Origin of the sequence: Bifidobacterium angulatum DSM 20098 = JCM 7096 (assembly GCF_001025155.1) — a bacterium.
In the GTDB taxonomy this organism is placed as follows: domain Bacteria; phylum Actinomycetota; class Actinomycetes; order Actinomycetales; family Bifidobacteriaceae; genus Bifidobacterium; species Bifidobacterium angulatum.
In genome coordinates this window covers 1,326,442-1,441,784 of sequence record NZ_AP012322.1, presented here as the reverse complement: position 1 = coordinate 1,441,784, position 115,343 = coordinate 1,326,442, and the positions used below count along the sequence as shown (strand labels likewise).

At 60.7% G+C, this 115,343-nt stretch carries 83 protein-coding genes, 1 pseudogene and 2 riboswitches (2 of these 86 only partly in view); of the genes and pseudogenes, 57 read left to right on the top strand and 27 right to left on the bottom strand.

All coding sequences use genetic code 11. The annotated features are described in order from the left end of the window. On the top strand, positions 1–126 hold the 3' portion of the coding sequence (locus BBAG_RS05845) for a DUF4230 domain-containing protein (RefSeq protein WP_003826935.1). The gene continues 123 nt to the left of window position 1, outside the view; only the last 126 of its 249 coding nucleotides appear in the window; its start codon lies off the left edge, out of view; its stop codon occupies positions 124–126. A 51-nt stretch (positions 127–177) separates the two neighbouring features. Next, positions 178–654, top strand: a complete 477-nt coding sequence (locus BBAG_RS05840) for a hypothetical protein (protein WP_003826934.1) — start codon at positions 178–180, stop codon at positions 652–654. Between the two features lie 106 nt (positions 655–760). Here BBAG_RS05840 and BBAG_RS05835 read toward each other — a convergent pair whose 3' ends face one another. From BBAG_RS05835 to BBAG_RS05815, 5 genes are all read right to left on the bottom strand, one after another. Beyond that, positions 761–4,495, bottom strand: a complete 3,735-nt coding sequence (locus tag BBAG_RS05835; RefSeq protein WP_003826933.1) for a phosphoribosylformylglycinamidine synthase — start codon at positions 4,493–4,495, stop codon at positions 761–763. 113 nt (positions 4,496–4,608) lie between these two features. Further along, on the bottom strand, positions 4,609–5,361 hold the full coding sequence (purC, locus tag BBAG_RS05830; protein ID WP_003826932.1) for a phosphoribosylaminoimidazolesuccinocarboxamide synthase: 753 nt from the start codon (positions 5,359–5,361) through the stop codon (positions 4,609–4,611). A gap of 136 nt (positions 5,362–5,497) precedes the next feature. Next, positions 5,498–6,793 carry a formate-dependent phosphoribosylglycinamide formyltransferase gene (gene purT, locus BBAG_RS05825; RefSeq protein ID WP_003826931.1) on the bottom strand — a complete coding sequence of 432 codons (1,296 nt, stop codon included), beginning with the start codon at positions 6,791–6,793 and terminating at the stop codon, positions 5,498–5,500. Between the two features lie 165 nt (positions 6,794–6,958). Then, a complete protein-coding gene (hrpA, locus tag BBAG_RS05820) occupies positions 6,959–10,999 on the bottom strand; it encodes an ATP-dependent RNA helicase HrpA (RefSeq protein WP_033508437.1) in 4,041 nt (1,346 codons plus the stop codon). 84 nt (positions 11,000–11,083) lie between these two features. Then, positions 11,084–11,719 carry a class I SAM-dependent methyltransferase gene (locus tag BBAG_RS05815; protein ID WP_003826929.1) on the bottom strand — a complete coding sequence of 212 codons (636 nt, stop codon included), beginning with the start codon at positions 11,717–11,719 and terminating at the stop codon, positions 11,084–11,086. A 268-nt stretch (positions 11,720–11,987) separates the two neighbouring features. Here BBAG_RS05815 and hflX point away from each other — a divergent pair, with 268 nt between their 5' ends. Further along, on the top strand, positions 11,988–13,508 hold the full coding sequence (gene hflX, locus BBAG_RS05810; RefSeq protein WP_407921665.1) for a GTPase HflX: 1,521 nt from the start codon (positions 11,988–11,990) through the stop codon (positions 13,506–13,508). Positions 13,509–13,649: 141 nt separating this feature from the next. Continuing rightward, positions 13,650–14,612, top strand: coding sequence for an L-lactate dehydrogenase (locus BBAG_RS05805; protein WP_003826927.1), 963 nt, complete (start codon positions 13,650–13,652; stop codon positions 14,610–14,612). Positions 14,613–14,928: 316 nt separating this feature from the next. Here the strand turns inward: BBAG_RS05805 and BBAG_RS05800 are convergent, their stop codons facing one another. Further along, positions 14,929–15,852 (bottom strand): cation diffusion facilitator family transporter, encoded by a 924-nt coding sequence (locus tag BBAG_RS05800; protein ID WP_003826926.1) that lies wholly within the window; start codon positions 15,850–15,852, stop codon positions 14,929–14,931. Between the two features lie 122 nt (positions 15,853–15,974). Beyond that, positions 15,975–16,712: a transcriptional repressor LexA gene (gene lexA / locus BBAG_RS05795; protein ID WP_003826925.1), complete on the bottom strand. Its 738-nt coding sequence runs from the start codon at positions 16,710–16,712 to the stop codon at positions 15,975–15,977. 129 nt (positions 16,713–16,841) lie between these two features. On the opposite strand from lexA, the gene BBAG_RS08225 reads away from it, so the two are divergent. The 3 genes from BBAG_RS08225 to BBAG_RS05780 all read left to right on the top strand — a co-directional run bounded on the left by BBAG_RS08225 (position 16,842) and on the right by BBAG_RS05780 (position 20,457). After that, positions 16,842–17,288 carry a LysM peptidoglycan-binding domain-containing protein gene (locus BBAG_RS08225; RefSeq protein ID WP_003826924.1) on the top strand — a complete coding sequence of 149 codons (447 nt, stop codon included), beginning with the start codon at positions 16,842–16,844 and terminating at the stop codon, positions 17,286–17,288. A gap of 65 nt (positions 17,289–17,353) precedes the next feature. Beyond that, positions 17,354–17,815: a transcriptional regulator NrdR gene (gene nrdR / locus BBAG_RS05785; protein ID WP_045920214.1), complete on the top strand. Its 462-nt coding sequence runs from the start codon at positions 17,354–17,356 to the stop codon at positions 17,813–17,815. A gap of 71 nt (positions 17,816–17,886) precedes the next feature. Next, positions 17,887–20,457 (top strand): DEAD/DEAH box helicase, encoded by a 2,571-nt coding sequence (locus tag BBAG_RS05780; protein ID WP_003826922.1) that lies wholly within the window; start codon positions 17,887–17,889, stop codon positions 20,455–20,457. A gap of 195 nt (positions 20,458–20,652) precedes the next feature. Here the strand turns inward: BBAG_RS05780 and BBAG_RS05775 are convergent, their stop codons facing one another. After that, positions 20,653–21,684 (bottom strand): PPK2 family polyphosphate kinase, encoded by a 1,032-nt coding sequence (locus BBAG_RS05775; protein ID WP_003826921.1) that lies wholly within the window; start codon positions 21,682–21,684, stop codon positions 20,653–20,655. Between the two features lie 179 nt (positions 21,685–21,863). On the opposite strand from BBAG_RS05775, the gene BBAG_RS05770 reads away from it, so the two are divergent. After that, positions 21,864–23,240: a replication-associated recombination protein A gene (locus BBAG_RS05770; protein WP_003826920.1), complete on the top strand. Its 1,377-nt coding sequence runs from the start codon at positions 21,864–21,866 to the stop codon at positions 23,238–23,240. 416 nt (positions 23,241–23,656) lie between these two features. Next, complete coding sequence (locus BBAG_RS05765) at positions 23,657–25,147, top strand: MFS transporter (RefSeq protein WP_033508511.1); 1,491 nt, start codon at positions 23,657–23,659, stop codon at positions 25,145–25,147. Positions 25,148–25,262: 115 nt separating this feature from the next. Here the strand turns inward: BBAG_RS05765 and BBAG_RS05760 are convergent, their stop codons facing one another. The 3 genes from BBAG_RS05760 to BBAG_RS05750 all read right to left on the bottom strand — a co-directional run bounded on the left by BBAG_RS05760 (position 25,263) and on the right by BBAG_RS05750 (position 28,802). Continuing rightward, on the bottom strand, positions 25,263–25,568 hold the full coding sequence (locus tag BBAG_RS05760) for a YhbY family RNA-binding protein (protein ID WP_003826917.1): 306 nt from the start codon (positions 25,566–25,568) through the stop codon (positions 25,263–25,265). 125 nt (positions 25,569–25,693) lie between these two features. Continuing rightward, positions 25,694–28,096: an energy-coupling factor transporter ATPase gene (locus BBAG_RS05755; RefSeq protein ID WP_231855849.1), complete on the bottom strand. Its 2,403-nt coding sequence runs from the start codon at positions 28,094–28,096 to the stop codon at positions 25,694–25,696. A gap of 34 nt (positions 28,097–28,130) precedes the next feature. Beyond that, complete coding sequence (locus tag BBAG_RS05750; RefSeq protein WP_003826914.1) at positions 28,131–28,802, bottom strand: ECF transporter S component; 672 nt, start codon at positions 28,800–28,802, stop codon at positions 28,131–28,133. Positions 28,803–28,826: 24 nt separating this feature from the next. Next, positions 28,827–28,978: riboswitch (FMN riboswitch) on the bottom strand. Positions 28,979–29,199: 221 nt separating this feature from the next. Between BBAG_RS05750 and ppgK the strand changes: the two genes are divergently transcribed. Then, positions 29,200–29,970 carry a polyphosphate--glucose phosphotransferase gene (ppgK, locus tag BBAG_RS05745; protein ID WP_003826912.1) on the top strand — a complete coding sequence of 257 codons (771 nt, stop codon included), beginning with the start codon at positions 29,200–29,202 and terminating at the stop codon, positions 29,968–29,970. A gap of 151 nt (positions 29,971–30,121) precedes the next feature. Next, the gene (locus BBAG_RS05740) at positions 30,122–31,294 is read left to right on the top strand and encodes a pyridoxal phosphate-dependent aminotransferase (protein ID WP_003826911.1); all 1,173 of its coding nucleotides are present in this window, start codon (positions 30,122–30,124) and stop codon (positions 31,292–31,294) included. A gap of 41 nt (positions 31,295–31,335) precedes the next feature. Here the strand turns inward: BBAG_RS05740 and BBAG_RS05735 are convergent, their stop codons facing one another. Continuing rightward, positions 31,336–32,139, bottom strand: coding sequence for an ATP-binding cassette domain-containing protein (locus tag BBAG_RS05735; RefSeq protein WP_003826910.1), 804 nt, complete (start codon positions 32,137–32,139; stop codon positions 31,336–31,338). A 217-nt stretch (positions 32,140–32,356) separates the two neighbouring features. Here BBAG_RS05735 and BBAG_RS05730 point away from each other — a divergent pair, with 217 nt between their 5' ends. The 12 genes from BBAG_RS05730 (at position 32,357) to BBAG_RS05675 (ending at position 51,590) form a co-directional block, all read left to right on the top strand. Next, complete coding sequence (locus BBAG_RS05730; RefSeq protein ID WP_330935545.1) at positions 32,357–34,456, top strand: hypothetical protein; 2,100 nt, start codon at positions 32,357–32,359, stop codon at positions 34,454–34,456. A 177-nt stretch (positions 34,457–34,633) separates the two neighbouring features. Continuing rightward, positions 34,634–37,924, top strand: coding sequence for a tetratricopeptide repeat protein (locus tag BBAG_RS05725; protein ID WP_003826908.1), 3,291 nt, complete (start codon positions 34,634–34,636; stop codon positions 37,922–37,924). An 11-nt stretch (positions 37,925–37,935) separates the two neighbouring features. Next, entirely contained in the window at positions 37,936–40,719 is a 2,784-nt protein-coding gene (gene ligA, locus BBAG_RS05720) for an NAD-dependent DNA ligase LigA (RefSeq protein ID WP_003826907.1), read from the top strand. A 154-nt stretch (positions 40,720–40,873) separates the two neighbouring features. Beyond that, the gene (locus BBAG_RS05715) at positions 40,874–41,539 is read left to right on the top strand and encodes a response regulator (RefSeq protein ID WP_003826903.1); all 666 of its coding nucleotides are present in this window, start codon (positions 40,874–40,876) and stop codon (positions 41,537–41,539) included. After that, the gene (locus BBAG_RS05710; RefSeq protein WP_003826901.1) at positions 41,529–42,680 is read left to right on the top strand and encodes a sensor histidine kinase; all 1,152 of its coding nucleotides are present in this window, start codon (positions 41,529–41,531) and stop codon (positions 42,678–42,680) included. The genes BBAG_RS05715 and BBAG_RS05710 overlap by 11 nt, the downstream gene beginning before the upstream one ends. A 346-nt stretch (positions 42,681–43,026) precedes the next feature. After that, complete coding sequence (locus BBAG_RS05705; RefSeq protein WP_003826899.1) at positions 43,027–43,233, top strand: lichenicidin A2 family type 2 lantibiotic; 207 nt, start codon at positions 43,027–43,029, stop codon at positions 43,231–43,233. A 73-nt stretch (positions 43,234–43,306) separates the two neighbouring features. Then, on the top strand, positions 43,307–43,987 hold the full coding sequence (locus BBAG_RS05700) for a hypothetical protein (protein WP_033508429.1): 681 nt from the start codon (positions 43,307–43,309) through the stop codon (positions 43,985–43,987). A 23-nt stretch (positions 43,988–44,010) separates the two neighbouring features. After that, positions 44,011–44,670, top strand: coding sequence for a hypothetical protein (locus BBAG_RS05695; RefSeq protein ID WP_003826895.1), 660 nt, complete (start codon positions 44,011–44,013; stop codon positions 44,668–44,670). Positions 44,671–44,695: 25 nt separating this feature from the next. Next, positions 44,696–47,806 (top strand): type 2 lanthipeptide synthetase LanM family protein, encoded by a 3,111-nt coding sequence (locus tag BBAG_RS05690; protein ID WP_050754779.1) that lies wholly within the window; start codon positions 44,696–44,698, stop codon positions 47,804–47,806. Beyond that, the gene (locus BBAG_RS05685) at positions 47,806–48,531 is read left to right on the top strand and encodes an NAD(P)H-dependent oxidoreductase (protein WP_003826893.1); all 726 of its coding nucleotides are present in this window, start codon (positions 47,806–47,808) and stop codon (positions 48,529–48,531) included. Before BBAG_RS05690 ends, BBAG_RS05685 begins: the two co-directional genes overlap by 1 nt. Positions 48,532–48,542: 11 nt before the next feature. Further along, positions 48,543–49,286, top strand: a complete 744-nt coding sequence (locus tag BBAG_RS05680; RefSeq protein WP_003826891.1) for an ATP-binding cassette domain-containing protein — start codon at positions 48,543–48,545, stop codon at positions 49,284–49,286. Between the two features lie 18 nt (positions 49,287–49,304). Further along, on the top strand, positions 49,305–51,590 hold the full coding sequence (locus BBAG_RS05675) for a peptidase domain-containing ABC transporter (RefSeq protein ID WP_003826890.1): 2,286 nt from the start codon (positions 49,305–49,307) through the stop codon (positions 51,588–51,590). 168 nt (positions 51,591–51,758) lie between these two features. Here BBAG_RS05675 and BBAG_RS05670 read toward each other — a convergent pair whose 3' ends face one another. The 3 genes from BBAG_RS05670 to BBAG_RS05660 form a co-directional block, all read right to left on the bottom strand. Then, positions 51,759–52,568 carry a carbon-nitrogen hydrolase family protein gene (locus tag BBAG_RS05670; protein ID WP_003826888.1) on the bottom strand — a complete coding sequence of 270 codons (810 nt, stop codon included), beginning with the start codon at positions 52,566–52,568 and terminating at the stop codon, positions 51,759–51,761. Positions 52,569–52,785: 217 nt separating this feature from the next. After that, positions 52,786–53,931 carry an Mrp/NBP35 family ATP-binding protein gene (locus tag BBAG_RS05665; RefSeq protein WP_003826886.1) on the bottom strand — a complete coding sequence of 382 codons (1,146 nt, stop codon included), beginning with the start codon at positions 53,929–53,931 and terminating at the stop codon, positions 52,786–52,788. Positions 53,932–54,099: 168 nt separating this feature from the next. Further along, positions 54,100–55,137 (bottom strand): cation diffusion facilitator family transporter, encoded by a 1,038-nt coding sequence (locus BBAG_RS05660; RefSeq protein ID WP_033508501.1) that lies wholly within the window; start codon positions 55,135–55,137, stop codon positions 54,100–54,102. Between the two features lie 297 nt (positions 55,138–55,434). Here BBAG_RS05660 and BBAG_RS05655 point away from each other — a divergent pair, with 297 nt between their 5' ends. The 3 genes from BBAG_RS05655 to BBAG_RS05645 all read left to right on the top strand — a co-directional run bounded on the left by BBAG_RS05655 (position 55,435) and on the right by BBAG_RS05645 (position 58,564). Continuing rightward, a complete protein-coding gene (locus tag BBAG_RS05655; RefSeq protein WP_003826883.1) occupies positions 55,435–56,067 on the top strand; it encodes an ECF transporter S component in 633 nt (210 codons plus the stop codon). Between the two features lie 201 nt (positions 56,068–56,268). Continuing rightward, positions 56,269–57,735: an ABC transporter ATP-binding protein gene (locus BBAG_RS05650; protein WP_033508497.1), complete on the top strand. Its 1,467-nt coding sequence runs from the start codon at positions 56,269–56,271 to the stop codon at positions 57,733–57,735. Continuing rightward, complete coding sequence (locus BBAG_RS05645; protein ID WP_003826881.1) at positions 57,728–58,564, top strand: energy-coupling factor transporter transmembrane component T family protein; 837 nt, start codon at positions 57,728–57,730, stop codon at positions 58,562–58,564. The genes BBAG_RS05650 and BBAG_RS05645 overlap by 8 nt, the downstream gene beginning before the upstream one ends. Before the next feature lie 376 nt (positions 58,565–58,940). On the opposite strand, the gene glnA is transcribed toward BBAG_RS05645, so the two are convergent. The 4 genes from glnA to BBAG_RS05625 all read right to left on the bottom strand — a co-directional run bounded on the left by glnA (position 58,941) and on the right by BBAG_RS05625 (position 64,016). Then, positions 58,941–60,380: a type I glutamate--ammonia ligase gene (gene glnA / locus BBAG_RS05640; protein ID WP_003826880.1), complete on the bottom strand. Its 1,440-nt coding sequence runs from the start codon at positions 60,378–60,380 to the stop codon at positions 58,941–58,943. Between the two features lie 350 nt (positions 60,381–60,730). Continuing rightward, complete coding sequence (locus tag BBAG_RS05635) at positions 60,731–61,519, bottom strand: DUF4191 domain-containing protein (protein ID WP_003826879.1); 789 nt, start codon at positions 61,517–61,519, stop codon at positions 60,731–60,733. Positions 61,520–61,695: 176 nt separating this feature from the next. Then, positions 61,696–63,192, bottom strand: coding sequence for an FAD-dependent oxidoreductase (locus BBAG_RS05630; protein ID WP_003826878.1), 1,497 nt, complete (start codon positions 63,190–63,192; stop codon positions 61,696–61,698). Between the two features lie 194 nt (positions 63,193–63,386). Further along, complete coding sequence (locus tag BBAG_RS05625) at positions 63,387–64,016, bottom strand: DUF3043 domain-containing protein (protein WP_003826876.1); 630 nt, start codon at positions 64,014–64,016, stop codon at positions 63,387–63,389. Between the two features lie 212 nt (positions 64,017–64,228). On the opposite strand from BBAG_RS05625, the gene BBAG_RS05620 reads away from it, so the two are divergent. The 16 genes from BBAG_RS05620 to BBAG_RS05545 all read left to right on the top strand — a co-directional run bounded on the left by BBAG_RS05620 (position 64,229) and on the right by BBAG_RS05545 (position 84,954). Further along, positions 64,229–65,596, top strand: coding sequence for a dipeptidase (locus BBAG_RS05620; RefSeq protein WP_033508423.1), 1,368 nt, complete (start codon positions 64,229–64,231; stop codon positions 65,594–65,596). Between the two features lie 132 nt (positions 65,597–65,728). Then, a complete protein-coding gene (locus BBAG_RS05615) occupies positions 65,729–68,170 on the top strand; it encodes an ATP-binding cassette domain-containing protein (RefSeq protein ID WP_003826873.1) in 2,442 nt (813 codons plus the stop codon). Between the two features lie 70 nt (positions 68,171–68,240). After that, complete coding sequence (locus BBAG_RS05610; RefSeq protein ID WP_003826872.1) at positions 68,241–69,113, top strand: TrmH family RNA methyltransferase; 873 nt, start codon at positions 68,241–68,243, stop codon at positions 69,111–69,113. Between the two features lie 224 nt (positions 69,114–69,337). Beyond that, complete coding sequence (gene pheS / locus BBAG_RS05605) at positions 69,338–70,393, top strand: phenylalanine--tRNA ligase subunit alpha (RefSeq protein WP_187128114.1); 1,056 nt, start codon at positions 69,338–69,340, stop codon at positions 70,391–70,393. A 6-nt stretch (positions 70,394–70,399) separates the two neighbouring features. Beyond that, positions 70,400–73,009: a phenylalanine--tRNA ligase subunit beta gene (gene pheT, locus BBAG_RS05600; protein ID WP_003826870.1), complete on the top strand. Its 2,610-nt coding sequence runs from the start codon at positions 70,400–70,402 to the stop codon at positions 73,007–73,009. Between the two features lie 93 nt (positions 73,010–73,102). After that, complete coding sequence (locus BBAG_RS05595; RefSeq protein ID WP_003826869.1) at positions 73,103–73,750, top strand: DUF4190 domain-containing protein; 648 nt, start codon at positions 73,103–73,105, stop codon at positions 73,748–73,750. Positions 73,751–73,973: 223 nt separating this feature from the next. After that, complete coding sequence (gene argC / locus BBAG_RS05590; protein ID WP_033508419.1) at positions 73,974–75,068, top strand: N-acetyl-gamma-glutamyl-phosphate reductase; 1,095 nt, start codon at positions 73,974–73,976, stop codon at positions 75,066–75,068. Next, entirely contained in the window at positions 75,065–76,237 is a 1,173-nt protein-coding gene (gene argJ / locus BBAG_RS05585; RefSeq protein WP_003826867.1) for a bifunctional glutamate N-acetyltransferase/amino-acid acetyltransferase ArgJ, read from the top strand. Before argC ends, argJ begins: the two co-directional genes overlap by 4 nt. A gap of 181 nt (positions 76,238–76,418) precedes the next feature. Further along, the gene (gene argB, locus BBAG_RS05580; RefSeq protein WP_033508417.1) at positions 76,419–77,372 is read left to right on the top strand and encodes an acetylglutamate kinase; all 954 of its coding nucleotides are present in this window, start codon (positions 76,419–76,421) and stop codon (positions 77,370–77,372) included. Next, positions 77,362–78,642, top strand: coding sequence for an acetylornithine transaminase (locus tag BBAG_RS05575; protein WP_003826865.1), 1,281 nt, complete (start codon positions 77,362–77,364; stop codon positions 78,640–78,642). The genes argB and BBAG_RS05575 overlap by 11 nt, the downstream gene beginning before the upstream one ends. 106 nt (positions 78,643–78,748) lie before the next feature. Next, a complete protein-coding gene (argF, locus tag BBAG_RS05570) occupies positions 78,749–79,717 on the top strand; it encodes an ornithine carbamoyltransferase (protein WP_003826864.1) in 969 nt (322 codons plus the stop codon). Beyond that, on the top strand, positions 79,714–80,217 hold the full coding sequence (gene argR / locus BBAG_RS05565; protein ID WP_003826863.1) for an arginine repressor: 504 nt from the start codon (positions 79,714–79,716) through the stop codon (positions 80,215–80,217). The genes argF and argR overlap by 4 nt, the downstream gene beginning before the upstream one ends. Before the next feature lie 270 nt (positions 80,218–80,487). Next, the gene (locus BBAG_RS05560) at positions 80,488–81,726 is read left to right on the top strand and encodes an argininosuccinate synthase (RefSeq protein WP_003826862.1); all 1,239 of its coding nucleotides are present in this window, start codon (positions 80,488–80,490) and stop codon (positions 81,724–81,726) included. Positions 81,727–81,878: 152 nt separating this feature from the next. After that, positions 81,879–83,357, top strand: coding sequence for an argininosuccinate lyase (argH, locus tag BBAG_RS05555; protein WP_003826861.1), 1,479 nt, complete (start codon positions 81,879–81,881; stop codon positions 83,355–83,357). A gap of 308 nt (positions 83,358–83,665) precedes the next feature. After that, positions 83,666–84,157, top strand: a complete 492-nt coding sequence (locus BBAG_RS05550) for an HD domain-containing protein (protein ID WP_003826860.1) — start codon at positions 83,666–83,668, stop codon at positions 84,155–84,157. A gap of 14 nt (positions 84,158–84,171) precedes the next feature. After that, positions 84,172–84,954: a putative ABC transporter permease gene (locus tag BBAG_RS05545; RefSeq protein ID WP_033508415.1), complete on the top strand. Its 783-nt coding sequence runs from the start codon at positions 84,172–84,174 to the stop codon at positions 84,952–84,954. An 84-nt stretch (positions 84,955–85,038) separates the two neighbouring features. On the opposite strand, the gene BBAG_RS05540 is transcribed toward BBAG_RS05545, so the two are convergent. Next, on the bottom strand, positions 85,039–86,871 hold the full coding sequence (locus tag BBAG_RS05540) for a DUF975 family protein (RefSeq protein WP_033508413.1): 1,833 nt from the start codon (positions 86,869–86,871) through the stop codon (positions 85,039–85,041). A gap of 201 nt (positions 86,872–87,072) precedes the next feature. Here BBAG_RS05540 and tyrS point away from each other — a divergent pair, with 201 nt between their 5' ends. The 4 genes from tyrS to BBAG_RS05520 all read left to right on the top strand — a co-directional run bounded on the left by tyrS (position 87,073) and on the right by BBAG_RS05520 (position 92,127). Continuing rightward, a complete protein-coding gene (gene tyrS, locus BBAG_RS05535) occupies positions 87,073–88,395 on the top strand; it encodes a tyrosine--tRNA ligase (protein WP_003826857.1) in 1,323 nt (440 codons plus the stop codon). 92 nt (positions 88,396–88,487) lie between these two features. Beyond that, the gene (locus BBAG_RS05530; protein ID WP_033508411.1) at positions 88,488–90,272 is read left to right on the top strand and encodes a hypothetical protein; all 1,785 of its coding nucleotides are present in this window, start codon (positions 88,488–88,490) and stop codon (positions 90,270–90,272) included. Next, positions 90,269–91,315 carry an HAD-IIA family hydrolase gene (locus BBAG_RS05525; protein WP_003826854.1) on the top strand — a complete coding sequence of 349 codons (1,047 nt, stop codon included), beginning with the start codon at positions 90,269–90,271 and terminating at the stop codon, positions 91,313–91,315. Before BBAG_RS05530 ends, BBAG_RS05525 begins: the two co-directional genes overlap by 4 nt. A 59-nt stretch (positions 91,316–91,374) precedes the next feature. Next, positions 91,375–92,127 carry a TlyA family RNA methyltransferase gene (locus BBAG_RS05520; RefSeq protein ID WP_033508495.1) on the top strand — a complete coding sequence of 251 codons (753 nt, stop codon included), beginning with the start codon at positions 91,375–91,377 and terminating at the stop codon, positions 92,125–92,127. A 115-nt stretch (positions 92,128–92,242) separates the two neighbouring features. Here BBAG_RS05520 and BBAG_RS05515 read toward each other — a convergent pair whose 3' ends face one another. Together BBAG_RS05515 and BBAG_RS05510 are read right to left on the bottom strand one after the other, a co-directional pair. Beyond that, on the bottom strand, positions 92,243–92,902 hold the full coding sequence (locus BBAG_RS05515) for a potassium channel family protein (RefSeq protein ID WP_003826852.1): 660 nt from the start codon (positions 92,900–92,902) through the stop codon (positions 92,243–92,245). Between the two features lie 115 nt (positions 92,903–93,017). Next, positions 93,018–94,316 (bottom strand): TrkH family potassium uptake protein, encoded by a 1,299-nt coding sequence (locus BBAG_RS05510; RefSeq protein ID WP_152595305.1) that lies wholly within the window; start codon positions 94,314–94,316, stop codon positions 93,018–93,020. A gap of 373 nt (positions 94,317–94,689) precedes the next feature. Here BBAG_RS05510 and BBAG_RS05505 point away from each other — a divergent pair, with 373 nt between their 5' ends. The 4 genes from BBAG_RS05505 (at position 94,690) to tenA (ending at position 99,199) form a co-directional block, all read left to right on the top strand. Then, a complete protein-coding gene (locus BBAG_RS05505; protein WP_003826850.1) occupies positions 94,690–95,664 on the top strand; it encodes an NAD kinase in 975 nt (324 codons plus the stop codon). Continuing rightward, a complete protein-coding gene (gene recN, locus BBAG_RS05500) occupies positions 95,664–97,427 on the top strand; it encodes a DNA repair protein RecN (RefSeq protein ID WP_003826849.1) in 1,764 nt (587 codons plus the stop codon). Before BBAG_RS05505 ends, recN begins: the two co-directional genes overlap by 1 nt. Positions 97,428–97,591: 164 nt before the next feature. Then, on the top strand, positions 97,592–98,239 hold the full coding sequence (locus tag BBAG_RS05495; RefSeq protein WP_003826848.1) for an HAD family hydrolase: 648 nt from the start codon (positions 97,592–97,594) through the stop codon (positions 98,237–98,239). A 58-nt stretch (positions 98,240–98,297) separates the two neighbouring features. After that, a riboswitch (TPP riboswitch) is annotated at positions 98,298–98,425 on the top strand. Then, the gene (gene tenA, locus BBAG_RS05490; protein WP_003826847.1) at positions 98,417–99,199 is read left to right on the top strand and encodes a thiaminase II; all 783 of its coding nucleotides are present in this window, start codon (positions 98,417–98,419) and stop codon (positions 99,197–99,199) included. Its footprint overlaps the riboswitch before it by 9 nt. 128 nt (positions 99,200–99,327) lie before the next feature. Here the strand turns inward: tenA and BBAG_RS05485 are convergent, their stop codons facing one another. The 4 genes from BBAG_RS05485 to thrC form a co-directional block, all read right to left on the bottom strand. After that, a complete protein-coding gene (locus tag BBAG_RS05485; RefSeq protein ID WP_003826846.1) occupies positions 99,328–99,858 on the bottom strand; it encodes a GNAT family N-acetyltransferase in 531 nt (176 codons plus the stop codon). Positions 99,859–99,981: 123 nt separating this feature from the next. Further along, a complete protein-coding gene (locus BBAG_RS08505) occupies positions 99,982–100,152 on the bottom strand; it encodes a hypothetical protein (protein WP_003826845.1) in 171 nt (56 codons plus the stop codon). Between the two features lie 113 nt (positions 100,153–100,265). Further along, positions 100,266–101,552: an MFS transporter gene (locus BBAG_RS05480; protein WP_003826844.1), complete on the bottom strand. Its 1,287-nt coding sequence runs from the start codon at positions 101,550–101,552 to the stop codon at positions 100,266–100,268. 127 nt (positions 101,553–101,679) lie between these two features. Next, a complete protein-coding gene (thrC, locus tag BBAG_RS05475) occupies positions 101,680–103,170 on the bottom strand; it encodes a threonine synthase (protein WP_193352292.1) in 1,491 nt (496 codons plus the stop codon). A gap of 172 nt (positions 103,171–103,342) precedes the next feature. On the opposite strand from thrC, the gene BBAG_RS05470 reads away from it, so the two are divergent. From BBAG_RS05470 to nadD, 3 genes are all read left to right on the top strand, one after another. Beyond that, positions 103,343–104,632 (top strand): glutamate-5-semialdehyde dehydrogenase, encoded by a 1,290-nt coding sequence (locus BBAG_RS05470; RefSeq protein WP_003826842.1) that lies wholly within the window; start codon positions 103,343–103,345, stop codon positions 104,630–104,632. 83 nt (positions 104,633–104,715) lie between these two features. Further along, on the top strand, positions 104,716–105,261 hold the full coding sequence (locus BBAG_RS05465; protein WP_047750270.1) for a hypothetical protein: 546 nt from the start codon (positions 104,716–104,718) through the stop codon (positions 105,259–105,261). Then, complete coding sequence (gene nadD / locus BBAG_RS05460; RefSeq protein WP_033508407.1) at positions 105,258–105,968, top strand: nicotinate-nucleotide adenylyltransferase; 711 nt, start codon at positions 105,258–105,260, stop codon at positions 105,966–105,968. The genes BBAG_RS05465 and nadD overlap by 4 nt, the downstream gene beginning before the upstream one ends. 105 nt (positions 105,969–106,073) lie before the next feature. Here nadD and BBAG_RS05455 read toward each other — a convergent pair whose 3' ends face one another. Continuing rightward, positions 106,074–107,333, bottom strand: coding sequence for a glycoside hydrolase family 3 N-terminal domain-containing protein (locus BBAG_RS05455; protein WP_033508405.1), 1,260 nt, complete (start codon positions 107,331–107,333; stop codon positions 106,074–106,076). A gap of 221 nt (positions 107,334–107,554) precedes the next feature. On the opposite strand from BBAG_RS05455, the gene BBAG_RS05450 reads away from it, so the two are divergent. From BBAG_RS05450 to mfd, 4 genes and pseudogenes are all read left to right on the top strand, one after another. Then, positions 107,555–110,797 carry a UPF0182 family membrane protein gene (locus BBAG_RS05450; protein ID WP_003826838.1) on the top strand — a complete coding sequence of 1,081 codons (3,243 nt, stop codon included), beginning with the start codon at positions 107,555–107,557 and terminating at the stop codon, positions 110,795–110,797. Between the two features lie 187 nt (positions 110,798–110,984). After that, on the top strand, positions 110,985–111,494 hold the full coding sequence (locus BBAG_RS05445) for a GNAT family N-acetyltransferase (protein WP_033508484.1): 510 nt from the start codon (positions 110,985–110,987) through the stop codon (positions 111,492–111,494). A gap of 195 nt (positions 111,495–111,689) precedes the next feature. Continuing rightward, complete coding sequence (pth, locus tag BBAG_RS05440; protein WP_003826835.1) at positions 111,690–112,289, top strand: aminoacyl-tRNA hydrolase; 600 nt, start codon at positions 111,690–111,692, stop codon at positions 112,287–112,289. 55 nt (positions 112,290–112,344) lie between these two features. Next, positions 112,345–115,343, top strand: a pseudogene (mfd, locus tag BBAG_RS05435) (transcription-repair coupling factor) (it continues 532 nt past the right edge of the window).

Sequence of the window (115,343 nt, the reverse complement as noted above, 5' to 3'; positions counted from 1 at the left end):
TTGGACCGAACTCAGTTGCTGAAAGTTGCGAATAAACAGGCCAAGGATGTTATCGAGCGTTTGTATGCGCCAACTACTGAAGCCGGGATATACACGGTGACAGTGACTACAACCGATCCCAAGTGATTGATATACGGTAGCCAGCAACTGCACACGGTCCTAACTTGTCATCAAAACATGATGAGGGAATGCAAGAAAAATGTGGTGAGCCTTTCGCTGCTGACGTTCCTGCGCATCTACATCGCGGGCTTGCGATCCGGAAAGCTAATCGGCGGCATGTATCCGGAAGCCGTCATATGCATTACGCTCATGGCGGCCATCGCAGTGGCTTCACTGCTGGTTCTGCTGTTCGGATTGCTGAAGAAGCCGATAGCAGCCATCGTATTCTCGGTGTTGGCTACGGTCGCGTTCTATGCGCTGCGTTGGGATTCCGACGACCGTGGCGTGCTCCCATCCTCGCAGTACAGATACGGAATTGCAGAGTATCTCTATCCAATCGCGTTTATCGTGGTCATTGCCGGGGCGATTTGGTTCATGGTCAGCCGTCACATCGCGAAGACCGTGCAGCAGCAATTGGCTAGCAGTGCTAACAACGCTCCTGCATCGAGCGGTGTGGCTGCTGCGGAACATGTCGCGCCCTCAGAGACCGAATAATGCATACCGCCGTATATGACGGCGAACATATTTTCACCGATAACCAACAGGGGCGGGAACCTTCTCGGATTCCCACCCCTGTTTTGCTACTTATCGGTCATCACTGTCAGGCGGTGAAGTACTCCACGCCGGCTGCGAACAGCGGCTGATCCTTCTCGCCGGGCACATTCACGAACGTGCCGTTGCTGTAACGCTCGGAGTGGCCCATCTTGCCGAACACACGGCCGTCCGGGCTGGTGATGCCTTCGATGGCCAGCAGTGAACCGTTCGGGTTCACGCTCAGGTCCATGCCCGGCACACCGGCCTCGTCCACGTACTGCGTGGCGATCTGGCCATTGGCCTTGAGCTGGGCGAGCACATCGTCGGAAGCCACGAAACGGCCTTCGCCGTGGGAGATGGCGATGGTGTGCATGTCGCCCACCTCGGTCTTCGCCAGCCACGGGGAGAGGTTCGAGGCCACGCGGGTGCGCACCAGACGGCTCTGGTGGCGGCCGATGGTGTTGAACGTCAGCGTCGGGCATTCGGCGGTCATCGGCACGATGTCGCCGTACGGCACTAGGCCGAGCTTGATGAGCGCCTGGAAACCATTGCAGATGCCGAGCATCAGGCCATCGCGGTTGTTCAGCAGGTCGCGCACGGCCTCGGTCACAGCCGGGGCACGGAAGAACGCGGTGATGAACTTGGCGGAGCCGTCCGGCTCGTCGCCGCCGGAGAAGCCGCCGGGGATCATGATGATCTGGCTCTTCTTGATTTCCTCGACCAACGCGTTGGTGGATTCGGCCACGGCGGCGGGGGTGAGGTTGTTCACGATGAGCGTGCTCACGTCGGCTCCCGCGCGCTCGAAGGCGGCTGCGGAATCGTATTCGCAGTTGTTGCCGGGGAACACGGGGATGATCACATGCGGCTTGGCGACGCCGGTGCCGGTGTACACGGTCTTCTTCGGCGCATTGAAGGACACGGTCTCAACGGTCTTGCCCTTTTCGTCGCCCTTGGATCGGTACGGGAACACGGATTCGATGCCGCCCTCCCAAGCGTCCTGCAGCTCGGCCAGATCCAGCGTCTCACCGGCTGCCACGAACTGGTAGGCCTCGGTGGTCTCGCCGACCTCACTGACCTCAACCAGGTTGGATACGGCCGGAACCTTCGCGTTGTCGGCAAGTTCGATGATGAAGGAACCATAGGCCGGGGCGAACAGGTCGTCCACGCTGATGCCATCGGCCAGCTTCACGCCGATCTGGTTGCCGACCGTCATCTTGAAGATAGCCTCGGCGGTCGCACCGTAGCCCGGCGTGGACACGGCCAGCGCATCGCCGAAGTCGGTGAGTTCCTCGACCGCGGAGAACACTTCCAGCAGCGCGTCCTTATCCGGCGTGAGACCATCGGCGTTATAGCGCGGGGCGATGCGGACCACACGGTGGCCGGCGCCCTTGAACTCGGGGGAGGTGGCGCGCTTCATGTTGCCTACGGCCACAGCGAAGGAGATCAGGGTCGGCGGAACGTCAAGCTGTTCGAAGGTGCCGGACATGGAATCCTTGCCGCCGATCGCGCCAGCGCCCAGATCCACCTGAGCCATCAAAGCACCCAGCACGGCGGCCATCGGCTTGCCCCAGCGTTCCGGCTCGTCGCGCAGCTTCTCGAAGTACTCCTGGAAGCTCAGGTATGCCTTCTCATGCTCAAAACCGGCAGCGACCAGCTTCGAGAGCGACTCGACCACGGACAGGTAGGCGCCCGTGAACTGGTTCTGCTCCATGATGTACGGGTTGAAGCCCCAAGCCATCGCGGAGGCGGTGGTGGTCTCGCCGAACACCGGCAGCTTGGCCACCATGGCCATGTTCGGGGTCAGCTGCTTACGCCCGCCGAACGGCATGAGCACGGTGCCCGCGCCGATGGTGGAGTCGAAGCGTTCGGAAAGTCCCTTGTTGGAGGCCACGTTCAGATCGGTGAGCATGGTGTGCATGCGTTCGGCGAGCGTGCCGGTCTTCCACGGGGTGGCGTAGCCGTGCTGCGCCTCGACATGCACCACCTGATGCTTTGGAGCGCCGTTGGAGGCGAGGAACTCGCGGGACAGATCCACGATCGTGTCGCCGTTCCATACCATCGTCATGCGCGGCTCTTCGGTCACGGTCGCGATGACCTCGGCCTCGAGGTTCTCCTCCTTGGCGTAGCCCAGGAACTCGTCCGCATCCTCGGCGGCCACGTCCACGGCCATGCGCTCCTGGGATTCGGAAATCGCCAGTTCGGTGCCGTCCAGACCCTCGTACTTCTTCGACACCTTGTTGAGGTCCACGTACAGGCCGTCGGCCAGCTCGCCGACCGCCACGGACACGCCACCGGCGCCGAAATCGTTGCAGCGCTTGATCAGACGGCATGCGTCGCCACGACGGAACAGACGCTGCAGCTTACGCTCCACCGGAGCGTTGCCCTTCTGCACCTCGGCGCCATCAAGCTCCAGGGATTCGACGTTATGCGCCTTGGACGCGCCGGTAGCGCCGCCGATGCCGTCACGGCCGGTACGACCGCCGAGCAGGATGACCTTGTCGCCCGGAGCCGGGGTTTCGCGGCGTACATGATCGGCCGGGGTCGCGGCCACAACCGCACCGACCTCCATGCGCTTGGCCACATAGCCGGGGTGGTAGATCTCGTCCACCTGACCGGTGGCCAGGCCGATCTGGTTGCCGTAGGAGGAGTAGCCGGCTGCGGCGGTGGTGACGAGCTTGCGCTGGGGGAGCTTGCCCTCAAGCGTCTCGGACACCGGCACGGTCGGATCGGCGGCGCCGGTCACGCGCATGGCCTGGTACACGTAGGAACGGCCGGACAGCGGGTCGCGGATGCAGCCGCCGATGCAGGTGGCTGCGCCGCCGAACGGTTCGATCTCGGTGGGGTGGTTGTGCGTTTCGTTCTTGAACAGGAACAGCCAGTCCTCGTCGTGGCCGTTCACATCCACCTTCACCTTGACGGTGCAGGCGTTGATCTCCTCGGATTCGTCGAGGTTCTTCAGAATGCCGTTCTTCTTGAGCCACTTCGCGCCGATCGTGCCCATATCCATCAGACACACCGGCTTGGCGTCGCGGCCCAGCTCGTGGCGCATCTCAAGATACTTGTCGAACGCGGCCTTGACCGCGGCGTCATCGATTGCGACCTCATCGAGCTGCGTGCCGAACGTGGTGTGGCGGCAATGATCGGACCAATAGGTGTCGATCACCTTGATCTCGGTGATCGTCGGATCGCGCTGTTCCTCGGTGAAATGCTCGCGGCAGAACTGCAGATCGGCCAGATCCATGGCCAGACCGCGATCCTCGATGAATTGTTCGAGCTCGGCGTCGCTCATGGTGCGGAAGCCGCTGATGACCTCCACCTTGCCGGGAACCGGCACCTGGGTCTTGAGCGTGGTCTTCACATCCAGCGAGGCCTCACGCGCCTCCACCGGGTTGATCACGTAATGCTTGATGGCCTCGACATCGGCTTCGGAGAGCTCGCCTTCCAGCGCATACACCTTGGCGGAACGCACGGTCGGGCGCTCGCCCTGCGAGATCAGCTGGATGCATTCGCTGGCGGAATCCGCGCGCTGGTCGAACTGGCCGGGCAGGTATTCCACGGCGAATACGGTTGCGTCGCCGAAATCAGGCAAATCGGCGGAGACGTTATCCACCTGCGGTTCGCTGAACACGGTCGGCGTAGCCTGGGCGAACAGCTCCTCGCTGATGCCTTCCACGTCGTAACGGTTGACAAGACGAACGTTCTTCAGAGCTTTGATGCCGAGGATGGTCGTGAGCTCATTGGCGAGCTGCTGCGCCTCGACGTCGAAGCCCGGCTTCTTTTCCACGTATACGCGAAAAACCATAAGGTCAACTCCTTGAAAAGGGCTCTAACAATGTAACGGGTTGATGTGAAAACGATGGTGAAACAACGAAGCCCGCATCCGAGCAGAGACTGCGGATGCGGGCTGTACGTGCGTCATTCGGCGACTTCGATGCCTTCGGACTTGGCGAGCTCGGCCAGGCGGCTTTCGATCTCCTCGTAGGCGGGGATGATGTCGCCCAGGTCGCGGCGGAACAGATCCTTATCGAGATGCTCGACCTTGCCGGAATGGTCGCGCTGATCCCACAGGCGGCAGGAATCCGGGGTGATCTCATCGGCGAGCAGCAGCGTGCCGTCGGAGGTACGGCCCATCTCGATCTTGAAGTCCACGAGCTTGACGTCGATCTTGGCGAAGATCTCGATCAGGGCCTCGTTGATGCGGCGTGCGAGCGGCGCGATTTCGGCCAGATCCTCGCGGGTGCACACGTCGAGCGCCACCAGATCGTCGTCGTTCACGAACGGATCGTGCAGATCGTCGTTCTTCAGGAAGTATTCGAGCACCGGCTCCTTGAGCTCGATGCCTTCCTTGACGCCCAGACGGGAGCAGAAGTGGCCGGCCGCGGTGTTGCGCAGCACGATTTCGAGCGGGAACATGGTGACCTTCTTGACCAGCTGGGAGGTGTCGCCCACGCGGGCCACCAGATGGCTGTCGATGCCGCGCTTCTTCAGCAGGTCGAAGATCAGCGTGGTGATGAGGTTGTTCAGCCTGCCCTTGCCGGCGAAATCTTCCTTCTTCTCGCCGTCACCTGCGGTAGCGGAGTTCTTATATTCGACCCAGAGCACCTCCGGATCGTCAGTTGCGTACAGTTGCTTGGCTTTGCCCTCGTAGAGCTTTTCCAACTTCTCCATTACTCGCCTTTCCTGGTGTATGGGAGGTAGATAGTTTGGTGAACTTGACGGTTACAAGATACCAACGGGAGGCTACATTGCGCAGCCTCCCGTGGTGTTTATGGACGGGGGTGCGGGCGCGAGTGCGAACAGGCCGTCAGATGACCCGGATGTCGAGCGAATCGGCTACATGCGCGGCCTTGGCGCGGGCATCGGACTCGTCGGCTCCAATGGCTAGCGCTACGGCCATGCGGCGGTGGCCGTGCACTTCGGGCTTGGCGAAGATGCGCAGATCGGTTCCGGGCTCGACGAGCGCCTGCGCGGTGTTGCCGAATGTGACCTGGCCGTCGCCTTCGACCACGATGGCATGGCTTGCGGCAGTGGTGCCTTCGGGGATGGCGAGGGCAACGTGTTCGGGGGTGACGGGCAGGCCAAGGATGGCGCGGGCATGCAGTGCGAATTCGCTGAGGCGCTGGGAGATCATGGTGACCATGCCGGTGTCGTGCGGGCGGGGCGAGACCTCGTTGAACAGGATGGAGCCGTCGGTGAGTACGAAGAGTTCGACGCCGAAGACGCCCCAGCCGGTTTCTCCGGATTGGCGTGCTTTGGCGACGAGTCCTTCGACGGCGGTTTTGGCGATGTGCTGGGCGCGTGCGGTTTCGTCGGCCCTGCCGGGGTCGACTTGGTTGGCTGGTTCGTGGGTCTGCCAGGATTCGCGGTAGTCGCCGGATTCCTGACGCTGACCGATGGGTGTGCAGGTGACGATGCCTGCGCTGGAGCTGACGGTGAGCACGGTCAGCTCGCGTTCCAGCGGTGCGAGCGCTTCGACGATGACGCGGGAGATGTCGCCTTCGTCGTGTGCGCGGCGGCCTTCCTGGGCTTCGGTCCATGCGGCGTCGATGGCGTCGGGGGTGCGGACGATGGACTGGCCGTGGCCGGAGGAGCTCATGATTGGTTTGACGACGCAGGGGTAGCCGACTTCGTTGGCTCCTGCGCGTAGTTCTTCGAGTGTTCCGGCGAAGCGGTAGGGGGTGGTGGGCAGGCCGAGTTCTTCGTGGGCGAGGACGCGCAGGCGTTCGCGGTCCATGCAGATGGCTGCGATTTCGGCGCTTGGCACGACTTGTGCGCCGTTGGCGGCGGCTTGTGCGAGTACTTGGGTGGCGATGGCTTCCACTTCCGGCACGATGATGTCAGGTTTGATGTCGTCGAAGAGGACTTTGAGCTGCTGGGGGTCGGCCATGTCGAGCATGCGGGCTTCGTGGGCCACCTGCTGTGCGGGGGCTCCGGCATAGGAGTCGGCGGCGCATACCCAGGCGCCGAGGCGCATGAGTTCGATGGTGACTTCCTTGCCGAGTTCGCCGGATCCGAGGAAGAGCACGCGGGTTGGCTGCTTGCCTAGAGGCGTGCCTAGGGGACGGTTGATACTGCGTTGTACGGAGGTGGAATCTGTCATGCCCCATATTGTGTCACTTGCGCTAGATAGCTAGATAGGGGGTGTGGCTGGATGGGATGTGGGGTCGGGGATGGTGTGGCGCGTATGGAAGGCTGTGCCGGTCGGCCGGGTGTTGGCCGGGGGCGGCACAGCCTTCGCATGCGTTTGCGGGCTGTTGCAGGTGTTCTAGGCGAGCGCTTTCTTGATGCGGTTGAGGCTTGCTGGCTTGGGGGTGCCGAGTTCCTGCGCCCACAGGCTTACGTAGAACTCTTCGAGCATCCAGCGTGCGTTGACGGCTTTGCGTATGAGTTCCTCATGGCGCGGTCCGGCCGGTTCTGCTTTCGCTTTGGCCAGGGCCTTGTCGACGAGCTGTTTGGCTTCATCCGCCTCCCAAGCCCAGCGCACGTCGCGGTTCTTGTCGTTTTTCGCCTTGGCGAGTCTCATCAGGTCGGCGTGCAGGTAGCGTTCCACGGATTTGAGCGATTCGGGCGGCGTCTGCCCGATGAATCCCGGGAACACGAGTGTGGCGATGTGTTCGCGGATCGACTGCAGCACCGACAGCATCGGCAGGTCGGCCTTGCCGCTCACGGCCTTATCGACTTCCGCATACCGTTTGAGAATCGCGATCACATCGTGGGATACGTCGTAGACCGTGTCCTCGTAGACCTCGCGCACGTCGAGTACGGCGTTGGCCAGCGCTTCGTCGTCCTTGAGCCTGTCCACCTGCGGCAGCAGACGTTTGACCGCGGCCAACTGCAGATCCTGCGCCAGCTCCTTGGTGGACTGGTAAGGAGCGGATGCGAGCATCAGCGCTTCGGTGCCCAGCCAGCGTGAGGAGATGCGCTCGTCAGGCAGGCGCAGCGCGTCGAGTGCACCATGCCACAGCATCGAAGCGCGGGATTCGGTGGTGGCGCCGGAACGGTGCAGCAGATTCGCCTGCTGCACGATCTTGCCTTGGTCGGCAGCCTTGTCGGCCTGCTTCTTGACCATGCGGCGTGCCGATTCCTCGGCCTCCTGCGCGAATTTGACCTGCAGCGCCTTCAGATCCTTGGACTTGCCCAGCACCTTCGCCTGCCGGCGTGGGTTGCGTCTGCCGTGACCGGACGCATTGCGCCCGCCGCCGACAGGCTGCTCCACGGCGAATGTCATACGCAGGTACGGCGAAAGACGGTCGGTGAGCTCCTTGCCCAGCACCTCGGGGTGGATCTGCGCGCCGACCGTGGCGATGGCCGCCTGCGTGAACGCGTGCGCCAGATCGGGACAGTCCACGTCCAACGCGGTGCCCGGCAGATTCGGGTACTGTTCGTCGATCCACGCGCGGATCTTGCGCGCGGCATCGGGCGCCGGCACGAACTGCACGCGCAGCTGCTTGGGCAGGGCCTTGATCATGGCGAGCAGCAGCTCATCCATCAGGCCTGGCACATTCCATGTGAACTGGTCGGAGGTGATACGCCCCAACGCCTTCAACGGCACATGCACGGTGACGCCATCGTCGGGACTGGTCGGATCGTAGATGTACGACAGGCGCAGGTCGATGGGCTGACCGTCCGTGCCGCGCGTATGCCAACGATCCGGATAATCGTCCAGGCTCACCGAATCGGTTTCGCTCAGACGCTCCACCTTGTCCGGATCGAAGTCAAGCAGTGTCGGATCGGCGTCGTGATTCGTCTTCCACCACTTCGCCAACGCGGCCAGCGAGGTTATATCCTGCGGGATGACACGGTTGTAGAAGTCGAACAGGTCCTCGTCCGTAATGGTCTGCGCGATCTGGCGCGTACGATTCGCATCATCCGCGGCATCCTCAAGAATACGCAGGTTCCTGCGCACGAAATCGTCATAGCTGAACCGCTGCTGGATATCGCCCTCGACCAGACCCTGGCGAATCAGAAAATCGCGTGCCTCCGGAGGATTGATACGCCCCCACAGCACCTTGCGGTCCTGCACGATCGGCAGGCCGTACAGCAGCACCTTCGCGCTCGCCACCGCCGAGCCGCGCGAGCCCGACCAATGCGGTTCGGCATACGTGACGCGGGTGAGCGAACCGGCCAGGGGCTCGGCCCACGCCGGATCGATCGCGGCGCAATACCGCGCCCACAGGCGCGAGGTCTCCACCAGTTCGGTGCTCATCACCCAGCTCGGCGTCGACTTGGCCACCGCGGATGCGGGGAACAGGGCGAAATGCGTGCCGCGGGCACCCTGATAGTCGTTCTTCGCCATCTTCTGCGCACGTTTGATGGCCTTCGCCTTGGCCGCGCCCTTCAACCCGGCGAAATCGGAAGCCTTCGGTTCGCGCACCACCTGCATGCCCATCATGGACAGCAGTCCGGAAAGCATGGATTTGTGAATGCCTTCGGCATCCCACGAACAGCACAGGCTATGCGCCGCCTGCTGGTTCAACGGCAGCTGGCGGATCTCCAGACCGGCGCGTGAACTCGGCAGCGGGTCGCCCACCTTGAACTTCATCTCGCGGCACATCTGACGCAGCTGCGCGACCAGATCCTTCCACTGGCGCATGCGCAGCCAACTGAAATACTCGGTTTTGCAGATGCGGCGCAGTGCGTTGTTGCTTGGCTCGCCATCGGCTTGGAACACGCGATCCCAGATATTAAGCGCGGTCAGGAAATCGCTGGTCGGGTCGGCATACCGGTTATGGATGCGGTCGGCCTCCTCGCGATGCTCCTCCGGGCGTTCGCGCGGATCCTGCAGGCTCAGGAACGCCACGATGACCAGCACCGCGGCAAGCGTGTTGGGGGAGGTGGAGCGTGCGGCCTCGATCACCATACGGCCCAAACGCACGTCGATCGGAATACGCGCCAGCTGGCGGCCGATATGCGTCAGCGTCACCTCGCCGTGCCTGCGGGCCACGGCCTTAAGCTCGGTCAGCTCGTTGAAACCGTCGGACACCGCCTTCATATCAGGCGGGTCGATGAACCCGAAATCGGTCACGTCGCTGGCCGTACGCGCCACGCCCACGCTGAGCATATGCAACACCACAGCACCCAGCGAAGTGCGCAGAATCTCAGGGTCGGTGAACCGCGGGCGCGTCTCATAATCCTCACGGCTATACAGTCGGATCGCAATGCCGTCCGCCACACGGCCGCATCGGCCCGAACGCTGATCGGCGCTGGCTTGGCTGATCGGCTCGATCGGCAGACGCTGCACCTTCGCCGTCTTGGAATACCGGGAGATGCGCGCCGTGCCCGGATCGACCACATAACGGATGCCCGGCACGGTCAGCGAGGTCTCGGCCACATTCGTGGCGATCACAATACGCTGATGCGTGTGCGACTCGAACACCTTGTGCTGGTCGGCCGCGGAAAGACGTGCGAACAACGGCATGATCTCAATGGCGTCCGGGCGGCGCATATCCTCGGCGCGCGGGCCAAGATGATGGCGCAATGCGGCCTCGAACTCGTGGATGTCGCGCTCGCCGGAGGCGAAGACGAGAATGTCGCGTGCGCCGCGCTCATGGCTGGAATGGATGATGAGCTCGCTGCAGGCGCGCGCCACGGCGGTGGGCATGTCGGTCTCGCCGGCGCTGTCCTCGGTGCCGTATTCGTCGCTGCCAGGGTCCACGCCGCGTGCGAAGCCGGGCACGTCATGCATAAGCGCCGGTGCCGCGCCCAGCGGTTCGTACACGATCTGCACGGGGTAGGTGCGTCCCGACACTTCGATCACTGGCACTTTGGTGTGCAGGGCATGCTCGAAATGCTGCTGGAACTTCACCGAATCGATGGTCGCCGACGTGATGATGAGCTTCAGGTCGCGGCGTTGGGGCAGCAATGCGGTCAGATAGCCGAGAAGGAAATCGATGTTCAGGCTTCGTTCGTGCGCCTCGTCGATCACGATGGTGTCGTAGGCGCTGAGCTTCGGGTCGCGTTGGATCTGCGCCAGCAGAATGCCGTCGGTAACGACCCTGAGCCGCGTGGCCTTGGACGTATCGTCGGTGAAACGCACCTGATAGCCGATTTCGTCGCCCAGTCGTACTCCCATTTCGGCGGCGATGCGTTCGGCTACGGTGCGTGCGGCGATACGGCGAGGCTGCGTGTGCACGATCTGGCGGCCATGCGAGCCGCGCCCGAGCTCCAGCAGGATCTTCGGCAGCTGCGTGGTCTTGCCGGAACCCGTCTGGCCGGAAACGATGACCACCTGGCTTGAACGTACGGCCTGCGCGATGTCGTCGCGTGCGGCCGAAACCGGCAACTCTGGTGGATAAACGAATTTCATCAGCATCCTTAGCTTGAACGATTGGTTGTGAAACGGCGGCTGGTTGAACGGCTCGCCTATGTTGGCGTATGTCTTGGCGGGTAATCAGGCCGTGCGGGATACCTCGATCACGCGGAAGCCCTTGGCGCTATGGTATTTCGATACCGCATACCCGTCGCCCAGTTCGTTGGACAGCCAGTCGATCAGCGAGTCGGCGCCCAGATTCTTCTGCACCACCAGGTATGCCGTGCCGGTATCCGACAGGCGCGGCAGCCAGTTCATCAGCAGCGTGTGCAGCGCCTCCTTGCCGATGCGGATCGGCGGATTCGACCAGATCGCATCGAAGGTCAGGTCGGGGCTGATCGCATCCGGTTCGACCGGCAGTGCGTCGGCGTCGGTGCGCACGGTGCGCACGTTCCCGCAGCCGTTGCGCTTGGCGTTCAACGCCGTCAGTTCCAAGGCGCGTTCGTTCACATCCAACGCCCAGACGTTCGCCTCCGGCGAAGCCATGGCCAAAGACAACGCGATCGGCCCCCATCCGCAGCCCAGGTCGAGCAGGTTGCCATGCTCGGGCGGCTCCGGCGCCTGCTTGAGCAGCACCGAAGTGCCCAGGTCGAGACGGGATCCGGAAAAGACCCCGTTCGATACCTCGACTTCGGTGTCATGCCCGCGCAACTGCACGTGCAGGGTACGCCGTACGTCCTTTGATGAGGGGTCGGCCGAAAAATACTGTTCCGCCATGATTGATCCGGGCCTTTCTGCGGCTGTTCGCCGATTGTCGTCTGATGTTCGTCCATGCCGTGTCGCGGCAGTAGGCCGTTCTTCCCCATCCGTCGATGATTCGCTGACGGCGAAGTGGACGAAGGCTGGCCTGTCACCTCACAAGATGATAATAATGAACCGTGCCCGCATGGTGCCTCGCGTGGTCGCGCACGGCCGGCGGCGCACGACGGATGACCCGCCGCGCATAGGGAGCGTGGCCGAAAGAGAATATAAGAACGAGGTGGCATTGACTCTGAGCGACAATATCGACATTACCGGCACCGCCGACGCGGCAGACGGCGAGTCGGGCCGATTCGACGCGAACGTACTCGCCGAATCCTCCGAGGTGCTGCTCGACAACGGCACGCATGGCGTGGATTTCGATCCTTCCGGCAGCGAGGAGTGGGCCGAACGTGAATCACGCAACCAGCTCAAGCGCGTTGCCGGTCTGGGCGAGCTGCAGGACATCACCGAAGTCGAATACCGCAAGGTGCGCCTGGAGCGCGTGGTGCTGGTGGGCGTGTGGTCGAGCGCCGTGACCACGCAGGCCAAGGCCGAGGAGTCGCTGCGAGAATTGGCCGCATTGGCGCAGACCGCCGGTGCCGAAGTGTGCGATGGTCTGCTGCAGCATCGTTCAAGGCCCGACGCCGCCACATATGTCGGGTCCGGCAAGGCGAAGGAGATCGCCGACATCGTGGCACGCGAGGAGGCCGACACCATCGTGGTCGACGACGACCTGCCGCCAAGCCAGCGTCGAGGTCTGGAGGACGCCGCCAAGGTGAAGGTGGTGGACCGTACCGCCGTGATCCTCGACATTTTCGCCCAGCATGCCACATCGCGTGAGGGCAAGGCCCAGGTGGAGCTGGCTCAGCTCGAATACATGCTTCCGCGTCTGCGCGGCTGGGGCGGTTCCCTGTCCCGTCAGGCGGGCGGTCAGGCGGCCGGGCAGAACGGCGGCATCGGATCGCGAGGCCCGGGCGAGACGCAGATCGAAATGGACCGTCGCGTGATTCGTACGCGCATCGCACGGTTGAAGAAGCAGATCGCGCAGATGGCCCCGGCCCGCGAGGTCAAGCGCGGGTCGCGCCGCAGATACGGTCTGCCCACCATCGCCGTGGTCGGCTACACCAATGCGGGCAAGTCGTCGTTGACGAACCGCTTGACGGGATCGGGCGAGCTGGTGGAGAACGCGTTGTTCGCCACGCTTGACACCGCAGTGCGACGCACCAAGGCCGGTGACGGGCGGCTTTACGCGTATGTGGACACGGTCGGTTTTGTACGCAGATTGCCCACGCAGTTGGTCGAAGCGTTCAAATCGACGCTGGAGGAGGTGGCCGAAGCCGACGTGATTCTGCATGTCGTGGATGCCTCGCATCCCGACCCGTTCTCTCAGATCGACGCGGTCAACGAGATTCTCGCGGACATCGAGGGCACCGCCGCCATTCCTCGCATCCTGGCCTTCAACAAGGCCGACCTGTGCGATGAAACGACGTTGGAGCGTCTTGCCGCGCTCGAACCGGACGCGCATATCGTCTCCGCCTATTCCGGCGACGGCGTGCGGCAGTTGCGGGAGGCCGTCGAGGCGCTGCTGCCCACGCCGGGGGTGCATGTGGAGGCGCTGCTGCCGTATTCGGCGGGTGCGTTGCTCTCTCAGATCCGCGAATACGGGCATGTCCAGGATGTGCAATGGCTGGATGATGGCGTGCGCGTGTCGGCCGACGTGGACGACCGTCTATCCGCGCAGATCGTCGCGGCCGCAATCGACTGACGGCCGGCTGCTCCATGGCGCTGCTGGTAGACACGTGACCGATGTGAGCGCTGCCAGTGTCAGGTTATGTGAGTACTGTTGAAGTGATGTTGTGAGAAATGATGCGCCCAACCGGCGCATCTCTCTAAGAGAGGTATAAACATGGCAGAATCGCTTATCAAGCCCACGAAGCTTGCTGTTATCGGTGCCGGCGCAGTCGGTTCCACCCTCGCCTTCGCAGCCGCCCAGCGTGGCGTTGCCCGCGAGATCGTGCTCGAAGATATCGCCAAGGAGCGCGTGGAGGCCGAAGTGCTCGATATGCAGCACGGCTCCAGCTTCTACCCGACCGTGTCCATCGACGGTTCCGACGATCCTGAGATTTGCCGCGACGCCGATATGATCGTCATCACCGCAGGTCCGCGCCAGAAGCCGGGACAGTCCCGTCTCGAGCTGGTCGGCGCCACCATCAAGATTCTGCAGTCGATCATCCCGAATCTCGTCAAGGTCGCTCCGAACGCCATCTACATGCTCATCACCAATCCGGTCGATATCGCGACCCACGTTGCCCAGAAGATCTCCGGCCTGCCGGCAAACCAGGTCTTCGGTTCCGGCACCAACCTGGATTCCGCGCGTCTGCGCTTCCTGATCGCACAGCAGACCGGCGTCAACGTCAAGAACGTCCACGCCTACATCGCCGGCGAGCACGGCGATTCCGAGGTCCCGCTGTGGGCTTCCGCCACCATCGGTGGCGTTCCGATGTGCGATTGGACCCCGCTGCCCGGCCGCAAGCCGCTCGACGCCGAGGTTCGTGAGCAGATCCACCAGGACGTCAAGAACGCCGCCTACAAGATCATCAACGGCAAGGGCGCCACCAACTACGCCATCGGCATGTCCGGCGTCGATATCATCGAGGCCGTGCTCAAGGACTCCAACCGCATTCTGCCGGTGAGCTCCATGCTGCACGACTTCCACGGCATCTCCGACGTGTGCATGTCTGTGCCGACCCTGCTGAACCGTTCCGGCGTCAACACCGCCATCAACACCCCGGTGTCCGATCGCGAACTTGCCGCTCTGAACCGTTCCGCGGAGACCCTGAAGCAGACCGCCGCCCAGTTCGGCTTCTGATTCATTCCCTGAAAGGGCTTTACGATAACACGAAACGGGATGCCACCCAGTGTGGCGTCCCGTTTCGTGTATTTCAGCGGCTTTTTGTTGTGCTCTGCCATTGTTCCGTCGCGTTGTATCCGCACCCGTCGCATGCCATGCTGTTTCGCGGCGTGGGGCGATATCGGGACGGTTGCTGCTGAACGCAGGGAACTGATCGGCCGTGGCGCAGTAACGTGGCGAACGGTCGGGCATAGGATGCGGTTTGCCGGGTATCGCTGATGAGCGCGCCTTGCATGCGGCTTGTGCAAGGCGCGCCGGTTTGCTGAGCAGCCGATCAGCGATGCATCTCGCCGGCGGAGGGGGAGTCGTAGCCCTCCGGCTCGAGCTGGAAGGTGGTGTGCGGCACGGACACGGGGAAATGCTCGCGCAGGCAGTCCTGCAGCTGCTTGAGAATGGCAGCGCCATCCTCCATGGTCAGGCCGTTCTCCACCACCACATGCGCCATCAGAATCGGTAGACCCGTCGAGACGGTGCTGGCGTGCAGATCATGCACGGCGACTACGCGCGGCACCGATTCCAGATGCTTGCGCACCTCATCGAGATCCAGCCCCTGCGGGGTCTCCTCCAGCAGTACACGGACGGCGTTGTGCAGCAGTTTGATTGCGCGGGGGATCATCATCAGTGCGATGATGCCGCCCGCGATCGCGTCGAACTTATCCCAGCCGGTTGTGAGCATGACCAGGGCGGATGCGACCACGGCTACCGAACCCAGTGCGTCGTTCATCACTTCAAGGAACGCGGCCTTCATATTCATATTGTCGCCGCGCTGCGAGGAAAGAATGGTGATGGAGACGATGTTGGCCACCAGCCCCAATATGCCGACGAACAGCAGAAGCCGAACATCGCTGATCGCCGTTTCGGAATCGCCGAACAGTCGCATGCATGCCTCGAACAGCGCGTAGATGCCCACGAACAGCAGCACCAGCGCACCGCATGCGGCGGTGATGACCTCAAGCCTTGCCCAACCCCAGGTGCGGGTGCTGTTGGGTTTGCGGCGCATCAGTATGGCGGTGATGGTCGAGGCGGCCAGTACGGAAACATCAGTGAGCATATGCCCGGCGTCGGTGAGCAGCGCCAACGAATCGGTGATGAACGCCGCCACGACCTCGACGATGAACACGGTGACGGTGACGGCCAATGTCGCCATCAGCCGTTGCTGATTCCCCTCGACATGGGAGGCGGTATGCGTATGCGCCATGATTTGTCCTTTCGGCAAAGCAGATGAGACTGCTTCTCAGTACCATTTGCGGTTAGCGCTGTAACGACGAAGCCCCGGCGCGTGGCCGGGGCTTCGAACTGTGCTGTTGTGCTGGTCAGACTCTACAGCTTTCGCAGGACGGTGACAACCTTTCCCATGATGGTGGCATAGGTGCCGTCGATGGGGGAGTAGGCGGGATTGTGCGGCATAAGCCACACGTGGCCCTTGTCCTTGCGGAAGGTCTTTACCGTCGCCTCGCCGTCGAGCAGCGCCGCCACGATATCGCCGTTCACCGCCGTATGCTGTTCGCGCACCACCACGAAATCGCCGTTGCAGATCGCGGCGTCGATCATGGAATCGCCGTGTACCTCCAGCATGAATAGATTGCCGCCGGAGCCGGTAAGGCGCTCGGGCAGGCGCATGACGTCGTCGATATGCTGTTCGGCGGTGATTGGTGTTCCTGCGGCGATGCGCCCCACCAGCGGAATGTCTCGCGATTCCAGAACGGCCTCGCTGGTGTTTTGCGAGGGGAAGGGGATGATGGTGGCCATGTCGTGTCGGGAGTCGCCCTCGGCACGGTTCGCCCCCGAAGGTTCCTCGGAGAACGGGTCGTGCAGGATCTCGACGGCTCTGCCCTTATTGGCGTTGAGGCGGATATAGCCTTTGTCTTCCAGTGTTTGCAGCTGATGTTTGACCGACGAAGGGCTTTTCAGACCTGCTGCCGCGCCGATTTCACGAAACGAGGGGACGAAGCCGCGCTCGTTCTGATACGTGGTGATCGCCTTGAGCACCTGAAGCTGGCGGTCGGTGAGATCGGACGCAGTGGCGTCTGCCTGCGGCTTAGGGGGGACATCGCTCATAAGACGCTCCTTTCGTCGTTCCATTCAGCTTAACGTGATTCCGTATTGAAATCAAACATTTGTTCGATGTGGCGGGTTGCGTGATTCGAACATCTGTGCAACACTTAGAACAAACGTTCGATAGAACAGATGTTCGAAAGGGTGGTTGCGATGTTCGGGTGCACAATGGGGTTGCGGGCAAGTGCCGACGAGCGGATCGATGCCGATGAAAGAGATAGCGCCGTGGTTCACATGCGTCACCTCGGCAAGGCGTTGCGTGCGCCTGGCGTGCGCGTGGTTGATGTGCGTGGGGTTGTACGAAGAAAATGCGGCTGCCTGCTTGTGGCGCTGTTTGCTGTTGCGCTCGTATGGCTGGCGGCGGATATGATGATGCTGCCCAAGGCCGATTCCGCGACATTGCCTACGCATGTGGTGAGCTACACGGTGCGCCCCGGAGATACCCTGTGGGCGTATGCATCATCGATCACCTCGCAGGGAGGAGATGTTGCGCGAACGGTGGACGAGCTGATGGCGCTTAACGAACTCGATTCGGCAGTGCTGGTTCCCGGGCAGCGGATAATCGTGCCGGCCGACTAACCGCACCGTGTGTCGCATCGCGTCGCAACACGCGAATTCCTGCGGTTTCGGGTATGGTGGGGGTCATGCATTGCCCATATTGTCATCATTCTGAAACCAAGGTCATTGAGACTCGTGTCAGCGAGGACGGATACTCCATCCGTCGCCGGCGCCTCTGCCTGCACTGCAACCGTCGCTTCACCACGTTGGAGACCACTACGCTGCTGGTGGAGAAGCGGTCCGGCAGTCTTGAGCCGTTCAATCGCGATAAGGTGATTTCCGGGGTTCGCAAGGCATGCCAGGGCCGGCCGGTGCAGGAATCCGACCTGAAGAAGCTGGGGCAGCGGGTCGAGGAGGACCTTCGTTCCGCCGGCCAGGCGCAGGTCACGTCGGCGGAAGTGGGCAAGGCGATCCTCAAGCCGTTGCGCGATCTGGACGAAGTGGCCTATATGCGGTTTGCGAGCGTGTACCAGAATTTCGAGAATCTCGAGGATTTCCAAAAGGCGATCAACGAATTGCGCAATGGGGGCGAAGACCAGGAAGCGTAGCTGTGACGCTCCTTGAATACGGGCAATGAAGCATGGTCATACGATGACGTGGTTATAAGGTGGGCAATGAGATGAGTGATGAGACAACCTATGGTTCCCTGGGGCGGCTTGCCCCGGATTGGGCGAGCGGAGAAGGGGCTCGCAACCTGACGGCGGACGATATCTACGAGCGGTTCTTCGACTGGGCCATCGATGTCAAAGGCATCGAGCCATGGCCCCATCAGGAAGAAGCCATTATGGATATTCTCGCCGGGGACCATGTTATTTTGAACACGCCTACAGGGTCGGGCAAATCCCTGGTGGCGTTGGGCATGCATTTCGCGGCCCTGTGCACCGGTCGCCGTTCGTACTATACGGCTCCAATCAAGGCGCTGGTCAGCGAGAAATTCTTCGATCTGATCGAAGTGTTCGGACGTGAGAACGTAGGCATGATCACCGGCGACAGCCATATCAACGCCGACGCGCCGATCATCTGCTGCACCGCCGAGATTCTGGCCAATCAGGCGTTGCGCGAAGGCGAGCATGCCGATGTCGGTTTGGTCGCTATGGATGAGTTCCACTATTTCGGCGATCCCGAACGCGGCTGGGCATGGCAGGTGCCGTTGCTCACCCTGCCGCAAACGCAGTTTCTGCTGATGAGCGCCACATTGGGCAATGTGGACGCCATCGCGAACAAGCTTTCCGAGCTGAACGACACGCCGGATGTGGACGTCATCGCCAATGCCCCACGCCCTGTTCCGCTGAACTATGAATACACGCTTGATCCGCTTGAACGCACGGTCGAGCTGGCCTACAAGGATGGGTCAACGCCTATCTATGTCGTGCACTTCTCGCAGGATGCGGCGCTGGAAACGGCGCAGGCGCTGGCCTCCACCGGCGTATCCAGCAAGGAGCAGCGCAACGCCATCGCGGAAGCCATCAAAGGCGTGAAGTTCACCACGGCGTTCGGCAAGATTCTGCAACGCTTGCTGCGCACCGGCATCGGCGTGCACCATGCTGGCATGCTGCCGCGGTATCGCAGGCTGGTCGAACAGCTGGCCCAGCAGGGGCTGCTTTCGGTGATCTGCGGCACCGATACGCTGGGCGTCGGCATCAACGTGCCTATTCACTGTGTGGTGCTTACCGCCCTGACCAAATACGATGGCAATAAGATGCGTAAGCTCAAGGCGCGCGAATTCCATCAGATCGCGGGTCGAGCCGGGCGTATGGGGTTCGACACCGAAGGATTGGTGATTGCCGAAGCGCCGGAATTCGAAATCGAGAACCAAAAGGCCATAGCCAAGGCCGGAGGCGACCCGAAGAAGCTGAAGAAGATCAAGCGCAAGAAGGCTCCCGAAGGGTTCGTGAACTGGAACCAGAACACCTTCGACAAGCTTATCGACGCTGAGCCGGAAACGCTGGTCCCGCACTTGAAGATCACGCATTCCATGGTGCTTAACGAGGTGGAACAGGGCGGCGATGCCAGGGAGCGCATCGATCGGCTCATCGACGATTCGGCGCAGACCCCGGATCAGAAGGAGCGCCTGCATCAGCGGGCCGACGAGATCTTCCAGACCCTGTTCGACACGGAGGTCATCGAGACCGAACGCCGCTCCGACGGCAGCCTGGACTATCTGATGACGCTCGATATGCCCGACGATTTCGCGCTCGACCAGCCGTTGTCGCCGTTCCTGCTGGCCGCGCTCGAACTGCTCGACCCCGAGTCGGAAACCTATGCGCTTGACGTGATCTCCATGGTCGAGGCCACGCTCGAAGACCCACGGCAGGTATTGCGTGCGCAGGAACGCGCGGCGAAGGACAAGGCCATGGCCGATATGAAGGCCGACGGCCTGGACTATGACGAGCGCATGGACAGGCTCGCCGAAATCACCTATCCGAAGCCGTTGGAGGATCTGCTTGATGCGGCTTTCACCAAGTATCGTCACGATGTGCCATGGGCGAACGATTACTGGCTGAGCCCGAAATCCGTGGTGCGTGACATGGTCGAAACCGCTTCGGACTTCACCGGCTATATCGCCCGATACAACATCGCGCGTTCCGAAGGCACCCTGCTGCGCTATCTGTCCGATGCCTACCGTTCGCTGGCACGTACCGTGCCGGTCGAAAAACGCGACGAACGGCTGAAAGACATCATCGCCTGGCTGCGCGTGCTGGTGCGTTCCATCGATTCCAGTCTGGTGGACGAATGGGAGAACGCCGGCAATACGTCGGATGAGGCGTCGCAGGCCGCGGCGTCGCTGGCCGCGCCCGGCTCCGGCAACGATGTGGTCGAAGACAGGCGAGGGCTTACCGTGCTGGTGCGCAACGCCATGTTCCGCCGTGTGCAGCTTATGGATCTTGACAGGCCCGAGGAGCTCGGCGCCCTCGACAAGGACTGGGGCTACGGCGTGCATGAATGGGAGGATGCGCTTGACGATTACTACGACGAGCACGAGTATGTGAACGTCGATGCCGAGGCCCGCTCGCCCAAGCTGTTCATGCTGGACGACACGCACGAACGCGACGAGCACACATGGAAGGTGCGCCAGATCATCGACGATTCCGATGGCGACCACGATTGGGCCATCACCGGCGTGGTCGATCTTGACGCCACACAGAACGGCGGCGAAGTGGTGTTCTTCGACTATTCGGTCGGAAACTGATCGAGCCCCCCCGCAATCTGGTTGCGCGCCGGCCAGACGCCGCAAGGGCGCCGTGATCTCGCTGCGGGCGTTTCGCCGTCCGAGACGGGTGCTCGATCGGCGAAACAGTCGCTGAACAGCGGGCAGCAGGACGGCAGCCGGCTGGTATGGAGACGAGGATTTCGCTTGTCCCCATATCAGCCGTGTCAGCCACTGTTAATCGTTCTCCAAACGGCGTCTCATCTCATCCGCATCCACCGAAAGCGGCGGCCACATGAGATTCATGTTGCGCATGCTGATACGAAGCAATTCCGACGCCACGGCCCTGGAATACCAGCGATTATCCGCCGGAACGATGTACCAGGGCGCGTCATCGGTGCTGGTCTTCTCAAAGACCTCCTGCCATGCGTCCATATATTCGTCCCAGCGTTCACGCGCTTCCAGATCGCTCGGATCGAATTTCCAATACTTCGTCGGATCGTCCAACCGGTCAAGAAAATGCTTCTTCTGCTCCTCCTTGCTGGACACGAGGAAGATCTTCAGAATCGTGCAGCCGCCGGCCACCAGATCATGCTCGAACGTGTTGATCTCGTCGTAGCGTGCACGCCACTGGTCTTCCGGAACCGTGCCGTAGATGCGCGGCATCACGATGTCCTCGTAATGGGAGCGGTCGAAAATGCCGATCCAGCCATTCTGCGGCAGCTGCCGTTTCACGCGCCACAGATAATCATGCTGCCTCTCCTCGTCGGTGGGGGCGCCGAACCCGTGGTAGTGGATGCCCATCGGGTCGCCCTGACTGAATACATGACGGACGATGCCGCCCTTGCCGGAGGCGTCCATGCCTTGCAGCACGATCAGCAGACGCTTGTTCGATTTCTTCGTACCGTTCGCATACAGCAGGCGCTGGTATCGCGCGATGCTCAACGAGCTGATCTGCATGAAATGCTCGGCGTCGCCACGGTCGCCGCCCCAACCAGGAAGCGCATGAGGATCGACTTCACGGACATCCATGTCGGAATGGAAGCGCAGCAGCTGTGCCGGTGGCAGATCCCATACGGAGCTCAACAGCTCACTCACCTTCGCCACGTGCGCCAAACGCACCGATACGGTTTTCGCGCGTCTGATGGTGTCAAGATGATTCTCGATCTTGTTCAGTGTTCTTTCCGTGTCGGAATCCTTGGCGATCCCCTTCTTCGCGTCCTTGTCAGCCATGTCAGCCTCCTTGCCGATATTGCTACCGGTACCCATCGTAGCGGCGCAGCGTAACAATCGTCGTTTTTCGGGGGGCTGTCGCGCTAACGATGGCGTATTGCCATACGTGGCATATAGCGCCGATGGGCTGCCGGCAGCACTGGGGAGTAGGGGGTGGTTTTGCGCAGTACGCGATGGTTCCCGGCGCGCGCCGACTGCGCGGTAGAGTGAGAGATATGAGCGAGCAGGATTTGTTCGGCGCTTCCGAGGCGCCCGAAGACATGACAAGGCCGTTGGCGGTGCGTATGCGCCCGCACACCCTCGACGAGGTGGTGGGGCAGAGCCATGTGCTCGGGCAGGGGTCGCCGTTGCGTCGTCTTGCCAATCCCGCTTCCAAAGGCTCGCTTACCGCTCCCAGCTCCATCATCCTGTTCGGCCCTCCCGGTGTGGGCAAAACCACGCTCGCCACCATTGTGGCCAAGCAATCGGGGCGTGAATTCGAAGAGCTTTCCGCCGTGACATCAGGCGTCAAGGATGTGCGCGACGTGCTGGATCGCGCCCACGAACGACTGGTGTCGCAAGGCAAGGAGACGGTGCTGTTCATCGACGAAGTGCACCGCTTCTCCAAATCCCAGCAGGATGCGCTGCTGCCGGCCGTGGAGAACCGTGACGTCACCTTCATCGGCGCGACCACCGAAAACCCCAGTTTTTCCGTCATCAAACCGCTGCTGTCGCGTTCCGTGGTAGTCAAACTCGAATCGTTGGAACCCGATCAGCTTAAGGAACTCATCGTTCGTGCGTTGGAAAGCCCGAAGGGCCTACAGGGCGAAGTCAAGGCGAACGATGACGCCATCGACGAAATCGTGCGCATGGCGGGTGGCGATGCGCGCAAAAGCCTGACGATTCTCGAAGCGGCCGCAGGCGCGGTGACAGGGGACAAAGCGCGCAGGAAAGGCGCGCGCAAGCCCATCATCACACCGGATGTCGTGTCAACCGTCATGGACACGGCCACCGTGCGCTACGACAAGGATGGCGACGACCATTACGATGTGATATCCGCGTTCATCAAGTCCATGCGCGGCTCCGACCCGGATGCGGCCATACATTATCTGGCGCGTATGATTCGCGCGGGCGAGGATCCGCGTTTCATCGCCCGTCGCATCATGATCGCCGCCGCCGAAGAAGTGGGCATGGCCGCGCCGCAGATTCTGCAGGTCACTGTGGCCGCAGCGCAGGCCGTGGCGTTGGTCGGCATGCCGGAAGCGCGGATCATTCTTGCCGAGGCGACCCTTGCGGTGGCCACGGCTCCCAAGTCGAACGCCAGCTATAATGCCATCAACGAGGCGCTGGCCGATGTGGACGCGGGGCATATCGGCGCCGTGCCGTTGCATTTGCGCAACGCCCCCACCAAGCTCATGAAGGAATGGGGCAACCACGAAGGCTACCGTTATGCACATGACTGGCCTGGCGCGGTGGCTCCCCAACAGTACATGCCTGACGAACTCAAGGGGCGCGAATACTATCATCCCAACGACCGCGGTTACGAGCATGAGGTAAGTGCCCGCCTCGCCAAGATCCGGCCGATTCTGCACAGCGAGGACCCCCACGACTGAGCGCAGCGTCTCGGGGCGTGCGCGTCTTGTGTTTTTGCCGTCCGCCGTTTCGTAAGACGGGCGGACACGCCGGGAGAACGGCCACGGCGGAGGCGTGGCTTTGGGTGGAAACGCTCTTTGCATAATGCTTCCGCCGTTCAAGGACAGCTGTCGGCCGAATGTCCAACTGACCCGGCTAGACTGATGCGCGGCTATCAAACGAAACGTTTCCCGCGCAGGTGCGCGGCACGAGGATACATACGCCGGCTGGCAAACCCAATTCCACAACATACAACCGCAAATCCCAACGGCTATGTTCACCATGGAACGCAATACGGGCCACGCGGCGAACAGAGAACGAACAAGAAACCGAATATACGAACAAACATATGAACGCAAGCACAGATACGCGCATGACGAACGGCGCGACGACATCAATGGCAGCACACGAATCGGGCAGGCAGACGGACCGCCCCGGCAGCGACGAGAAGATCAGCGGAAGGCTGATCGGCTCCATCGTCGCGGTCGGTTCGCTGGCCTTCATCGGCATTCTTACGGAAACCGTGATGACGGTGCTGTTCCCCGCGCTGATGCGCGAATTCAACGTCACCACATCGACGGTCCAATGGATCACCACCATCTACCTGCTGTCCGTGGCGGCAACCATGCCGGTCAGTTCCTTCCTGAAACGACGGTTCAAGATCAAGGCGCTGTTCCTGGCTGCGGTGGCGCTGGCCATTATCGGCTCGCTGATCATGATCGTTGCGCATGCCTTCCCGCTGCTGCTGTTGGCGCGTGTCATCCAGGGCATCGGCTCCGGCATCGCCACGCCATTGATGATGAACATCATCCTCGAACAGTCGCCGCGTTCCAAGATTGGGCGACTGATGGGCGTCGGCTCGCTGGTGATCACCGTCGCGCCGGCCATCGGGCCGACCGTCGGCGGCGCGGTGACCAGCATTCTGCCGTGGAGGGCGATTTTCGTCATCGCGGTCCCGCTGATTCTATTGGCTGCGGTGATCGGATGTCGTTGCATCGAACAGAAGGTGCCGAATGAGGATGCCTATCTCGATCCGTTGCAGCTGACCGCCATCGTATGCGCGCTGGTCGGCCTGGTGCTCGCGTTGAACCAGGGTGGCGTGGCCGTGGGCAAGCTGGTGTCCGGTGGGGATGCGACATTCTCGTTCATCGTGACCGTGGTGTGCCTGGTGGTCGGGCTCGGCTCGCTGGTGCTGTTCGTATGCATGTCCCGTCGTGCGTTCTCCCCGCTGCTGCGTTTGGGCATTCTGCGCGATCCCGTGGTGCTGCTGCACGCCGTGGCATACACGGTGATGCCGCTGGTCGCCATCGGCTACGGCTATGTGATCACCAACGTCGCCCAGCTGTCGCTTGGCACTTCTACGTTCGTGGCCGGCGCCCTGGTGCTGCCCGGCGCTCTGATCGGTGCGGTGTGCGCCCCGCTCGGCGGCTGGCTCTATGACCGTTTCGGCGCTGTCAAACCGATTCTTATCCCCATGGGCATCGCCGTTCTCGGTCCCACGCTGATGCTGGTCTTCTCCATGCGCCTGACGGCGACGCTGCTGGCCGGATTCTATTTCGTCTTCGGATTCTTCTATGCGATCGGCAATGCGAACGTGATGACCAGTGCGCTGTCCGAGGTGCCTGGCGCGTTCAAGCCGGACGGCAACGCCATCTTCAACACCTGCCTGCAATTCGGTGGCGCGGCCGGAACCGCGTTGTTCTCCACGATTCTGTCGGTGGCACAGGCGGGTGCTGGGCGGGAGGGGACCGCATCCTTCGCTCATGCCACGGCTGTCGGCGGTGCCTGGACTTTCGGCACGATGATTCTGATTTGCCTGATTGGCTGGACCTGTCTCGCCATGGCCATGCGTATTCGCGTGCGCCGTCACGCGTCGGCGAAACGCTGAAAGCTCGGCTACTGGTAAATGCAGGAGGCGGCTCCCCATTGTTGTGATGGGGAGCCGCCTCAATATATGTGCTGCTGCTGCCGGTTAAGCGCGTACACCGTGGCAGCGTGAGGGATTATTCGCGCACCAGACGAATATGCTCAACGTCGTCGCGCTTGGAACGACGGTAGATCACGAAACGATTGCCGATGGTCTGCACGACATCGGCGCCCAGCCGTTCGGCCAGCTGTTCGGCGGCCTCCTTGGCGGTCAGTTCGGAGCCGTCCTGCACGGCGCATTTGATGAGCTCGTGCTTTTCGATGGTCTCATCGGCCTGCTTGATTGCGGCTTCGGTCAGATCGTTCTTGCCTACGTAGAACAGCGGCTTGAGCGAATTCGCCAATGCGCGCAGCTGCTTGGTCTGTTTTTTGGTCAGTGCCATTGATACGTCCTTCGATTCGTCGCGCGCATGCGGTCATGCGCGTTGTCATACCATCCGCCAGCATACCGCAAGGGGTTGCGCAAGGTGCCGCCGCAGACTTGTCGCCGGCGCCCATGCCCGATGGACTACGGCAGAAACGCGAATACCGCGATGGCGAGAACGGTCAGTATCGCCCCCGTAGCGAATACGATGTCATACGGCATGATACGCAACGTTCTCCAATGTGTCCGATCGATGCCCTCCTCATAGCAGCGCGCATCAAGCGCGAGGCTGAGATTATCCGCGTGGCGGAGCGCCCCGGCGAACACCGGCACGATGATCGCCGCCATGGCGTGTAGGCGTCGTAACGGAGAACCGGTTTCGATGGAGCCGCCACGAGCCGCCTGCGCGTCCATGATCGCGCGGGTCTCCATCGCCAGCGTCGGCAGGAACCGTAACGCCAGACTGAACACCAGCGCCACCTCCTGCGTGTGCAAGCCGAATCTGCGTAACGGGGAGAACAGCGAATCGACGGCATCGGTGATGGCCGTGGGCGTGGTGGTGGCAAGGAATACGGCACCCAGCACGATAACCATGGCGAAACGGCAGATATACAGTGCCGATATGGCCAGCCCGTCATCGGTGATGGGAACGGAACCGATGGTCGCAAGCACCGTGCCCGTGCGCACGAAGAACACATTCGCCAATCCCATAAACGCGAACAACACCAGAAATACGCGGATCGAACGCCATAGCCGCCGTACGCCGATACGCGACGCCGCCAACACCACGGCGACCGCGCAGGCGCCAACGGCCAGCTGGTGGCCATTCGAGATGACGAACGCGCACATCATGACCAGCAGGAATACCGGCAGTTTCACACGGGGGTCGAGACGGGCGACGAAGGAAGCGGAGACACGGTCCTTGGATTGCCGGCGTTCGCTGTGACCAGGTCTGTGCCCATGTGCGGTTCCGTTGCGTGTCGAAGTCGTTGCGCTCTCGCCGCGCGATGCCACATCCCGCTCATCCGCGCCCGCGGCCGGAGCGATGCGCACGATGCGATCCGCTACCGCACGGGCCTCGTCCGTATCATGCGTAATAAGCATGACGGCCACGCCCCGTTCGTGCAGCCGCCCGATCAGAGCGTGCAGACGCCTGCGGGCGTCGGCGTCCAGCCCTGCCGCCGGCTCATCCATGATGATGAGCTTGGGACGGCACGCCAGCACCCCGGCGATGGCGACGAGTCGTTGCTGGCCTCCCGACAGGGCGAACGGCGAGCAGTCGGCAAGATGGTCGATATGCAGCAGGCGCATGGTCTCTTCGACCCGTCGTGTCACCTCGGATTCGCTGAGCCCCTGATTACTTGGACCAAAGGCGATGTCTTCGGCGACACTTGAGGCGAACAACTGATGCTCCGGATGCTGCATGATGTAGCCGACCGAGGCGTGCACGCGCGCTCGCTGCCTGCGGTTGGCGCGATGCAACGGAATGCCGTCCACCATGACCGTGCAGCTGTTTGGCTTGGCGAGTGCGCATATGACTCGTGCGAGGGTGGATTTGCCGGCGCCATTAGAACCTATGACGGCTATGGTCTCGCCGTGGTCGATGGTAAACGACAGGTCTGCGAGTGCCGGTGTGGTTGTGCCGGGGTAGGTGTAGGTGAGATGGTCGATGGCGACCAGTGGATTGCCGGCGCACTGATGGTCGGAAGGCTGTAGGTCGGCGGGAACGGTGTCTGCGACGGTTGCGTTCACTGTATCTGCTGTGGCATTTGCATTGGCTGTGTCGGTTTCCATCGGCGTGACCGCAGTCGATTCCGCCGTATGCGTCGCCGGCTGTGTCAATGAGATGAGTCTGCCGTGTTCCAGCCTGAGCGTACGCGTCGCGTGAGCGGTCTCCTCAGGGCGGTGCGTCACATGGACGATGGTGGTACCGCGCTGCTGCAGTTCGTCGAGCACCTGCATGACGTCGGCGCGTGCGGTTTCGTCCAGCATGGCGGTCGGTTCGTCAAGCACCAGCAGGCGCGGCTGCATGGCGAGCATGCCGGCGATGGCGGCACGCTGCTGCTGCCCGCCGCTCATGCGTGTCGGGTCGGCCTGGCGTTGACGCTGCAATCCGACCGCACGCAAGGCGGTGTCGATGCGCTCGCCGATTTTGCCGTGCGGTACGGCGAGATTCTCTGGCCCGAACGCCACGTCGTCCTCGAGTATGGTGGTGACGATCTGGTCTTCGGGTTTCTGGAATACCGCGCCGATGCCGCGGCGGGCCGCCCGGTAGGATTCGGCGTCCGGGCCGTCCGCCGTAGTGAATACCGGCATGCCCAGCAGTCGCACCGTGCCTGAATCGGGGGCGGCCAGGCCGCAGATAAGGCGGGCGAGTGTGGATTTGCCCGAACCGTTCGCTCCGGTCAGACAGATGCGTTCGCCGGGCATGATGGTCAGGTCGATGCCGTCGAGCGTCCAGTGTGCGCCGGTGTCATAGCTGAACCGTACGTCATGCAGTTCGACTATCGGATCGGTGCCTGGCGTATTCATCGTGCTTTCCGTCATCTGCGGCATGGTCGGTCTAGGTGGCCTGGTCGGCTTAGGCGGCATGGTCGATCAGCGCGGTGACGGGTTTGTAGATGAGGAAGGTCACCACGGCGTGGATCGCGAATTTCAGCAGGTTGAACGGCAGCAGGATCGGTACGATCATTGCGGCCACCTGCGCCACCGTCATATGCGCGTACAGTGGGGTGACCAGCAGGTTCGAGACCAAGGCCACCACCAGTGCGATCGCCATGCCCAGCGCCATGCCGGCCATCGCGCCGTTGCGCGTGCGCTTGCGGCGGTATACGAGTGCAGCGGGAACGGAGATCGCCAATGCCACCAGCATGCCCATCAGCGCGCCCCACGGGCTGGTGAACACGTGGGGAAGGAAACCGAGAATGGAAACGATTGCAGCGGCGTAGGGGCCGAAGGCGAAGCCGGCGATAAGGCAGACGATGCCGGACGGATCGTATTTGAGCCATGGCGCCGCGGGGAAGATCGGCAGTTCGATGAGGCTGGCGGCCATGGCGAGCGCGACGAACAGCGCGTATATGGCGATGCGTCGTGTGGACCAGCGCCCGTGGTCGGCGACGCCGGTGGAATGCGTGCCGGTGGCGTGGTTCGACGGTGTGGCGCGCTGGTTCCGCTCGGTGCCTTCGGCTTGTGCGGCGTTCGCTGCCGTGACCTGCGAATCGGCGGTGTTGCTGGAATCGTTATGGGATTGCATAGCAGAAGACTGGCTCATAGGAGCTCCTCGTTTCTTCCATCCGGACTGTACCGTTGGCTTCGGAATCGCACCGAATCGGCCGCTTGCGCGGGTCGCGGGCTTGCCGTGCGCTCCGTTATGAATGCCGGGCGCCGACTTACCGCCAGTAAGGAATTTCACCTTCCCTGAAACTTACGGAATCGTTTCTACACGGTGCGCACGACTACGGTGGCGTGATGACCATTTGCTGAGATACCGAATGGCAACGTTTGCGCCACGCCGGGGTCGGAATTTATCGCATACGTTTGCATAAGATGCAGTGGTGTTACGGGATTTCCCGCGTGCCACAGCGTACTCGGGCGATACCATGATATTACCGGTTCGCTAACTATTCACCTTCTGCGAAGAGAGGTCAAAGATGATTGAAACAGCTCAGGCTTTTGGCGTCGATATCGGCGGCTCTGGAATCAAGGCCGCACCCGTCAATCTTGAGAAGGGCGAGTTTGCCGAACCCCGTCTGAAGATTCTTACCCCGGAGGTCTCCACTCCGGAAGCGGTGGCCGCCATCGTCAAGCAGCAGCTGGAACACTTCGACGTACCGGCCGATGTGCCGGTGGGCGTCGCCTTCCCGGCCCCGATCAAGCCCGGCCAGCCGCTGGACTTCATGGCCAACCTGGATCAGTCCTGGGTCGGCACCGACGTGACCGAGGTGTTCTCGCAGGCTTGCGGCCGCCCGATCACCGTGGTGAACGACGCCGACGCCGCCGGTCTCGCCGAACAGCAGTTCGGCGCTGCCAAGGGCCAGAAGGGCCTGGTCATCGCCACCACGTTGGGCACCGGCATCGGCACCGCCCTGATCATGGACGGCGTTCTGGTTCCGAACACCGAGCTCGGCCACATCATTCTCAACTCCAAGCATCTGGACGCCGAGAAGTACGCCGCATCCTCCATTAAGGACATCGAAGGCATCAGCTACAAGAAGTGGTCGAAGCGCCTGACCAAGTACTACGGTCTGTTGGAGAAGTACTTCAACCCGGATCTGATCGTGATTGGCGGCGGCGTGTCCCGTCAGGCCGACAAGTTCATTCCGCGCATCGACATCAAGACGAAGGTCGTGCCGGCAACACTGCGCAACGAGGCTGGCATCATCGGTGCCGCCTACTATGCCAGCGTCAAGCAGCAGCACTGAATCGCCGTCGCATAGGCGACTGTGCTGATTGCTGAACGGGGAGGATCGGTTCGTTCCGATCCTCCCCGTTTCGCGTATATGGGAAGAGGCGTTCTGCATACGCGGGATGACCGATGATCGGCCGTGAACGGCACGGAGTAGGCTGGAACGCATGACTGTGCATTTCTCGTCCCGCGTGGATATCAGCGCGCCGAACCCGATCGCCGCCGCCCAGGCCAGCGCCGCAACGGCAGGCATCACGCTTGGCAAACTCAGCGATTCCAACCCCACCCGTCATGGCCTGGCGCCGCAGGAGATCCCCAACGTCTACGAGGCGAACCCGCGCGGCCCCAAGGCGGCACGCGAATCCCTGGCAGGATTTCTTGGCGATCAGAGCGGGCGTGCAGTCGATCCGGAACGTCTGTACCTGCTGTCGTCCACATCCGAAGCGTATTCCTGGCTCATCAAACTGCTCTGCGACGCGGGAGATGCGGTGCTCGCCCCCAAGCCCGGCTATCCGCTGATCGAATCGATCGCCGGCCTCGAATGCGTGCATGCGATCGAATACCAGCTGCACTACGACGGCGCGTGGTACATCGAACCCGCCGACATCGCGGCGATCCTCGACTCGCCCGAAGGCGAACGTGTTCGGGCGCTGGTGCTCATCAACCCCAACAACCCCACTGGCTCATACGTCAAGGAGAACGAGCGTGAGGCCCTGGTCGCCCTGTGCCGTGAACGCGGCATCGCCATCATCGCCGACGAGGTGTTCTTCGACTACGATCTGGAGCCCATCGCCGCGAACCGCAGACTGGCCGGCGAGGAAGGCGTGCTCACCTTCGCGCTCGACGGCTTCTCGAAGATGCTGGCCGCCCCGCACGCCAAGGTCGGTTGGATTCGCGTGTCCGGGCCGGACGACGATGTTGCCGAGGCACAGCGGCGATTGGATGTGATCGCCGACGACTACCTGCCGATGAGCGACATCATCGCCGGGTGTATCCCCGCATTGCTGGATGCCGCCGAAGCACAGACCGACCGTGTGCGCGAGCGGGTGCGTGGCAATCTTGCCGCGTTGCACCGCATGCTGGAATCCGATGAGCTGGGCGTGGTGAACGTGCTGCGCCCCGAGGGTGGTTGGAACGTGCTGCTGCGCGTGCCGTCGGTATTGGACGAGAACGAGCTGGTATTGAAACTGATCGCGGATCACAGGCTTACCGGCCAGCCGGGGTATTTCTTCGACATGACCTCGAACGGGTACCTGGCAGTGTCCCTTCTGCCAGAACCGGAGGAGTTCAAACGGAGCATCGCGGCCGTGCTCGACACCGTGCGGACGATGCTCGGCTGATCGGGCCGTCTCAATCGTTGGCCGATTCGGCCCGAGTCTTTTCAGGCGAGCCTAGCTGTCTCGTAGCGCCGACGGATCAGATCGGTGTAGAACGCGACAGCGTCCACCGGTGTGCCGTCGAACACGATGGACTGGCTGTCGAGCACCAGTGTGCGTTCGATCGCATAGTCGGGGCGCACGATCATATCCGTGTCGTGCGTGGCGAAGATCACCTGACTGTTATATGAGAACAGGGCCTTGGCCACATGCGCGGTGCCGATCTCATCCAGTCCCTTGGAAGGCTCGTCCGCCACAATGCAGCTTGGTCTCAGGCTCAGTGCCGCGGCGATCGCCAGCAGATGCCGCTGTTCGCTGTTCAACGCGGATGCGGGCTCCTTCGCCGCATTGGCCAGGGAGAAATGCGCGAACAGATTGCCGATGGTCGCCTGGCGTTCGGATTCGGGCACGCGGCGCTTCTTCAACATGGAGTCGATTGCGTCGGCGATGGAATCGGCATGATGGAAGGATTCGGGAATCTCCTCGCGTCGTACGCGCCCGATCAGCTCGTCGATGCGCTTCATATCGCGTTTGGAAGTCGGATCAAGGGTTTCCGTGGCGCAACCTGGCACGTTTCCGCTGATCGATACCGATCCCGTGGTGGCCTTCAGCGTACCGTCCAACAATCCCAGCAGCGTGGATTTGCCGGTGCCATTCAAGCCGATGACGGCCACACGGCGTTCGGCGATGGTCAGCGAGGTGGGGTTCAGCCCGGCCGTGCCGTCATCGTAGACGAGCCCCGCATCGGCAAGGGCGAAAGTGAGCTGCTGCGGCTTCGGCTGCATGGTGCGCTTGGCAAAAAATGGCATACCGCCATCTTACGCATGCGGCTACACGAGGCATGTGCATGGCGTGCGTGATGCCACCGTCATATCCTGCACCGACATATAGAATGAGGGGGTGTTTCACCTTCCCTACCGCCCAGCGCCCAGGAACCCTCGGCATATCCATACGGGCCGTCGTGCACGCCGACGGACGCTATGCACGATACTGGCCGCGATACTGGCGATACTCCTCATCGAATGCGTGGCGTTCAACATGCCGTTCTGGCGCACGGTCGGCGCAAGCACCGACACCGCCGCATATGCCAATGCCATGGGATCCGGCCTCGAACGTACCAAGGAAGGCATGCTACGCATCACCGACCCTACCGAGGCATGGCTTGAAGTACAGGCCGACGGCACCTCCGACTACGCCCGCATCGATCCCTCGTTCGTCACAGGCAAAGCCCTCACCGCCGTGCACATCAGGGTGTCGGTCGACCATCGAAGCCTGTCTGCGACATCGTTCAGCCCGCAGTCCCCACGTTCCTGCTATGTCCATGCGCCGGGATCGGGAACCCTGCGCATGAGCATCGAAGAGCCCAAGGGTTCGCTCATCCCCATCCAGGCGGTGCGCGCCAATGTCAAAGTCCCCTTCGACTTCAACCCGGCACGCGTGGCGATTATGGCGGCCATACTGCTTGCCGTGGCATGCTGGCGACCCGGATCGCGGCTCTGGCGCATCCCGCTTGACACGGCAAGCACCGCGCAACGGGCGCTTGGCCTATGCATCGCAGCTCCCATCGTGTTTGCCATGGTCTATGGCATCGTCACGCAGCTGGCCGGCGAGCCACTGGTGTTCCACGAAGCGGGCGGGTACACCTACGATTTCGACCAATACGGGCATATCGCCGACGCACTGCTGCAAGGCCGAACATCGCTGGACCTGAATGTGCCGGACGCGCTCGCCGCAGCCGCGAATCCGTACAATACCGATGTCCGTGCGCGGCTGCTCGCCGAAGGCGTGAACCCGATCTACTGGGATTACGTCTACTACAACGGCCACTGGTACTCGTATTTCGGCGTGCTGCCGGCCGTGCTGCTGTTCATGCCGTATCGATTGCTGACCGGCCACATGCTGTCCAGCGGCGCCGCCGTGCTGCTGCTCATGCTGCTCGCCATACTGTTCCTGGCATTGCTTGTCATCCGCGTCATCGCCCGCATCGCGCCGAAAACATCGCTGGGCGCCACATCCATCGCCCTTACCACCATGCTGTTGGGGTCGAACGCCGGCTACCTGCTGTTCCGCCGCAACTTCTATTCGGTGCCGTTCGCCGCGTCCCTCGCGTTGAGCGCATTGGGAATCTGGCTGTGGCTTGGGGCGGAATGCAGAAACGCCAACGATAATGCCGGAACCGGGCGGCGTGGCATTCGCGGCCGTTGTACCGCCATACGCGCCGTCAACCGGTGGCAGGTGGGGGATGCTTCCGCGCTCTCGTTGACCAAGGTCGGCTTCGGCTCGCTGTGCATCGCGGCGAATTTCGGCTGTCGCCCCACCTTCTGCCTGACGGCACTGCTGGGCATCGCCATATTCTGGCCGCAACTGAAGGCCATCGTCCGCGCACTGCGGAACGGAGCGGAACCCATGGCGACGACGCTGCGTGCTCCAATCGTGGTCATCATCGCGGCACTCATCCCCGTCCTGCCGCTCATGGCCTACAATGCGGCGCGATTCGGCTCGCCACTGAATTTCGGCAACAGCTACCAGCTCACCGTCACCGATATGACGGCATACCGTGTTTCCCCGGCGAACATCATGCCGACAATCGGCAGCTATCTGCTGCTGCCATTGCGCTTCACCGGCAGCTTCCCCTGGATCGCGCTATCGGCTGCCGCCATGCCCGAATGGTCCTACATGGAACCGATGATCGGAGGACTGTTCGCCATGTGCCCGGTGGCGGCTCTGGCATTCGCCCTACCGTTCCTGCACTCTCAAGACGGCCGGCCCGGGCGCACGCGCACCACACTGACGGCATTGGCGCTGGCCTTTGTCCTGGTCGTATTCGACGCCATGAACGCCGGACTCGGCTGGAGATATATGGCGGACTTCGGATGGCTGTTCGTATTGGCAAGCCTGCCGGTACTGCTGCGGCTGCTGGGGGAGCCAGGCATGATCGATGGCAACGGCGCATCGCATGCCAGCAACCCGCCGGTAGGAATCCGTGCGGCGCGACTGGTGATCGCACTGGCGACACTGTTCGCCATTGCGGTGGCCGTATTGTCGCTGTTCACCATCGGCCGCCACGATGCGCTGGTCTCCGCCGCGCCCAACCTGTTTTACAATGTATTCGCTTGGTTCCTGTAAACGATTGCGTAGAGAACCGCAACCGCACACGGGAACGATGACGGGCGTGGCGTCGCCAGAGCCACGCCCGACAGCGAACACGGCAATGGAACGAGTATGGCAGCCATCCCGAGCCTCCGGGTTTCTCCGAGGGCAATAATCGGCGGGCATGTCTGAATGAATTGAAAGAATGTGGGTATGTCAGCACGCAAGTCACACTCCGACCCCTTCGGGGATGCCCTGGGGCGCGCGCGGCAATGGGCGTCGCGGTTGTCGCGCCAAGGAAAGGCGACCATGCGCATGGTCGACCCGTTCGGCGCCACGTCCGACCCGCGCCCAGACAAGAACAGGTTCCACGCCGGCAGCGACTCCACCGCGCCTGCGCAATCCCACGATGCATCAAACACCGGGGCGCACAATCAGCCGGCACAGCGCATCATCGACCAATTCGCCGAACATGCCGTTCGGCTTGGCCCCCTGGTCAAACGCCACATGTTTGACTTCGACGAGGTCCCCGGCAAACTGACCCTCGGCTGGGCGCAGCTGCCCAGCACAACCTACCAGGGCAACGTATTCTCCCTCGGCCTGTTCGCCGGGCGCGATCGTTTCGCACAGATTGCCGTGGCCGATGGCAAGGGGCGCGTCTTCGTCGGCAACGAGATCGGCATGGATCCGCAAGGCATCGAACCGCGCTTCATCTTCTCCAAGGAACGCCACGACTACGGCGGCGTGGTCGGGCGAGACATGACCGGCCGTATGACCTGGCTGGCAGCATGGTCACGCAAAGACGGCAGATACCGGCTCGAACAGATGCGTCGCAACCTGCCCGGCACCATGCGGGAGAACCTCGAATACCGCGACGCCATCGCCATCGCCTTCTTCGCCGCATACATGCTGCCACAGATGAGCGGCGCACTGATCGGCTTCGGCGCCGGCAACATCTTCCGCAGGCTCAACCGCGAGGCGCCGATCGGCGCAATACGCCGTTCCGTACGCGACATGCTGGAAGCCCGTGCCCGCAACATGCGCGTCTCCGGCCTCGAAGACCACTTCGCCGAGCTCATGCGCGAAGCCGGGGCACTCGACGAAATCCCCGGACTTGAAGCCAAGCACGGGGCCGAACCGTTGCACCTGTACACCTCCAGCTATTCCGGCGCATACTTCTTCAACTGGGATTCCTCGCTGGCGCTTGCCCCAGCGCTGCGGGCGCTCGCCATCGAAGGCAACCTCAACCGATTCGCCATGGTCAGCTCGTGGCTTGAACATAACTCGCGTCTTGGATTGGAACCCACGGAGGAGACCGTGACGCGCGAGCAGGCGGCGGCCATCGACATGAACCTGCTGAAGAACCCGGCCCTGCTGGCATTGGGCGTCGACCATGCGCCGGAACCGGGGCACAGTTCCATGCAGATCCTGTTCGATACGGCTCGCAAAGCTTCGAAGGAGACGGGTAAACCGGCCGATTCCGAATGGGTGTATCGGCAGACCATGTCGCTGCTGGTACGCAGCCTGCGCCTGCCGTACCGATTCGACGCGGCATTGCGGTCCGATCTTGCGCGGGGGAGCGTGGCGGTCGGCTTCACCACGGCCGGCGTTTCGATGATGCCCGCGACCCGCTATGACGAGCAGTCCGGCCAATGGGTAACCTTGAGGGACCGCGAGCGTGCGGCGCTCAGTGCCGACTATAATCTGCGCGTCGGCCTGATGCTGGCGTTGCTGAGCTTTGGCGCATGTGACACTGTGCAGGAGGTGTCGCTGCATGTTGACTCGCTCGGTCTTGAGGAGGCCGTGGCCGAACAGGACACCGCCATCGAGGCGATGATGAGCGAGGCGTTGAGCGCATTCGAGCGCATGCATACCGGTGATATGGGACCGACCGGCAGCAAGGCCGAGCCCAAGGACGGCGATATGCACGGCGACCCTTCCCGTACCGCGGCTCGATCCATTGCCGAGATGGGTGCGGACTCGTTCATGCCGCCGGTCGGCGCGCCTCATGACGAATCCGATGCCGATGCCGGCGACGCCTCCATGGAACAGCGGTTCGAGGATCTGGTCAAAGGCATCGACATCGACGAGACCACCTTCGCCGACCCGGGCGAACAGCCGGCCGGATTCAAAAGCGACGATGACGGCAATCAAGACGATCCGATGAACGTGCTCAGGCGCAATCCCACGGTACGCACGCTGGCCACGGTCCGGTTCACCCGAAACGAATTCCTCGAACGCATCAGGCAGGACGGGCTTGAACACCCCCAAGACACGTACCGTATGTTCAATGCGACAATCGATGTTGACGAGAACGGCGGCCTCAAGCAGATCGTGCCCGACTTCGACCTGCGTGATCGTGGTTTCGCTCCAGCCGGCTCCCAGGAGGAACCGGAGATGGCTGATCACGAGTTCACTCCGGAGGCGGCGCAGGCATTGGGCGCGCGCAATGCGTTCGGCCTATCCATCCAACGCGTCGATGTGATGCAGCGTGCCGACAGCGAATTCCACCGTCTCGCCTCGGATACGGCCATGCCATCCGTCGCCAAGGCGCAGGAGGCCACGCGCATCATCGACACCATCGCCGATCCGGAGCTGAGCGAGCAGTCCGCGGCGATCGCCGGCGCGTTGATCGACGGGCGCGATACCCCAACGGTCAAGCTTGATCTTGCGACCCAGCTTGACAACGAACGCGCACGCATGCACGATATGCTGTTCTCCGGGCAGCCGGATCAGGCATGCGAGTCCGCGGAGAACCTGCTCAAGCGTATGGATGCGCTGTATGCGCAGGGCGATGGAGTGCCGCGATATTTCAACTCCTACGCGGAACGCGTGGTATACAATCGCTTGTTCGCCACGCCCGACGAGCATACCGTGCTCATCCCCGACAATCTGTTCTACATGCACATGGAAATGGCCGACATGTACGCGCAGCTTAGGGGAACCAAGGAGGCGCTGCCGCACCTGAACGCCATGGTGGCGTACGCGCCGTCCTACCCGTTGGCGCATCTCAAGCTCGCCGTGCAATTGGCGCGGGACGAGGATTGGGATTCCGCGCGTGCTGCATGCCTGAACGCGCTGCTGGTGGCGCTCGACCGTGACGACGCCGCGTTCGCCTACTATCGTCTGGCATATGCCGAATGGATGCAGGATCGTTTCGACACCGCCGCCGCGGCATACATCATGAGCAACCACATTGCGCCCGGGAAGATCATGACCTTGGAGGAGGAGCTGCGCGAACTTGTTTCGCGAGCCGATTCGCAATGCATTCTCGTGCCGGAGAACGTTCAGGAGGCCGCCATGGTGCTCAAGCATCACGGTCTGCCCGTCTGGCCGGACACCGAAGCCGCCGGCATCGTGCGCCAGGCCGTGCGCATCACCGTGGACGAAGGCCTGTTCGTTCCCGCCCGTACGCTGGCGGTGGCGGCGGCACGCATGAACGACACGGAGTCGAACGGCATTGACGTGGTGCAGGCGCAGTTCATCCGTTCGCTGAGCGAATAGAATCGGGGAGTATGAGCAACGAGAGCGAACAGCTGGCATGGGATTTCGACGGTCTGGCAGGCGCGTCGACGAATGCGGATGATAGTAAGGACGAACGGAACGGCGAACCCGACATTGCCATTGTGGCCAATGAGGGCATCGCACGATTCCCCAGCGGCTCCGAACAGTGGGTGGCCGTGCTGCAGGCCACCGACGAGGACGCCCTGCGGCTGAACCGGCTCGATGTCTCCGGCATGGAGGCGGACACCGCCGCCCGGCTGTGGGCGAAGCTCGCCGCATGGGTGGAGTCCGATCAGATCGCCTACTACATCGACGATGCGCCGGTCAGCTCCGACGCCGCCTATGATGCGCGCCTGCGCTGTCTGCAACGGCTCGAGGCCGCGTTCCCCACGCTTGACAATCCGCAGTCGCCCACGCGTCGCGTCGGCGGCACTTTCTCCAACGACTTCGTGTCCGTACGCCACCCCTCGCGCATGATGAGTCTTGACGACGTGTTCTCCATCGAAGAGCTGCACGACTGGTACGACGGCGTGCTGCGCGGACTCGACTGGCCTGAGGGCAAGCCGCTGCCGATGAGCTGCGAGGTCAAGATCGACGGGCTCGCGTTGAACCTCATCTACCGCCACGGCGTACTCGAACAGGGGTTGACGCGCGGCGACGGCGTGACCGGCGAAGACATCACGCTTAACGTGCGCACCATCGGCACTATTCCGGCCAATCTTGCCGGCCCCACCGAAGACATCCCCGACTTCGTGGAGATCCGCGGTGAGGTATTCATGCGCTGGGACGACTTCCGTAGACTCAACGACGAGCAGGAGGATGCCGGGCGCGAACCGTTCGCCAACCCGCGCAACGCGGCCGCCGGGTCGCTGCGTCAGAAGGATCCGCGCATCACCGCCACCCGCCGTCTGAGCTTCTACGCGCACGGCATCGGCAGACTCGAATGGGGTGCGGGGCATGCCGGGCATGACGAGATCAACGACCAGTCCGAGGCCTATGAGCTGTACACCAAGTGGGGTGTGCCGGTCTCGCCGCACAACCGCACTGTCGCCTCGTTCGCCGAAGTGCTTGACATGATCGACTACTACGGCGAGCATCGCGGCGACATCGAGCATGCGCTCGACGGCATTGTGGTCAAGGTGGACGATCTGGCGTTGCAGCGTTCCCTGGGTGCCACTTCGCGTGCGCCGCGCTGGGCTATCGCCTACAAGTACCCGCCCGAGGAGGTCAACACCGAACTGCTTGACATCACCGTGCAGGTGGGGCGCACCGGGCGCGTGACCCCCGTGGCCATGCTGAAGCCCGTGCATGTGGCCGGCTCCACTGTGGCCCGCACCACGCTGCACAACCCGTTCGAGGTGAAGCGCAAAGGCATTCTGATCGGTGACACCGTGGTGGTGCGCAAGGCCGGAGATGTGATCCCCGAACTGGTGGGGCCGGTATTGGAACGCCGCAAAGGGCGCGAGAGCGAGTTGCGCGAGTTCGTGATGCCCGAGCATTGCCCGAGCTGTGGGGCGAAGCTGGCGCCCGCCAAAGAGGGCGACAAGGACATCCGCTGCCCGAATGTGGAAAGCTGCCCGGCGCAGCTGACCGAGCGTGTGATCTCGTTGGGCATGCGCAAGGCATTCGACATCGAGCATCTGGGCGACCAGTCGGCCATCGCGTTGACGAATCCGGAGGAGAACAGGCCGGATTCCGTGGCGACGTTCGCGCCGAACATCACCGAGATCCTAGTCGCGCCCGGCGAGGAACCGGAGGAATACGAGCCGGTGGAGGGAGTGGAGCTTCCGCCCGTGCAGACCCCGGTGCTGAGCTCCGAGGCGGGTATCTTCGATCTGACCGCCGCCGATCTCAAAGACGTGCGTGTATGGCGCGAGGCGCCGATCATCGAAGTGCGCGAAGTCATGGGCAATAACGGGCGCAAACGCAAGGTGCGCAAGAGGATCGGCGGATCCGGCCTATGGCATCAGGTGCCGGCCTTCTGGACGACCGCCGCGCCCGCGCCCAAGATGCGCAAAAAGGCCGGTGCCGAGAATACTGACGGCGTGGAATCTGCCGAGTCTTCACTCGTTGCACGCTATCCGGGCTTCAATGTGCCTGATGATGCCGTGGTGGTGCGTGAGGAGACGAAGACATCACGGTCCGGCGAGACCACGATTACGCCGATCATCGTCAAACCCGCCGAGAACACGCGCAAAATGCTTGAGGAAATCGACAAGGCCAAACAGGCCGACCTGTGGCGCGTGCTCGTGGCATTGTCGATCCGCCGACTGGGGCCGCCCACCGCGCGACTGATCGCCTCCGCCATGGGATCGCTCGACGCGATCAGCAAGGCGAGTGTGGACGATCTGACGCAGATCGACGGCGTAGGGCCGGAAATCGCCGAATCGGTGGTGCACTGGTTCGCCGCCGCGCGCGAACCGGGGGACTGGCGAGGCCAGACCCTGACCGCATGGCGTGCGGCCGGCGTGGGTGTGGGCGAGGCAGCCAAGAGCAGCCTGCCGCAGACCCTGGCCGGCAAGACCGTGGTGGTTACAGGTTCGCTGGAGGGCTTCTCGCGTGATTCCGCCAAGGAGGCGATCATGGAGCGTGGCGGCAAGGCCGCCGGCTCGGTGAGCAAGAAAACCGATTACGTGGTGATCGGCGCGAACGCCGGTTCCAAGGCCGCCAAGGCCGAGGAGCTTGGCATCCCCATGCTGGATGAGGCGCAATTCGAACTGCTGCTTGCCGGCGAATACGGTGCGGATGCGGTTGAGGACGCAATCGAAGAGGAAGCCGAAGAGGAACTCGACTGATTCGAACGAATTCTGGCAGATGAGTGTCGATTCGGTCGTTTTCAGCCCCGGAAACGACCGAATCGACAGGCAATTAGCGGGAAGCGTCCGAATCGGCACCCAACTGTTGGTGGATTCCTGCTCAGCTTTTGGGAGTACAGCTATTCTATGAAATATGAACGATCGTCAAGATTCCCGCATTCGCGTGGCACTGGTGGACAACGATGCCTTTACCTTGGACATGCTGAAGATGGCCATCCCTCGCAGGAACCCACGGCTCGACGTGTGCTGGTCCGCGCGTAGAGGCGCCGATGCCATTGATTGGGCTTTGGATCCCGTTACTATGCCGGATATCTTATTGACTGACATGAGCCTGGAAGATATTAGTGGCGTAAGTGTGTGCAGGGAAATACGTCGAAGAACCGAGCGGGTTCCGTTGCTTGCTATCACGGCATTCTCGATTGATCGCTATGCAAACCGTGCCGCTGAAGCTGGTGCTCAGGGCATTATTCCTAAAGTCAATCTCAATGAACTTGTTGACTCGATTGATGTGATAGTCAAGCACGGCACATTGGGGATGTGCGGGAACATCGATTTTGTGGATGCGAAGACCGCGCATCAACGACTTGCGGAATCCGATATGTGCCCGATTCAACGCCTATCGCCCACGGAGCAGCAGATTCTGACGCTTTTGGCGCAAGGCATGGAGCCTCGCAATATTGCCGACATGCTGTCCATTGGCATCGGCACCGTGAAGACGCATATTATCCGATTGCGCAAGAAGCTGAATGCGCGTAGTACCAAGGAAGCAATGGCGATGTGGTGGAACAATGAACGATAGAATTCGAGAGGTTCTCACGGGGCTGAGGCAATGGTGCAGTGCGCGAATCCCATATATCCTCATAGCCGCTGCGCTCTATGCTTTGACTTTTTCGAATATCGCACTTGTGCTTCCGCTTGATATGGTCCAGATTATCTATGCGGCAATTGCCATAGTATGTATTGCCGGAATAATCGTCATGCCCTTACCGGCATCGTTCGGTTTAGGAATTGTCTCTATCATAGGTACGTTGCTGCCTATGACAGAGACGGTGCCGAACCCTTTGCTGACTTTATTCGCGGTACTTGGAATATTGGGGTATTCGTCCCGCCTGCGGATATGCCTGTTGATGCTCGCAGTTGAATCGGTGGGAGTCTTCATTATTCAGGTTGCATGGCATTATGACACGGGCATGGATATGTATGGTGTGATCAATTCTCTGGCTATGCTCGGCTGTGCGATTTTTGTTGGATATGCCCTGCGTTGGAGGAAGCAGGTTGATCTGAATCGCATCGATAAGATGAGGCTGGAGCATCTGCAAATGAGGAATAGGATCGCCGCTGGCATTCATGACTCCACAACAGCGAATCTGACTAAAATATCGCAGATTGCACAGCATAATATTCATACTGGTGGTTGTGAAAACCATGCTTGGTCTGATGTCAATCGTCTCGCTGTCTCAACCTTGCGGGATATATATAAGGTCATAGATCTGCTCAGCAATGAGGATTCCAAGCAGATTATGCCATCGCATGGCACATTCATGGAGCACTTGGAAGATGTTACGGATGCGGAAGATGCATTGCTGCAGAACTTAGGCTTTAGAGGGAAAACGGAAATATCCGGAGTTGCCGAAGGCATATCGGTGCAGCAGGAAGATGTTCTGCTGTCGTTGATGAGGGAGATATATCGCAATATTCAACGGCACGGTAATCCAAACGGAACATACAAGGTCGTTATCACGATAGGCAACGGTAGATTGCTTATCGCGCAATCCAATGAGATTCATCCAGTGAACGATTGGCATATTCCTCATGGCAGGGGGATCCGACTGCACAACAAACAAATAGAGCTGCTGGGTGGGAAGATGCAATGCTGGAAGAAGAGCAGACAATGGCATCTGACGGTATGCGTTCCGCTGGTTAGCGAGTCGGAATCCTAAGCTCGTGAGATGCTAATGATGGCACAGCCATGGCATGAATGAACAGGCCACATTGAGTGTGATATTCCCGGAATCGGCGGATAGCGGTTGCTCGTTTGTTGCGCAAACCAGGCAAATGGATAGCATGACTGCAAGCATAGTTTTGACTGTATGTTGTATTGGCATGACACGGCTCCGTTCTTGATATTGACGACAACAACAATGATATAAAGACCAGCCACAATACAAAGTTCGTGTATTCCTCTGGGATACACGGGCGGGCGATCTCTGCTGCGAAGAGCTTATACTGGCCGCGCTTCCGCTCCGGAAGCCACCTAACGGTGTGTACGTTGAAGGAGGCTCTGCTATGAGCAATACGAGTATTGATGTCGATTCCATTGTGGGGGATGATTTTTCGGATCTCTCGCCTGAGGACATGGCCTTGCTGACCGGGCGTGGCAACGATGTGGCCCCGCAGTCACTGTCCATTGCGGTTTCTGTTGATGTCACCGTTTCCGTTGCGATGTCTGTTGCATCGTATTTCCATGTTGGCGGAACCTGCAAGAAGCATTAACCGACGACTGGTGAGATCTGGGTGTTGCGGCGTGGCTTATATGCCGCGGCACCCTTTCTATAAGGGGGTGCATATGAAAGCGCTGCTGTACAGGGATTTGCAGTTGTATAAGAAACCGAAGTATGCGAGTTTCTGGCTGGTAACTGTTTTTACGGCGATAATCATGGAAATCTGGCTTGGGTGGATGTATGAGGTCGGAGGGGGCGACGTGATGCCTATAACCGCGAAGCAAGGACTCGTTGACAGTATGTTATGTACATCGTTTTTCGCGTCAGTATATACAAATTCGTTCCTTCTCATCGAAGACAGGCATGTCGGTATTATCAAGATCCTGCATCAGTCGGGGCGTGGCATGAATTATTATTTACTGGAGAAAATAGGATTCACGCTGCCTCACAATCTGCTGTTCGTGCTCGTATACATTGCTGTCGGAATATATATGAAGCTTTTTTATCCGTCTGAGGTAATGTGCCTATTGCCTACAATAGGCATAGCCTTTATGACATCGCTCACGGAATTATCGGTTGCCAATATGCTGGTCTTTCGATTAAAGGATGAGACTGATCGAAATGTGGTATTTTTGGGACTAATCATTTGCGGATTGATTTGTATAGGTGTGGCATTTGTTCCCCTATTTGGGTTTCCGGTGTGGCTGAGTGCTGCCATATTGATTGGCGTTGGTTTTGTGGCTTATCTATATACGTTTGTCACATATAAAACCGAATATGTGAAGACGATATCTGTTTTTGCCTAGTGCTGTATGGTGTTGGTGATTGTATGATTGCGTTGCTGTATCGTGATTGCTTGAAGGCAAGAAAGCCTGGATTTGTCGCACTCGAGATATTGGGAATTTGCGTGACGTTGGCAGTGGAAAGCGCAATGTATGGTACATTGCAGCCAGTAATGGACGTGTTTCTCTCTTTCGTTTTGCCTGGATTGTTGGTGACGATTTCTGTTTTTAAGTTGTCTTCTTTGGTTTATGGAGATTATATTTGCGATATAATAAGTTCGATTCATAGAGTGGGATATGGTATTTATGGATATCTTGTTGAGCGGTATGTGTTTTCTTTTTTGGTTGTAGTGCCAATATATGCCGCTGGTTTTATTTTTGGAGTATTGAAACATTGTTTTCATGATTATTCCATGGCAATGGCTGATGTGGTTTCTTTTGTTGTTGTTTCTTTCTTGGCTTTATCTGTGATTATGGTATGTGCCATCAATTGTTCTGTCGAAGCGGATTCCCAGACATTGTTGCAACTTCTGATACTTCTGGTATCGAGTGGTGCAATGGCCTTGCTGATGCTTTTGCAATATGCTTTCATACCGTTTTATGTATTCTGCATAGCTGCGGTTTTGGTGACACTATGCGTAAATATGATTATCGCAAGAAGAGAAAAAACAATGTACTGCAAGACGCTTCTCATGCTGAGTAAATAATGTAATTCATTGAAGGGGATATGCTGTGGATATTGTAAAAAGTATGTATGCGGATACCATCGAAGAACGCTATTCGTTGATTGATGACGATGACGCTTCCGGTGATGATTCGTTTGTCGATTCTGTTATCAGTCAATGGATGTCGCGAAATTGCGCGTTGCGCCCCGATGATTTTGCCAGCATGCTTGAGCTTCGTGGTTATGATAAGAAAAAATATGCGAAATGCATTGATGGAAAGTCGTTTTTAAAGGGAAACAAGGGCAATCTTTCTTCATGGTATTCTGATTTTGAAAAGATATTCGCCTTCTTTTCAAACAGCAAATTCGTTGAAGATATTAACGTAGGATATGTTAATATCTTCATGCCTTTTATTCTTTATGCGGAAAAGACGCTGAGAACAACAATTCCCGATTCGCAGATGAACTCATATGACAATGTTCAAAACAGCATAAGAGGAACATTGGCTAATCGTCTGCTGAACATCGGTTTGAAAACACTGGTGTTGGAGATGCGCCGTGAGAACGCGGATGGGAATTTGCAGGGGACTGACGGGCATGAACGTATGCTTTCCTTCATACACATGGCTTCAACGTATGCGTATCAGCGGTTGTTGTACTCTCGGTATCCGGTGCTGGCTCGCATGCTGACACAAGCGACCACGGATTATATTGCCTTTATACGTGAAATGTTCACAAGACTTGAAGAGTCTGATTCGGAACTCAAGATGTTCCTGAAGAGCACTGTGCCGCTCGTGTTGAGTGATATTCGTCTCGATGGCGGGGACGCGCATAATCATGGTCGTACGGTCGCCATTCTGGAATTCAATAATGGAAGCAAGGTCGTTTACAAGCCACGTGATCTTTCGATTCATGTACTGTTTGCCGATCTTGCTCATGAATGTGAACGGTCCGATGATTTCCTGCCTCTGCATGTCTCAAGAGTGCTTCCCGAAGATGGATATGCGTTTGAGGAATTCGTGCGGCAGTCGCAATGTCTGACATGTGACCAGGTATCTCGTTACTACCTGAGAATCGGCGAGCTTCTTGCCCTGGTGTGGTTTCTGCACGGCAATGACATGCATTATGAGAACATCATCTCCGATGGTGAATATCCGCAAATCATCGACTATGAGACCGTGTGCTCCAACTATGTGGAAATGGATTCCCAAAACAGTCTGCGAGAGACCGCTGACGTGAAAGTGGCGAGGCGGTTGCGTGACTCGTTGGCTGGAACGTCCTTCCTCCCGACACGCATGGTGCTGAATGCCGAAGGAGAATCAATCGATTTTAGTGCGCTGAATGTCAAAGATCAGGAAGTCCCCACGCTATTTCCGGTACCGGTAATGCTTGATACGGACGGCGCTTGTTTTCAAAAGCAACATGTCGTTTTTAGCAAAAAAGATAATGTTCTGCATTATAACGATGACGTCGTTAATCCGTCTGACTATGCTCATGAAATTCTTGATGGCTTTACACGTGGAGTGCATGCGTTGGGCCGCATTTCGGATGATGCGTTATGCCGCATTCTGCAACGCGGGAAAGCAACGGTTCGCGTTCTCGTAAGGGCCACCAGCGTATATGCTCGCTTCTTGAATTACATGCATCACCCGAAGGTGCTTGATGACATGACTAAAGTAGAGGCGATATTAGAGAATCTTTATGTATTCCCATACAAAAACAAGCATATCTTTCTTAGTGAGTATCAGCAGATGATTCATGGTGATATTCCAATGTTTGCTACTTCTCTTGATTCCAAGATATTGAGGGATGGAGAAGGAAGAGAATGCGGTCCCTCATTCGCATACAGCGCCATCGAACGTATTATGCGAACCAAGAGACATCTTCATGAAGAAGCCAGCTTGCAGGAGTCTCTTATCAGAAATGCATTCCATATGCCAGTGCGCCAGCGTCAGGCAATCTCTTCTTCCATCAACGAGTGGCCTCTCATGATAGGCCATTATCTGGTTGATCAAGCGATACTGTCCGATGATGGCAGCACGGTATCGTGGATCTGCACAAAGCAATCAGGGGAATCTGAGAACGATGCGAATGCCGTTGGCGTGCCTTCTCCTGATCTGTATGACGGATGTGGTGGAACCGCCATTTTCCTGGCAAGCTTGTCACAAGCTTTTGGCGATAGACGTTGTGCCGATTATGCATTGAAAACAATGCGGTCAATCCAATTACGTACCTCGCCTAGCGCTTCGGAATCGGCTTTTACCGGTGGGCTATCGCAGATATACCCGGCGTTAATGCTCCGGAGCCTTGGCATAAAGTCCGATATCTTGACGAACTCTGCTTTGCAGATTATGGATCGTTTGGAGCGTTATGTGAAAGACGAATCCGTGCGATTGTCGAAGGTCGGTAAGGCGAACAGGTTTACCTACCGTATGGATTATCTTGCCGGTGCGTCTAGTGTGATCATACTGTATCTGAGGATATGGGAGCTTCTTCGGGATGACGATATCCTCATCCAATTATCCCAATTAGGAAGAATCGTTGCAAAAACAGCTTGTAGATTGCAACGCGAGGAAAATGCTAATTCGGACGACAGTTTTCCTGCCGGCGCAGGGCATGGTCTTGAAGGAATCAGCGTAGCTCTGTGGCGTCTGTATGCCGCCGTCGGCGATACCGAATTTGCAGATGATGCGCAAAAGATATGGGAAAAGGCCATGGCGAAGCATAAGGCTCAGCCAGTACGGTCCTCAAGGGAGCGCGGCAAGTGGTGTCGAGGTACAGTCGGCCTGTTATGGGCGCAGAATGAGATTGACCGATGCACTGCCTGCGGACGTCGTTTTTTTGATGATGCAGGCAAGCCCTTCCCTGAGTTTTCATCGGTAAAACAGCTCATCGATTCATGCGACTGGGTGGACGATTCTTTGTGCCACGGTCGTTCCGGTGCGATTGACGTTCTTGTCTCACTGGCCCGGAACACGAATGACGAACGATACTCGGCGTTGGCGCGTCACCTCATGGACGATATGGTCGCTGCCGCATCGTGCAACAAGCATTTTGATTTTGGGAAGGTCTGTGCATTCCCGAACATGTCGGTATTCCTCGGACCACTTGGCGTGGCATACGCCATGCTGAGGGTTCAGAATCCAGATGTGCCATCACTACTTTCACTGGAGATCTAATGTACAGAATTTTTGCCTACTGTGGTTCCCGCAACCCGCAATCCCGAACATTGCAGGCCATCGTCTTAATACAACAATGGCTTTCCTCACTACAGGACAGTATCGATACGCAAATATCGTGGACCATATGCACGCCTAAAGATCTGCGTATCCTTCCCTCTGACGGTACAGCGTGGGAATTCTCGACCGGCGTTGACCGGCAGGAGCTCCTTGGAATCGATGATTCGGGGAGACTGAAAACAATGATTGAGCATTGCGATTACCTGATTCTCGGTTCGCCAACATATGGGCATAACGTGTCGGGTGACATGAAGATCGTAATGGATAGATTATGCTACTGGTCTCATTTGTTCTATCTGAGCGGCAAGCCGGGGATGCCCCTCGTAAGCGCCAGCACGAACGGATATCTCAAAGTTGGCGATATGCTGGAGCGTTTCATGGATTCTCTGGGCATTGTCCGAGATCCGACTGCATACAACACATATGGCATGCCTTTTGAAAACAATGAGGCACAGGGCGCGGCTCGGCATATTCTTGCTGCGCTTACGTCGCACGAGGCTTCCATGCCTAATGGTTATCAAGAGGAACTGTTTCGTTCTTATAAACGGTCGTATATCCGCCGGAATGAACAAAACGCCGAATATCGGTATTGGAAAAAGCACCGCATGTTCGATTGTGACAGCTTGGCGGAGTACTTTGCGTCATTACCACAGGTGGAGCACTGAAAGGAATACACATGAACACAACGGATATTATCAAAGTAAACGACTTGACTTTTGGGTACAAGCGTAAGCAGGCGGTGCTCGAACATATCACCTTTGCAGTCCCCAAGGGACAGTCATTGGCTATTTTGGGCTATAACGGTGTTGGGAAAACCACGTTGTTCGATCTCATAGTTGGATTACGGAGGCCCTGGTCGGGGTACGCTGCCATTAACAAAGCGTTTGTTCCCTCAATGAGAGACGTATTCCAAATGACCGAACAGGGCGGCCTTATCGACACGATGACCGTGCGAGAGAATTTCAAGTTCCGCAAGATGCTATTCAAGCCAAAGGATGACGATAAGACCTTTTTTGAAGCCTTGGAGAAGAATCCATTAGTTCGGGCATTCGAATTGAACGACCAGCTGGACAAAAAGGTCTCTGACCTAAGCTCAGGATTGCGCAAACGAGTGGGAATAGTGGCCGGCATGATGTTCGACCCGCATGTCATCATGCTCGACGAACCCACGAATGCCATTGATCCGCTGACACGTGATCTGTTGATTGAATATATGGGAAGGCTGCGTGCCGATAACCGTACGATACTTACGATCACCCATGACCTGCATTATTGCTGGAACGTCTCTGATCGTATTATCGTGCTTGATCACAAGCATATTGCCCTGGATGCGATGCTCTCCGATCTCAACTCGTTTGATGAATTCTCAAAGGCCGCGATGCTCGGCAAAGAACATGGGCATGTTGATTTTGGCTTGTAAGTTAAGAGGAGACTTTGTATGGCAGGGCATTTGCGTATCCCTCTCGTCGAACAGGGAGAGCACAGCGAATGTGGCTTGGCTGCATGTGCCATGATACTCAAGGCGTATGGGCGCGATTCCGAATTGGAGGATTTGCGTAATGCGTATGGTGTTCCTCGTGGCGGGCTAAGCATCAAAAATATAGTGACCATTCTGAATGATTACGGGGTGACGAACCGGGCCGTTGCAGTACGGAATATCGATGGATTCAAAAAACTGGATTCGCCGTCCATCCTGCTATGGAATCATCATCACTTCGTAGTCTTGAGCCATTACGCATTCGGCCGTTTCTGTATTATTGATCCGGCGAGTGGGCGTTCATCCGTGCGAGAAGAGGATTTTCGTAGGCACTGCTCCTCGGCGGCTGTGCTTACCGAGCGTGCGGGAGAGAAAAGATCCATTCGCGGGGCATGGCGCGACTCGAATTGCATGGGAGTGATTAAGGACTTCCTTGTTTCTTCCCCGGTTTTCGTGTTGAGTGCCATAGTATTGTCGCTTGCAATACAAAGCTTGGGATTGATTCCTCCAACAGGAATGAGATTTATCGTCAATCGTCGGCAGCTGTGCACCAGCGAGGGGTTTCTGCTGGCCGCGTTCGCGATGATGCTTGTTTCTTTTGCGCTGTATTACCTGATTTCCATGCTCAATGGATTGGCGAACGCTCGATTAAGGATAGGGTTTGGGAACTTTCTATTCCGCAAATACATGCGGGGAGTGTTCGAACGAGAGTTTGCCTTTTTCATAAACCGAACAAGCGGCGATATGATCTACCGGGCGAATCTAGTGGCTGTCGTTGAACAAATGCTGGCTACCGGAATGATTGGATCGCTGGTGTCCTTCGTGTTTCTTGCCGTGTATCTGGTGATGATGATCAACTACTCACCGCAGCTCACAATGGTGACATTGGCGATTTGCTTTGTTATTCTCATGGTCTCGACGATATATGCTGCGAAATCCAAAAAGCTGGTTGATAAGGAGACCGCTGCACAATCCGCAGTGCAACAGTCCTTTATTGAAATTTTCTCCGGAATAGAGACCGTAAAAAGCATGAATCTGGAGGGCTTCTTTTATCGGCGCTGGTCTGATTTACTGCAGAAGCAGCTTCACTTCCAGTGGAAGAGGGGCAAACTCGATGCATGGATGTCGTCACTGTCGGCGGCACTGGAATTCGTATTGCCTCTCGCCATCATCCTATGCGGTTCCGTGCTGCTTGCTCAAGATATGGTCGACTTGGGTACGGTAGTCGGATTCGTAACGTTGGCTTCTTCGTTTGTTGTGCCATTCGGCAGCATCATGACGTCCATTGGGCAGTTTGCTGCCGTTCTCTCATATATCCGCAAGATTGCAGACATTATTCCATCAGGAAAACGAACTAATGACGGGCATATGGATTATGAGATGCGGCATGTGGATGGAGAACATGCTCCTCTCCAAAGAGTCTTGCCGAGTGATTCCCAGAGCGGCAAAGAGATAACGGGAATAGGGGAGAGCCAAGAAAATCCCTCGTGCTATGCTGCGCCGCATTCCGAGCGTATCGATAACTATGGCCGGGAGAGTCTGACTGCACACAATGTCTCATTTTCGTATACGGTTTTTTCCAAGCCCGTAGTAGAAGACATTACTTTACATATTCCCAAGGGGCGCAAGGTCGCGATAGTAGGGCCCACTGGTTCGGGTAAGAGCACGGTTCTCAAGCTTCTTTCCGGATTGATTCGTCCGACGCAGGGAAGAGTGATGGTCGATGGCCATCCATGTGAAGAGTTGCCGCTTTCGTGGCGTGCAAAGAACATTGCTTTTGTCCATCAAGATACAACGGTTTTCAATATGACGTTGCGTGAGAATATCCTGCTGCGACGGACATCCGTGGATGAATCTCGATTAAGGCAAGTGTGCAAGGACTGTTGCATCGATGAATCGATGATGAATCCGGGCTTGGGACTGGACACCATGATCAGTGAACATGGTTTGAATCTTTCCGGAGGCCAGAGGCAGAAGATCGCAATCGCCCGTGCCATGGTGACCAATCCGATGTTCATGGTGATGGATGAGCCGACCAGTGCGCTGGATAATGTTACGGAAAACAAGATAATGAGAGCCCTTATGCGTGCGCCATACGCGTGTGTGGTGGTGGCGCACAGGCTAAGCTCGATACGCATGTTTGATGAGATATATGTGATGGATGATGGGCATATTGTTGAACATGGGTCGCATGAGAGCTTAATGGCCGAGGGGAAGTTGTACGCAAAGTTATATCGTCAGCATTAGTACTGAATGCGCTGGCTGTGATGATTTTTGCTCTGCTGTTTTCTCTATTCGGCTGTCCATTCGGACGAAATCGGGCCCGAAAACGTCCGAATCGACACCCAACCAGCGGAAAACGTCCGAATCGACATCCATCTGCTGCACGGTCGGTTGTTCAAACGAATGCAGGGGCTAATCAATCATCCGGGACGTGCCTTGCAACACTGGCGCTGCAAAACGCCTATTGCACAGCACCGGCAGCGTCTGGCGAGCCTTATCCAACGTATCCCGGTCGAAATCCGCGAACACGACGTCGTCGCTTTCTGATTGTGCCATCACATGCGCCATCGGGTCAACGGCCATGCTGTGCCCGATGTTATGCGCGCTGTGCTCGCTGCATGCCATCAGGTAGCACGTATTCTCCAACGCACGCGCCTTGCACAGTGTCGTCCAATGATCCACCTTGTCCGCTCCACGCGCCCAGGCTGCCGAGACGACCAGCGCGTCCGCGCCGGCAATGGCATGCGCCCGCGCCAGTTCGGGGAACCGCAGATCGTAGCAGGTCATCACGCCGAACCGCCAACCGTCGATGGTGATAAGCGGCGGAACCTCGTTGCCCGGCTCGATCACGTCGGATTCACGCTCGCCGAACGCGTCGTACAGGTGGATTTTACGGTAGGCGAGGCGAATCTCACCGTTGTCGATAACAAGAAATACGTTACTTGGCTTGGGGGTTTCCGGGTTGATTACGTGCACTGTTCCCATCAGCGCGATGCCGGTCTGCGCGCTGATCGCCCGCAGTGCCGCGACGAACGGTCCGTCGATTGGTTGTGCGTGATATGCCGGGTAATACGGGTCGGTCGCGTCCCGTGCGATGATGCCCTCAGGTAGCAGCAGCACACGTGCGCCGTTGGCTGAGGCCTGCATGGCATAGGTGCGGATGGTCTCGATATTGCGATCCGGTTCGCGATCGACCGCAAACTGTGCGATGGCGATTCTCATACCGGCATTCTCGCACTGTTGCGTTACCGGCAGTCGCAGCTGCGCATTCGTGGAAGGCGGTCGCTTCGGATGGCATCGCGCAGTTGGTGGTCCATTCGGACGAATTCTGGCAGATGAGTGCCGAATCGGACGAAATCGGACTCGAAAACGTCCGAATCGACACCCAACCAGCGGAAAACGTCCGAATCGGCACCCAAAGCGCGGCAAGGGGGGCGGCTCAGTGCAATTCCATAAGCTGTTGCGCCAGCGAAGTGAACTCGTCCGCCAGAGGAGTGCTGGCCAACGCGCCCTCCGGCGTCAGCACCGCAGGCCGGCCCTCTTCACCGGTCTCACGCAGTTCGGGCATCAATGGCAGTTGCGCCATCAACGGCACATCATGGCCCAGCGCCGCAGTCAGTTGTTCGGATACGCGCTGGCCACCGCCCTCGCCGAAGATCCGCAGTTTCTCGCCCTTATGCTCGTAGTAGCTCATATTCTCCACCACGCCCCGCACCTTCATCGGCACCTGCAGCGCCACCAAGCCGGAACGCACCGCAATATCCGAAGCGGACGGCTGCGGCGTGGTCACCACCACCAGTTCGGCATTCGGCAGCGCCTGCGCCACCGAAATCGCCATATCGCCGGTGCCGGGCGCAAGATCGAGCAGCAGCACATCCGGCTCGCCCCACCACACATCGGACAGGAACTGCTCCAACGAGCGTTGCAGTCTGGGTCCGCGCCACAGGATCGCACGGTCCGCGCCCGCGAACATGCCGATTGAAATAAGCTTCACGCCCCATGCGGTCACCGGCATGAGCATGCCGTTCAGATTCGTGGGCTGCGTATGCACGCCGAACAGGCGAGGCAGGGAGAATCCGTAGATATCCGCGTCGATGGCAGCGGTGTCGTAGCCAAGCGCGGCGAAAGTGGCTGCAAGATTGGCGGTTACGGAGGACTTGCCTACACCGCCCTTGCCGGATGCGATGGCGAAGATGCGCGTCTTGATACCGGGTTTGCTGAACGGATTCTGCCGGCGCTCCGCCTTGAGCGTCTGCACGAGACTGGTCAGCTTGTCCTGCGGCATGGAACTGACCTCGATATGCGGAACAAGCGTGACGTTAGGGGAGCCGGGCGCCACGTAGGATCGGACCGCACCGTTGATCTGATTGGTGATGGTTTCGCTCAACGGGCAATCCTTGACGGTGAGCTCCACATGCACGGTTACGTCGATGATGCCGTCGCCGTTCTCATTGACGGTGCCGGACGGCACGGCCTCGATCGACGTGATCATGCCCAGATCGGTGACGGAACGGCCCAGTTCCGGGTCGATGACATGGCTGAGTCGTTCGAAAATATTCGCTTCGATGGTGTGAATGTCGTTCATGATCCTCCTGTGTGCGCCTACCACCTTAGCGGGTGGCCCCGTGCCACGCCAGAACCGTGTTCGGCCGCCTGCATGTCCACCGTGCATCATAGGTAGAACATGCACCGGAAACGCAGACGGCCGAATCAATGGTGTTGCTCGGATATGCGAAACGAAAACGGGAAACCGCTATTCCTCAGCGGAGACATGGTTCGCACGCCAGATATCCGGTTCTACATAGATCTCCCACTCATACCAGGGCAATGCGGCGCGAATGTTCTTCTCGATCTTGTCGACGGTCTCCACATCGTAGTCGCGGTCCAACTTGGACGTCTGCACCTTCAAGCACAGCAGCACGGCATCCTCATCCATGTGAATCGCCTGCATATTGATAAGCCGTTCCACGCCAGGCGTATTGTTCACCGCCTGCGAAAGCAGCTTGTGCGTACGCGGATCCACATCCTCGCCGAGCAACAGAGAACCGGATTTGAACGCCAGCGCGGCCGAGCCGATCACCAGCACCAGGCCGACCATCAGACCACCGATCGTATCGTACAGTTCATCACCGGTCAGCATCGAGCAGCCGATGCCGAGACCTGCGAACAGCAAACCGATCAAGGCAAGCGTGTCCTCCATCATCACGGACGCGAGTTCGGCGGACTTGGTGCGCTTCCAGAAGCCGATCAGCGAATCCTTCTCCACTTTCACGCGATCCATGCGCTCGCGTGCTTCCTTGATGGACGTGTGCAGGCCGTAGCCTTCGAGGCAGGCGGAGATCACGACCACGGCCAGCGCGGCGAGCAGTTCGAGCGAGTCGACCTGGCGGTCCACGGAGCCGTCGAGCAGTCCGATGAGCTTCTTCGTCGCCTGACTGACGGCGAACACGCCACCGACGAAGAACAGCAGCGTGGCGACGATGAAGCTGGCAAGATATTTCGCACGATGCATGCCGAAAGGGTGGTCGCCTTTTGATTTGCGGTCGGAAGCACGGTCGCCGAACATGAGCACGATCTCGTTCGCGCAATCAGCCACGGAATGCACCGATTCGGAGAACATGGAGGATGATCCGGTGAAAGCGGCTGCGGCGAATTTCGCGCAGGCTACGCCGATGTTGGCGGCCAGCGCGGCTTTGACGGCGGATCCGGCATGGGCGGGCTTGGTGTTTCCTTCGTTCGTCTGCCCCATCTGTGACGGTTGGCTGGAAACTGGTTGGTCGGAGACCGGCATGTCCGATGCGTTATTGGTATTCGTTTCGGCGGTCATAACATTCCTTTCGCTCTTCCTAGGCCATCCTAGAGCATTTCCGGGGATTGAAGGAGCATGCTCCCGCGTTCGGCGCCGACAGCCGCCGATGCTCGTGGAAGCGAAGACGGGAAATCGAGCGTGCTGCGTATTATCGGGCAATGACACGGGAGCCGTGAGGCTGAGAGGAAGCGAACGCTTCGACCGTATGAACGTTTACCGGGCAATTCCGGCGCACGGACGTCTCTCTTCCCGTGCCTTGAATGAGAGAAAGGCACAGTAATGACTGAACCAACAATCGATGCCGTGGAGAACGAATCCTCCGCGGTCCGCAAGCACAGCAATACCTGGCGTGTGGTCGATATCGTGGTGGCCGCCATCATCGCCGTGGCATCCGGCGTGATCTTCTGGGGCTGGGATATTGTCTGCGCGGCTCCGCTGGCCATTTTCGGCGCTGTGACGCCGGGCTTCGAAGGCCTGCTGAACGCGTTCTGGCTGTTCGCCGGCCCGCTTGCCGCCATCATCGTGCGCAAGCCTGGTGCCGCGCTGTTCGCCGAAACGCTCGCCGCCGCCCTGGAACTTACCATGGGTAACCAGTGGGGCGTCGGCGGTTCGCTGATCGTGGGCATTATGCAGGGCATCGGCGCGGAAATCGGATTCGCGATCTTCGCCTACAAGAAGTGGAATATGCTGACCACCGCGGTTTCCGGCGCTCTGGCCGGCGTGGGCTGCGGCATCTACTACTGGGTTATGAACCCGGCATGGGGTGTGCTGCGTTCCAGCATTTACCTGGGCACGTCCATTGTTTCCGGCGTTGTGCTGGCCGGCGTGGTGATGTACCTGCTGCATCGTGCCATCGCACAGACCGGTGTGCTCGATCGTTTCGAGTCCGGTCGCGCCCAGACGCTGGTCTGAGCGGCCAGGGTCCCATGCCGCTGGTGTGCGGCGTGGGACCCGTTGTGTTTGTTTGATTGTTTACGTATTACGACGTATTGCTTGTTGAGGGGGATTTCGATGGTTACCGTTGCCTCTGGTGATGATGCCGGAATCGGAGCCGATACCGGTGCGGATGCTCGTATGAGCGCAGATGCGTATGCCGGCGCCGGGGAACGTTCCATGGGGGTAGGCGTGTCCGCGCGCAACTGGGGGTGGCGGCACGCTTCACGTAAGGATTTCGCCCTACGCCATGTCGACTTCGACATCCGGCCGGGGGAGCGTGTGCTGTTGCTTGGCGCCTCTGGTGCCGGCAAATCCACGCTGATGGCTGGACTGGCAGGCGTGCTTGGCGGCGATGATGACGGCGAGCAGGAGGGGACGCTGCTGGTTGGTGGCAGGGACGCACGTAAGGTGCGTGGAGTCTCCGGCCTGGTATTGCAGGACCCGGACGCGCAGACGATTCTGGAACGTGTGGGCGATGATGTCGCGTTCGGATGCGAAAACCTGGGGTTGCCCAAAGACGAGATCTGGCAGCGTGCCCGCGAATCACTGGACATCGTCGGACTTGACTACATGCGCTTCGACCATTCCACACGCAAGCTTTCCGGTGGTCAGCGTCAGCGTCTTGCCTTGGCCGGTGTGCTGGCCATGCACCCCGGATTATTGCTCCTTGACGAGCCGACGGCGAATCTCGATCCCGACGGTGTGAAGGAAGTCTATGATGCCGTCAAGCATGTGGTCGAGCGAACCGGGGAAACGCTGATCGTGGTCGAGCATCATATCGATGTGTGGCTTGACGCGGTTGACCGCGTGATCGTACTGGGCAAGCCTGACGGCAATTCGCTGACCGGCGGCGTGATTGCGGATGGCACGCCGGGCGAGGTGTTCGGCACCATGGGCGATGTGCTTGCCGAAGGCGGCGCGTGGGTGCCTGGGCGAGCCATCACGCCGTATCATCCGGAGCGGCCTGCCGGCGAGGTGGTGCTGCGAACCGACGATCTGAGCTTCGGCCGTGAGTTCCCGCTTGGCAAACACATCGATCTAGAATTCCATGCCGGTGAGGTCACCGCATTGACGGGGCGCAACGGTGTAGGCAAATCCACGCTTGCGCTTACTTTGGCGGGTCTGCTTGAACCGCTTGCCGGTCATGTGCGCGTGGCGGAACGGATGGTGCCGCCGCGCCGTGCCAATGATGTGAGCACATGGAAGAGCCGTGATCTGCTGGGGCGTGTCGGTATGGTGTTCCAGGAGCCGGAACACCAGTTCGTTACCGCCAGCGTGCGCGACGAGGTTGCCGTAGGACCGAAATCCATGGGGAAAACGGATGAGGAGGCATATCGGATCGCGGACGAGATTCTGGAACGTATGAATCTCAAACGATTCGGCCCGGCCAATCCGTTCACACTGTCAGGCGGGGAAAAAAGGCGACTGTCGGTCGCATCCATGATGGCCGCCGCGCCGAAGGTCGTGGTGATGGACGAACCGACCTTTGGTCAGGATTTCACCACATGGACGGAAATGGTGCGTTTGATCGCCGACGTGCGTGACGCCGGTTCCGCGGTGATTATGGTCACGCACGATGAGGCATTGATCGAGGCATTGGACGCACGCCGTATCGTTGTCAGCGAGGAGGAACAGCATGACTGAAACCATCGGCGTAGTGTCGCATACAGAACGTGGAGATGTGGCCCGACCCGCATCGCCGTCCTGGTTCATCGCGAAGATCAATCCGGTCAGTCGGTTTATCGGCGCGCTGATCTTGTGCATCCCCATGTTCTTCACGCTCGATATCATGTCGGCTTCGGTGGCGTTCGGGTTGGAAATGCTGCTGCTATGGATCGGCGGCATTGCGCCGTGGACGGTGTTGCGCAAGACCTGGCCGGTGTGGATCGCCGCTGCGGGAAGCTTCGTATCCGTGGCTCTGTATGGCAAGACTTCGGGTGTGGTGTTGGCGAATCTAGGCGGATTCGTGGTGATCTCGCAAGGGTCGCTGTATTTGGCATTGGCGACGTTTCTGCGTGTCGCCGCGATTGCGGTGCCGGGTGTGATGCTGGCGCTTGGTCTCGATCCGACCGATTTGGCCGACGGGCTCGTGCAGATCCTCCATTTGCCGTCGAAATTCGTATATGGCGGTTTGGCCGGCCTACGCATGTTCACCCTGTTGCAGGATGATTGGCGTGCACTGGGGCAGTCCCGTCGTTCGCGCGGACTCGGCGACGGCAATGTGATTAAGCGCGTGCTCTCCCAGGCATTCAATCTGCTGGTGGTGTCGATCAGGCGTGGCACGAAGCTGGCCACGGCGATGGAGGCGCGTGGATTCGGTTCCGAACTGCCGCGCAGCCAAGCCCGTGAATCGCGATTGCATGCGGTTGACTGGGGATTCTACCTGATATGCGCCGCGGTGCCGGCGATTGCACTCATCACGGCGTATTGCACCGGCTACTGGCATTGGGCGTTCAGCGGCGTGAGTAACTGACTGCCGCTCTGGCTCTTGGTATTTGGCATGGCTGTGTTATAAAACCAGGCAAAAGCTGAAGTATGCATGAGAACATATGCGTGGATGGGGATACGCGTGCTTCCGTAGGTGGTTCGGGTAAGAAACCCACGCGAACAATGGCGTGAAATAAGCCATTGCCGTATCCACGTATTGCGGCCAACCACCTACGGAACCATAAAACCACCTACGGAACCATGTGGGCGGCCGTTAGGGAACATCGCTGGTTATTCTGAAGGGCGGCCACAAAGTAGTCTTGCAAGACGCGCCCGAATGTTTTCGTAGCCGGGAGCAGAGACGGGAGAACCCCGCCAGTCCAAAGAGCGGCGGGGTTCTCCTATATGAAACGCTGTGGCTATCAGATGTGGAAGTACAGCTCGTACTCGAGCGGGGTCGGAGCCAGGCGGGCTTCGTCGATCTCGCCGCGCTTGAGGTCCAGCCAAGTCTCGATCAGATCGTCGGTGAACACGTCGCCGGCGGTCAGGAAGTCGTGATCCTCTTCCAGGGCGTCCATGGCCTCGGCCAGGGAGCTCGGCACCTGCTTGATGCCCTCGTGCTCTTCCGGCGGCAGCTCGTACAGATCCTTGTCGATCGGTGCCGGAGGCTCGATATGGTTCAGCACGCCGTCCAGGCCTGCCATCAGCTGTGCGGAGAAGGCGAGGAACGGGTTGCAGGACGGATCCGGGGCACGGAATTCGATACGCTTGGCAGCCGGGGCGGTGCCAGCCAGCGGAATACGGATGGCGGCGGAACGGTTGCGTGCGGAGTACACCAGGTTGACCGGAGCTTCGTAGCCCGGAACCAGACGGTGGTAGGAGTTCAGGGACGGGTTGGTGAAGGCCAGCACGGAGGAGGAGTGCTTGATCAGGCCGCCGATGTACCAGCGAGCGATGTCGGACAGGCCGGCGTAGCCCTTCTCGTCATAGAACAGCGGCTTGCCGTCCTTCCACAGGGACTGGTGGCAGTGCATGCCGGTGCCGTTGTCGCCTGCGATCGGCTTCGGCATGAAGGTCGCGGCCTTGCCCGCCAGAGCGGCGGTCTCGTGCACAACGTACTTGTACTTCATCAGGTCGTCGCCTGCATGCTGCAGGGAGTTGAAGCGGTAGTTGATCTCCTGCTGACCGGCGCCGGCCACCTCATGGTGGGAACGCTCGAGAATCAGGCCGACCTTCTGCAGGTTGGCGACCATGTCGTCGCGCAGATCCTGGGTGTGATCGATCGGCGGAACGGGGAAGTAGCCCTTCTTGACGCGGTTCTTGAAACCGATGTTCGGGGTGCCGTCGTCTTCGGTGTCGATGCCGGAGTTCCACGGGGCCTCGATGGAGTCCACCTCGTAGAAGGAACGCTGCATGGAGTTCTCGAAACGAACCTTGTCGAAGATGAAGAACTCGGCTTCCGGAGCGAAGGAGGCGGTGTCGGCGATGCCGGTGGACTTCAGGTAGGCTTCGGCCTTGCCTGCAACCTGACGCGGATCGCGGGAGTAGGGCTCATCGGTGAGCGGATCCACGATGGAGAAGGCCACGTCGAGGGTCTTGTGCTTGCGGAACGGATCGATGAAGGCGGTGGACACGTCCGGAACCAGCTTCATATCGGACTCGTTGATGGCCTGGAAGCCCTGCATCGAAGAACCGTCGAACGGCATGCCGTCCGTAAAGGCGTCCTTCAGGAATTCGCTTGCCGGCACGGTGAAGTGCTGCTGCACACCGATAAGGTCGGTGAAACGGACGGAGACGTACTCCACGCCTTCCTTATTGATAAGGGCCTCGGCATCAGCCTTGGTTTTCAGTTCGTCGGTCACGGGACCGCTCCTTTCACAATCAGAAGTTACGTGAGACAAGCATAGGAGGGTGCGTTTCACGCACTCGTAATTTCGGTTACGAGAATGTTTCGTAATGAGGGATGTTGCGTGTGGTTCCCGTCATTGTGGGAATCACACGCAACAAAGCATGTCCACACAGTGGACGGTGAGCCAGCGTGACCATATTCAATCACGCAATGGATGCGTGACTTATGACATATAGAGAGACGGAGTGGGGTGTGTTGGGGGAGACATGGCGAGACAGGGCGCACGCGGGGCGAATCGACGATGAATGCAGAAGACCCCGGCCTTGGCCGGGGTCTTCTGCAAACAATGTAGGCAATGGTGAATCAGCGACCGCGCATCGCACGGCGGCTGATCTTCTGCGGATGGTTTGGATCCATGCCCTTGGGGATGCTGTAGCCGTTCTTGGACTGCAGCGTGCGCAGGCGGTCGTTCAGCGTGGAAAGCTCGGTTCTGGTGAGCAGGAAGCGCTGATGCGGGTGAATTGCCTTCATGAACTTGTTGGTGGTGGTGTTCGGCTGCAGCGTCTTCTTCTTGACGATGGTCTTGCGCAGATCCTTCAGCTGGGTCTGACCCTTGCCATTACCGATATAGAAGCGGTATACGGGGATGGACGATCCTGCGGTCACACCCTTGATGGCGTGCTCCTGACGGTCCATCGCATGCTTGAGACGTTCGGCGTTGCCTTCGCCGATCAGGTAGATGCCGTTGTAGCCGGTGCCACGCCAGATGGCGTCCTTGGTACGCGGGTCGATCCACACCGGTTCCTGTGGGAAGCTGAAGCCGGCCTTGTTCATATTGCTCAGCACGGCGATTGCGGCGCCGGGGCGGCCTTCCATCTTGCGGAATCCGACGGCGTCAGCACGACGGGTCAGCATCATGGTGGCGAACAGAAGGCCGACCATGATGGCCGCAATCATGATGAAGATCCAGGTCAGCCACATCCACTTCTGCACGACGCCCAGAATGATCATCAGAACAATCGGGGCCGCGAATACCAAGGCCATCAGCCATGGCAGCTGCTTGTCCTCTTCATGTGTGAACTGGTAGACCTGGGCGATCTGCTTGAACAGGTTACGTTTTCCGGACTTCTTCTTTGCTGGCTTTTCCGCCATGACTCCCTCACTTGCTACTCGTCGCTGTTGGCATACTGGCCAACAGTTTACCAGTATTGAGGAATATTGAAAAAGAAGCGGTGAAAGCGGCGTTGGCATTGTCTGCGCCGCAGACGAGAGCACGCCGGGCGTTCAGGCATTGGAGCCGAGCGTCCGGCGTGGGATCGGGAGGGGACTTATCTTGTGTGCAGCGGGCGTCCGTCCGCTTTGAGCAGCGCCTCGCCGAAGGCCTCGGAGAACGTGGGATGCGGGTGGATGAGCCGTGCCGCCTCGCTCAGCGGCACATGGTTTCCGACCAGCTGTTCGGCTTCGGCGATCAGCTCCGTTGCCTCGGGGCCTGCCATGTGCACACCCAGCAACACGCGTGTGCCGGGATTGTCGGTATCCTCACCGCTGACAACGGTCATGGCGCCGGCTGAACCGCTCATCAGCATGCGGGCGTTGCCCATCATCGGGTATGCGGTTTCGGTGATGTCGAGGAAGCGTCCGCTTGCCTTTGCCTGTGCGCCGGTGTAGCCCACGCAGGCGGCTTGCGGCCGGGAGAACACGACCTGCGGAATGGTGTATTCGTCCACGGGCTTCGGATTCAGCCCGGCGATGCGTTCGGCCACGGTGATTCCCTGCGCGAATGCGCGATGCGCGAGTGCATGACCGGCGGTGATGTCTCCGACGGCCCAAACGCCGTTTGCCGAGGTGCGGCCGAACTCGTCGGTGACGACATGGCCTTGTGCGTCAAGAGCGATGCCGCTGGCGTCGATCCAGCCTTCGCTGGTGTTGGGGTCGCGGCCTATGGCGCCGAGTACGACCTGTGTTTGCAGGGATTGGTCTTCGTCCGAGCCTTTGGTGCGGTAGTGCACGGTCGCCTCACGAGGGGATGGTGAATCGATGCGTGTGACGGTGGCGTTGGTGATGATGGTGATGCCGCGCTTGGCGAGTTCTCGGGTGAGTGTGGTGCTTGCGCGGCGGTCCCATGCGGAGAGTACGCAGTTTTTGCGGATGATGAGCGTGACGTTGCATCCGGCCGAGTTCCATATGGAGGCGAATTCGACGGCGACTGCTCCGGCGCCGATGATGGTGGCTGATGTGGGGAAGTCGCGTTGCAGGGCCTGAGTGGAGTCGATGATCGCGTTGTGGAATGGGATGCCGGGCAGCGGGCGTGGGCGTGAGCCCATGGCGAGTACCACGTTTGCCGCGTTGATGGTGAGTGATGCGCCTTGTGGCGTGCTGTCTTGTGTGTTGATGCGGAGCACGTCGTTCTGCCCGGGTGAGGGTGTGAGGCGGATGGCGCGCTGTTGCATGCCGGTGGGATCGTGCGGTTCGCCTAGTGCTGCGGTGGCGCGAAATACGGTGACGCCGCGGCGTGCGAGCAGGGAGGAAAGACCGGTGGTCATGGTGGAAACGATGTGTTCGCGCCATTGATGCAGCGCTGGAAAGTCGATGGGGTCGGTGTGCGCGTGGATGCCGATGGTGCTGGTGTGCTTGATCGCGTCGAAGGTGGCGGTGGCGTCGAGCAGTGTCTTGGTGGGGATGCATCCGCGATTCAGGCAGGTGCCACCGGGGGTGGGGTCGCGTTCGATGAGGGCGACGGTGTTGCCGAGTTGGGCTGCGCGTAGTGCTGTGGAGTAGCCGCCTGGGCCGGCGCCGATGATGGCGATGTCGAATTGTTCAGTCATGGGAATCCTGCCCGTCTGTCTGTTGGTTGTGGGTGTGCCATGACCAACCTTAGCGTGCTGCTTGGTGTGCCGACGACGATGCATGGTGTTGGACGGTTGCGGTATGCGAGATTCGTGGTATGCAAAAGCGCTCCAAGCGTAACGGGCTTGGAGCGCTGGAAAAGTGCTGAGGTGTGATTCGTCTGGAAGATCGATCACTCGGGCCAATGGCCGCGCTTGCTGTAGCGTGGCTTGGGCAGACGCCAACGGCGAATCTGGATGGCGCGGCTCCAGGCATAGGATGCGGAGCGCGTGCCCTTGGCCACGGAGGCCTCGCCGAACTTGTCGATCAGCTTCTTCTTAAGCTTGTGCCACATCACCGCCACATCGATGATCACGGCGGCGAGGTAGGCATACAGCAGGATCATGGGGATGATCGAAGCCCATGCGTTGCGGATGACGTAGCTCAGTACCATCGAACCGATCATGATGACCAGTGCGATGGGGATGAAGAACTCGCCGATGTTGAATCGTGCATCGACATAGTCGCGGATATATACGCGCCACGGCAGTCGTTCCGACTTCGGCATGTTGTTGATGTCGCCGTTCTTCATTGCCTCGTACTGCGCGTCTTCCTTCGCGCGGATGCGGGCCTTGGCGGCTTTGGCGCTTGCCTTGCGGTCGGCGGGCACCAGCGGGTGCAGATTCTGGGCTTGGGCGTCCTTGCGCTTGGGAGTTGGGTGACCCTTGCCGGCGGCCTGGGTGCTGCCCTTGTGCTGGTCGGAGGGTTCAGCCGCATCATCGACCGGCTTGTGAGCCTCGTCTTTCTTCTTGTTCCATGTCATGCTTGCAGATTACGGTGACGCCTCGACGCAGCACCCGTGCGAATGCTTGGAAATGCAAGCGTTGCCGGCTTTCGGGCATGCCGTGGAATCACATGTTTTTGCGTGGGCGCGTGGGGAATATACGATTGCATATCGAATTCGCATCGTCGGATGCCATGGTCTGCGTCATCGCTTGGCCGGCATACCGGCGGCATAGAGAAAAGGTATTGAACATGGCACAACTGGAATCGGGCGTCATCCGCGCCCGCGTCGAACAGGACTGGCAGCGCATCGTCGATGTGCTCAACCGTAAGATCGCATTGCAATCCGTTTCCGCTCATGGCATAACAGCGGACCATATGAAGCGTTCCGCCGAATTCGTGGCCGAACAGATGCGCGAGGTGGGCGTGGACGCCAAGGTCGCGCAGTCGCATAATCCGGATGGCACCCCCGGCGCATGGGAGGTCATCGGCTCCAGGATCGTCGACCCGAACGCGCCCACCGTGCTGCTGTACGCGCATCATGACGTGCAGCCGGTGCCGGATGCCAGCGTGTGGAACACCGATCCGTTCGTCGGCACCGAGATCGACGGCAGGCTGTACGGCCGTGGCGCCGCGGACGACGGCGGTGGCATTGCCATTCACTCCGGCGCGTTGAAGGCGTTGGGCGACGATCTTGGCGTGAACGTCAAGATCTTCATCGAAGGCGAGGAGGAGATGGGCTCGCCGAGCTTCATCCCGTTCATCGAGGATCATCGTGACGAGTTCGACGCCGACGTGATCATCGTGGCCGATTCTGGTAACTGGTCGGCGGACATTCCGAGCCTGACCACTTCGCTGCGCGGCAACACCGACATCGATGTGACCGTGAAGGTGCTGGAGCATCCGGTGCATTCCGGCCAGTACGGCGGTCCGATCCTCGACGCGAACACGCTTGCCGCGATGCTGATCGCCTCCATGTACGACGAGAACGGCGACCTGGCGGTACCGGGCGTCAAGGCGGAGGAACCGATCGGCGGCCTGCAGCGCGATCTGGACGAGGCGACTGTGCGCGAGGATTCCGGCGCGGTGCCCGGCTACCGTCTGGCTGGTACGGGGTCGCTCGCCTCCCGCATGTGGACCAAGCCTTCGGTGACCGTGATTGGTTTTGACGCGCATCCGGTCGAAGGCTCGTTCAACGTGATCAGCCCCGAAACCACGTTCCGTCTGAGCCTGCGCACTGCGCCGAACCAGCGCCCTGAAGAAGCGCAGGACGCGTTGGCGTCGTTCCTGGTCGATCATGCGCCGTTCGGCGCCGAAGTGAGCATCAAGCGCGGCGAGAACGGCATGGGCTGGGCCATGGACCCGAATGCCGAGGCCACCAAGGACGCGCTTGAGGCGATGCAGGAGGCGTTCGGCGTGGCTCCCGTCAACAAGGGCGAAGGTGGTTCCATCCCGTTCATCCCCGAATTGCAGCGCATCTTCCCCAAGGCCCAGGTGCTGGTTACCGGCCCGGAGGATCCGAAGGCCAACGCGCATAGCCCGAACGAGTCCATCTCGTTGCCGGGGTTGAAGAACAATGTGATCACCGAGGCGCTGTTGCTTAACAAGTTCGCCCGATGAGTCGTTGCCGGCGCGATATGGCATGTGCCTGTCGCGCCGGCCTGCAGCGAAGCAACGAGCGAACACCACGCCACCATCACACCAAGGACCATCGCCGTGCCCGAATCTTCAATCACAGCAGCCAACGCCATCATGCCGAACGCCGTATTGCGCTTCGATAACTGGGGGTATCGCCACGCCTCCCGCAGGTATTTCAGCGTGCGAGGGCTGAATCTTACCGTCGAGGCCGGGCAGCGCGTATTGCTGCTGGGGGCTTCGGGCATTGGCAAATCCACCATTCTTGAGGGTGCGGCCGGACTGCTGGGCTCGAATGGCTATGAGCGGCAGGACCCCGGCCAGGAGGATGGCATTATGGTCGACGCCGAAGGCGGCGCGACCGAAGGGCATGTGTTCGTAGACGATGTTCCCGTGCGCGAGGCGATCGGGCGGGTAGGACTGGTATTGCAGGATCCGGACGCGCAGGCGGTGTTCCAGCGTCTTGGCGACAATGTGGCCTTCGGGCCGGAGAATCTGCATGTGGAACGTGGCGAGATCTGGCGGCGTGTAGGCAGCAGCCTTGCCGCGGTTGGATTGCAGGGACTACAGCTGCACCGTTCGGTGACGCATCTGAGCGGCGGGCAGATGCAGCGACTGGCCTTGGCTGGCGCGTTGGCGATGAGGCCAAGCGTGTTGCTGCTGGACGAGCCCACCGCGAATCTCGATCCCGACGGGGTGACGCAGGTGGTTACGGCGGTACGCGACGTACTTGACGAATTCCGTTCGACTATGGTGTTGGTGGAGCATCATGCCGGACCTTGGATCGACCTGATCGACCGTGTGATCGTGCTTGGATCGCAAACCGACCAGGATGCCGCCAACGGCCAGGAACGACACACCGTCATCATGGCGGACGGTACGCCGGATGAGGTGTTCCGCGATCCGAATCTCGACTTTGCACGGCTGGGCATCTGGGTGCCGCGGCGGTATATGCGCGGCGAATGCCGTATCGGTGCGATCCATACCGGCAGCGAACCCGACTACCCGGCTTGCGAAGGCATCGGCGAACCGGTGCTGTGCACGAAGAATCTCGCCATCGGGCGCAACGGCAAAGCCGTGGCGACCGGCATCGATCTTGCATTCAAACAGGGGCAGATCACCGCGCTGGTCGGCGCGAACGGCGCCGGCAAATCGACGCTGGCGCTCACCTTGGCAGGTCTTCTTGAACCAGTGGACGGCGAAGTGAGCGCATCGGGCGAACTGGCCGCAGGCGCGCACGGTGTTCACCCCGGCGACTGGAAATCCACCGAGCTTGCCTCCCGCATCTCATATGTGTTCCAGAACCCCGAACACCAGTTCGCCACCGGCAGCGTACTCGACGAGGTGATGCTCGGCCCGCTGCGTGTGGGCGTAGAGGAGAGCCAGGCCCGCGAACGTGCGCGCACCTTGCTGCGGCGGTTCGATCTGCTGCGCTATGAGAACGCCAATCCGTACACCCTTTCCGGTGGGGAGAAACGCAGGCTCACCGTGGCCGCGGCGCTGGCATCCGCGCCGCGTGTGCTCATTCTGGACGAGCCGACTTTCGGACAGGACCGGTGCACATGGATGCAGATGGTGCAACTCATCCACGGCCTGCGTTCCGACGGTGTAAGCATCATCGTGGTCACGCACGACCGCGAACTGGTCACGGCGCTGGGCGCGCGCGTCATCGAATTGCAGCCGGAGAATTCCCGGCGCGAATGGGAGCCTGCACAAGACGGGCATGGCGATTCGGCCGGCGACGACGTGGTCGCCGTGACCAGCGTGAACACGCGCGACGAGGCGGAACGACAATCCAGCCGTTCGCCGTTCCTGGCATCGCTGAACCCCGCATATCGTCTGATCGGCGGGTTCCTTGCGGCACTGCCCATGCTGCTCAGCCTCGACTGGCTCTCATCGGGAACCATGCTCGTACTGGAGTTCGCGGTGCTTGCGGTCATCGGCATCACGCCGTGGCGAACGGTGCGATCCACCTGGCCGGTGTTCGTCGGCGCACCGTTCTCCGCTCTCGCGGTGCTGCTCTACGGCAAATCCGGCGGCGACACCTGGTGGCAGTGGGGGCTTATGCGCGTTACCGACCGTTCGGCCGAACTCGCCTTGGCGACCGCTTTGCGCATCCTCGCCATCGGCATTCCCGCGATCATAGCGGTGCTGGGCATCGACGTCACGGACCTGGCGGATTCGTTCAGCCAGATTCTGCATTTGCCCGACCGGTTCGTGTATGGCGGCCTTGCAGGCATGCGTCTGTTCTCCGTATTACAGGACGATTGGGCGGCGCTGTCCGCCTCGCGCCGGTCGCGTGGTTTGGGGGACGACAATGCGCTACGCGCGTTCCTCCCACAGTCCTTCGCGCTATTGGTGTTGTCCATCAGACGTTCCACCACGCTTGCCACGGCCATGCAAGCCCGCGGATTCGGCGGCTCCGGTCCGCGCAGCCATGCCCGCGTGAGCGAAGTACATGTACGGGACAGGGTGTTCCTGGCGGCCTGTCTGGCCCTGCCGGTCGCCTCGCTATGCCTGGCGCTGCGCTTTGGCACGTTTTCCTTCTTCGGCAACTGATCGGCAACGTCACAATCCGCAGTCTCGGCCTCGGTGCGTGAATGTCTGCTTGGGCGGTAGTGTGGATGGCATGCCAATCAACGCTCAACTGCTTGACAATCCGAAATCCGATCGAGTCCGCAGAATCGCGGAACTCACCCGCACCAAGGGCCGCCGCAAGAACGGCAGGTTCCTTATCGAAGGGCCGCAGTCCGTACGTGAGGCCGTGCGCTACGCCTCCGACATCGTCACCGACATCTACGTGGCGGGCGACGAGGACGGCATCGACTCCGATGTGCTGGCCGATATCGCCCAGCGCGCCCTCGACAAGTCGGCCGACCTGTACGTGCATACCGCCACCCGAGAGGTGATCGACCATATCAGTCCCGACGCGCAGGGCGTCATCGCCGTAGGGGATACCGACAAGCTTCGATCCGGCATGAAAGCCGAAGTGGAGCAGGCCTCCTCGTATTCCAGGGGCATGCGCGTCGCCGCGTTCTGGCAGGTGCGCGACCCCGGCAACGCGGGAACGGTGATCCGCGCCGCGGACGCCGCCGGATGTGACGTGGTGGTGTTCGTCGACGACTGCGTCGACATGCTCAACCCCAAGGTGATCCGCTCCACCACCGGATCGCTGTTCCATATTCCCGTAATCGCCATGGGCACCAATGATTTCTTCGACTGGATGAAGGAACAGGGGCTTGACATATGGGCGGCCGACGTGTATGGCACGCGCAAACGCAAGCCGGAACGCCTGCCGGATGTACTCGATGCCATGCGCGGCGAAGAGCACAGGAAGGACGGCTACGCGGTCCTGTTCGGCAACGAGGCGCGTGGACTCAACGGCAAGACGCTCGAACAGTGCCAGCGCATCGTATCCATCCCGATGTATGGCAAGGCGGAATCGCTCAACCTCGCCACCTCCGCGGCCATCATCCTGATGAGTCTGGCGTTCACCCGATAGCCGACCGCGCCGCTCCGTCTCGCCCTGACAAGCGTAGAACGATGCACGCATCTCCATCGCGCGTTTGCGCAAGCAGGCCAAGGGTGGTGCCGGCGGGGCGGTGTCCAAGAAGTGAAGCCGAGGGCTTAGACGGTCGAGTAGGCGTGAAAGAATATGTGTCGGTAAAGTGCTTGGAAACGCAATCGTTCCAAGGGATATTAGAAAGGGAAACCGTGGCAGAGGGTATGGTGTTTGACGCCCAAGCGGTAAGCGATGCGGTCGCTGAAGGCATCGCCAAAATCCAAAACGCCTCCAGTCTGGAGGAACTGAAAGCCATCAAAACGCAGTATGCCGGTGCCGAGTCGGCTATGACCAAAGCCAGCAAGGCCATCGGATCGCTGCCTAAGGATCAGAAGAAGGAAGCCGGGCAGCTGATGGGCAAGCTCCGCGCCGACTTCGGTCGCGCATTCGGCCCGCGCGAAAAGGAACTGAAGGCCGCCGCGGAATCCGCGGCGCTCGCGGCCGAGACCGTGGACATGACGCTGCCCGTCAACCGCAAGCCGCTGGGTGCACGTCACCCGCTCGCCAAGCTGATGGAAGACGTCGAGGACTTCTTCGTCTCCATGGGCTGGCAGATCTCCTCCGGCCCCGAAGTGGAAAGCGAATGGTATAACTTCGATGCTCTGAACTTCGGTCCCGATCATCCCGCACGCCAGATGCAGGACACCTTCTATGTGAAGGGCAACCAGGCCAAGGACGCCGCCGGCTTCGTCGGCAGCAACATGGTCGTGCGTACCCAGACCTCCTCCGATCAGGTCCGTGCGCTCATCGACCGCGGCGTGCCGCTGTACATCGCCAGCCCAGGCCGCGTATTCCGTACCGACGAGCTCGACGCCACCCACACCCCGGTGTTCCACCAGTGCGAAGCGCTTGCAGTGGACAAGGGTCTGACCATGGCCGACCTCAAGGGTGTGCTCGATAAGCTCGCCGTGGCCATGTTCGGCCCGGAAGCCAAGACGCGTCTGCGCCCGAGCTACTTCCCGTTCACCGAGCCGAGCGCCGAACTCGACCTGTGGTTCCCCGATAAGAAGGGCGGCCCCGGCTGGCTCGAATGGGGCGGCTGCGGCATGGTGAATCCGAACGTGCTGAAGTCCGCTGGGTTGGACCCGAACGAATACACCGGCTTCGCGTTCGGTGTTGGAATGGAACGTACGCTGCTGCTGCGCAGCGACATCAACGATATGCACGACCTTGTGGAAGGTGACGTGCGTTTCGCCGAACAGTTTGTGATGGGGGAGTGATTGCCCATGCCTATGGTTGATATTGATTGGCTCAAGAGCCACGTCGAAGTCCCGGCGGATCTGACATACGAGCAGCTCGCCAAGGATCTGGTGAAGGTCGGTCTGGAAGAGGAGGAGATTCACTCCAGCCAGGTCACCGGACCGATCGTGGTCGGCTATGTGGTGGACGCCACGCCGGAACCGCAGAAGAACGGCAAGATCATCAACTGGTGCCATGTCGATGTCGGCGACGAATACAACGAGGTCGACGAGAACGGCAACAAGGTGCCGCGCGGCATCATCTGCGGCGCGCCGAACATGGCAGCCGGCGAGAAGGTCGTCGTGACGCTGCCGGGTGCCGTGCTGCCCGGCGATTTCAAGATCGAACCGCGCAAGACCTACGGCCATATCTCCAATGGCATGTGCGCCTCCGAGCGTGAACTCGGCTTGGGCGACAACCATGACGGCATCATTCTGCTGCGCAACTACGGCTTCACCGAAGAGGAATACGAGGCGTTGAAGCCGGGCGATGACGCCATGCATCTGCTGCACCTCGACCAGCCGCTGCTGGAGATCAACATCACCCCGGATCGCGGCTATACGCTGTCGTACCGTGGCGTGGCGCGCGAATATCATCATTCCACCGGTGCCAAGTTCACCGATCCGGTGATTGCGCTGAACAAGAAGGTCCCCACCCCGGCATCCGCACTGCCCGATGTCAAGCCCGACATCGAAGTGCAGATCGATGACAACAATCCGATTCACGGTGTGCCCGGCTGCGACCGCTACTACGCACGCATCGTGCGTGGCTTCGACCCCGCGGCGCGTACCCCGAACTGGATGCGCCGCCGCCTGACCCGTTGCGGTATGCGCTCCATCTCGTTGGCCGTGGACGCGACGAACTATGTGATGATGGATTTGGGCCAGCCGATGCACGCCTACGATCTGGACAAGATCGAAGGCCCGATCGTGGTCCGTCGCGCGAACGAGGGCGAGAAGCTCGTCACGCTCGACGGCAAGGAGCATGAGCTGAGCACCGAGGATCTGCTGATCACCGATTCGCCGAACGGCAATCGTTCCTCCCGTATTCTCGGCATCGCCGGCGTGATGGGCGGTCTGTATGGCGAGGTGACCGCCGAAACCAAGAACGTGCTGTTGGAAGCCGCGCACTTCGACCAGGTATCGATCGCCCGTTCCGCCCGTCGTCACAAGATTCCCTCCGAGGCGTCCCGCCGCTTCGAGCGTGGCGTCGATTACGCCCTGCAGCCCGCTGCGGCACAGATGTGCGCCGATCTGCTGGCCGAATACGGTGGTGGCACCCCCAGCGATACCCCGAACGATGTGAACAACACCAAGCATCGCAGAGCCATCCAGTTCCCGACTTCCGAGGTCGCCCGCGTGGCCGGTCTCGACACCGATGTGAACACCATTTCCAAGATCCTGACCGATATCGGATGCACCGTAGCGGGCGGCGGCAACGGCGAATTCTCCGTCACCGCGCCGACATGGCGTCCGGATCTCAACGAGCCGTGCGATCTGGTCGAGGAAGTCGCGCGACTGGTCGGATACGACGAGATTCCGGTACGTGTGCCCGCGGCTCCGGTCAAGGGCAAGGTCGGTCTGACCGCCGATCAGCTGCGCCGTCGCCGTGTTGCGGACGAGCTGGCCGAATACGGCCTGGTTGAGGCGTTGAGCTACCCGTTCGTCGGCGATGAGGACTACAAGGCGTTCGGCTATGACGCGGAGGCCACTAAGAAGGTCAGCGTCGAGATCGCCAACCCGCTGTATGGCGACCGTCCCTTCCTGCGCCGTCATGTGCTGCCCACGCTGGCAGCCACCGTGCAGCGCAATATCCGCCGTGGCCTCGAGAACGTAAGTTTGTACGAACTCGGCCATGTCTACCTGTGGAATCCGGACGCGCCCTCCATCCCGGCCCTGCCCGGCGGCGTGAAGCCCACCGAGGAGCAGCTCAAGGCTCTCGACGCGGGTCTGCCCGACCAGCCCGACCATGTTGCCGGCATCTTTACCGGCCTTGCGGAGAACACCGGCTGGATGGGCGGCAAGCGCCCGGTCGATTGGTCCGACGCCGTTGAGGCGGTGCACCGCATCGCCGACCGTCTTGGCGCCACGATCGAGCTGAACCAGCCGGCAGCCGAAAACGTTCCCGCACAGTGGCATCCGGGTCGCTTCGCCTACGTGGATGTCGACGGTAAGCATATCGGTCTGGTCGGCGAGCTGCACCCGCATGTGAACGAGGCCCTGGGCTTCCCGGTGCACTCCAGCGCATTCGAGCTGAATATGACTGATCTGTTTGCCACGCTTGACGGCAAGCCGGTGCAGGCCAAGCCGATCTCCACGTTCCCGCCGGTCAAGCAGGATCTTGCGTTCACGGTAGACGGTTCCGTGACCGCCGCCCAGCTTGAGCAGGTGGTGCGTGAGGCTGCCGGCGAGGATCTGGAATCCATCGAGCTGTTCGACGTGTTCACCGGCGATCAGGTGGGTGAGGGCAAGAAGTCGCTCGCCTTCGCCGTGGTGTTCCGTTCGCCGGGCAAGACGCTGAGCGCCGAAGACAGCGAGGCCATTCGCGCCCGCATTGTCGAGGCGGCCGCTCAGCTGGGAGCGCAACTGCGCGCCTGAGCATGGATAAGATTATGGGGTGTGCGTCGGATGGCGTGCACCCCATTGCCGTTCGGCGCAATGCCGGCACGATCACAGAAGTAGGTAATCGGTATGGACGACCATCAGCAGCCTGAGTACGGGCAGACCAAGCAGCCGCAATACGGTGCCATGTCCGGGCAGTATCCGGGCTACGACCCGTATCTGTACGGCAGGCCTGAGCCGGAGCAGCCGGCGAACGGCGGCGATGCCGCGCAAAACCAGGCGCAGCAGAACCCCATGGGCGGCCAGCCGTATGCCGGCCAGCCGACGAATGCGCAGAATGGCCAGCCGTATGCCGGCCAGCAGGGGCAGCCATATAATCCGTATGCGCAGCCGAATCAATATAATCCATATGGCAATCAGCCGCAGTCGAATATGCCGCGCATACAGTATCTGAACCCCGACGATCCCGCGCAGAACCCGTTCTATGGGCATTGGGATTCGTATGCGATCGTGGCGTTCATCTGTTCGCTCGTCTTCTCCGTTCCGGTGCTTCCCGCGGTTATCGGAGGATTGTCGCTGGTGCGTACCAAGAGACTGCATATGAAAGGGCGCGGTCTTGCCATCGCGGCCATCATCATCAATGTGCTGACCACGCTTCTGCAGGCTTATTTGCTGATCCGAGGCATCGGCGTCAACGACCTGTATGCGCAGATGTTCAATATGTATTCGGGCGGTGGCAATGGCGGCGGCGCCGGCGATGGATCCATCTCCGCGTAGCGTGCGCGTTACCGTGATTCGTATGCTGCGGGTCGTATGGCGGGTTGCCGTCGTACGACCCGTTTTTGGTATGCGGTTGCGTCTGCGCATCGAAGCTGCACGGCACGGCCGATTTCGGCCGAACATCCGGAAGAGTGCCGCGAAACGCTGAACTGCATAATTATGCATTAGTCTGTATATCGCTGTATGCTCGGGGGAGTTACCAAGTCAAAAGGATATGAATATGGCGAAATACACGGTTGCCGTGGCAGGTGCCACGGGCTATGCAGGTGGCGAGGCGCTGCGCATCCTTGCGGCCCACCCGGATTTTGAAGTGACCTGTGTGGCCGGGCATTCGTCCGTGGGCGAGTCGATGGCGAAGCACATGCCGCACATTCCCCAGTTGGCGGATCTGGTCGTGCAGGACACCACCCCCGAGGTGCTTAACGGGCACGATGTCATCATTCTCGCCCTGCCGCACGGTGCTTCCGGCAAGCTCGCTTCGCAGCTCGACCCCGAATCCGTCGTCGTCGATCTGGGCGCCGACCACCGCCTCGAGGAGCGTAGCGCATGGGATGCCTTCTATGGCGGCGACTTCTATGAGCATTGGACCTACGGCATGCCCGAGCTGATCGTCGGCACCGACGCCAACGGCACGTATCTGCGTCAGCGGTCGGCCCTTCCCGGAACTAAACGTATCGCCGGCCCGGGCTGCAACGTCACCGCCACCACGCTGGCCATGCAGCCGGGCATCGCCCAGGGGCTCGTCGAGTCGAAAAGCATTGTGGCCGATCTGGTCGTGGGATATTCCGGTGCAGGCAAGAACCTTAAGCGTACCAATCTGCTCGCCGCCGAGGCGTTGCAGGCGGCTCTGCCGTACGGCGTGGGCGGCACGCACCGCCATATCCCCGAGATTCTGCAGAACTTCGCCCATGCCGCGGGCAGGAACGCCGCGGATGCGAAGGATTTCACCCTGAGCTTCACCCCGGTGCTTGCGCCGATGTCCCGTGGCATTCTCGCCACGGTAAGCGCGACCATGAGCGAGAAGGCCAAGGCCATGACCGACGCGCAGATTCGCGAGGCCTGGACCACAGCCTACGAAGACCAGGATTTCATGGTCGTGCTGCCGGAAGGCATGCTGCCGTCCACCGGCAACGTCATCGGCTCGAACGCCGCGCACCTGCAGGTGGTCACCGACCGCAATGCGGGCCGTATCATCGCGTTCGCCGCAATCGACAACCTGAACCGAGGCACCGCCGGGCAAGCGGTGCAATCACTGAACATTGCCTTGGGTCTGCCTGAGGATCAAGGCCTTACCAAGATTGGAGTGGCACCGTGAGCGTTACCTTTGCACAGGGCTTTTCCGCCGCAGGCGTGGAAGCTGGTATCTCCTCCGTACAAGGCAAGAAGGATCTTGCCCTCGTCGTCAACAACGGTCCGCTTGACGCGGCAGCCGGCGTGTTCACCTCGAACCGATTCTGCGCGGCGCCCGTGCAGTGGTCGCGCGGCATCGTGGCGGACGGCAAGCTCAAGGCCGTCATTCTGAATTCCGGTGGCGCGAACGCCTGTACCGGCGAACCGGGATTCGCCCAGTCCAAGAAGACCGCCGAAACCGTGGCCGATCTGGTCGGGTGCGACAGTCATGATGTGGCCGTCTGCTCCACTGGTCTTATCGGCGAGCTGCTGCCGCTCGACAACGTACTCAATGGTGCCAGGAACGCCTATGCCGCACTTGCGAGCACCGCCGATGCCGGGTCGGATGCGGCGCACGCCATCATGACCACCGACACCAAGCCGAAAACCGTTGAACTGACCGGCTCCACCGGTTGGAAGATCGGCGGCATGGTCAAAGGCTCGGGCATGATCGCCCCGCAGCTGGCGACCATGCTGTGCGTGATCACCACCGATGCCGTGGTGTCCGCCGGCCAGATGCAGGCGGCCCTTGCCGTGGCCACCGACCGTTCCTTCAACCGCATCGACGTGGATGGCTGCATGTCCACCAACGACACGGTACTGCTGCTTGCCTCCGGCGCCTCCGGCCTTGAACCCGACATGGACGAGTTCAACACGCTTGTGCAGAAGGCGTGTGCATCGCTCGCACGTCAGATCGTAGGCGATGGCGAAGGCGCGAGCCATGACATCCGCATCACCGTCACCGGCGCCACCACCGAAGACGCGGCGCTTGCCTGCGGGCGTGCCGTGGCGGCATCGAATCTGCTCAAATGTGCCATCAGCGGCAACGACCCGAATTGGGGTCGTATCGTGTCCTCCCTGGGCACCGTGCCGGCCGAGGTCGCCCCGTACGATTCGACGGCGGTGACCGTCGATGTCAACGGCGTGCGAATCTGCGAGAACGGCGGCGCCGGGCGTGATCGCAGCGAGGTCGACATGACCCCGCGCGAGGTCCATATCGACATCGACCTGCATGCGGGCGATGCCGAGGCGACCGTCTGGACGGACGATCTGACCAACGATTACGTGCATATCAACGCCGACTACGAAAGCTGAGATACACCTCCGACACCCGGACAGGACAATATGCCGGAAGGCGGCGCTACCAATCGACGTCCTCCAGGCCGATAGGTCGAGTCGCATGTCGTATGACGCTTGCCTCCCGGCATCCTTCAACCGAAAGCGTGACTTCTATCTGGGCAAGGCGGCAAAGCGAGGAATCGAAACTAGGAAGAATATGAGTGAATTAAAGGGACCCGGATTCCATCTCGACGTGCATACCGATCTGCGCGCCGATCAGAAGGCGGAGGTACTGATCGAGGCGCTGCCGTGGCTCGAGGAATTCGCCGGCCAGCGCATCGTCGTCAAATACGGCGGCAACGCCATGATCGACGAGCATCTCAAGGCGTGCTTCGCCGAAGACATGGTGTTCCTGCGGCAAGTGGGTCTGCACCCGATCGTCGTGCATGGTGGCGGCCCGCAGATCTCCCAGATGCTCAAGGCGTTGGGCATCAAATCCGAATTCAAAGGCGGCCTGCGTGTGACCACGCCGGACGCCATGGACGTGGTGCGCATGGTGCTTACCGGCAAGGTGTCCCGTGAACTGGTGGGGCTGATCAACGCGCACGGCCCGTTCGCAGTGGGCCTGTCCGGCGAGGACGGCGGCCTGTTCTCCGCCATGCAGCGTCATCCCGTCATCGACGGCAAGCCTACCGATATCGGACTGGTCGGCGACGTGGTGAGCGTGGATGCCTCCGCCGTGGAGGACCTGGTGAACGCCGGCCGTATCCCGGTCGTCTCCTCCGTGGCGCCGAACGAGGACAACGCCACCGAAGTGCTCAATGTGAACGCCGATTCCGCCGCCGCCGCATTGGCCGCCGCCGTTGGTGCAAGCAAACTGGTCATTCTCACGGATGTCGACGGCCTGTATGCCGATTGGCCCGACCGTAACTCGCTGATCGGTCGCATCGGCGTGGAGACGCTGCGCGACATGCTTCCCGATCTGGAAAGCGGCATGAGACCGAAGATGGAGGCATGCGTGCGAGCCATCGACGGTGGCGTGCCCAAGGCGCACATCATCGATGGGCGCAAACCGCACTCCATCCTGAACGAGATATTCACCTCCGCCGGCATCGGCACCATGGTCGTGCCCGAGGACGGCATCGAAATGAGGAGTTCCTATGAACGCTAATAACACCAACGGCCCGGAGGTATTGGGCCCTAACGACGGCAAGTGGCTGGGGGAGTACTCCCAGGTGCATATGAACGTGTTCGGCACGCCGCTGCGTGTGATGGATCACGGCGAAGGCACCCATGTATGGGACGTGGACGGCAACCGCTATCTTGATTTCTTGGCCGGCATCGCCGTCAATTCGCTGGGTTATGCGCACCCTGCATGGGTCAAGGCCGTAAGCGAACAGGCCGCGAAGGTCGCCCATGTAAGCAACTATTTCGCATCCGAACCGCAGATCGAGCTGGCTGCCAAGCTGATTGAACTGGGCGGCGCGCCGGAAGGCTCGCGCGTCTACTTCGGCAATTCCGGTGCCGAAGGCAACGAGGCCGCCATCAAGATCGCCAAGCTGCACGGCCGCACCCTGACCGATGACGGCTCCGCACGCATCATCGCGCTGGTGAACGGATTCCACGGCCGTACGCTGGGCGCGCTGTCCGCAACATGGAAGCCGGCGATTCGCGAACCGTTCCAGCCTTTGGTGCCGAATGTCGAATTCGTGGAAGCGGGGAACACCGAGGCGCTGAAGGATGCCTTCGCCTCCACCGGCAGCGACGGCAAGGGGCCTGTCGCGGCCGTCATGATGGAACTGATTCAGGGCGAGGCCGGTGTACGTCCGGTCGGTGCCGAGTTCGTCAAGTATGCGCGCGAACTATGCACCGAGAACAACGCTCTGCTGATCATTGACGAAGTGCAGACGGGCATTGGCCGCACCGGTTCCTGGTTCGCCTTCCAGCGTGAGGAGCTGTCCGGCGGGATCAAGCCGGACGTGGTCACGTTCGCCAAGGGCGTGGCGGGTGGCTTCCCCATGGGCGGCATGATCGCATTCGGCGCCAAGGTCGCCGATCTGTTCACGCCTGGCTCGCACGGCTCCACCTTCGCCGGCAACCCGTTGGGTGCTGCCGCGGGCCTTGCCACATTGTCCACTATCGAGCAGGAGCATTTGCTCGCCAATGCCGAGGCTCGCGGCACGCAGCTGCGCGACGGCATCATGGCCACCGGCAATCCGCTGTACGAATCCGTGCGCGGCTGCGGTCTGCTCGACGCGGTGCAGCTGAGTCACCCGTGCGCCCACGCGGTGATGAACTGGTGCCTGGAACGCGGGCTCATCGTCAACGCGGTACGTGCCGATGCATTGCGCTTCGCCCCGCCACTGATCGTCAGTGAATCCGACGTCGAGGAGGCTTTGGCCATCCTCAAGGATGTTCCCGTCGATTTGCCCGACGACTGATTGATATCGTGAGGCCGGCCCGGCTTGGACCGGCTGTAATGGTCGGCACGCGAATCGCCGTTGAATCGCGTGCCGCATAACACAACGTAAAACGTAAGGAGACAACATGGCAACCCCCGAACTGCGCCACATGCTGCGCGACGACGATCTGAACCACGAGGAGCAGAAGCAGGTCCTGGAACTGGCCATCAAATTCCACAAGGATCGCTTCTATCACCGTCCGTTTGCCGGCCCGCAGGGCATTGCGGTGATTTTCGACAAGCCGAGCACCCGTACGCGCTCCAGCTTCTCCATCGGAGTCGCCGAACTCGGCGGCTACCCGCTGGTGATCGACAAGTCCGGCTCTCAGCTGGGCCGTGGCGAACCGGTGGCCGACACCGCCCGTGTGCTCGACCGTATGGCCTACGGCGTGGTGTGGCGCACCTTCGGGCAGGATCGTGTCGAGGAGATGGCGAAGTACAGCACGCACCCCGTGGTCAACGCGCTGACCGACGAATTCCATCCCTGCCAGATTCTCGCCGATTTCCAGACCATCGCCGAACACCGCGGAGGCGTCGATAATCTGAAGAACCAGACCATCGCCTACCTGGGCGATGCCGCCAACAATATGGCGAACTCCTATCTGCTGGGCGGTGCGGTCGCCGGCATGAACGTGCGTGTGGCGGGCCCCTACGGCTATCTGCCCGACCCGCAGATCGTGGCCGATGCCGAGGCCATCGCCGCCGAGAACGGCGGCTCCATCCTGGTCACCACCGATCCGAAGGAGGCCGTGGCCGGCGCCGATTGCGTGTTCACCGATACCTGGGTCTCCATGGGCGAAGAGGCCGAATATGCCGTCCGCTCGAAGCCGTTCTGGGACTATCAGGTGAATGCCGATCTTATGGCCCAGGCCAAGGACGATGCCATCTTCCAGCATTGCCTGCCCGCATACCGTGGCAAGGAAGTCACCGCCGAGGTCATCGACGGCCCGCAGTCCGTGGTCTGGGATGAGGCTGGCAACCGTCTGCATGCGCAGAAGGCGTTGCTTACCTGGTTGGCTGGCAAGGCACGCGGCGACGAAAGCCTGCTGGCATGAGCGACCCCACGCCGATGCAGCGTCCGGCCAGTCGTGCCGCTCGACTGAGTGCCATCGAACAGGCGTTGCTGACCCATATCATCACCTCGCAGGCCCAGCTCTCGTCGGTGCTGGCCAACGAGGGCATCGAGGTCACGCAGGCTACGCTCAGTCGTGACCTCGATGAGATGAACGCGTTCAAACGGCGCATGCCGGACGGCACTATGGCATATGCCGTCGGATATGCGGATGAGGACGACCGTCCTTTGGACGGCAAGGTCGAACAGCAGATGTCGCGTGCGCTTAGCGGGCTGGTGACATCGGTGGCTACGGCCAGGAACCTCATCGTGGTGCATACCCCGTCGGGTGCGGCGCAATATGTGGCTTCCGTGCTCGACAGGCAGAGCATTGAGGGTGTGCTGGGCACCATCGCGGGCGATGATACGGTGATGATGATCTGCTCCGACGACGAGAGCGCCGTCCAACGCGCCGATTGGCTGCTGACCTTGGCCTCCAAATAACGGACTCTTACGGGTTGTCGCGCCCGGTGCGGCGAGCATTATGATGCTCACAGCACCGGGCCTTTTGCATTGTGGGGCGTAGCATGGCGAGAATCGCGGCGGAGGCGTTTCATACACGCTTCACGCTGTGCACGAGCCAACGCATAGAACACGGGATGGCGGCACGGAGACTTCGTCACGCGATACGATGCCTGAAATATGACACGCCGTGCATAAATATACGCAGCTCTGTATATACTTGCATAAGCTTTGTTTGAAGAAAGGCAGCTCATGGCAGATAAGAATCGTCTTGTTCTGGCGTACTCCGGTGGTCTCGATACCTCCGTCGCCATTTCGTATCTGAAGGAACGCACCGGCAAGGATGTCGTGGCGGTCTCCCTTGATGTCGGTCAGGGTGGCGAAAGCCTCGAGACCATCAAGGAACGCGCACTGGCGTGCGGCGCCGTCGAAGCGTATGTCGTCGATGCCCGTGATGAGTTCGCCAACGAATACTGCATGAAGGCCCTGAAGGCCAATGCGATGTACGAGGGCGTGTACCCGCTGGTTTCCGCCATCTCCCGTCCGCTTATCTCCAAGCATCTGGTGCGCGCCGCCCACCAGTTCGGCGCCGACACCATCTCCCACGGCTGCACCGGCAAGGGCAACGATCAGGTTCGTTTCGAGGTCTCCATCGCCTCCATCGACCCCACGCTCAAGGCCATCAGCCCGATTCGTGATCTTTCCCTGACCCGCGACGTGGAGATCGCGTTCGCCAAGGAACACCAGCTGCCGATCGTGCAGACCGAGAAGAGCCCGTTCTCCATCGACCAGAACGTGTGGGGCCGTGCCATCGAGACCGGTTTCCTCGAGGACCCGTGGAATGCTCCGACCAAGGACTGCTATTCCTACACCGACGATCCGGCGTTCCCGCCGGTCGAGGACGAGGTCGTCATCGAGTTCAAGCAGGGCGTCCCGGTCAAGATCGACGGCCATGACGTCACTCCGCTGCAGGCCATCGAAGAGATGAACCGTCGCGCCGGCGCACAGGGCATCGGCCGTATCGACCTCATTGAGGATCGTCTGGTCGGCATCAAGTCCCGCGAGCTGTACGAGGCTCCGGGTGCCGTGGCGTTGATCACCGCCCACCAGGAGCTGGAGAACTGCTGCCTGGAGCGCGAACAGCACCGCATCAAGCGCGATATCGACAAGCGCTGGGCCGAGCTGGTCTACGATGCGCAGTGGTTCAGCCCCGCCACCCAGTCGCTGAACGCCTTCATCGAAGACACCCAGAAGTACGTCAACGGCGAGATCCGCATGACGCTGCACGGCGGTCGCGCAGTCGTCACCGGCCGTCGCTCCGACAGCTCCCTGTACGACTACAACCTGGCCACCTACGATTCCGGCGACAGCTTCGACCAGAAGTCCTCCAACGGCTTCATCGACATCTACGGACTGCCGAGCCGTGTGGCCGCGGCCCGCGACGTCAAGTTCGGCAACGGCATCGAGGTGCCGGACAACACCGTCGAGTAACATCCGCCGCCATCCCATGGCACATGCGTAAGCCCCGCCAGCCCACCCCTATACGGGTCGGACGGCGGGGCTTCGATTACCGTTGACCCCACTGATACTGCGTGGTGGAACATATCCGCGTGATTTCCCCGTTCCCAGCTAAGGTAGGAACCATGACTGAAAGCAATAACGAACATCTGGCGTTGTGGGGCGGCCGCTTCACCTCCGGCCCCTCCGCCGCACTGGCCAAACTCTCCAAGTCCACCCAGTTCGATTGGCGTCTTGCCGACGACGATATCGCCGGTTCCCGCGCACATGCCCGTGCGCTCGGCCGTGCGGGACTGCTCACCGATGACGAACTCAACCGTATGGAAGCCGCGCTCGACGAGCTGCAGCGCAACGTGGACAACGGCACTTTCGCTCCCATCGAGGACGACGAGGACGAAGCGACCGCGCTCGAACGCGGACTGATCGACATTGCCGGCGACGAACTCGGTGGCAAGCTGCGCGCCGGTCGTTCCCGCAACGATCAGATCGCATGCCTCATCCGCATGTGGCTGCGCCGCCATTCCCGCGTGATCGCCACCCAGCTCATCGACCTCATCAATGCGCTGATCGAGCAAAGCGTGAAAGCCGGCAAGGCCGTCATGCCGGGCCGCACCCACATGCAGCACGCCCAGCCGGTACTGTTGGCGCACCAGCTCATGGCCCATGTGTGGCCGCTGATCCGCGACATCCAGCGTCTGGCCGACTGGGACAAGCGCATCAACGCGTCGCCGTACGGTTCCGGTGCCCTCGCCGGCAACACCCTAGGACTTGATCCGGAGGCCGTCGCCCGCGAACTCGGCTTCGCCACAGTGACCAGTAACTCCATCGACGGCACCGCCGCCCGCGATCTTGTCGCCGAATTCGCCTTCATCGCAGCCATGACCGGCGTCGACATCTCCCGCCTGTCCGAAGAGATCATCATCTGGAACACACAGGAGTTCGCTTTCGTCAAGCTCGATGATGCCTACTCCACCGGTTCCTCGATCATGCCGCAGAAGAAGAACCCGGACATCGCCGAGCTTGCTCGTGGCAAGTCCGGGCGTCTTATCGGCGATCTCACCGGTCTTATGGCAACGCTGAAAGGCCTGCCCACCGCCTACGCGCGCGATCTTCAGGAAGACAAGGAAGCCGTGTTCGACCAGGTCGACACCCTTGAGGTGCTGCTGCCCGCCTTCACCGGCATGGTCGCCACCATGCGCTTCGATACCGAACGTCTTGCGGCCGAAGCCCCAACCGGCTTCGCCCTGGCCACCGACATCGCCGAATGGCTGGTCAAGAACGGTGTGCCGTTCCGCCACGCGCATGAGCTTTCCGGCGCATGCGTCAAGATCGCGGAAGGCCGTGGTGTGGAGCTGTGGGATCTGACCGACGAGGACTTCATCTCCACGTTCGCGGCGTTCCTGCCTGCCGAAGTCGCGCCGAAGGTGCGTGAGGTGCTTTCCAGCGATGGTTCCGTCGCATCCCGCAACGGCAAGGGCGGCACCTCGTATGGCCGTGTGCGTGAGCAGATCGCCGATGCCAAGCGCGAAACCGAGGAGCTCAAGGTGTTCGCCGAGTCCACCAGCGACGGCCCCGCCTACAAGGCTCCGGAAACATTGCGTTGACGGGCTCGCCCGAAGCGCGATCGATGATGCGCTGATGGTCCGCATTGCCCGCATGATGGTGACCATCGGCCAATAGGATGACAAAGACCCGCCGTTCGGCATATCGTTCGGCGGGTCTACCTATGCGTATGGTTGCAATCGATTGCCGCTGTCTGGACGGAACCATCATGTGGCTGTCGGGGAGTCGTTGGCACGATCGCTGGTGATAATGGGCTGGGGAATCGATTCATTCCATCGAATGAGGGCGTGCGGATGCCGCTTGCAATACACTCGAGCGCAGTAATCACAGAACAAGAAGGGGACAAACGATGCTGACGCGAGTTCAGATTCAACGGCTGGTCTACCAGCATGGGCGTGAAGTGTTCGAACACGAGCATATGGACATCGAAAGACGGTGCTACCAGCATGGGGCGGTGACCACATTCGCCCATTCCATTCGCGTCGCTTGTCTGGCGGTATGGATGGCCGACCGTCTGCGCCTGTGGTATCGCGTCGATCTGCATTCCCTGGTCAGATCCGCGTTGCTGCACGACTACTTCCTTTACGACTGGCACGATTGGGACAATGGCGAGCATCGGCTGCATGGCTTCACCCATGGACAGGCTGCGTTGCGCAATGCGGTGCGCGATTTCGACCTCAACCATATCGAACGCGACAGCATCGCCAAGCACATGTTCCCCATGACGCCGGTTCCGCCGAAATACATCGAGGGATATCTGGTCACCATGGCGGATAAGATCAGCGCCACCAGGGAGACATTCTCCCGTGACCGTTTCCATAAACCGCTGCTGCGGAAGTGAGCTTGGAGGCATTCATGCCGAATATCGAATACCTGTTGCTGTGGTTCCTGCTGTACAGCTGCGTCGGTTGGGTCTATGAATCCGTTCTGGTGTCCGTTCTTGAACGTCGCTGGGTGAACCGGGGATTCCTGAACGGTCCGATCTGCCCGATCTATGGTGCCGGCGCGGTGCTGGGCATTCTATTGCTGAGCGGCCTGCGAGACCATCCGGTGATCATCTTCCTTATTTCCGCATTGGGTGCCAGTGTGCTTGAATTCGTCACCTCATGGGCGATGGAGAAGATATTCCATGCGCGTTGGTGGGATTACAGCGATTACCGGTTCAACATCCAGGGGCGTGTCAGTCTGTTGGGGGCCGTGGTGTTCGGAGCAGCCGGTGTTGCATTGATTGAATTGGCCCAGCCCTGGGTGGCGCAATGGACGATGCTGGTTCCGATGCGCGCATTGCATGCGTTATGCCTATGCTTCATCGTGCTGTTCGTCATAGACATGATTGTGACGATTCGAGGCATGGTGAACCTGAGCGAAAGTCTGAGGAATTTCAGCGAAATGATTCAGAGCGCGGCCGAGCATACCGGCGAATCATGCCAGTGGGGCAAGGACGTGTTGCTGCAGAAGATCCATGAATGGTCGTCTTCATCGCAGGAGATTCTCGCCAGTATGCGCAGTAGTGCCATGAAAACCCTGAACCGGCAGCAGCGTCGCATGATTCAGGCGTTTCCGAATTTGAGATCGACCGAGTCGGTGAAGGAAAGCAAGATCATGGAAACCGTGCGCGAACTGTTGCGTAGAAAATAATCGAATCCGATATTGAGGGGCCGGCCGCATTCATGGTGAATGAAGCCGGCCCCTCGATATCGGCAATGCCGTTGCTTTGTCGCGCTACTGGCGCACTTCGACGGATGACGAACCGGTGTCGGTGATGCCGTGTCCGGAATTCGGATGCTGGGCCGAATAGACCTGATCTCCGATGTACGAGACCAGCAGCACCAGAGCCACGCAGAGCAGCGCCTTGCGGTTGATGCGGTCAAGCAACTGGTTGAGCGTCGGCGCGACCAGATATACGATCGCCAAACCTCCCAGACCGAACACCAGCAGGCCTTCGGCGCAGATGCGTCCGTTGATGTTCAGGAAGTAGCCGGTGTAATCCCACCAACGCTGCCCCTTGGTCATTTCCAGATGCCACGACGAGATGTATTCCAACGTGCCGCAGAGCGCAACGGCGGCGACGAATTCCGCGACCGGGTGCTTGCGCAGCTTCTTGAGTACGATCAGGATGAAGACGCCGCCGGTGCCGTAAATCGGCAGCCATGGGCCATGCAGGGTGCCGCGGTTGACGAACACGCCCTCGTCGATGAAGCACAGTGCGACCTCCCACACCCAGCCGATGATGCAGAAGATGAAGAACATCATTATCAGGTTCAGCAGCGAGTAGCTGCGTGCCGCGTTCAACCCGCCTATGTTGATGTTCTTGTCCTTCATGGGGATGGGGGAGAGGCGTACCGGGTACATCTGCGCGGCCAGCAGAGCCCTGCCGGTCTTCGACGCGTGCATCTTGCCCTGGTAATCCTCCCAGGCCGACACCTGCTTGGAACGCATGATGCGAATGCCGAACCAGTCGGCCAGCCAGCCGGCGAAGCCCTTCGGCGCGCTGACGGTTTCGCCCTGGGCATCCACTTCGCTGATGGCGGTGCGGGCGTCGGAGTAGGTGCGCTCCAGCAGATCGGCCGGTGCCTTTTCGAACAGGAACGTGTCGTTGAGCTGTTCGGCGCCCTGCAGGCCGGCCTGCTTCGCGGTGCCGCGCAGGTAGGTATAGTATTCGGCCCAGAACGAGGCCTTGTAGCCGTTGGAATAGAAGATGCCGGTCAGGCCAAGCGTGCAGATGGACAGGATGTCCCAGCCGAGGAAGGTCAGTATGGCGACGAAGCACTCCCACTTGTGTCCTCTCATCATGCGACGGGACAGCGTAATCGCGTCGCATGCCTTGATGGAGGGGTTCTCGGCGATGATGAACGGCACCAGCATGTAGGAGAAGGTCTTGATGATGCCGCCGACGATGGTCAGCCACCAGAGAGTCAGGAACACGCTCTTTACGAACATCGTCCATGCGATGCTCGCCCATTTGCGGGTGCGCAGCGGGAACATCATATGGTGGATCGGCACCTGCTCGTAGACGCGCGATTCAAGCACCATGCGGCGGGACACCACCAGGTAGGTTTCGCGGATGAACAGCCAGACGAACAGGTACACCGCCAGACTGGCGAGCACCAGCAGTATGGCGGCCCCTCCGCGCGAATGCAGGATGGAACTCATCGCGTTGGTGACGGAAAGGATGACGCTGCCGGTGGAGAAGGAATTGAGCACTGTGGCGAATACGCCGCGCGACCGGCCGAACGTCGCGTCATGGTCGTTGTCCTGGATGCTCTTCTGGGATTGCTCCACCTGCCGCTTGGCTCCGGCATCGTCACCGGCGATGATCTTCTCCAGCAGATCCGAGATGCCATTGGACGACAGATGGTCGCTCGCCGCACCGCTGGTGACAGTGGTCTCATCGGCGGAGGAACTGACGACGGCTGGATTCTGATAGTCGGTCGCCCATAGCGTCGAACCGTATTCGACGCCAAGGAACGCAGCGAACAGGCACAGCACAAGGATGAGCCAATAATGGCGTTTCAGCGTGATTTTCGCTTGTGTCTTCAGGGCTTTTCGATTCACATCTCTCTCGTTTCCCCTAATTGCAAAAGAACGTTGGGCGCGGTCCTGTCCAAGCACGCTCATTATAGCTTTGTCGTCTGCCTATTTCCGCTGTTCGGGCCGGGACGCCTCGCGTGTGAAGCTGTCGTGATGTTCTGCGAGACTGAATGATGCGTTATACGCATTCGAAACCCAAGAATTTGATAGGGAGATTAACAAGATATGGCTCGTATCACTGACTTCAGGGAAGCAGGTTTTTCATCTCTGCTTGAGGAACTTCAGTGGCGTGGTCTGGTGTCCCAGTCCACCGATCGTGAACGCCTTGCTCAGGCACTGAACGGCGAGCCGATCACCTATTATTGCGGATTCGATCCGACCGCGGCCTCACTGCATATCGGCAATCTGGTACAGCTCATCAACATGCGCCACCTGCAGCTCGCAGGCCACCATCCCATTGCACTGGTGGGCGGCGCGACCGGTCTGATCGGCGATCCGCGCCAGTCCGGCGAACGCACGTTGAACCCCAAGGACGTCGTGGCAGGATGGGCCGAGCGTTTGAAGAAGCAGATCGGCGGCATTCTCGATACCGAAGGAAGCAATCCGGTCCGTTTCGTCTCCAACTACGACTGGACCGCGCAGATGAGCGTCATCGATTTTCTGCGCGATGTCGGCAAGAACTTCCGTCTGGGCACCATGCTCGCCAAAGACACGGTCGCACGCCGTCTCAATTCCGAAGAGGGCATCTCCTTCACCGAATTCAGCTACCAGGTGCTGCAGGGCAACGACTTCCTGCACCTGTTCGATGAGTACCACTGCACGCTGGAGCTTGGCGGTTCCGACCAGTGGGGCAACCTCACCTCCGGGCTGGATCTGATCCATAAGGTGCGCGGCGTGGACGTGAACGTGTTCACCAGCCCGATCATCACCGATGCGCAGGGCAAGAAGTTCGGCAAGTCCGAAGGCAATGCGGTATGGCTTGACGCCACGATGCTCAGCCCCTACAAGTTCTATCAGTTCTGGATCAACCGCCCGGATGCGGAGATGGAAAGCCTGCTGAAGGCCTTCACCTTCCTGCCGAAGAGCGAGATCGAGCGTCTGATCGAGGAAAGCAAGACGAATCCGGGTGCTCGCGAAGCGCAGAAGACCCTTGCATGGGAGGTCACGAGCTTCGTGCATGGCGAGCAGGCGACCCAGGCCGCCATCGATGCGTCCACCGCGCTGTTCGGGCGTGGCGGCGATCTGAATGCCATCGATGAGCAGACCCTGGAATCCGTGCTTGATGGGTTCAAGGTCGCCGGCGAGAACGGTGAGCATGTGTTCCCGCAATCCGAGGCCGGCGCACGCGTGATCGACGCGGCGCAGGCGGCGGGACTGTTCAAGTCCGGTTCCGAGGCCCGCCGTGCCATCAAGTCCGGCGGCGTGTACCTGAATAATGTGCGTGTCGAGGACGATGAGGCGGTGCTGGGGGAGAGCGACTTCCTCGCCGGCCGTTTCGCCTTGATTCGCCGTGGCAAGAAGGCGCTTGGCGTGGTGGAGCGTCACTGACGCATATAGCTGTGGCGGGCTGTATCCACGACCCGCCACGCGAATGGTTTTCGAATAGTCGCAAAGTATCTGATTGAAGCGAGGAACAGCATATGGCAGAAGGTAATGAACATTCCGGCAAGTCGTTCGGCGGGCGCAAGTCTTACGGGCATGGCGGCTCGGGCCGACCGGGCAATCGCGGAGGCAAGGGATTCAAGCCGCGTGGCAAGAGCGGTTATGGACACCGCGACGGCGACCGCGAAGGCGGCAAGGGCGGATTCGGCGGGCGTAAGTCCTATGGCAAGGGCGGCTACCGCAAGGATCGCGACTTCCATAAGGACGGCGAGCGTCGCGGAGGCTATCGCAAGGATGGCGACTTCCGCAAGGATCGCGACTTCCGTAGGGACGGCGATGGCGAGAACCGCGGTTATCGCAAGGACTTCCGCAGGGACGGCGATTCCCGTGGCGGCTACCGCAAGGATCGCGACTTCCATAAGGACGGCGAGCGTCGCGGAGGCTATCGCAAGGACCGTGACTTCCGCAAGGATCGCGACTTCCATAAGGATCGCGACTTCCATCGTGATGGTGATGGCGAGAAGCGCGAGTTCCGTAAGGATCGCGATTTCCACAAGGACGGCGAGCGTCGCGGAGGCTACCGCGATAATCGTGGCGGCAAGGGCGGCTTCGGCAAGGGCCCGCGCCGTGACGGCGAGCATGGGGGCAATCCGCGCTACCGCCGCGATGACGACCGCCGCAATAATCGCCGCAACGACGAGCATGGCGAGCGTCGCCAGTTCTCCGACGACGAGAAGCGCGAATATCGCGAGCATAAGCGCACCGAATACATGAGCCGTCCGCGCCGCAACTCCGACGGCACGATGAGCTTCCCCTCCCAGAATCCGTATACCGCGCGTCGCCCAGACGAGCCGGTGATGCCGAAGGGCCTTGAATGGTCCATGCTTTCCTCCGACGAGAAGGAACGTCTGCGTGGTCTGGCGAAGGAGCATGCGGAGAACACCGGTCTGCATATTCTTGCGGCCTACACGCTTATCGACGATGATCCCAAGGCGGCCATGGAGCATGCCAAGTGGGTTGCCCGTCAGGCATCCCGCATCGATTTCGCTCGCGAGACGCTGGCATTTGCCGCGTACCGTACCGGCGACTACAAGCTTGCGTTGCGTGAGTTCCGCACCGCCTTCCGTATGAACGGCTTCGCGGACTATCTGCCGTTCATGGCCGATTGCGAGCGTGGCCTGGGCAATCCAAAGAAGGCCATCGAACTGGCGTTGAGCGACGATGCCAAGCTGCTGCGCGGCGAGCCCAAGGCCGAGATGTTCCTGGTATACGCGGGCGCCTTGGGCGATCTGGAGCAGTGGGATAAGGCCATTGCCGTCGTGCATACGCTGGCGCGTTCCAAGGGGCTGTCCGGCGCCTACCGCATGCGCGCCCTGCAGGCCGAGCAGCTCTTCCTGGAGGAGTCCGGACAGAGCGATAAGGCCGAATCGTTGGAAGGCATGATCGAGAAGCTTGAGGATCAGTACGCGGACTTCGATATCGACGAGGATTCCGACGATGTGGTAATCGATCATGACCTGGCGTATATCACCAACGGCGATGACGAGGAAGTGCTCGACAAGCTCGGCATCGACCCCTCCGAAGCACAGTTCGCCCCCGAACCCGAACCGGAAGAGGACGAGACCGAGCTGCCTGCGGACGAGGCCAAGGAAGGCGCGGAATCCGATGAGGAACCCGAGCAGGAGGCTGAACAAGCCGACGGCGAAGCCGAGCAGGACGATGATTCCAAGGCCGAGGAGTCCAAGGATTCCGACGATTCCAAGTCCGAGGAATCCGAACAGGCCGAAGCCGGGGACGTCGACGAGGAGTCGACCGAAAAGTGAGCAAAACCCGTTTTCTTCAGGGAAGCGAACGCACTCTGGCCGAGCGGTACCATCTGGCACTGCTCGACCTTGATGGCGTCGTCTACCGTGGCAAGAACGCCGTGGATCATGCCGCCGATTCCATCCAGCAGGCCGAGCAGGCAGGCATGATGATCGAATACACGACGAACAACTCGTCGCGTTTCCAGCGCATCGTCGCCGATCAGCTTATCGGCTTCGGGCTGAAGGTCGAACCATGGCAGGTTATCACCTCATCCGTGGTCGCCGCCCGCATGGTCGCCAAGGCCGTTCCGGCCGGATCGCGCGTACTGGTGCTGGGCGCCGAACATCTGCGCGAGGAGGTCGAACGCGCAGGACTCGTCATCACCGATGACCCGACCAGCAAGCCGGCTGCCGTCATCCAAGGCTGGTACCCGGACATGACCTGGCAGATGATGGCGAACGTCGCATTCGCCGTGGAAGCGGGAGCCACGTATTTCGTGACCAATCGCGATCTGACCATTCCGCGCGAACTGGGCATCGCGCCAGGCTGTGGCTCCATGATCCAGGCCGTGATCACCGCCACCGGCGTCGAACCGGTCGCGTCCGCAGGCAAGCCCGAATCGTACATGTACGACGAAGCGCGTGAGCTGAACGCCTCGGAAGGCAATGACATGGTGTCCAAAGAGGAGTCCATTGCGGTGGGCGATCGTCTGGACACCGATATCGAGGCCGGCAACCGTGGCGGCTACGATTCGCTCGCCGTACTGACCGGAGTGACGAACCCGCGCGAGCTCATGCTTGCCCCGGCGCATCTGCGCCCGACCTATGTGGCGAAGGATCTGCGTGGATTGAACGAGACCATGCCGCTGCCGACCAGCATCGGCAACGGGTGCTGGGTGTGCGGCAATGCCCGTGCCGCCTACGACAAGGTGGACAATGCGATTCGTGTCGGCGATCCCGCATCCATCAATGCACTGCGTGCGGCGATCTGTCTCGCCTGGCAGCTGCAGGACAACGGCACGGACATGACCTCTGTCGCTCTGCCTGAATTTACGCTATGAGCGAACAGATCAGCGGCAATGAAATCGACCTTGAGGCCGTAGGCGACGATATCGTCAACATGCCCGACCGTCTGGATCTGCTTCTGGTGGAGGCCGGAGTGGTGGGGACGCGTACCAAGGCGCAGAAACTCATCAAGGCCGGCAAGGTCACGGTGAACGGCGAGACGGTGACCAAGCCGGCATACGCCGTGGGCGCGTTGGGGCATGCCCGTATCCGCGTGGACAAGGGCGAGGATTATGTGTCCCGTGGCGCCTACAAGCTCGTCGGGGCGTTCGAGGCGTTCCATGAGCAGGGACTAGCGGAACCGAAGGGTCTGCAATGTCTTGACATCGGCGCCTCCACCGGAGGCTTCTGCGACGTGCTGCTGCGTAGGGGAGCAGGTCGTGTCGTCGCTTTGGATGTCGGCCACGGCCAGCTTGATCCGCGCATTGCCACAGATCCGCGCATCATCGAAATGAGCGGCGTGAACATTCGGGACGTGTTCGCGGACGATCTGCCGTTCAGGCCGCAGATGATCGTTTCCGACGTGTCGTTCATCTCCCTGACCTACGTGATTCCCGTTATCGCGCGTATTGCGGCACCTGGAGCCGCCGTGGTGCTGCTGGTGAAACCGCAGTTCGAGGTCGGCCGCGATGGGCTCGGCAAGAACGGGATCGTGGAAAGCGAGGAGTTGCGGCGCAAGGCTCTGCACGATGTTATGGACTGCGCCAGGCGTGAAGGGCTGAACGTGGTGGCCACCGCGCCATCGCCGATCGAAGGCACGCATGGCAACGCCGAATGGCTGTTGTATGCCCGTACCGCGCAGGCGTGACGCCTCCTGTCAGGTGCGTGTACGGCCGTGACAGGCTTGCGACCATAACGAAGGCCGGTTCCACGAGGAGCATTGTGGAACCGGCCTTCGTGATATATGGATTCAGAGCATTGCGTCAGGATGCCAGGAACTTGTCGATCTGGCTCTGTCTGCCGGCGATGATGAGTTCGTCGTTGCGGCGCATTACCGTATCGTTTTCGCCATACTGGAATTCACGGCCCGGCGATTTCACACCGACCACCACAATGCCGTACTTGTCGTGGATTTCGGCTTCCGCGATCGTCTTGCCCGCCAGACGTTGCGGCGTATGCACCTTCACTACCGTGTGCATGCCTTCGATCTCGATGTAATCCAGGTAGTTGCCCGACACCAGATGCCCGATACGCTTGCCGGCGTCGCTTTCGGCATTGATGACGTGGCGTGCGCCGATACGGCGCAGAATACGCGCATGCTGAATCGAGACGGACTTCGCCCACAGGTCGGTGATACCGGCGTCCAGCAGGTTGCCAGCCGTGATCACGGAAGCCTCGATGCTGTCACCGATCGCCACCACCGCGGTATCGAATTGCGAGGCGTCGATGCGTTCGATCGCCATCACATCGGTCATATCCGCTTGCACCACCGGGATCTGCGACGACCAGCGTGCCACGATCTCCGGGTCCTTGTCGACGGCGAGCACATCCTGCTCCATCTCGTTGAGCGTGGAGGCCACGGAACTGCCGAATCTGCCCAGTCCGACGACGAGTACGCTTTTGGTGCCCTTCTTACGTGCCATATGTGCTCCTTGAATGTGTTGCAGCCCCAAGTGTACGCCGAACCGGCATGCTGGGGGCTGTCGTCGGCCATGCGGATGCCATGGCGACTCTTGCCCGGCCGGCATGAATGGGAAATCAGCCGACGATGACGTTCTCCTGCGGGTATCGGATCGGTTCCGGCGCCAGTGGGCGGCTGATGGAATAGGCGATGGTCATGGGGCCGAGTCTGCCGATGATCATCGTGGCGGCGAGAATGAATTGCGAGGCCGGATTGCCCGCGCTGACCACGCCCACGGAGTAGCCGCCAAGGCTGAACGCCGAGCATGTCTCGAATACCGCATCGCCCAGCGAACAATCGGTGACGAACATCAGCGCCATCGAAGCAATCGCCACCAGGGACAGACAGGATGTGGTGACGGAAATGGCGGTCATCTGAATCCTGCGGGGAATGCGCCTGCGGAATACGGTGACGTCACGATGCCCGGTGAATGCCGCGCCGCAGATCAGCATGATCACCGCGAAGGTGGTCACTCGGATGCCGCCTCCCGTCGATGAGGATCCTGCGCCGATGAACATGATGATGCTCATGAACAGCTTGCTTTCGGAGCTCACGCCCGGCACCCAGGAGATGTCGAAACCCGCGGAGCGGGGCATTACGGCGGCCACCATGGCTCTACGGAACTTCAACGACAGATCGTCGTCGGGGAACAGGTTGACGTTATGCCATTCGACGATAAGGAACCACACCAGCGAGGCGGCCACCAGAATCGCGGTGGTGACCAACGTGAGTTTGGTGTGCAGCGACCAATGCCTGGGACTTTGACGTTTGCGCGCGCACTGCACCACGTTCAGCACCACGGGGAAGCCGAGCGTGCCGATGAATGCGCTGATGAGGATCGGCAGGCCCACACCCCAGTTGGATACGTACAGACCCGAGGTGTCGGGGGTGAAGCCGGTGTTGTTGTATGCGGAAACGGCGTAGAAGATCGCCTGCCACAGGGTGCGGCCGGCGTCGTTCTCGTTGTTGACGCGGAGCAGTTCGGGCAGCAACAGGGTGAAGGTCAGTGCCTCGGTGATGGCCGTGATGGTAAGCACCACGGTGATGACGCTTTTGATCTCGGAAAGCTTGTTCGTGCCGAGTTCGTTGGCGGTGAGCATGCGCTGCGACACCCTGAGCCGACGGCTGATGCCGAGCGCCACGATCGAAGCGAAGGTCATGACGCCGAGACCGCCGAGCTGGATGGAGAACAGGATCACGATCTGCCCGAAGAACGACCAGTAGGTGTTGGTGTTCACGACCTGGATGCCGCAGGTGGACAATGCCGATACGGCGGTGAAGAAGGCGACGGGGAAGCTGGTGATCTCACCGGTCTGCGTGGCGAACGGCAGCAGCAGCAGCGCTGTGGCGATCACGATAAGGGCCATGAAGTACATGATGGACAGTCGCCCGGGATGGCTGAACAGGTGGTCGGTGAGACTGACCCTGCGTATGCGCCTAGCCGGCGAGCTGCTTTTGGACTTGCCCGTGCGAAGCCTCGACAGAGTGATCTTGAAGCGATGCTCCGCCTCAACGGGTTCATCAAGGTCACGTGCCACAGAACCCTCCTAACGTTTCGCATACATGATCTTCCGCCGTATGACATTCTAGTCCGGCGGCGGTCGGGCCGCTCACACGGTGACGAGACAAGACCTGGCGGTTTGAACAAACGATTAGGATAGTGCATAGTGTGACCGAATGCGCTGATATAGGCGGCAAACGGATATCGAACGGATACCGAACAGGTATCGAACGGATGGAGAGCATCGTATGGCAAGACGCAATGCTGTGGTGGTGACGCATAGTCGGTTGCGGCAAAGCGGCACGGTGGTCGGCGAGGCCGTGGGCCAACTGCAGTCGGCCGGATTCAAGGTCACGATCATCGATAACGTCGACCCGCCGGCATTCGGCACGCCATCCCAGCGCGTGAACGACGACACCGAAATCGTGGTCGTGCTTGGCGGCGACGGCACGATTCTGCGCGCAGCCGAACTGGTGCATTGCTCGGAAGTGCCGATTCTCGGCGTGAATCTGGGGCATGTGGGCTTTCTGGCCGAATTTGAAAGCTTCCAGATGAGCGACGCGATCCGCCGTGTCGCCGATCACGACTATCTGATCGACGAGCGCATGATCGCCCACGTGGACGTGTGGTTGCCGGGCGCCAGCGAGCCGATCGAGGACTGGGCCTTGAACGACATCACGTTGGAACGCGAGACACGCGGCAAGATGGTGGAGCTGTCCATCCGTGTGGACGATGTGGAGATGAGCTCCTTCGGCGCGGACGGCGTGATCGTATCCACGCCCACCGGTTCCACCGCCTACGCCTTCTCGGCAGGCGGACCGATCATCTGGCCCAACGTGCAGGCGTTGCAATTAACGCCTCTGGCCGCGCATGCACTGTTCGCCCGCCCGCTGATCATCGGCGCGGATTCCACGTTCACCCTCGATATTCTCGACAGTTCCGTCTCCGACGGGTGGATTTGCTGCGATGGCCGTCGCCAGCGCTCGCTGCCCAAAGGCACACGTGTCGAAGTCAGAGCCTCCCACGACACCCTGCGATTGGCGCGGCTCTCCGGCGTGCCATTCACCAACCGGCTGGTCAGCAAATTCGATCTTCCGGTGGTCGGCTGGCGCGAACACGCGAATCGCAGCAGGTCGGCGCACGGTGAAGCGACGGCCAATGATGGCCAACACGGTGGGCAGAACGGTTGCGACACTGCGAACGCCAGGAGGAATGGCCGCTGATGCTGGAAGAGCTTTCCGTACGTAACCTCGGGCCAATCCGTGACGCGCAGATTGCGCCGGCACCCGGATTCACGGCCATAACCGGCGAAACCGGTGCAGGAAAGTCCATGCTGCTCTCTGCCATACGGCTGATTTCCGGTGGCGCGGCATCCGGGTCGCGCGTGTCGGCAGGGGCAGGCGAAGCGTGGGCGCAAGGCGTGTTCTGCGTGCCCGGCGATTCCGATCTCTCCGGCACCGCGAACGCCGTAGGGACGCTTAGTCCAGCCGGCAAGGCCGTGCAGTATGCCGAGGAGGCCGGCGTCACACCGGAAGACGGCGAACTGTTCCTCTCCCGCGTCGTGCCGGCATCGGGGCGTTCGCGTGCCGTACTCGGCGGCAAGACCGTGCCACGCTCCGTATTGGAAAGCGTGGCAGGAGAGCTCATCACCGTGCACGGGCAAAGCGAACAGCTGCGTATCGCATCCGCGGCCAAACAACGTGAATTCCTCGACATGGCCGCCGGCGACGACGCCCAGCTGGCCGCATACCGCCATGCGTGGGATGAGCTGACCGCCATGGACGAGCGTCTGGCGAAACTGCGTTCGCAGGAGGCCTCCGCACGCCAGCAGGCCGATTATCTGCGCGAATCCATCGCACGCATCGACCAGGTCGACCCACAGCCGGGCGAGGATGCCGAATTGAAGGAACGTCGCGATCGCATCGAGAACGCCGCTGCGATCAGCCAGGGCGTATCATCCGCATTGGCAGTGCTGGACGCCTCGCAGATGAGCGAAGGATCGGATGCGGCCTCGGCCGTCGATTTGGTGAACCGCGCGGCACAGGCATTGCACGGCATCCAGGTCGGCGGCGTGTTCGCCGAGCAGGCGTCGCGATTGGAATCCATTGCGGCCGATCTTGCCGACGTGGTGTTCGCGCTTGTCCAGGAGCTGGACGGTGAGGGTAGCGTAGAGGATCTGGATCGGCTTAACGGGCGCATCCACGAACTGAATGAGCTGATGCGCCGGTGGGGGCCGGAATTGTCCGATGTGATCGCATGGCGAGACAAAGCCGTTTTCGAAGTCGAGGATCTGGATGCTTCCCCCGAGAAGGTGGCGCAGTTGGAATCCGAACGTGAACAGCTCTACCAACGGGCTGTCCATGCGGCCGAAGCATTGCATGAGGTGCGGGTGCAGGCCGCGGGCGATCTGGGGGTGCATGTCAGCGAGGAACTTGGATCGTTGGCTATGGGCGGCGCCTCGTTGCGTATTCGCGTGGCCGAACATGATGGCGGCGACAGCCCCACAGGTTCGCTCGGACCCTATGGCGGCGACGACATCGAATTCCTGTTCACGCCGTTTCCCGGCTCGCCCGAACTGCCGATGGGCAAAAGCGCGTCCGGCGGTGAGCTCAGCCGTTTGATGCTCGCCTTGGAGCTTGTCGCCGCCGAACAACGTGGCAGCGCCGAAGGCATGACGTTCATCTTCGACGAAGTCGACGCCGGTGTGGGAGGCAAGGCGGCAGTGGAGCTCGGTCACCGACTGGCCCGTCTCGCCGAAAGCGCGCAGGTGATCGTCGTAACACATCTGCCGCAGGTCGCCTCCTGGGCGGACAAGCAGTTCGTGGTCGCCAAAACGCAGCAGACGGATGGCGGCATGACCGAAACCATCGTCACCGAGGTGACCGGCGAGGCACGTACCGGTGAGATCGCACGCATGCTATCCGGTAATGCCACCGAAACGTCCCTTGAACACGCCAGGGAGCTTCTGGCCGAATCCACGCTTTGAGCCATGCGGAGGCATCGAATCGCCGATAATCCGCACGGCTCGACCCCGAACGCACGAATCCGCCGACCAGATCGGTCATCAGCAGGCAGGTACACATGACCAACATCCCCTCAACCATTGCCCCCGCATCGGGCAGCGCTCCGGCCACCCACTCGTCCAGCTCCATGCCGAAGGCGGCGATCTTCGATCTTGACGGCACACTGCTCGACTCCATGGGCGTATGGGATCAGATCGACATGGACTTCCTCGCCAGACGAGGCTTCGAGGTGCCAGCCGATTACGTGCCCACCATCAGCGCCATGCCGTTCGAACAGGTCGCGGCGTACACCATCGAGCGCTTCCGCCTGAACGAGACCCCCGAAGCGGTGATGGCCGAATGGGACGATATGGCGCACGAGGCGTACGCCACCATGGTCGAATCCAAGCCGGGCGCTGTGGAATACCTCACCTATCTGCACGATGCCGGCGTGAAACTGGGTGTGGCGACATCGCTGACTCCGTCGCTGCGTGAACCTGCCATGAAGCATGTGGGCATCTTCGACTTCTTCACCACCATCACCTCGGTGGATGACGTACACGGCATAGGCAAGGACCAGCCGGACGTATATCTGCTCGCGGCATCCAGATTGGGTGCCGAACCATGCGAATGCGTGGTGTTCGAAGACATTCTGCCGGGCATTCGATCGGCGAAATCCGTGGGCATGCGCGTGTGGGCCATGCACGACGATTCGTCGGACGCGGATTGGGCGCGTATCTGCGCACTGGCGGACGGTGTGATGTTCGACTTCCACGACGCACCTCGTTTCCTATAACGCGCATGCGCAGCGCGCGGTGGCGCAGCCAGTCGGCGCATATCGCCATAATGAAATCCGCAAATTGCAGGGGAACCCGCGCGTCGGCGCATATTGCAACGCGCACGCGGGTTGAGAAAGGCATACAGCCTGACCCTTAGAACCTGATGGTTAATACCAGCGTAGGGAGGCAACACCATGGCAAGCATGGCATCCGATACCCGTACATACGATTTCGCATTCGATAGCGGCTTCGATCCCGCCAGAGGGATCCGTCTCGACAACCTGCCGCCGTTCGCCCGCAGACTGCGCACCGCCGCCGATATGGTTTGGGAGGACGGCTACAACCAGCCGTTCCTGCGTGAACTCGGCGCCGGCACGCTCGCACAGGAACGGTTTGCCTTCTACCTGTTGCAGGACTACCGTTATCTCGCCGATTACGCTAAAGTGCACGCGCTGGCATTGACCAAGACCCGCGACCCCGAGGTCATGCGTTTCATGGCCGATGTGCAGAACACCATCTTCAACGTGGAATCCTCCGTGCATCGCACATACATGGCCGGATTCGGCGTGAACGAAAACGAAATGAACAATGCGCGCCAATCCGCATTCGCCCGCGCCTACACGTCCAACATCCTCGCAATCGCCTATGGCGGCGACCTGCTGGACATTCTCGTGGCCGTGCTGCCATGCGCCTGGGTGTATGCGGATTACGGCCAGCGACTCGCCAGGGAGTTCGCCGATACGCTGGAATCCAACCCGTTCCGCAGCTGGATCGACATGTACAAGACCGAGGAGTTCTGGAGCAGCTCCGTGTGGCTGATCGAACATATCGAGCACATGGTCCAGGGATTAGGCGAAAACCGTTTGCACGAGCTTGAGGAGATCTTCTGCAACGGCGTGCAGAACGAATACATGTTCTGGTCGAGCGCCTACGACATGCAGTATTCCTGGAAGCCGCAGTGGGACGAGGCCCGCTGAGACTGGCGTTTGTGATTGTTGGGGCGCTGCGTCTCATTTTCATGTACCCGCAGCATTCCATGCCGTTTCGCGACGCGACGGAATCGCTGTACCGGGATAGGGAAGACTCGACGGTCGTACGTTGATGGTCAGAACCGCAACCGCATCTGATGCCATACAACGTTGCCATGCGTGGATTCGGATATGCCCTCGTCCACATACCCCAAACGCGCATAGAAGCCGACAAGCCGATCCTTGCACGTCAACACCAGTCCTGCGCGTCCGGCCTGCCGTGCGTCTTCGATCACCCGCCGCATCAACGCGCTGGCATAACCGCAATGCCGGTATTCGGGTGCGGTGTCCACGCCGAAGACCATCTGCCAGGCGCCATGCGGATCATGCTGGGCGGCATCCGCGTACATATCGTCGCTCAGATCGGGGGAGTCGGTGACGAATCCATTGATGAACGCAACCAGTCGCCCGTCAACGGTGGCGGCGCGTGCAGCCGTTGCCTTGGCATCGTCAGCTGCGTCGTCGATCATCAGCCAGAAGCAATCGGGGTACACCATCAGACGTTCGCGCAACGCATCGGCGCTCGCAGCCTCGACGGCGGGGAAACAGGCGGCTTCGACCGCCGCGATTGCCGGCAGATCGTTCAAGGTGGCATGGCGGATCAGCATGCTGATGGCCTTTCAATATCGATGATTTTCAACTGATGATTGTCCGTTGACGGCGCAAACCGGCGGATGGTCGAGTAATGGTGGGATGAGCGATGATCAACGGCACGGCGTCTCCCTGTCGGTTCAGCCGCGTTTCGACCCCTGCCGGCTGATGCCACCCTTATGCCCGGTCGCCTTGAACGGCATCGCCGACCTGCCGCGCACGCCGGATGCCGCGTTCCTGCCGAAACCGCCCGGCTGTCGGCGCAGTCGTATCGTCGATGGATCGGGCCAGTTCTTCTTTGCATTCGTCATGCGATCGATGCTAGTCGTTGGGGTGTCTTCAAGTGCCGAAACGTCCGGCGGCACTATGGGCGTCGCACGCGAGCGGGCATACCAGCGGGAACGCCAAGGCAACCGCTGCGCGCCTATCCGCGCCCGTGGATCATATGTGCAAAGCTCACGTAGACGATCCACGCAAGTGGAATCGTGACCATGAACACCGGGTAGAACCATGCGATCGGCAGATGTCCATAGAATACGCCGGCCAGCATCGGACCCAACGCCATGCCCAAATCGATGCCCATGTAATAGGTGCTGTTCGCCATGCCGCTGCGTTCCCGTCCGGCGATCACCACGGCCTGCGCCTGCGTCACCGAACTGAGCAGGCCATAGCTGCCGGCCATGCCGATGCCCGCGACCAGCAGGTACCAGTCGTTCGTCATGCCGGTCAGAAACGCCAGCGCGCCCAGCATCATGATCGAGCATACGATCAGCCAGAACCGGAAGCCCTTGCTGTCGAACAGGTCCTTCAACGTCAGGCGCAGGATGAGCAGCGCCACCGCGTAGTATACGAAGAACAGGTCGGAGGAGGCGGCAAGATGCCGCGCGGCGATGTAGTCGACGAGGAACGACTGGTTCGCGAAATAGGGGACGGCGAACATCATGAACACCACGACCAGCGGAATCGCACGCGGCTCAACCAGACTGCTCAAACGCAAACGATGTGATGCGTGCGGTGTCTTCCGCGGTGCCATGGCCGAGCTCGGTTCCCCGTCTGGAGCGTTCGTCCTTCTTCTTGCCGGTGCACCGCCGTTGCGAACCAGCATCACCACGATCAGCGTGAGCACGTTCATCGCCAATGATGCGATGAACGTCAGATGATAGCCGACCAGCTGATGCAGCCGTATGCCGAGCGCCGGGCCGACCGCAATGGCCAGCGCGTTCACAATGCCGTACAATCCCATGCCCGCGCCCATATGGCGGATAGGCAGCAGCAGCGACACCCATGTCGCCAGGCATACCGAGCCGCAGGCGAAGCCAAGCCCGTTGACGATGCGTGCGGCGATGAGCATGCCGGTGGAATCCGCCCAGCAGTACAGGATTCCGGCCACGATGTACAGCGTGGTGCCGGTCGCCACCAGCAGCCGTTTGCTCACCAGATCCGACAGATTGCCGGCGATCGGTCTGCAGAACAACGATACGAAGCTCATCACGCCGGCGATGACGCCCATCAGCGCGCCGGTTGCGCCCAGGGTCTCGCCGTACCCGGCGACGATCGGCGTGATGGTCATATTGCTTGCCATGAAGAAGAAGGTCGCCAGCATGACCAGCGCCACGTCACGGGTGATGAGTCGGTCCTTCGGTGCCTTGCCTGGTGATTTGCCGTTGCCGTGATTGTCTGCTGGGATTGTCTGTTGCGTGGGTGCTGCCATGATTGTACGGGTTGCCTCCGGGAACGTACTGTATATGCCGACCGGGAACAATAGAAAATCGGCCGCCCGTATTACGCGGGTGGCCGATGTGTGGATTATGCCGGTATGACGGTGGTGTGCTGTGGAATCACAGCGTCTTGGCCGCGTGCTCCACGAAGTCCTCCATACCGTCGACCTCCACCACGTTGTCGAATCGCACGTCGGCGTTCTCCAGGCCGCGCAGTGCGGCGGGGGCGGTGGTGCCGGTCGCCTCGGCAAGCACGTCCATGCATGCGAAGTCGGTGCCGGTGGCGTCGAGGCCCAGGGACTCGTTCACCACGCGTGGGAACTTGTAGGGGCTTGCGGTGGCGAGCAGTACGCGCGGGGTCAGCGGGTCGCGCGGCATCTGCTGCATGACGAAGTAGCCGCAGGCGGTGTGCGGGTCGATCACGTAATGGTTCTTGTTCCAGCAGTCGGCGATCATTTCGCGCACCTGGTTCTCATCGGCCCAGCCGGTGCCGAAGATCTGACGGATCTTGGCGAGCATGCCGCTCGGAATCTCGTAGGCTCCCCACTGCTTGAGGTCGTTCATCAGCATGGAGATGAGACGAGCGTCCTTGTCGGACATGTAGTACAGCATGCGTTCCAGGTTGGAGGAGACCAGAATATCCATCGACGGGCTGATGGTCTGGAAGAACGGGCGCTGACGGTTGTAGGTGCCGGTGGTCAGGAAGTCGAACAGTACGTTGTTCTTGTCGGATGCGACGACCAGATGCTTGACCGGCAGGCCGAGCAGCTTGGCGTAGTAGCCGGCGAGAATGTCGCCGAAGTTGCCGGTCGGCACCACGAACTCGACTTCGTCGCCCACGTTGATGACCTGCTGCTCGAGCAGCTGCGCGTAGGCGGAGAAGTAGTACACGACCTGCGGCACCAGACGGCCCACGTTGATGGAGTTCGCGGAGGACAGCACCACGTGGGAGTCCTTCGCCAGGCGTGCGGCGAGCTTCTTGTCGCCGAAGATGCGCTTGACCGCGGACTGGGCGTCGTCGAAGTTGCCCTTGACCGCGCACACGTTCACGTTGGAACCGGCCTGCGTGGTCATCTGCAGTTCCTGCACCTGGCTGACCTTGCCTTCGGGGTAGAAGACGGTGATGCCGGTGCCGGCCGCATCCGCAAATCCTGCGAGGGCGGCCTTGCCGGTGTCTCCGGATGTGGCGGTGACGATCATGATCTTCTCGTTGTCGTCGCCGTCGGCCGGGGCGGTGCGTGCCATGAAGCGGGGGAGGATCTGGAGCGCGACATCCTTGAATGCGGAGGTCGGGCCGTTGAACAGTTCCATCACGTAGTCGTCGCCAAGCGGCTTGACCGGGGTGATCTTCTCATCGGCCCACTGTTCGCCGTATGCTTCGGCGATGCACTGGGCAAGCTCCTCTTCGGTGAAGTCGGGCAGCAATGCGCCGAGTACGCGCTGGGCGATGGCCTGGTAGGACATGCCGGCAAGATCGTCGATGGAGACCTTGGTTTCGCCGAGCTGATCGGAGACGAACAGACCGCCGTCGTCGGCGAGTCCGAGGCGAATGGCCTGCTTGGAAGTGAGTGAATCGGTGGTGCTTCGTGTGGAATGGAACGTGGTCACAATAATCCTTACGGTTAAGAATCTTTGACGTTGAGGTTCAACAGCCGTAAGTTTACCGACAGCCGTAGGCAGCGCGGGCCCGTTGTCCATTTTCCGCATGCCTGCGGTGTGCTCCTATGGCCGGGGTCTGAGCCGCCTGCCATTGTTGCGCGTGGCATGAGGTAGGCTGGGACGCATGGAATTCCCAGAGATTTTCGATCAGGTATGCGCGCGCGCCGATGCCGCGGCCAAAGCGCAGTCCACACTTGCCCGCGCCACCACCGACGCGAAGAATGCCGTTCTGCTCGCCATCGCCGACGCGCTCGACGCCAATGCGGAAGTCATCGCCGAGGCCAATGCCGCGGATATGCGCCAATCTCGTGCCGACGGCATGGACGAGGGCAAGCTTGACCGTCTGCGATTCGACGTGGATCGTGTGAAGGCCGCTGCAGGAGGCGTGCGTCATGTCGCGTCCCTGCCTGATCCTGTCGGCCAGATCGTGCGCGGTTATACGCTGCCCAATGGCATGCGCCTGACGCAGACCAGAGTGCCTATCGGCGTGATCGGCATGATCTATGAGGCTCGTCCGAACGTCACCGTGGACGTGGCGAGCCTGTGCCTGAAGTCCGGCAATGCGGCCATGCTGCGTGGCGGTCACGCCGCGGAGAGGACCAATGCCGCCACGCTTGGCGTGATCGGCGAGGTGCTGCAGGCTCACGGGTTCGACAGCGCGCTGGTGCAGTCCGTGGACGATTTCGGGCGTGATGGCGCGACGGCCATGATGCAGGCCCGCGGGCATATCGATCTGCTGGTGCCGCGAGGCGGGCGTGGACTGATCCAGGCGGTTGTCGCCAATTCCAAGGTTCCGGTTATCGAAACGGGCGCTGGCAATGTGCATATCTACATGGATCGTGCGGGCGACCCGGCCAAGGCCATTCCGATCATCATCAACGCCAAGACCCAGCGTATCGGCGTGTGCAATGCCGCGGAGAAGCTTATCGTGCATGCGGAGGCGGCGGAACGTTTTCTGCCGCTCGCAGCCGCGGCGCTGATGGAAGCCGGCGTCGAACTGCATGCCGACGAACGCGCCTATGCGATCATCGATGCCATGCCGGATCATGATCCGCAGCTGCTGAAGCACGCCACCGACGAGGATTGGGACACCGAATATCTCGCCTTGACCATGGGCGTCAAGATCGTTGATTCGCTTGATGAGGCGATCGAGCATATCAACAGGCATTCCACCGGTCATACCGAGTCGATTGTCTCCGAGGATTATGCGGCCATCGAGGAGTTCACGGGGCGTATCGATTCCGCGGTGGTAATGGTGAACGCCTCCACGCGCTTCACCGACGGCGGCGTGTTCGGCTTTGGTGCCGAGCTGGGCATTTCCACGCAGAAAATGCATGCCAGAGGCCCGATGGGTCTTGCGGAGATGACCACTACGAAATGGATTGGCTATGGGCAAGGACAGGTGCGCGCATGAGCGAGACAAGCAAGCCGAATGAATTGAACGCATTGGATGAGATCGAGCGGAACAGGCCGGGTGCCAAGGCCTCCGACGGCTGCATGAGCACGCCTATCGAGCAGCTGCGCCCCGATATGGATTTGAGCAATCCGCGCTGTGTCATGAAAATCGCCTCGGAACGGCTGAGCATCGTCCGCTACGTGTTCCTGGTGCAGATCGAGGACGGCATCGCCACGGCGGCTCAGCGTGCGTCGCTCGAATATGCCGACGCCGTGCTGATCGGCTGGCCTGAGGAGGATGCCGAAGGCATCGTCGATCTGGACGATGAGCAGTTCGCCATGGTGCGCAAGCATATGGAGCTCATGGAGGAGCACATCGCCAAGTTCGCCGCGTTCGAACGTGCGGGCGACGTGGACACTATGACCGACACCCTCATTCGCATCACCGAGCGTGTCGCCGAGGTGCGTCGCATGTATCAGCCTGATTTCCCGCTGCCCACGTTCGCGGAGATCCGTCGCGTGGTGCAGGACGAATGGGATGAGGATATGGGCAAGATCGATCCGAAGGACGGCAGTCCGACCGCCGAGGAGATCGAGCGTGAACGTGACGATCAGGATCGCGAGGAGCGGCAGGGGGAACGTGCATGACGCCCCCATCTGATGAGCGTCGCATGTCCGATTTGTCGGAGGAGGCGATCGAGGTCGGCGCCGCGACCGCCGTGGTTACTTCGGGCAATGCCCGCCGTTCGGCTCGTGGCAACTGGCATGTGCGGCCGCGCGTCGGCATTATGGGCGGCACGTTCGATCCGATTCATAATGGGCATTTGGTGGCGGCTTCCGAAGTGGCGTGGGTCTACGATCTGGACGAGGTGATCTTCGTGCCGACCGGGCGCCCGGTGTTCAAGCTCGACAAGAACGTCACCAACGCCGAAGACCGGTATCTGATGACGGTGATCGCCACGGCCTCCAATCCGAAGTTCACCGTGTCCCGTGTCGACATCGACCGCCCGGGCATCACCTACACCATCGATACGTTGCGCGATCTGCGGGCGCAGCATCCGGACGCGGAGTTGTTCTTTATCACCGGCGCGGACGCGGTCGCGGAGATCATGCAGTGGAAGGATGCCGACCGCATGTGGGATCTTGCCCATTTCGTGGCCGTCACACGTCCGGGGTATTCCTCTCCGGCAGGCGTCAAATTGCCGGAGGGCAAGGTCGACACGTTGGAGATTCCGGCGTTGGCGATCAGCTCGACCGACGTGCGCAGGCGTGCCCGGCACAGCGAGCCTGTCTGGTATCTGGTTCCGGACGGTGTGGTGCAGTACATCGGCAAGCACGGCTTGTACCGCGAGTAAGCCGGTTCCTCGCATAATGATCCGTGGCGTGCCGCAGCGGTTCACGACAATATGCGATCCCATGTGTCGTGATTCAGCATGAATCCTGCCGAGGCTCGGTTGCGGCTAGTGGGCCAGGCCCATCTGATATTTCAGCGTCAGCACGCGTTCGGCGCTGCGTGTCACCTTGGCGGCGAATGCGGCGTCGGTTGTGGCCTTGGCGTTCAGACCGTCGAGAATCGGTGTGACATAGTCCGCCGCTCCGATGCAGGCGAGGTCACCGCCAGCCTCCACCAGTCGCACGCCCAACTGGTCGGGGGAAATACCTCCCAATGCCGCGGCGGACAGCGAGTCCGAGGTCACCACGCCCTGATATCCCTGCCGGGCACGCAGATAGCCGTCGATGATCGTGGGGGAGAATGCGGCCGGGGCGCTTGCGTCAATGGCCTGATAGGTGGCGAGTGACATCATCACCATGGCCGGTTGCGTGTCGGTGATCACCGTGCCGAACGCGTTGACCACGTCACCGTCCAGCACGGTGGTGGTGTCGAGGATCCCGTCCGCGGTGAAATCGGTATTGCCCGTCACCGAGCCGAGACTGGGATAGTGTTTGATCGAGGTTGCCACGCCGGAATCCCGCATGCCCAGCACGAAGGCGCTGGCGTGTGCGGCATTGCCCGCGGCGTCCAGCCCGAAGTCGCGGTTCAGCGCGCCGATTGGCGCATTTGATGCGCGTGGCACGGTTACGGTGCCGACCACCGGTGCCAGGTCGACGTTGATGCCGGCCTGTGCCAATTGATTCCCCCAGACGGCCGCCGACTGGCGCAGCTGATCGGTGCTCATCCGTCCTTGCTCGACCGCACTGGGCATGGTGGAGAATCCAGAGCCTTGCAAGTGCTGGACCAGGCCGCCCTCCTGATCGGTGGTCATCAGCAGCTTGATATTCGCCGGCGCATAGGATTGCAGGGCGTCGGTGGCCTGCCGCACGCTGGCGACGCCGTTGTTCCAGTTGCCGATGATAAGCACCGAGCCTACATGCCTGTCACGGATCGTGCTCGCCAGACTCGAAGGATCGGTTCCCGCGTTGAGGGGAGCCATGACCAGCTGCCCCACGCGCTCCTCCATGCTCATCGCCGCAACCGTGCGCTTCGCCTTGGCGGCAGGTGTTATGTCCGGTTGCGGAGCGGCCGACCGCCGTAACGTGTCGAGGTGCGATGCCGTCGTTGCCGATTGCGGGGAGCCTGCCGGGTTTGCGGTGTTGTGAACGCGCACCCATACCAGTCCGAGGCCCGCGATCGTGGCGATCATCGCGATGGCGGTCAGTGCGGCGATGATGCGCAGAGCGCGTGTGATGCGTCGGTCGCGTGCGGTGGAGACGGTGGTCATGAATGGTCCCTCCTCAAGTGTTCCCATCCGAGAATACCCGAGGTGCCGGGCGTGCGGTGGTTCCGCGCTTGCATGTTCGCCGTGCCTGCACGGATGCGCGCCCGGCCTGCGCACGTATTGGTCGATGCGTTGATCGGCGTATCGATCGGTGGAATGCCTCGCGGATTTCAGTTCCCAGCGAACATCGGTCGCACTCTGCACCTATCTGTACTCTTGGAGACATGTCCTTCTTTGATATGTTCGGTATGTTCGATCCGGATTTCGATCCGCGCAATCCGAACCGTAACCGTAAAAACCCCAACTCCAATCCCAATGATGACCCGATCGTCGTCAATATCGAAACCGATGGCGACGATGCCGGTTCCGGTGCGCCGAACCAGCCGGGCTCCCGCAACAGCAGGCCCAATATGCCGCGTATCACACGCAAACCGGCCCAGTCGGGCGGGCAGGGGACGAAGATCCTCATCGGCGTGGTTCTCGCACTCGCCATTATCGTCGGCTTGTTCTTCGGCTTGTCGCGTTTCATCACCGATCTGATGTGGTACGGCCAGCTCGGCTTCCAGTCGGTGGTGTGGACGCAGCTCGGCGTGAAGATCGGCCTGTGGGCCGCTTACGCGCTGGTGACCGCCATCGTGGGCTTCGTCGCGGCATGGCTCGCCATTCGCGCCCGCCCCGCCGCCGCGGACGGCTCCGGCGTCCGTGTGAACAACAATGTGGTCGAGATCACGCAGTCCTTCAGTTCGAAGCATGCCCGCCGCGTGGCCGTGGCGGTTTCCGCGGTGGTCGGCGTGGTGTTCGGCGCGCGGTTCAACGTCGATTGGTCGCAGGTGCTGCTCATGTTCAACGCGCAGCCGTTCGGCACCAAGGACCCCCAGTTCGGCATCGACAACGGCTTCTATGTCTTCGTCCTGCCCGGCTTGAAGCTTATGGTGTCCGCACTGTCCACGCTGCTGCTGGTCGGCCTGGTGTTCTCTGTCGTGACCCATGTGATGATGGGCGCGGTGCGCATCACCATGCCGGTCAATGGCCGTGGCCTGTTCTCCATCACCAAGCGTGCCCGCCGTCAGATCGCCATCTGGCTGATGCTGAACATGTTCGGCTGGGCCGTGCAGATCGCCCTTGGCGTGTTCTCCAGCCTTACCGCCGAAGGTTCGCGCATCACCGGCGCAACCTACACCACGGTCAACGCCACCATTCCGGTCACGTTCATCGTGGCTATCCTGGTCGCCGTGCTTGGCGTGGTGCTCGGCGTTTGGCTTATGCGCTCGCATGCGCTGGAGGGCAATGCCCCGATCGGCGTACGCGCCTCCGCTGCGCTCAAGGCATGGCGTACTCCGGTGATCGCCATCGCCATCACGGTCGTCGTGTCCATGGTGCTGACCATCGTCTGGCCGGCGTTGCTGCAGCGTTTCCGTGTCAACCCGAATGCGCAGGAGATGGAATCCACCTACATCCAGCGCAATATCGACGCCACTCACGCCGCCTACGGCCTGAGCAAGCTCAAGACCGAGCAGTACAAGGCCACCACCACGGGTAAGCAGGGCGCGCTTCGTTCGGAAAACGAAACCACCGCGCAGATCCGACTGCTCGACCCGCAGGTCGTGTCCCCGACCTTCAAGCAGTTGCAGCAGTCCAAGCAGTATTACACGTTTGCCGATTCGCTTACCGTCGACAAGTACAACATCGACGGCACCAGCCAGGACACGGTGATCGCCGCCCGTGAGCTCAACCTGTCCGGCAACGACAACCGCAACTGGGTGAACGATCACACCGTGTACACGCACGGCTATGGCGTCGTGGCGGCGTACGGCAGCCAGGTGACATCCGACGGCCAGCCGCGCTTCTTCGAATCCGGTATCCCCACGCAGGGCAAGCTTACGGAATCCGAGCACTACGAGCCGCGCATCTACTTCTCCCCGAATATGAGCGAATATTCCATCGTCGGCGCGCCGAAGGGCACCGCGGCATGGGAGTTCGACTATCCGACCGGTTCTCAGGGCGCGACCAACACCTTCAAGGGCAGTGGCGGCCCCTCCGTCGGCAACCTGCTCTCCAGGCTGCTGTATGCGATCCGTTTCGGTTCGGATCAGATCCTGTTCTCCGATCGTGTGACCTCCCAGTCCCAGATTCTCTACGACCGTTCGCCGCGCGAGCGTGTCGCCAAGGTCGCACCGTATCTGACGCTTGACGGCCGCGTATACCCGGCGGTGGTCGACGGGCGTGTCAAGTGGATCGTGGACGGCTACACCACATCCGACGCCTATCCGTACTCCCAGATGACCGAGCTTGGCTCCGCCACCCAGGATTCCACCACCGTCAGCTCCAGCACGGTCAAGGGATTGGGCTCCCAGAAGGCGAACTACATTCGCAATTCGGTCAAGGCGACCGTCGACGCGTATGACGGTTCCGTCGATCTGTACGTGTGGGACAACAGCGATCCGGTGATCAAGGCGTGGGAGAAGATCTTCCCGGGCCAGTACCATCAGCTTTCCGAGATTTCCGGCGATCTGATGAGCCACCTGCGCTACCCGGAGAACCTGTTCAAGGTGCAGCGCGAACTGCTCGCCCGCTACCATGTGACCTCCGCCAACCAGTACTATTCCGGCGAGGATTTCTGGCAGACCCCGGTCGACCCGACCGAATCGAAGCAGGCGCAGTCCGAAGACATCCTCCAGCCGCCCTACTACCTGACCTTGCAGACCGGCGGTACCAAGGAACCGGTGTTCTCGCTGACCTCCTCGTACATCCCCGCGGGCACCTCCACGCGTGAGATCCTTACCGGCTTCCTGTCCGTCGACTCTGACGCAGGTTCCACTGCCGGCAAGATCGGGCCGAACTACGGCACGATCCGATTGCAGGAGCTGCCGAAGGATTCGAACGTTCCAGGCCCCGGCCAGGCGCAGAACAACTTCAACGCCGACGCCGACGTGTCCAAGGAGCTCAACCTGCTGCAATCCGGCTCCACCAACGTGGTGCGAGGCAACCTGCTGACCCTGCCGTTGGGCGGCGGCCTGGTGTATGTGCAGCCGGTGTACGTGAAGTCTTCCGGCACTACATCGTTCCCGCTGCTCAAGAAGGTGCTGGTCGCGTTCGGCGACCAGGTCGGATTCGCCGACACCCTGGACGAAGCGCTCGATCAGGTGTTCGGCGGCGACTCCGGTGCGAACGCGGGGGACGCCGACCATGCTTCGGGCAATACGCAGGCTAAGAGCGGCACAACCGATACGGGCTCGTCCGGCGCCGGCCAGTCGCAGTCGGATGACTCCTCTGGCAAGTCAAGCGCCAAGGGCTCCAATACGTCCGGAGCGCAGCGCAGCCCCGAACTCCAACAGGCTTTGGACGATGCATCCCAGGCCATGCAGGATGGGCAGAACGCCATGAAGAACGGCGACTGGTCCGCTTACGGCGAAGCGCAGAAGAAGCTGCAGGAGGCGTTGAACAAGGCCGTCGAGCTGAGCAAGTAACCGGCTCGCTATGGCGCCCCGACCCTAGATGGTGGTCCATTGGGACGAAATCCACCCCGATTCCGTCCCAATGGACCACCATTTCCATATGCGGACACATGTCTACCGGCATACGGAACAGACTGGGATAATGATGCCGCTCGCCGTTCGCAGCGGCATGCCAAGCACCACGCAGAAGGAGAGATCCATGGAATACGCCTACAGGCAGGCCGCGGAATCGGATATTCAGGCACTGACCGACATCTACAATGCCGCGGTTGTCGTAGGCGGCTCATCCGCGGATATCGCCCCGCGCACCATCGAACAGCGCCGCGCCTGGCTCGACTCCCACAAAGCCCCCTATGCGGTGTTCGTCACCGAGGCGGTACGCGGCGACGGCACGCGCCAGGTCGTAGGCTTCAGCGCGTTGTCCGTGTTCTACGATCGTGCAGGCTACAACGGCGTTACCGACCTGGCCTACTACATCGCCCCCGAATGGCAGGGCAGGGGAGTGGGCACCTTCACGTTGCGCTCGCTGCTTGATGAGGCACGCAAGCGTCATATGCGCAAGGCGTGTGGCATCATCTTCGCCGACAACGCCGGTTCTATCGCGCTCATGCACCATTTCGGCTTCACGCAATTCGGGCTCATGCCGGCAGCCGCCACCGATTCCACCGGCACCATGCGCGATATGAGCTACTGGTATCTCGACCTGTAGAAGCCCAAAGCCTCAAGCCGGGCTAGGCGTCCGGCATTCGCCGGTTCGCCGGTCTTCAGGTGGCATGGGCGGCGGTACAATGATGCATTTGGGATGGCACGGTCGGCGGCAAGTGAACAAACGCCGGCCTGATGCCCATCGCGGCAACGCCCGCAGGAACGTAAGCAACGAACAACGAACACACGAGGTGGGGATATGGCGTCTGATTTCTGGCTGATCGCAGGTCTGGGCAATCCGGGCAGCAAATACGAAGGCACCCGTCACAACATGGGCTTTATGGCGGCCGACGTGCTGGCCGAACGCTGGTCGATCAACTTCTCCGACCACAAGGGGCTCGCACTGCTCGGCAAGGGCGTGATGAGCCTCGACGGGCGCAGCCAGAAGTTCTTCCTCGCCAAGCCGCTCACCTACATGAACGAATCGGGCAACGCGGTGGCATCCATCTGCTCGTACTATCAGATCGAACCCGACCATGTGATCGTCATCCACGACGACATGGATCTCGACTTCGGGCGCATCAAGGTCAAGGCAGGTGGCTCTGCGGGCGGGCACAACGGCATCAAATCCATCGACCGTTCGCTGGGCACCCCGAAATACGCCCGCGTGCGTATGGGCGTGGGCCATGCCAAGCGCGGTGCCAACGCGCACGACAACACCGTCAACTGGGTGCTTGGCGGTTTCGGCCCCGATCAGCGCAAGCAGCTGCCGGACTTTCTCGCAGACGGCGCGGATGCCGCCGAGGAGATCATGTTCCACGGGCTCGCCAAGACCCAGGAGAAGTTCAATGGCCGCTGAACCGCAGCCGCAGGGGGTTTCGACTGCGAGAACGAACGGCAGGCCGGCCGATCCGATGAATGCGAGCCTTACGGGGCTGCTTGACGCATTGCGTAACGACGCCGCGTTCGCATCCGTGGCGGACGGCACTGCCGAACCCGCCGAAGACGACATCGACGCATCCCTTATCGTCGGAGCCCCTTCGGGCATTCGGCCGGCTTTGGCTTCCGCCATTGCGTCGAACGGGCATACCAGCCAGGTCGTGGTCATCGTCTCGTCCAGTCGTGAAGCCGAGGAAACCGTCAACGCCCTGCGCTCCTGGTATGCAGGCGATCCTTCCGACATCGCCCATCTCGAAGCATGGGAGACGCTGCCGCACGAGCGTCTGAGCCCAAGGGCCGACACGGTTGCGAGCCGTATGGCGGTATTCCGCAGGCTCAAGCACCCCGACCCTGCCAATCCCATGTTCGGGCCGATCCGCATGCTGGTCATGCCGGTGCGTTCGCTCATCCAGCCGGTTGTCGCCGGTCTTGGCGATGTGGAGCCGTTGGTGTTCGTCAAAGGCGAGGAACTGCCTCTCGACGAGGCTGTGGAGCGTTTGGTGCGCAATGCGTATACCCGCGTCGATCTGGTGATGAACCGTGGCGAATTCGCGGTGCGCGGCGGTATTCTCGACGTGTTCCCGCCCACCTACCCGCATCCGGTGCGCATCGAGTTCTTCGGTGACGAGATCGACGAGATCCGGGAATTCCATGCCTCAGACCAGCGTACATATGGCGATGGTGTCGATACCATCTGGGCCACGCCCTGCCGTGAACTGCAGCTTACCGACGCGGTGCGCGCTCGCGCGAAAAGCCTGATCGGATCGATTCCCAATGCCGAAGACATGCTGGAATCCATCGCCAACGCGATTCCCGTGGAGGGAATGGAGTCGCTGATGCCGGCGTTGGTCACCGATATGGAGCCTGTGGCGGACATGCTCGACCCCCGCGCCGTCATCGTGCTCAACGATCCGGAGAAACTGCGCCGTGCCGCAGCCGATCTGGCGAAAACGGCGAATGAGTTCCTCGCGGCAAGCTGGCATGTGGCGGCCTCCGGCCATGGTGGAGCCCCCATCAGCTTCGATGAGGCGAGCTTCCTTGATTTCGATGAGGTAATGAGTTCGCTGGGCTATTGCAACCATACCGTCATCGAATTCACCGATTTCAACGTGGATACCGGTCGTACCGGTCGCGTGCAGATCTCAGCCAAGAACCCCGCCGAGTTCCGTGGCGATGGGAGTCGTGCCGCGGCGGGTATCGAGGGGCTGATCGACGACGGCTACTCGATTACCGTCACCGCGGCGGCGCAAGGCACTCTGGCACGACTCAAGCGCGCCATCAACGAGACGGGCGTCGCCAGTTTCAGTACCGTTCGCTCCGCCGCCATAGACGGCTTCGTCGACATGGACGCGAAGATCGCACTGCTCACCGAACGCGACCTGACCGGGCGCACGAGTGTTGCGGCCCAGGCTAAAACGCCGAAGCGCCGCCGCAAGGCCATCGACCTGATGGAACTCAAGACCGGCGACTATGTGGTGCACGAGCAGCATGGCATCGGCCGTTTCATCGAGATGCGCCAGCGCACGGTGGGTACGGGCGAGAACAAGGCCACGCGTGAATACCTTGTCATCGAATACGCGCCCAGCAAGCGTGGCGCGCCTGCCGACAAGCTGTTCATTCCCACCGATCAGCTCGACCTGGTGAGCAAATACATTGGTGCCGAAGCGCCGAAGCTCAATAAGCTTGGCGGTTCCGACTGGGCCGCCACCAAGGCCAAGGCGCGCAAGCATGTGCGCGAGATCGCCGACGACCTGGTGAAACTGTATTCCGCACGTCAGCGCACGCCGGGCTTCGCCTTCAGTGCGGACACTCCGTGGCAGAAGGAGCTTGAGGACGCCTTCCCGTATCAGGAGACCGCCGATCAGCTCACCACCATCGACGATGTCAAGGCCGATATGGAAAAGCCGCGCCCCATGGATCGCCTGATCTGCGGCGATGTGGGCTTCGGCAAAACCGAGATCGCCGTGCGCGCCGCGTTCAAGGCGGTGCAGGACGGCAAACAGGTGGCAGTGCTTGTGCCCACCACGTTGTTGGTGCAGCAGCATTACGAGACGTTCACCGAGCGTTACGAGGGGTTCCCCGTGAACGTGGCGGCAATGAGCCGTTTCCAGAAGCCCAAGGAGATCAAGCAGACCATCGAGGATCTTGCGGCCGGTACCGTCGACGTGGTGATCGGCACGCATAAGCTGCTCAATCCGAAGATCAAGTTCAAGGATCTTGGCCTGGTCATCATCGACGAGGAGCAGCGGTTCGGCGTGGAGCATAAGGAGACGCTCAAGGCGCTGCGCACGAATGTCGATGTGCTGAGTCTTTCGGCCACGCCTATTCCGCGTACGTTGGAGATGGCCGTGACGGGCATCCGCGAGATGTCCACGCTGGCCACGCCTCCGGAGGATCGTCTGCCGGTGCTCACCTATGTCGGCGCCTATGAGGATGCGCAGGTGACCGCCGCCGTCCGGCGTGAGCTGTTGCGCGGCGGGCAGGTGTTCTACCTGCATAACCGTGTGGAGGACATCGCCTCCGTGGCCGACAAGATCCATAATCTCGTTCCCGAAAGCCATGTCGGCATCGCGCACGGCAAGATGGGCGAGAAGCAGCTTGACCAGGTGATCCGCGATTTCTGGCATAGGGACATCGATGTGCTGGTGTGTACCACGATCATCGAAACCGGTCTTGATATTTCGAATGCGAACACGCTGATCGTCGATCATGCCGACCGTTTCGGCTTGAGCCAGCTGCATCAGCTGCGTGGGCGTGTGGGTCGTGGCCGTGAACGCGCCTACGCCTACTTCCTGTACGATCCGTCCAAGCCCATGACCCAGCAGTCGCACGACCGCCTGGCCACCATCGCGCAGAACACGGCGCTCGGCTCCGGTTTCGACGTGGCGATGAAGGATCTGGAGCTGCGTGGCACCGGCAATTTACTTGGCGACCAGCAGTCCGGGCATATCGAAGGCGTCGGCTTCGACCTGTA

Bases quoted from the DNA above. Each gene is read 5' to 3' on its own strand.
- BBAG_RS05715 (WP_003826903.1), top strand. From the start codon at position 40,874: ATGAACGATCGTCAAGATTCCCGCATTCGCGTGGCACTGGTGGACAAC.
- argF (WP_003826864.1), top strand. From the start codon at position 78,749: ATGGCAACCCCCGAACTGCGCCACATGCTGCGCGACGACGATCTGAAC.
- BBAG_RS05835 (WP_003826933.1), bottom strand. From the start codon at position 4,495: ATGGTTTTTCGCGTATACGTGGAAAAGAAGCCGGGCTTCGACGTCGAG.
- BBAG_RS05470 (WP_003826842.1), top strand. From the start codon at position 103,343: ATGGAATTCCCAGAGATTTTCGATCAGGTATGCGCGCGCGCCGATGCC.
- recN (WP_003826849.1), top strand. From the start codon at position 95,664: ATGCTGGAAGAGCTTTCCGTACGTAACCTCGGGCCAATCCGTGACGCG.
- nrdR (WP_045920214.1), top strand. From the start codon at position 17,354: ATGCATTGCCCATATTGTCATCATTCTGAAACCAAGGTCATTGAGACT.
- BBAG_RS05510 (WP_152595305.1), bottom strand. From the start codon at position 94,316: ATGTACTTCATGGCCCTTATCGTGATCGCCACAGCGCTGCTGCTGCTG.
- BBAG_RS05615 (WP_003826873.1), top strand. From the start codon at position 65,729: ATGCCGAACGCCGTATTGCGCTTCGATAACTGGGGGTATCGCCACGCC.
- BBAG_RS05550 (WP_003826860.1), top strand. From the start codon at position 83,666: ATGCTGACGCGAGTTCAGATTCAACGGCTGGTCTACCAGCATGGGCGT.
- BBAG_RS05530 (WP_033508411.1), top strand. From the start codon at position 88,488: ATGGCAGAAGGTAATGAACATTCCGGCAAGTCGTTCGGCGGGCGCAAG.
- BBAG_RS05595 (WP_003826869.1), top strand. From the start codon at position 73,103: ATGGACGACCATCAGCAGCCTGAGTACGGGCAGACCAAGCAGCCGCAA.
- ppgK (WP_003826912.1), top strand. From the start codon at position 29,200: ATGATTGAAACAGCTCAGGCTTTTGGCGTCGATATCGGCGGCTCTGGA.
- argC (WP_033508419.1), top strand. From the start codon at position 73,974: ATGGCGAAATACACGGTTGCCGTGGCAGGTGCCACGGGCTATGCAGGT.
- BBAG_RS05710 (WP_003826901.1), top strand. From the start codon at position 41,529: ATGAACGATAGAATTCGAGAGGTTCTCACGGGGCTGAGGCAATGGTGC.
- BBAG_RS05665 (WP_003826886.1), bottom strand. From the start codon at position 53,931: ATGAACGACATTCACACCATCGAAGCGAATATTTTCGAACGACTCAGC.
- purC (WP_003826932.1), bottom strand. From the start codon at position 5,361: ATGGAGAAGTTGGAAAAGCTCTACGAGGGCAAAGCCAAGCAACTGTAC.
- BBAG_RS05650 (WP_033508497.1), top strand. From the start codon at position 56,269: ATGGGGGTAGGCGTGTCCGCGCGCAACTGGGGGTGGCGGCACGCTTCA.
- BBAG_RS05750 (WP_003826914.1), bottom strand. From the start codon at position 28,802: ATGCAATCCCATAACGATTCCAGCAACACCGCCGATTCGCAGGTCACG.
- purT (WP_003826931.1), bottom strand. From the start codon at position 6,793: ATGACAGATTCCACCTCCGTACAACGCAGTATCAACCGTCCCCTAGGC.
- pheT (WP_003826870.1), top strand. From the start codon at position 70,400: ATGCCTATGGTTGATATTGATTGGCTCAAGAGCCACGTCGAAGTCCCG.
- BBAG_RS05610 (WP_003826872.1), top strand. From the start codon at position 68,241: ATGCCAATCAACGCTCAACTGCTTGACAATCCGAAATCCGATCGAGTC.
- BBAG_RS05815 (WP_003826929.1), bottom strand. From the start codon at position 11,719: ATGGCGGAACAGTATTTTTCGGCCGACCCCTCATCAAAGGACGTACGG.
- BBAG_RS05735 (WP_003826910.1), bottom strand. From the start codon at position 32,139: ATGCCATTTTTTGCCAAGCGCACCATGCAGCCGAAGCCGCAGCAGCTC.
- argR (WP_003826863.1), top strand. From the start codon at position 79,714: ATGAGCGACCCCACGCCGATGCAGCGTCCGGCCAGTCGTGCCGCTCGA.
- ligA (WP_003826907.1), top strand. From the start codon at position 37,936: ATGAGCAACGAGAGCGAACAGCTGGCATGGGATTTCGACGGTCTGGCA.
- BBAG_RS05515 (WP_003826852.1), bottom strand. From the start codon at position 92,902: ATGGCACGTAAGAAGGGCACCAAAAGCGTACTCGTCGTCGGACTGGGC.
- BBAG_RS05800 (WP_003826926.1), bottom strand. From the start codon at position 15,852: ATGGCGCATACGCATACCGCCTCCCATGTCGAGGGGAATCAGCAACGG.
- BBAG_RS05620 (WP_033508423.1), top strand. From the start codon at position 64,229: ATGGCACAACTGGAATCGGGCGTCATCCGCGCCCGCGTCGAACAGGAC.
- BBAG_RS05805 (WP_003826927.1), top strand. From the start codon at position 13,650: ATGGCAGAATCGCTTATCAAGCCCACGAAGCTTGCTGTTATCGGTGCC.
- BBAG_RS05520 (WP_033508495.1), top strand. From the start codon at position 91,375: ATGCCCGACCGTCTGGATCTGCTTCTGGTGGAGGCCGGAGTGGTGGGG.
- BBAG_RS05575 (WP_003826865.1), top strand. From the start codon at position 77,362: ATGAACGCTAATAACACCAACGGCCCGGAGGTATTGGGCCCTAACGAC.
- BBAG_RS08225 (WP_003826924.1), top strand. From the start codon at position 16,842: ATGTTCGAAAGGGTGGTTGCGATGTTCGGGTGCACAATGGGGTTGCGG.
- BBAG_RS05625 (WP_003826876.1), bottom strand. From the start codon at position 64,016: ATGACATGGAACAAGAAGAAAGACGAGGCTCACAAGCCGGTCGATGAT.
- BBAG_RS05725 (WP_003826908.1), top strand. From the start codon at position 34,634: ATGTCAGCACGCAAGTCACACTCCGACCCCTTCGGGGATGCCCTGGGG.
- nadD (WP_033508407.1), top strand. From the start codon at position 105,258: ATGACGCCCCCATCTGATGAGCGTCGCATGTCCGATTTGTCGGAGGAG.
- BBAG_RS05760 (WP_003826917.1), bottom strand. From the start codon at position 25,568: ATGGCACTGACCAAAAAACAGACCAAGCAGCTGCGCGCATTGGCGAAT.
- BBAG_RS05695 (WP_003826895.1), top strand. From the start codon at position 44,011: ATGATTGCGTTGCTGTATCGTGATTGCTTGAAGGCAAGAAAGCCTGGA.
- BBAG_RS05450 (WP_003826838.1), top strand. From the start codon at position 107,555: ATGTCCTTCTTTGATATGTTCGGTATGTTCGATCCGGATTTCGATCCG.
- BBAG_RS05740 (WP_003826911.1), top strand. From the start codon at position 30,122: ATGACTGTGCATTTCTCGTCCCGCGTGGATATCAGCGCGCCGAACCCG.
- BBAG_RS05780 (WP_003826922.1), top strand. From the start codon at position 17,887: ATGAGTGATGAGACAACCTATGGTTCCCTGGGGCGGCTTGCCCCGGAT.
- BBAG_RS05630 (WP_003826878.1), bottom strand. From the start codon at position 63,192: ATGACTGAACAATTCGACATCGCCATCATCGGCGCCGGCCCAGGCGGC.
- lexA (WP_003826925.1), bottom strand. From the start codon at position 16,712: ATGAGCGATGTCCCCCCTAAGCCGCAGGCAGACGCCACTGCGTCCGAT.
- BBAG_RS05770 (WP_003826920.1), top strand. From the start codon at position 21,864: ATGAGCGAGCAGGATTTGTTCGGCGCTTCCGAGGCGCCCGAAGACATG.
- BBAG_RS05455 (WP_033508405.1), bottom strand. From the start codon at position 107,333: ATGACCACCGTCTCCACCGCACGCGACCGACGCATCACACGCGCTCTG.
- BBAG_RS05775 (WP_003826921.1), bottom strand. From the start codon at position 21,684: ATGGGTACCGGTAGCAATATCGGCAAGGAGGCTGACATGGCTGACAAG.
- argH (WP_003826861.1), top strand. From the start codon at position 81,879: ATGACTGAAAGCAATAACGAACATCTGGCGTTGTGGGGCGGCCGCTTC.
- BBAG_RS05635 (WP_003826879.1), bottom strand. From the start codon at position 61,519: ATGGCGGAAAAGCCAGCAAAGAAGAAGTCCGGAAAACGTAACCTGTTC.
- BBAG_RS05655 (WP_003826883.1), top strand. From the start codon at position 55,435: ATGACTGAACCAACAATCGATGCCGTGGAGAACGAATCCTCCGCGGTC.
- tenA (WP_003826847.1), top strand. From the start codon at position 98,417: ATGGCAAGCATGGCATCCGATACCCGTACATACGATTTCGCATTCGAT.
- tyrS (WP_003826857.1), top strand. From the start codon at position 87,073: ATGGCTCGTATCACTGACTTCAGGGAAGCAGGTTTTTCATCTCTGCTT.
- BBAG_RS05480 (WP_003826844.1), bottom strand. From the start codon at position 101,552: ATGGCAGCACCCACGCAACAGACAATCCCAGCAGACAATCACGGCAAC.
- pth (WP_003826835.1), top strand. From the start codon at position 111,690: ATGGCGTCTGATTTCTGGCTGATCGCAGGTCTGGGCAATCCGGGCAGC.
- BBAG_RS05840 (WP_003826934.1), top strand. From the start codon at position 178: ATGATGAGGGAATGCAAGAAAAATGTGGTGAGCCTTTCGCTGCTGACG.
- BBAG_RS05645 (WP_003826881.1), top strand. From the start codon at position 57,728: ATGACTGAAACCATCGGCGTAGTGTCGCATACAGAACGTGGAGATGTG.
- BBAG_RS05485 (WP_003826846.1), bottom strand. From the start codon at position 99,858: ATGCTGATCCGCCATGCCACCTTGAACGATCTGCCGGCAATCGCGGCG.
- BBAG_RS05765 (WP_033508511.1), top strand. From the start codon at position 23,657: ATGGCAGCACACGAATCGGGCAGGCAGACGGACCGCCCCGGCAGCGAC.
- BBAG_RS05755 (WP_231855849.1), bottom strand. From the start codon at position 28,096: ATGACGGAAAGCACGATGAATACGCCAGGCACCGATCCGATAGTCGAA.
- argB (WP_033508417.1), top strand. From the start codon at position 76,419: ATGAGTGAATTAAAGGGACCCGGATTCCATCTCGACGTGCATACCGAT.
- BBAG_RS05545 (WP_033508415.1), top strand. From the start codon at position 84,172: ATGCCGAATATCGAATACCTGTTGCTGTGGTTCCTGCTGTACAGCTGC.
- BBAG_RS05700 (WP_033508429.1), top strand. From the start codon at position 43,307: ATGAAAGCGCTGCTGTACAGGGATTTGCAGTTGTATAAGAAACCGAAG.
- BBAG_RS05445 (WP_033508484.1), top strand. From the start codon at position 110,985: ATGGAATACGCCTACAGGCAGGCCGCGGAATCGGATATTCAGGCACTG.
- BBAG_RS05465 (WP_047750270.1), top strand. From the start codon at position 104,716: ATGAGCACGCCTATCGAGCAGCTGCGCCCCGATATGGATTTGAGCAAT.
- BBAG_RS05675 (WP_003826890.1), top strand. From the start codon at position 49,305: ATGGCAGGGCATTTGCGTATCCCTCTCGTCGAACAGGGAGAGCACAGC.
- BBAG_RS05680 (WP_003826891.1), top strand. From the start codon at position 48,543: ATGAACACAACGGATATTATCAAAGTAAACGACTTGACTTTTGGGTAC.
- BBAG_RS05495 (WP_003826848.1), top strand. From the start codon at position 97,592: ATGCCGAAGGCGGCGATCTTCGATCTTGACGGCACACTGCTCGACTCC.
- pheS (WP_187128114.1), top strand. From the start codon at position 69,338: ATGGTGTTTGACGCCCAAGCGGTAAGCGATGCGGTCGCTGAAGGCATC.
- BBAG_RS05685 (WP_003826893.1), top strand. From the start codon at position 47,806: ATGTACAGAATTTTTGCCTACTGTGGTTCCCGCAACCCGCAATCCCGA.
- BBAG_RS05660 (WP_033508501.1), bottom strand. From the start codon at position 55,137: ATGCCGGTCTCCGACCAACCAGTTTCCAGCCAACCGTCACAGATGGGG.
- BBAG_RS05670 (WP_003826888.1), bottom strand. From the start codon at position 52,568: ATGAGAATCGCCATCGCACAGTTTGCGGTCGATCGCGAACCGGATCGC.
- BBAG_RS05560 (WP_003826862.1), top strand. From the start codon at position 80,488: ATGGCAGATAAGAATCGTCTTGTTCTGGCGTACTCCGGTGGTCTCGAT.
- BBAG_RS05705 (WP_003826899.1), top strand. From the start codon at position 43,027: ATGAGCAATACGAGTATTGATGTCGATTCCATTGTGGGGGATGATTTT.
- BBAG_RS05505 (WP_003826850.1), top strand. From the start codon at position 94,690: ATGGCAAGACGCAATGCTGTGGTGGTGACGCATAGTCGGTTGCGGCAA.
- hrpA (WP_033508437.1), bottom strand. From the start codon at position 10,999: ATGAAATTCGTTTATCCACCAGAGTTGCCGGTTTCGGCCGCACGCGAC.
- BBAG_RS08505 (WP_003826845.1), bottom strand. From the start codon at position 100,152: ATGACGAATGCAAAGAAGAACTGGCCCGATCCATCGACGATACGACTG.